This is a genomic window from Massilia litorea (genome assembly GCF_015101885.1).
GTDB classification, from domain to species: domain Bacteria; phylum Pseudomonadota; class Gammaproteobacteria; order Burkholderiales; family Burkholderiaceae_D; genus Telluria; species Telluria litorea.
On record NZ_CP062941.1, the window covers coordinates 2,451,844 to 2,564,389 of the forward strand.

The window sequence follows — 112,546 nt, forward strand, 5'->3', positions numbered from 1 at the left end:
CGTCGCCGGCCGCTATTTCCGCAAGTTCAGCGCGCCGCTACGCAATGCCTGCGTGTCGCCGTTCTCCTGGGTCCTGGCGGCGGTGCCGGCCTGGATCGCGGTGTCCTTCCCGCAAGACCCGGCAGCCCTGGTGCAGGGTACGCTGGCCAGCTTCGGCCTCTACCTGGGCGTCTACTGGTACATGACGCATGCCGCCCGCGCACGCCGCCGCCGCGCCACCCGTCCCGCGGTGCGCAGCGTCGACTTGTCCGACGTCGAATCGGAGACCGCCTCCCTGCAGGCTTAGAGCGCGAAGGGCAGGGCAGGTCGTTCGACTACAATGCACTACCGTCCCGTGCCCGGGCCGGCAACTTCTCACCGATTTCACGCATGACCATCCTCGTTACCGGCGGCGCCGGGTTCATCGGGTCGAACTTCGTCATCGACTGGCTCGCCGGGTGCGACGAGCCGCTGGTCAACCTCGACAAGCTGACCTACGCCGGCAACCGCGCCAACCTGGCCGGCCTCGAACACGACCCGCGCCACCGCTTCGTGCAGGGCGACATCGGCGACCGTGCGCTGGTGACGCGCCTGCTGGCCGAACACCGGGTGCGCGCCGTGCTCAATTTTGCCGCCGAAAGCCATGTCGACCGCTCGATCGACGGCCCGGCCGCCTTCGTGCAGACGAACGTCGCCGCCACCTTCAACCTGCTCGAAGCCGCGCGTGGCTACTGGAGCGCGCTGCCGGACGAGGAGCGGGCGGCCTGGCGTTTCCTGCACGTGTCGACCGACGAGGTCTACGGCACGCTTGGCCAAAACGATCCGCCGTTTACCGAAACCACGGCCTACGCGCCGAACAGCCCGTATTCGGCCACCAAGGCGGCCTCGGACCACCTGGTACGCGCCTGGCACGTGACCTATGGCTTGCCGACCCTGACGACCAACTGTTCGAACAACTACGGCCCATTCCAGTTTCCCGAAAAACTGATTCCGCTGGTGATCCACCAGGCCCTCGCCGGCCGGCCGCTGCCGGTCTACGGCGACGGCCGCCAGGTGCGCGACTGGTTGTATGTGAGCGACCACTGCGCGGCGATCCGGCGCGTGCTCGAAGCCGGCACCCCGGGCGGCGTCTGGAACGTGGGCGGCCTGAACGAGAAAACGAATCTGGAGGTCGTGCACGCCGTCTGCGCGCTGCTCGACGAGTTGCGGCCCCGTGCCGATGGCCAGGCCTATGCGGCGCAGATCAGCTTCGTTGCCGATCGCCCCGGCCACGATCGCCGCTATGCGGTCGACCCGTCGAAGCTGCGGCGCGAGCTGGGCTGGGAGCCGCGCCACGATTTCGGCAGCGGCCTGCGCCGGACCGTCGCCTGGTATCTCGCGCACCAGGACTGGGTTGATGCGCTCGCCGCCGGCGCTTCCTGCGCGCGCCCCAGCGCTCCATGATGCGCGCCAGGCCCCTCGCCATCCCCGACGTCCTGCTGTTCGAGCCGCAGGTGCATGCCGATGCGCGCGGTTTTCTCTACGAGAGCTTTCACCAGGCCCGCTTCGAGGCGGCGGTCGGGCGCAGCGTCGCCTTCGTGCAGGACAACCACTCGAAGTCGGGCGCCGGCGTGCTGCGCGGCCTGCACTACCAGCTGCATCGTCCCCAGGGCAAGCTGGTGCGGGTGGTGGCCGGCAGCGTGTTCGATGTCGCGGTCGACCTGCGCCGCGGTTCGCCCGGCTTCGGTCAATGGGTCGGCGAAGTATTGAGTGCCGAGAATTGCCGCCAGATGTGGATCCCGGAAGGCTTTGCCCACGGTTTCCTGGTGCTGTCCGACGCCGCCGAGCTGCTCTACAAGGCCACCGACTACTGGTCCCCTGGCAACGAACGCTGCATTGCCTGGAACGATCCGCAACTGGCGATCGACTGGCCGCTGACCATTCCCCCGGTACTGTCGGCCAAGGACCAGGACGCCGCCCCCTTCGCCACGGCCGAGCTGTACGACTGAGCTCCCGCGCCGGCCCGCCTCCCGGCGGCGAATTGGCGGCCCTTTCCCTCCCTGTTCTAGTTATAGCCGTAGGGCAATAACGGCGATAATTCCGTCCTGAGCAGTTTGACGGCAATATCGGGGGCGCAAGATGGCGGAAGACAGCGACGCGGAAAAGACAGAAGACGCAAGTCCCAGAAGACTTGAGAAGGCGCGCGAAGAGGGCGACGTTCCCCGTTCGCGCGAACTCGCGACCTTCGCCGTCCTGATGACCGCCGGCGCCGGGCTCTGGATTACCGGCGGCAACCTGGCCGGCCACCTGTCGACGACGCTGGCATCCGGCCTGAGCCTGACCCGTGAACAGGTCTACAACCCGACCGTTCTGATTGAACGCATCGCGAACGACATCGGCGGCGTGCTGCTGGCCTGCCTGCCGCTGGCCTTTGCCATCATGCTGGTCGCCGTCGGCGCGCCGCTGCTGATCGGCGGCTTCAATTTCAGCGCCAAGGCTTTCATGCCGAACTTCATGAAGCTGAACCCGATTAGTGGTCTCGGCAACATGTTCTCCACCAATTCCCTGGTCGAACTCCTGAAGGCCATTGCCAAGACGGTGCTGGTCGGCAGTGTCGCCTGGGTCGTCGTCATGAGCCAGAAGGAAGCCGTCTTCGGCCTGGCCGTCGAACCGCTGGGCGCCGGCACCGGGCACGTGGCCGACCTGATCGCGCACGCTTTTCTGTTCATCGTCGGTTCGCTGGGCGTGGTCGCCCTGATCGACGCGCCGTATCAGCTTTGGCATTACAGCAACAAGCTGAAGATGACGCGCCAGGAAATGATCCAGGAATCGAAGGAATCGGACGGCAATCCTCAGATTAAAGGGAAGATTCGCCAGATGCAGCGGCAAATGGCGCGCAACCGCATGATGCAGAATGTGCCCACTGCTGACGTCGTGGTGACCAACCCGACCCACTATGCGGTGGCGCTGAAATACAGCGACGGCCAGGCGGGCGCGCCGCGCGTAGTCGCCAAGGGCGCCGACGAAGTGGCGGCCAGGATCCGCGAACTGGCGCGCGAGAACAAGGTCGCGCTGCTGGAAGCCCCGGCCCTGGCGCGTGCCCTTTATAAACACACGGAAATCGACGACGAGATCCCGGAAAAGCTGTACTCGGCGGTGGCGGAAGTACTGGCCTATGTCTTCCAGCTGCGCAATTACAGCAAGGTCGGCGGCCATTACCCGGATCGTCCGACGACATTGCCGGTGCCGCCGGAGATGGACCCGCTGAATCCTGCATCGCAAGTCAAACCTGAATAACGGAGCTGTTGAATGAATAGTCTGAGACTGCCTGCCTGGATGGGAGCGATCGGCGCCAAGGGCAATGCCCTGGCCGCGCCGATCCTGATCATCCTGCTGCTGGCGATGATGATCCTGCCGCTGCCGGCCTTCATCCTCGACCTGTTCTTCAGCTTTAATATCGCGCTGTCCGTCATCGTGCTGCTGACCGCGCTGTACACGGTCAAGCCGCTCGACTTCATGGCTTTCCCGGCGATCCTGCTGGTGTCCACGATGCTGCGCCTGTCGCTCAATGTGGCGTCTACTCGCGTTGTCCTGACCGAAGGCCATACCGGCGGCGCGGCGGCCGGTAAAGTCATCGAAGCCTTCGGCCACTTCCTGATCGGCGGCAACTACACGGTCGGTATCGTCGTGTTCGTGATTCTTACCATCATCAACTTCACCGTAGTGACCAAGGGTGCGGGCCGTATCGCCGAAGTCGGCGCGCGCTTCGCCCTGGATGCGATGCCCGGCAAACAGATGGCGATCGACGCCGACCTGAATGCCGGCATGATTGCCGAACCGGAGGCGCGCAAGCGCCGTTCGGAAGTGGCGCAGGAAGCGGAATTCTACGGCGCCATGGACGGTGCCTCGAAATACGTCAAGGGTGACGCCGTGGCCGGCATCATGGTCACCCTGATCAACGTCATCGGCGGCCTGATCGTCGGTATCGTGCAGCACGACATGGCTGCCGGCGAAGCGGCGAAGACCTATACGCTGCTGGCCATCGGTGACGGCCTGGTGGCGCAGATTCCATCGCTCATCATCTCGATTGCGGCCGGTATGGTCGTCTCACGCGTGGCCAACGAGCAGGACATCGGCGGCCAGATGATGGGCCAGCTGTTCGCGAAACCCGAAGTGCTGTACATCACCGGCGGCATCATTGCCGGCATGGGCCTGATCCCCGGCATGCCGAACCTGGTCTTCCTGCTGCTGGGCGGCGTGCTCGGCGGCAGCGGCTATCTGCTGGCCAAGCGTGCCCGGATGGCGCCGGAGCGCCAGGCGCAAGCCGATGCCAGTGAAGCGGCTTCGAGCGCGGAACGTGCGGCCTCGGCCGAGACGGAAGAGGCAACCTGGCAGGACATCATGCCGGTCGACACCCTCGGCCTGGAAGTCGGCTACCGCCTGATTCCGCTGGTCGACAAGACGCAGGGCGGAGAATTGCTCAAGCGTATCAAGGGTATCCGCAAGAAATTCGCCCAGGAGGTCGGCTTCCTGGCCCCGCCCGTGCACATCCGCGACAACCTGGAACTGAAACCGTCCGCCTACCGCATCACCCTGAAGGGCGTGGAAGTGGGCAGCGGCGAGGCGATCAACGGCCAGTTCCTGGCGATCAACCCGGGCATGGCCAGCGGCACGCTGCCGGGCCAGGCGACGACCGATCCGGCCTTCGGGCTGCCGGCGGTGTGGATCGATGCGAGCATGCGCGACGAGGCGCAGAACCTGGGCTATACGGTGGTCGACGCCGGTACCGTGGTGGCGACCCATTTGAACCACCTGATCACGACGCACGCCTCGGAACTGCTGGGCCGCATGGAAGTCCAGGCACTGCTGGATCACCTGGGCAAGGAAACGCCGAAGCTGGTCGAAGACCTGGTGCCGAAAGTGGTGTCGCTGGCGACGCTGCAGAAGGTGCTGCAGAACCTGCTGATCGAAGGCGTGCACATCCGCGACATGCGTACCATCATCGAGACCGTGTCGGAACACGCCGGCGTGCAGGACCCGAGCGACCTGACCGCGCTGGTGCGCATTGCCCTCGGACGGGCGATCGTCCAGCAGCTGTTCCCGGGTACCAACGAGCTGTCCGTGATGACCCTCGACAACCGCCTCGAGCGCCTGCTGATGCAGGCCCTGGGCGCGGGCGGCGACGGCACCGGCATTGAGCCGGGCCTGGCGGACACCATCGCCCAGCAGGCGCACAATGCGGCGCAGCAGCAGGAGGCGATGGGGCATACGCCGGTGCTGCTGGTGCCGGGTCCGCTGCGCGTGCTGCTGTCGCGTTTCCTGCGCCGCGCGCTGCCGCAGCTGAAGGTCTTGTCGCATTCGGAGATTCCGGAGACCAAGACGATTCGCGTGACCAGTTTGGTGGGCGCGGGCTGATCGCACCTTGAATCCGCGTGGGCTCTCCGAGCCCACGCCTTACGCACGCATCCGCGTGCCCAAACCGGCAATTTCTCCCTCTAAATCGAATTAACCCACTTTCCCCATCCTTTTCCCCCGATGCTTGCTCCACGGCATCGTCAATAATCTATCCCATAGACCGGCTGTGTGCGTGCCGGTACCAATCGAATAGAGCAGTGCGGAGAATAAGATGAATGTGAAGAAATTTACAGCGGCAACATCCCGGGAAGCCTTGCGCAAGGTGCGCGATGCGCTGGGACCGGACGCCGTCATCCTCTCGAACCGTGCCGTCGACGGCGTCGTCGAAATCCTGGCGCTGGACAACGACGATGTCGCCTCGCTCGCCGCCCCGGCGCACGGCACCGACATGGCCCAGCCGCAGCCGCGCCTGGACCTGAACGCCTTCGAGCCGGAGGCGCCTGCCTTCGTCAACCGCCGCGGCGCCGCACCCGCCGCCGCCACGCCGGAACAGATCTACGCCAGCCGCCGCGCGCCCCAGCCCGAGCCGGAATTCGCCGCCGCCTTCGCCGGCCGCCGCGCGCCGCACTCCGAAGACCACGAAGCCGACTACAAAGCCGAACACAGCTACGCCAACCGCCGCGCCCCGCAGCCCGAGCCTGCCTTCGACATGGCGGCCATGACCTCGATGATGTCGGCCGCGATCGCCCAGGCCAAGGAATCCGCCGCGCAGGAGATGAGCGGCATGATGAGCGAACTGCGCGCCATGCGCGGCATGATGGAGTCGCAGCTGGCCGAACTGTCCTGGAGCGGCACGCAACAGCGCGAGCCGCAGAAGGCGGTCGTACTGCGCGAGATGCTGGCCGCCGGCTTCTCGGCCTCGCTGTCGCGCTACCTGATCGACAAGATGCCTGCGAATAAGGATGCAGTCGAAGCGATGCGCTGGATCAAGACCGTGCTGGCCCGTAACCTGACGACGATGGCCGACGAAGACACGCTGCTCGACAAGGGCGGCGTGTTCGCCCTGGTCGGCCCGACCGGCGTCGGCAAGACCACCACCACCGCCAAGCTGGCCGCGCGTTGCGTGATGCGCCACGGCCCGGAAAAGCTGGCCCTGATCACCACCGACGCCTACCGTATCGGCGGCCACGAGCAGCTGCGCATCTACGGCAAGATCCTGGGCGTGATGGTGCACTCGGTAAAGGACGAAGCCGACCTGCGTATCGCCTTGAAAGAGCTCAAGAACAAGCACACCGTGCTGATCGATACCATCGGCATGTCGCAGCGCGACCAGATGGTTACCGAACAGGTCGCCATGCTGACCGGCGCCGGCGCCGACGTGAAACGCCTGCTGTGCCTGAACGCCACCTCGACCAACGAAACCCTGGCCGAAGTCGTGCGCGCCTACCAGGGCAGCGGCCTGCACGGCTGCATCATGACCAAGCTCGACGAAGCCGCCTCGATCGGCAACGTGCTCGACGTCGTGATCCGTCAAAAATTGAACCTGCACTACATCTCGAACGGCCAGCGCGTGCCGGAAGACCTGCACCTGGCCGACCGCGCGATGCTGGTCGACCGCGCCTTCCGCAGCCGCCGCGACGCGGCCAACCAGTTTGAAGATGCCGACCTGCCGCTGATGATGGCCCACACCGGCAAGGTGCACCAGGACGAGAGCCTGCGCGAGGTGCGCCTTGGCTAGTTTCGATTTCGACCAGGCCGAAGGCCTGCGCCGGATGCTGGCCGGCGCCCGGCCACGCGTCGTGACCTTTCTTTCCGCGACCCCGAGCGACGACAAGGGCGCGATGCTGGTCAACCTCGGTGCCTCGCTGGCCCAGGCCGGCAATGAAGTCCTGATCGTCGACGCCTGCCAGCGCGAGTATGGCGTGGCGCGCCGCCTCGAGATGGAACGCCACGTCAGCCTGCTGCAGGTGGCACGCCAGGAATGCGCGCTGAACCAGGTGGTGCAGACCGCTTCGCAAGGTTTCAACGTGGCGCTGCTGGCGCGCGACGGCCAGACCCCGGCAAGCGGCAGCGACGAGGCCCGCCGCCTGGCGAAAGCGTTCGACGTATTGGTGAAGAAGCAGGGCGGCATCGTTATCGTCGATGGCGAACTGAACCGCGATGGCGGCTTTGCCGTGCCGCGCCTGGCCGAGTCCGAAATCGTGGTGCAGGTGTCGACCAGCGCCACCTCGATCACGAATGCGTATGGCCTGATCAAACGCCTGGCCCAGGAATTCGGTCGCCGTCCCTTCGGCATCCTGGTCACCGGCGCAAGCGAGGCTGAGGCGAAAGTGGTTTACGATAATATGTCGGCAGCAGCAACTCGTTACCTTGCAGTAAGTTTGAGTTCGATGGGCTCGGTGCCGGCCGACGAATACCTGCACCGCGCCGCACGTCTCGGACGTTCGGTGGTGGATGCCTTCCCGCTGGCCGGGGCCTCGGTGGCCTTCCGCGAGCTGGCAGGGCGCTTTGCCTTGCCGCGCATGCGCCAGGGCGGTGGCGCGCATTTTGGTTCCTAAGAAAAAAGCACAAGCATGTATACCGTCAAAGGGAAAGCGGACAAGAACCATTTGCTCACCGAGCACGCCCCGCTCGTCAAGCGCCTGGCGCACCAGATGAAGGCAAAATTGCCGCCCTCGGTCGAGGTGGACGACCTGATCCAGGCCGGCATGATGGGCCTGCTGGATGCCATCAACCGCTACGAAGACAACCATGGCGCCCAGTTCGAGACCTATGCCGTGCTGCGCATCCGCGGCGCCATGGTCGACGAATTGCGCAGCAACGACTGGATGCCGCGCAGCACGCGTTCGACCATGAAGAAGGTCGAGACGGCCATGACCTCGCTGCAGCAAAAGCTCGGCCGTCCGCCGACCGAGACCGAAGTGGCGAAATCGCTCGACGTCTCGCTCTCGGACTACCAGGAAATGCTGTTCGAAGGCGGCGGCCACCAGCTGGTCTACTACGAGGATTTTCACGATGAAGACGGCAACGACAGCTTCCTCGACCGCTATGCGGTGGACGAGGACGATCCGCTGCGCGCCCTGCTCGACACCGACTTCCGCTCGGCCGTGATCGAGGCCATCGACAGCCTGCCGCCGCGCGAGAAGATCCTGATGGGCCTGTATTACGAAGAAGAGCTGAACCTGAAGGAAATTGGCGCCGTGCTCGGCGTGTCCGAGTCGCGCGTCTCGCAACTGCATACGCAAGCCGTCGCCCGCCTGCGCGCTTCGCTCAAGGAAAAGCTGTGGACTTCGCCAGCCTGATCGGCCTGGCGCTGGCGCTGGCCGGTCTGGTCATCGGGCATACGCTCGACGGCGGGCGTTTCGCCTCCCTGATCCAGCCGGCCGCGTTCGCGATCGTGGTGGTCGGCACCTTCGGCGCCGTGCTGCTGCAATCCGAAGCGCGCGCCTTCCGCCGCGGCATGCACATGCTGCGTTGGGTCTTCTTCCCGCCCAAAAGCCGGCGCCAGCCGCTCGCGCGCGAGATCGCGCTGTGGAGCCATACGGTGCGCCGCGAGGGCCTCCTCTCGCTCGAGCAGTACATGGCCACCAAGGATTTGTTCGTGCAGAAAGGCCTGCGCCTGGTGGTCGACGGTATCACGCCCGAGAAGATCCGCGGGCTGCTGGAAACCGAAGTCACCGCCATCGAATTCGCCGAACGCCAGGCCGCGCGCATCTGGGAATCCGCCGCCGGCTACGCGCCGACGATCGGGATCCTGGGCGCCGTCCTCGGCCTGATCCACGTGATGGAAAACCTGAGCGACCCGTCGCGCCTCGGTTCCGGCATCGCGGTCGCCTTTGTCTCGACCGTCTACGGCGTCGGGCTGGCGAATCTCTTTTTCCTGCCGGTCGGTAACAAACTGAAAGCCATCGTCTCGGACCGGGTCGCGCAATACGAAATCCTGACCGAAGTCTTCCACGACCTGGCGAGCGGCAACCACACGCGCGTGGTCGAGGAACGCGTGGCCAGCCTGCTGGCGAAGCGCTGACATGGCGCGCAAGCGTTACGACGACGAGGAAACCGAAGCGAGCCACGACCGCTGGCTGATTTCCTACGCCGATTTCATTACGCTGCTGTTCGCCTTTTTCGTCGTCATGTACGCCATTTCCGTGGTCAACACCGGCAAGTACAAGGCGCTGTCGGATGCGCTGGGCGATGCCTTCGGCGGCCGTCCCGAAGTGCCGCAGGCCGGCTCCACCATCGAACAGCTTCCCCTGACCAACCTGATCGCGCGCAAGCGGCTTGATGCGGCGCGGCGCGAACGCGAGCGCCTGAACACGCTGGCGCGCGAGCTGAACGCCTCGCTGGCGCCGCTGGTAAAAAACGGGCAGGTGCGCGTGACCCAGACCGGGCGCGGCGTGACGGTCGAGATCAATGCGAAGGTCCTGTTCGAGGAAGGGCAGGCGGTACTCGGCAACGAGGCGCGTGCGACGCTGGGGACCGTGGCCTCCCTGCTGAAAAACGATCCGCATGCGATCCAGGTCGAGGGGCATACCGACAAGCTGCCGATTGCGAACTCCGCGTTTCCGTCGAACTGGGAACTGTCGAGCGTACGCGCAAGCAGCGTGGTGCGCCTGTTTATCGATAGTGGGGTTGCGGCCGAGCGCCTGACTGCGGTCGGGCATGCCGCCAATCAGCCAGTGGCGCCGAACACGGACGAAGCGGGCAGGGTGAGGAACCGAAGGGTGGCGGTGACCATATTGGCAGGCTCTTCAATGTAGGGTGGGCATGAATGCCCACCCTACGGTATCCCGTACAATGGATGACACAACCATATGGAGCTGACCATGCAGCGCAGACTGATTCTGCTGGCCGCATTGTGCGCCGCCAGCCTCTTGCCCGTGTTTGCGGGCGCTGCCGGAGAACCGACCGTGAGCGTAAAACACAGCATCGATGTCGTCACCCCGCCCGGCAAGGTGCTGGTCGAGCTGACCTTCATCAACCAGGGCACGATGACGGTCTGGATTCCGCGCGAACTGGCCACCGGGAAGGAGTTGACGGGGCCGCGTTTCGACGTGCGCGACGCCAGCGGCCGGCCGGTTCCCTACACGGGGAAAATGGTCAAGCGCGCCGCGCTCACGGGCGCCGACTACCAGCCGCTGGAGCCGGGGAAGATGCTGATGAATACGATCGACATCACCCACACCTATGCCTTCGCCAAGGGCCGGCACAACTACAACATCGGCTACACCGGTCCGGTGCTGGGCGACATCAGGCAACTCGACAAGCCGACTGAATTTGCCGCCCGCCCGGTCTCGTTCATTTCGAATCTTAAATAGGAAAAATCGGACCGGCAGGATTGTTCCTGCGGGTCCGATTTTTTTGATCCTTTCTTCTTAGTTCAGCGCCGGGGTGTTCTCGCCGAAGTATTCGTGCGAGTCGGCATTGTCGACGGCCAGGTCCGGATCGCTGATCGCCAGGCTGGCGGCGCCGCTCTGTCCGTAGACGTGGTCGTCCGTGCCGGCCACGACATTGAAGTGGCTCATCTCATGCACCAGGGTGCCGCCCTTCGAGTCGGTACCGGTCATCGGCGCCGTCCAGAAGGCCTTGCAGACATAGATGCGGTAGGGCTGGGTCGGATACACGTAGGCGTAGTAGTTCTGGTTGCAGCCGCAATCGACGACGACCGACTTGGTGTCGAAGGCGTCCTTGATGGCCGTGAAGTGCGACTTGATGGTCGCCTGGCGGGTCGAGGTGACGGTGCCGAACCACTTGGTGTAGCGTGGGCCCATCGTCGCATTCGCCATGTAGGTGACGCCGCTGCCGGACATCGTTTTCGCGGCGGAGATCGCCGAGGCGATCGTGGTCTGCTGCGAAGCGGTGCACGAAGCGTAGCTCAGGCCGGCCGGGGTCACGGTGCCGCCGCCGCCGGGTTGCTTGAGCGCTTGCATGATCTCGGAGTTCGAACCGCGCGGCAGGCGGCCTTCGATGTAGAAGGAGGCCGCATCCGATTGCAGTTCGCCGATGTCGTTGGCGGCAGCGCGGCCGTTATTCGCGGGCAGGAACAGGTCCGGCGACGCGGTGCGGTAGCGGATCGCATAGTCGCCGCTGACGCTCATGTCGTACAGCGAGGACAGCTCGACCTTTACCGTGTGCGAGGCGCCGGGTTTGAGCAGGTAGTAGTCGGCCTGGGTCGGCTTGGCGCGCTTGATCAGGGCGCCGGTGTAGGCAACCTTCGCGCCGTCGCGCGTGATGTCGAACAGCGGGGCGGAGAGTCCGTCGAAGGGCGTGCGCGCCTTGAGCACGTATTGCGGGGTGGACGAGGTGTTGGTCAGGGTCACGTTGACGTAGACGTTGTCGCTCGCCCCGTGCATGGCCTTCTCGGGTGCCACGGTCACTTTCACACCGTTCGACCCTGCATGCGCGCCGACGGCGACGCCCAGTGCTGCGATACCGAATGCCGATTTCCAGATGCTGTTCCAGCTCATGTGTGATTCTCCGTATGTAGTTTGTCGTGGCCTTGTGGGCCATTCTTTTGACAAGTTTTCGCCCAAAACTTGACTTCAATCTAACGAAAACTCACCCCCATACTGATCAATTCGTGAACCGAGATCAATGCAAATCGGATGGTTTGTGGCGTCGCTTGGCTAAAAAGTCACAATGATGTAATTCCTTTACGCTGCGCTGGATTTCTCCAATCAGGCGTGCTAGCACGTATAGACGAGTAACGTTAATTCAGCGGCGGTGAGTTTTCGCCGAAGTATTCGTGGGAATCGGCATTGTTGACCGCACGTTGCGGCGCCGTGCGCGCCATTTCGGCCGCCGCCTGCTGGCCATACACATGGTCATCGGTGCCGGCGACCACGTCGAAATGGCTCATCTCGTGTACCAGGGTGCCGCCTTTCGAGTCGGTTCCCAGCAGCGGCGCGCTCCAGAAGGCATTGCAGACCCAGATCGTGTACGGCTGGGCCGGATAGACATAGGCGAAGTAATCCTCGTCGCAGGCGCAATCGACTTTCACGGGCCTGGTCTCGAATGCATCCTTGATGGCCGTGAAATGCTCCCTGACCGTCGCCTGGCGCGCCGCGTCGAGGGCGCCGAACCAGTTCGTGTAGCGCTGGGCCTGCTCCTTGCCGCCCGTCAGGTAGGCATGGCCGTTGGCCGCCATCGCGCTGCCGGCGGCGAGGGCGCCCGCGATCGTGTCCTGCTGGGCGTTCGAGCAGTGGGCATAGCTTAAGCCGCTACCCGCCGGTTCGGCCAGCAGCGGGGTGCTGGTCCCGCGCGGCAGGCGGCCCTCGATGAAGAAGACGGCCGTGTTCGAAGTGACGGCGCCGGATGCGAGGACGGATGCCGCCGCCGCGCCGCGGTAGCGCACGGCGTACGAACCGGTCGCCGCCATGTCGTAGGCGTTCGACAATTCGACGCGCGCGCTGCGGCTTTCGCCTGGCGCGAGCAGAACGGTGTCGGCCTCCCTGGGCGGCGCGCGTTTCACTTTGCGGCCGAGATAGCGCACCGGCTGGCCGTCGCGCGTGATCTCGAACAGGGCGGTCTCGGGTGGGCCGAAGGGCGTGCGCCCCTTGGCGATGCGCTCGGGCGCGGCGCCGGTGTTGGTCAGTGTCACTGTCACGATCACTTCGTCGCGCTTGCCGAGCGCGGCGCGTTCGGGCGTGATGGTGATGGCGATGCCGGCGTGGGCGGGCAGGGCGCTGGCGAGCAGCAGGGTGGCGATGGTGGTGCGGTGCATGGATTCCTCCGTCAGGTAATGACAATCAGGAATACTTTCCGCTTGTTATCTACGGGGAGTTTGCGTTGCGGCAAAGGTAGGCTTGGGCGACTGGACCCTGAAACGATAACGGCCGCATCAGCGGCCGTTGTCGAAGAGAGAAGGGGTTACTTTAGCCGACCACGAAGCGCCGCGACGGTGCGCTGCCGAAAGTCTGGCCTTTGGCGCCGTACAGCGTCGATTCGGGCGCCGCGGTCGGGGTGCGCAAGGCATTGAGCACGGTCTGGTTATGCGCCATCTGGCGGTTGATCAGCATGCCGTTGACGCGGTTCAGTTCCTTGGCCTCGGCGGTGAGGGCCAGCAACCCGGTCCAGGCAGAGCGAGCGGCCTCGTCGCCGTGGGCGGCCAGCCAGGGTTCCATGCCTGCTTCCGAGGTGAGGAAGCCGGCGTTGCCGAGCGCGCCATGGCGCTCGCGCGACAATTGCGCCAGCTCCTGCACCAGCGCCACCTTGCGTGGGGTGATCCCGGCCAGTCCGTCCGCATCCGCCGCCACCAGGAACTGCTGCTCCTGCTTCATCAATTCCACCAGCGCGGTCATGCGCTCGTGTTCTGCGGGGAGGGTGGCGTGCGGACGGGTCATGGGTCGTTATCGGTTGCGTGAGTGGAGCAGGTCGCGCACGGTGTCGAGCAAGCCGTCCGCGATTCGTTCGGAATTCACTTGGAACTGCCCATCGGCAATTGCAAGTTTGATACGTTCAACTTTCTTGGCATCGAAGACCTGGCTCGTGCTCGAGGTGCCGCCGGCGGCCTGCGCCTGCGACGACAAACGCACACTGTCGGTCTGTGCCGGGGCAGCAGCTGCCGCGGCCTTTTCGGCCTGCCTGGCATTGGCTGCCGTGGTATTCGGCAGCTGTTGGCTCTGGGCGCCTTTGAGGGTATCGTTAATTTTCACAGCATCATCCTTCTCTGTTCGGAGCAGGAACTCCGGGATCTGCAGTGTGTAACGGCGGTTCGCCGCCAAACTTTAGCGCAGATCGCAAATAAAAGATGTTTTTTTAAAAACAAGCCCGGCAGTGGCGCCCCCGACGCCACGCGCGCTTTTTTACAGTGTCACCTCGACGATGCCGCCATTGCGCGCCGTGCCGCTGATGATCGCCCCGCGCGGGGTGCGCACCTGTACGACCTGGCCCTCACCGGCGTTGCCGATCGCCTTGCCTTCGCCCGAAACCGAAAAATTTTCGCCGCGCGAGACGATGCGCACCGCCTGGTTTTGCTGCACCACCGGTTTCGATTTCAAGCTGTCCAGGCGCAGCGGCGTGCCGGCCGGCAGCGAGACCGTCGGCGTGCGGCCGATCGCCTGCGCCATATCCGTGATGATCCCGTTCGGCATGGCCGCGATATCGCCCTGCATTGTCGTCAGCTGGCCGGCGTCGATCGCCTGGCCCTGGGCCAGCGGCACGGCCGCGGTGACGTAATCGGCGACCACGCTCACCTGGGCCTGCAGGAACATCGTCCAGACGGGGGCCGTGCAACGCACGCCGACCGTGGTCTTGCCCCAGGGCCGGGCGCCCGGCTGCTGGAATGCTTCCGGCGCAGGGCAGGCGGCCAGCGACAGGCGCGGGTCGACCGCACCGATTTTCACCGTCACCTTGCCCGGCTGGCCGGCGCTTTGCGTTTGCAGGAAATTTTCGGCCAGCTTGCGCAGCGCGGCGCCATCCTGGCGCGCACCGCCCTGGGCCAGGGCCAGAGGCGCAGCCAGCAGTAAGAGTGAAAACAGCTTGAAATTCTTGAACATGGCGAACCAGCCCTTTCTCGATGGCTGCCATCTTAGGCCTCCTGATGCCACAGCGAAACTTTGAATAGGAGGGGGTTGGGGGTGCTTATCCTTCGATTGGCTTTTGTTGCTCAAACGTATGATTCACGCTGTCCCAACAAGAAATCAGCCCGGAGGCGGCATGATCGGCAAACTCGACAACTACCTACGCTTCAACGAAACCGCGCTCTCCCTGCGAGCCCAGCGCCAGGAACTGATCGCGTCCAACATCGCCAATGCCGACACGCCGAACTTCAAGGCGCGCGACATCGACTTCGCCAGCGCCATGCAGGGCGCGCTCGCCAAGGCGAACCCGGCCGCGGCGAATCCGCTGGCCGCCACCAACAAAGGCCACATCCAGCCCGCGGCCGACGGTAAAGCGCTGCCGGACGGCACGCCTGTCTTGTACCGCGGCGTGGTGCAGGGGGCAGTCGACGGCAATACGGTCGACATGGACGTCGAGCGCAACCAGTTCGCCGACAACGCGCTGCGCTACGAAGCGGGCATCACGATGATCAACCACCAGATCCGCGGCCTGATGGCGGCGATCCAGAACGGGCAGTAATCATGTCGCTCTTCAACATTTTCAACGTCTCCGGCTCGGCCATGAGTGCCCAGGCCCAGCGCCTGAACACGGTCGCCAGCAACCTCGCCAACGTCGACAGCGCCACCTCGAGTACCGGCGAAGCCTACCGCGCCAAGCAGGTCGTCTTCGAAGCGGTGCCGATGGCCACCGGCGGCACCGGCGTCAAGGTCAAGGAAGTCGTGAACGATCCGTCGCCTTTGAAACAGGTCTACGACCCCAAGCATCCGATGGCCGACGACAAGGGCTATGTCTCGATGCCGAACGTGAACCCGGTGGACGAGATGGTGAACATGCTGTCGGCTTCGCGTTCCTACCAGAACAACGTCGAAACGATGAATGCGGCCAAGAGCATGCTGCTCAAAACTCTCACCCTGGGTCAATAATCACCATGTCCACCGTTAATTCCGCCACCGGCGGCAGCACCTCGATCACCGACCTGATGTCGACCATGAACGCCAAGAAGGCGGACGCGGCCGACAGCGTCCAGGCCGACACCGACAAGTTCATGACCCTGCTCGTGACGCAGCTGAAGAACCAGGATCCGCTGAACCCGCTCGACAACGCCCAGGTGACCAGCCAGCTGGCCCAGCTGCAGACCGTGACCGGCGTGAACAAGCTCAACGAAACGCTGGAAACCCTGAAGTCGAGCTACCAGTCGAGCGAATCGATGCAGGCAACCAACCTGATCGGCCACGGCGTGCTGGTCGAGGGGAACACCCTGAAGCTCACCGGCGGCAAGTCGGTCTTCGGCGTCGACCTCGCCACCGACGCCGACAACGTGCAGGTGGTCGTCACCGACCCGCGCACCGGCAAGGACGTGGCCACGATCGAGCTCGGCGCCGCCGAGGCGGGCGCCATGCCGCTGGCCTGGGACGGCAGCAGCGACAGCGTCGACGCCGCCATGCTGGCCGACGGCAAGTACAGCTTCCGCGTCGTCGCTACCCGAGGCGGTCAGCCGCTGACCGACGTGAAAGCCCTGACGCTCGACACGGTCGCCAGCGTCAGCACGAATTCGAAGGACGGCGTCAAGCTGAACCTCGCCAGTAAGGGTGCCATCACCCTGGCCGATATCCATCAAGTCCTCTAATCTGAGTTTAGGAGCATCACATGTCTTTCCAACAAGGCCTGAGCGGCTTGAACGGCGCAGCCAAATCGCTGGACGTCATCGGTAACAACATCGCCAACGCCAGCACGGTCGGCTTCAAGGGCGCCCAGGCGCAATTCGCCGACGTCTACGCCAGCTCGCTGAACGGCGCCGGCGGCGTGACGGCCGGTATCGGTACCAAGGTGTCGACGATCGCCCAGCAGTTCACGCAGGGCAATATCGAATCCTCGAACAACTCGCTCGACGTCGCCATCAACGGCCAGGGCTTCTTCCGTACCGTGTCCTCCGGCCTGGTGCAGTACACCCGCAACGGCCAGTTCTCGCTCGACAAGGACGGCTACATGACGAATGCGCAAGGCGCCAAACTGACCGGCTACAGTACCGGTCCGAACGGCGATATCCTGGCCGGCGCGCCAACGCCCGTGCAGATCAGCACCAGCGACATCAAGCCGGTCTCGACCACCAAGGTCGGGATCGAGATGAACCTCGATTCGCGCGTTGCCTCGCCAGCCGTGATGCCCTTCGACGCCACCGACCCGAACAGCTACAACAAGCAGTCGCCGGTCGACGTCTACGACACCCTGGGCAACCCGCACGTGCTGTCGACCTTCTATGTGAAGAACGGTTCCGGCACCTGGGACGTGTACGCGGCCAACGACGGCACCGAAGTGACCAACCTGAAAGTGGCCCAGGCATCGCAGGCCGACGCGGCGAGCACGGCGGCACGTGCTGCGTGGGATGCGGCGACCAAGGCCGTCCCGCCGGTGGCGGCGACGATCGCGACCGCGCTGGCCAACTATGCCAATGCGGCATCGGCCGCGGTATCGGGCGCCGCCGGTACGGCCGGCGCCGACGCCGCCACCCAGGCGGCGATCGTGGCCGCCGGCACCGACGCGGCGAAAGTGGCGGGCTACAGCCCGGACCAGGTCGACAAGGCGATCATGGCCTCGGTCAAGGTGCCCGCAATCCCGGTCGGCACCCTGCGCTTCGATGAAAACGGTGCCCTGAACGCCGCGACCACGGCCAACGGCGGCAAGTTCGGCATCGACCTGCCAATTTACCCGTCGACCGGTTCCGAGCCGACCCAGACGATGGAAATCGCCTTCACCGGCACCACGCAATACGGCACCGCGACCAGCGACAAGAAGCTGGTCCAGGACGGCTACACGGCCGGCCACCTGCAGCGCTTCTCGATCGGTAAAGAGGGCATCATCCTCGGCCAGTACAGCAACGGCCAATCGAAGCCGCTGGGGCAGGTCGTGCTGGCGAACTTCGCCAACAGCAATGGCCTGGAACCGCTCGGCAACAACGCCTGGGCCGAATCGGCCAATTCCGGCACGCCGCTGATCGGCACCCCGAATTCGGGCAGCTTCGGCGTGATGCAATCGTCGGCGGTCGAGACCTCGAACGTCGACCTGACGGCGGAACTGGTCAACATGATCACCGCGCAGCGCGTGTACCAGGCGAATGCGCAGACGATCAAGACGCAGGATTCGGTGTTGCAGACCCTGGTCAGCATGCGTTAATCGTTGAAATGAGTTCGCCGGGCGTCAACCGGTGAACGCGTGGGCACGGAGTGCCCACCCTACCTTACTTGCTACGAACGGTGGTGCACCGTAGGGTGGGCTCTCGAGCCCACGCGTGGATACAGCAGCAAGTCGAAACGCATCGCCCGGACACGAGACGAAGGAAACAATCAATGGATCGCTTAATCTACACCGCCGCCTCCGGCGCCAAGCACATCCTCGAGCAGCAGGCCACGACCTCGAACAACATGGCCAACCTGAACACTACAGGTTTCCGTGCCCAGCTCGACACCTTCCGCGCCGTGCCGGTGCAAAGCGAAGGCCTGCCGACGCGCGCCTTCGTCGTCAACAACACCGTAGGCGCCGATTTCAACGCAGGCCCGCTGCAAGTGACGGGCCGCGACCTCGACGTCGCCATCAAGGGCCCGGGCTGGATCGCCGTGCAGAACGCCGACGGCAGCGAAGCCTACACGCGCAACGGCGCCCTGCAGATGAGCCCGAACGGCGTGCTGACCACCACCTCCGGCCAGACCATCGCGGGCGAGGGCGGTCCGATCACGATCCCGCCGGACGTGACGGTCACGGTCGGCGGCGACGGCACGATTTCCACGGTGTCGAATGCCGAACGTCCGGCCGCGCCGGTGATCCTGGGCCGCATCAAGCTGGTGAACCCGCCTGAAAAGGACCTGGTGCGCGGCGACGACGGCCTGTTCCGCCTGAAGGATGGCGCCCCGGCCCAGCCGGACGCGGGCGTGCGCGTCGCGGGCGGCGCCCTGGAAGGCAGCAACGTGAATGCAGTCGATGCCATGGTGTCAATGATCGGTCTCGCGCGCTCCTTCGAGACGCAAATGAGCCTGATGAAGAACGCCGAGAATAACGCCGCGAAAGCCAGTCAGATCCTTGCTTTGACTTAACTGTTTCTCCAGCATAATTCTCCTATACGCGGCGGCTCTCGGTCGCCAATAGGAGAAAACCATGATTCGTTCGCTGTATATCGCCAAGACCGGCCTCGAGGCGCAGCAGACCAACCTCGACGTCATCACCAACAACCTCGCCAACGTCAGCACCAACGGCTTCAAGCGTTCGCGTGCGGTGTTCGAGGACCTGCTGTACCAGACCGTGCGCCAGCCCGGTGCCCAATCCTCGCAGCAAACCAACCTGCCTTCCGGCCTGCAGCTCGGCACCGGTGTGCGCGCCGTCTCGACCGAACGCATCTTCACCCAGGGTAATCCCCAGCAGACGGGCAACTCGAAGGACGTGATGGTCAACGGCGCCGGTTTCTTCCCGGTTCTCCTGCCCGACGGCACCCAGGCCTACACCCGCGACGGCTCCTTCCAGACCGATGCCAACGGCACGCTCGTGACGTCCAGCGGCTATCCGGTACAGCCGCCGATCACCGTGCCGGCGAACGCCGAGTCGATCACGGTCGGCCGCGACGGCACCGTGTCCATCAAGACCGCCGGCAGCACCGCGACGACCCAGATCGGCAACCTGCAGCTGATGACCTTCATCAACCCGGCCGGGCTGGAGTCGAAAGGCGAGAACCTGTACATGGAAACGACCGCCTCCGGCAACCCGAACGCGAACACCCCCGGCACCAACGGCGCCGGCGTCCTGATGCAGGGCTTTGTGGAAACCTCGAACGTCAACGTGGTCGAGGAAATGGTCAACATGATCCAGACCCAGCGCGCCTACGAGATCAACAGCAAGGCGATCACGACCTCCGACCAGATGCTGCAGAAATTGTCCCAGTTATGAAAACGCTTCTTTTCTCGCTGATCGTGGCCGGGTTGGCGTCCATTCTTGGCGGCTGCGCCGTCACGCCGAGCACCATCGTGCAGGAAACGCGCAGCGCGCGTCCGGCCCTGGCCGAAGTCGCGCCGCCAACCGATGGCGCCATCTACAACGCGGCGAAATACCGTCCCATGTTCGAAGACCGCCGCGCGCGCCAGATCGGCGACCTCTTGACCATCAACATCGTCGAAAAGACCTCGGCCAACAAGGCCGGCACCAGCTCGGGCAACAAGTCGGGCAGCGCCAAGTTCGGCTTGCCGGGCCCGCTGCAGTCGAAGCTGGGCGCGAATGTCGCCACCGAAGGCGGCGTCAAGTTTGCCGACGGCGACAACCAGAGCGCCAGCAACGCCTTCACCGGCACCATCGGCGTCACCGTCACCGAGGTGCTCTCGAACGGCAACCTGATCGTCGCCGGCGAGAAGCAGGTCGCGATGAACAAGGGCATCGAGTTCATTCGCTTCTCCGGCATGGTCAGCCCCGACACGATCCAGAACGGGAATATCGTGTCCTCGACGGTTGTCGCCGACGCGCGCGTCGAATACCGCACCAACAGCCGTATCGACCGCGCCGAAGTCAATTCGATGATGTCGCGTTTCTTCCAGTCGTTGCTGCCGTTCTAAATCAAGGATTCGTCATGCGTTTCAAGTTCCCGCTGCTGGCCCTCTGCGCCGCCCTCGTTGCCGCTGCTCCAGCCGTTCACGCCGAGCGCCTGAAGGACATGGCCAGCATCGCCGGCGTGCGCCAGAACCAGTTGTCGGGCTACGGTCTCGTGGTCGGCCTCGACGGCACCGGCGACCAGACCAGCCAGACGCCGTTCACGGTGCAGTCGATCATCGCCATGCTCCAGCAAAAAGGCGTGAACCTGCCGCCGACCGGCCAGCTGCAACTGAAAAACGTCGCCGCCGTGATGGTCACGACCTCGCTGCCGGCATTTGCCCAGCCGGGCCAGACGATCGACATCACGGTGTCCTCGATCGGTAACGCCAAAAGCCTGCGCGGCGGTACCTTGCTGATGACGCCGCTGCACGGCGCCGACGGCCAGGTGTATGCGATGGCCCAGGGTAACGTGCTGGTCGGCGGCGCCGGCGCCTCCGCCGGCGGCGCCCAGACCCAGGTCAATCACCTGTCGGTCGGCAAGATCTCGAGCGGCGCCACCGTCGAGAAAGCGGTCGCCTCGAACCTCGGCGAAAACAACCAGATCCGCCTGGAACTGAACCAGACCGATTTCGCCACCGCGAGCCGCGTAGTCAGTGCTTTGAACGACCAGTTCGGCGTCGGCACCGCGACCGCCCTGGACGGACGCGTGATCCGCGTGCGCACCCCGGCCTCCTCGGATGCGCGCGTGAGCTTCATCGGCCTGATGGAAAATATCGACGTCAAGCCCGCCGCGGCCAGCGCGAAAGTCATCCTGAACGCCCGCACCGGTTCCGTCGTGATGAACCAGGCCGTCACGCTCGACACCTGCGCCATCTCGCACGGCAACCTGTCGGTGACGATCGGTGCCGATACGAACGTCAGCCAGCCGGCGCCGGGTTCGCGCGGCCAGACGGTGGTCACCCAAACGCCCAGCGTCGAAATCAAGAAGGATCCGGGCAAGGTGGTGCTGGTCAAGGGCGGCGCCTCGCTGGCCGAAGTGGTGAAGGCGATGAATTCGATCGGCGCCACCCCGCAAGACCTGCTGGCGATCCTGCAGGCCCTGAAGGCTGCCGGTTCGCTGCGCGCCGAACTCGAAATCATCTAAGGACGCGGCGATGCTCCCATCCCAAAACAAGGTCACCAGCGCCTTCGCACTCGACACCCAGGGCCTCGGCGACCTGAAGCGCTCGGCCAAGGCCGGCGCGCAGGAAGCCACCCGCGGTGCGGCCCAGCAGTTCGAGGCGCTGTTCATCAACCAGATGATGAAGACCATGCGCGACGCCACGCCGCAGGACGGCCTGACCGATAACCAGCAAACGAAGATGTTCACCGGGATGCTCGACCAGCAGCTGAGCCAGAATATGGCCAAGCGCGGCATGGGCCTGGCCGACGTGCTGGTGCGCCAGCTCTCGGCCCAGAACGACGCCAAGGCGCTGGCCATCGGCGGCGTCGACGGCGCGGCCGGAACCAACGGCGCCGCCAGCGCGATCGACATCCCGATGCTGCCGAACAAAGCCGCTGCCCTGAAAGGCCTGGAAGCTGCTGTCCAGACGAATGGCATCAGTGCCAGCGGCCGCACCCAGGCGCCGCACGTACGCGCCTTCCAGGAAAAGCTCGGTTCGCACGCGGCCGAAGCGGAAGCCGCGACCGGCATTCCCGCCAAATTCATGCTCGGCCAGGCCGCACTGGAAACCGGCTGGGGCAAGCGCATGATCCGCAACAGCGACGGGAGCAACGCCAACAACTTGTTCGGCATCAAGGCCGGCCCGAACTGGAAGGGCAAGATCGCGACCGCCGTGACGACCGAATACGTAAACGGCCACGCGCGCCAGCGCGTCGAAAAATTCCGCGCCTACGACACGCCGGCCGATTCGTTCAAGGATTACGCGCGCATGCTGGCGAGTAACCCGCGCTACGAGAAAGTGCTGAACCACGCCGGCGACGCCGCGGCTTTCGCCCACGGCCTGCAGCGCGCCGGTTACGCGACCGACCCGCACTACGGGACCAAGCTGTCGAAGATTATCAAGAATTCACTGGCATGACGATCTGATAACGGAGGTGGCAAGCTATTCAAGTTTTGCCGCAGCCTGCCGTAGAAGAACATAACTCTCGAGAAAACACATGTCCGGAAACCTCCTCAGCATCGGTAAAAGTGGCTTGTTCGCGGCGCAAACGGCCCTGAGCACGACCGGCCACAACATCACCAATGCCAACGTGGAAGGCTACAGCCGCCAGGGCGTGGTGCAGGCCACCTCGACGGCGATGGAGACCGGCGTCGGTTTCACCGGCACCGGCACCAAGGTCGCCGAGATCAAGCGCTACAGCGACGATTTCCTGAATAACCAGGTGCGCACCGCCACCGCGTCGGGCTCCTCGCTGAACGCCTATTACGCCCAGATCAGCCAGATCGACAACCTGCTGGCCGACACCGAGTCGGGCCTGTCGCCGGCGATCCAGAATTTCTTCTCGGCCGTGCAGGACGTGACCGGCAACGGCGCCTCGATCCCGTCGCGCCAGGCGCTGCTGTCCTCCTCGGAAACGCTGGCGGCGAGCTTCCAGCAGATCGACGCGCGCCTGGAAGAAATCGGCGACGGCGTCAACAGCCAGATCGAAACCAACGTCAACCTGATCAACACCTACGCCAAGCAGATCGCCGAAATCAATTCGAAGATCGGCTCCTACGGCTCGATCGAGCAGCGCCAGCCGAACGACCTGCTCGACCAGCGCGACCAGCTCGTCATGGAGCTGAACAAGCACGTCAAGGCGACCGTCACGGCCGGCACCAACAATGCGCTGAACGTCTCGATCGGCAACGGCCAGCCGCTGGTCGTCGGCCAGCAGGCGTTTCAGCTCGCGACCATCAAGACGCCGACCGACCTCACGCGCGTAACGGTCGGCTATGTCACCGGCGACAAGGTGACCGCGCTGCCGGAAAACGCGGTCTCCGGCGGCGAACTGGGCGGCCTGCTCGAGTTCCGCAACGGCACCCTCGACCGCGTGCAGAATTCCATCGGCCGCCTCGCCATCGGCATGGCCTTCACCGTCAATGCCCAGCACAAGCTCGGCATCGACGGCGGCGGCCAGCAGGGCAAGGATTTCTTCGTGCAGGCACCGGCCTATGTCGCCGCGGCCGTCGACAACGCCAGCACCAGCACGGCCAAGGTCGGGGCGGTCGTCAGCGACCCGACCCAGCTGACCGACAGCGACTACAAGGTCGAGTCCGACGGCAGCAGCTTTTACGTGACCCGCCTGTCCGACAACAAGCGCACCAAGGTCGACCCGTATGACGCGAACGGCACCACCCGCACCATCGACGGCGTCGACTTCACGATTTCCGGCACTGCCGCCTCGGGCGACAACTACCTGGTGCGCCCGACCGCGTACGGCGCCTCGGGCTTCCAGCTGGCCTTGACCGACGTCGGCCAGATCGCCGCCGGCACTCCGATCGCCACCAGCGCCCCGATCGCCAACAAGGGTACCGGCCTGATCAGCGCCGGCAGCGTCAGCGCCAGTTATTTCGCGGCGCCGCCAGCGCTGCCGGTCTCGCTGAGCTATGACAGCAGCGCGGGCGGCCAGCTGACCGGCTTCCCGGCAGGCGCCACGGTCACGATGACCCTGAACGGCACGACCACCACGCACACCGGCGGCAGCGCGCCTTTCAAGGCCGGCGCCAGCTACAGTTTTTCCGGCGTTAACATCACGATGTCGGGCGTGCCCTCGAACGGCGACAGCTTCAGCATCAACGCCAACGTCGCCGGCACCGCCGACACCCGCAACATCCAGGCGCTCGGCGCCCTGCAGACCAAAAACATCTTCAACGGCGGCAGCGCGACTTACCAGTCGGCCTTTGCCCAGACCGTGAGTGCGGTCGGCAACAAGACGCGCGAAGTGCAGGTGAACGCCAGCGCCGGCGAAGCCTTGCTGAAACAGGTGCAGGGCGCGGCGTCGGACGTCTCGGGCGTGAACCTGGACGAGGAAGCGACCAATTTGCTGAAATACCAGCAGGCCTACCAGGCCGCCGGCAAGGTCATGCAGATCGCCAACACCATCTTCGACACGCTGTTGTCGATCGGACGCTAACGCGGCCCCTGGAGAATAAGAAATGCGTATCAGCACGAAAAGCATCTACGAAAACGCGACGACCCAGCTCAACACGCTGCAGTCCGGCATGGCGCGAACCCAGACCCAGCTGGCGACGAACAAGCGCATGCTGACCGCCGCCGACGATCCGATCGCCTCGGCGCGCGCGCTGGAAGTGACGCAATCGAAAACGCTCAACACCCAGTACGCGACCAACCGCGCGAATGCGAACAGCTCGCTGGCGCTGGTCGAGGGCGCGCTCAACGACGGCGGCGACCTGCTGATGGACGTGCAGACGCTGGTGGTGCAGGCCGGCAACGGCTCGCTCTCGAAGGAAGACCGCAACATGATCGCCACCGAGATCGAGGCGCGCATGCATGACCTGCTCGGCGTCGCGAACACGGCCGACGGTACGGGCGGCTACCTGTTTTCGGGCTACCGCGGCACCACGATCCCGTTCATCCAGACCGACACCGGCGCGACTTACCAGGGTGACCAAGGCCAGCGCAAGCTGCAGGTCGGCTCCTCGCGTTCGATCGCGATCAGCGACTCGGGCAGCGCGATCTTCGAGAACAACCGCACCGGCAACGGCAGCTACCAGACCGTGATGGTCGACGGCAACCAGGGCGGGGCGATCGCCGCCACCGGCGCGGTCTCCGACCCCACCAAGCTCACCGGCCACAACTACACGCTCGAATTCAAGGTCGCCGGCACCCCGGCCGTGACCACGTATTCCGTCACCGACACCAGCACCTCGCCGGCCAGCGCAGTCCTTTCCGACGAACCTTACGTGAGCGGCAAGCAGATCACCTTCGACGGCACCTCGTTCTCGATCCATGGCGAGCCGGCCAACGGCGACAAGTTCGAGGTCAAGCCAAGCGAAAAGGAATCGATCTTCACCACCATGACCACATTGGTCAAGGCGCTGCGCGATTCCGGCGACGACACCACCTCCCGCGCCACGCTGTCGAACAAGCTCAACACCGCCAGCGAAGGCCTGAAATCCTCGCTCGACAACATCCTGACGGTGCGCGCCTCGGTGGGTTCGCGCATGAAGGAACTCGACTACCTCGACAGCTCGGGTTCCGACCTCGGCATCCAGTACGACGGCACGCTGTCGAAGCTGCAGGACCTCGATATCGTGAAGGCGATTTCGCAGTATGCGACCCAGCAGACGACCCTGGAGGCGGCGCAGAAGTCGTTCAAGACGATGTCGGGTTTGTCGCTGTTCAATTACATCGGCTGATTGTCGCAGGTGGCGTTGAGGCCAATGGCCTCATGCCAGCCAGTCAGGCTCAAACTGGTCCGGGCCGGCTCCACACCAGCACCCCGTTGCGCACTACTTCCCGCACCCGGTGATACGGCACCATGCGCGCCTCGCCGTCGCCGCCGATCAGGTCGAATCCGAAATGCTGTCCGCGTTCCAGCCGGATGCGTTCGAACGAGACGCGCACCACGCGCTGACAGACCCGGTCGTAATAGCCGATGACGAAGTGGGCGTTGCCGAATTCGGTATCCCAGACGATGCGGTTGATGACTTCGTGGATGGGCGTCATTGCCGCTCGGGTCGCTTCAGCCAGGGCAGGCCGCAAGCGGCATGCTCAACGGCCGCTCCAGCAATTGCGCAATCTCGTCGGCGGCGGACGGACGACCAAAGACGTCGCCCTGCGCGGCATCGCAGCCCATGGCCTGCAAATCGGCCAGCCGTTCCTGCGTGTCGACCGCTTCGGCGATGACGCGCAGGTGCAGCCGGTGGGCCAGGTGGACGATCGATTCGGCCAGGGCCCAGGCAGCGTCGTCGCGCTGCGGCTGTCCGAGCCGCTCGACGCAGGCGCTGCCCAGCTTGAGCGCGTCCACCGGCAGCGCCGCCAGGTAGCGCAGGCGGGCGGCGCCGAGCCCGAAGTCGTCGATGCAGACGCGCACGCCGGCGCGGCGCACCCTGCCCAGGACGGCCTCGTGCAACAACTGCTCGCCGGCCAGCGCGGCTTCGCCGATCTGCAGTTCGAGGCAGGGAGGATCGATGCCGGTGTCCCTGACGATCGCCAGGATGCGCTCGGCCACGCCCGGATGCGCGAGCTGCCGGACCGACAGCTTCAGCGCGGTCCGCACAGGCGGCAGGCCGGCCGCGCGCCAGGCGGCGTTCTGCATGCAGGCGCTGCGCAAGGCCCATTCGCCGATCGGATCGGCCAGGCCGGTTTCCTCGGCGAGCGGCATGAACCGCGCCGCCTCGAGCGGGCCCAGCTGCGGGTGCGCCCAGCGGACCAGGGCTTCGACGCCCACGACTTCGCCGCTGCCGAGGTCGACCTGCGGCTGGTAGGCGAGTTGCAGCTGCTGCGCGCCGAGTGCCTCGCGCAGGCCGTCCTTCAGGGTTTGCCGCTCGTCGGGCGCCGGGATGGCATCCAGCACATACATCTGGAACTTGTTGCCGCCCCAGTTGCGCGCACGGGTCATGGCGAGCCCGGCACGCTCGAGCAGCGCGTCCATGTCGCAGCCCGGCGCAGGGAACATGGCGATGCCGATGCTCAGGCTGACAGCACATTCGCGCTCGCCCACGAGCAGCGGGAAGGCGAAGCGGTTCAGGATCCTCTGCGCCGCCTGCTGCGCTTCCCCCGCATTGTTCAGGTCCTCCAGGATGATGATGAACTGGTCGCCGCTCCAGCGGACCAGCGTGTCCGCCGCGTGCAGGCAGGAGCGCACCTGCGCGGCAACCTGCACCAGCGCCGCATCGCCTCCTTCGACGCCGAAGCCGGCGTTGATCTCCCCGAGCTCGTTCAGGTTCAGCAGCATCAGGCCGACCGGGCGCCCGTTGCGCAAGGCACGCGCCATCGCATGGCCGAGGCGGTCGCGCAGGACGCGCCGGCTGAGCAGGCCCGTCAGGGCGTCGATCCGGGTGCTGTCGAACAGCTCGGGTGCCGCGCTGTACTCGCTGGGCTCGGGACGCTGCCCATATCCAACCACGCGGTTACGTGCCCCGCATGTGGCCTGGTACAGGGCTTCGTCGGCGCGCGCCAGCGTCTGGCCGATCGATTCGCCCGGCCGCAGCTCGGCAACGCCGGCCGAGACCGTGACGGCGAGCTCCGGCGCGATGCCTGCGAAACCCGTGAAGCGCAGCCCCTGCACGCACTGGCGTACCTGTTCGGCCAGCACAAGCGCGGCTTCCTGCGTCGTCCCCGGCAGTATCAGCAGCAGTTGCGCGGCGCCGTAGCGGCCGAAGGAGTCGGTGTCGCGCAGGTGGCCGCGGGCGCAAGACGCGACCTCATGCAGTACCAGGTCGCCCGCGGCCTGGCCATGGGCCGCGTTGATGCCCCTGAAATGGTCGATCTCGAGCAGGCACAGGCTGAAGGTCGACCCCTTGGCGGCCGCGATCTGCCGTTCTTCCTGGAGCAGCCGCATCGTGTGGCCGCGCTTGTGGCTGCCGGTAACGCCATCCCGGACCGCGACTGCGCGCACGAAATCGAGTGCATGCTGGAGCTTGACGAAACCCTCGACCCTGGTCACGTCGAACAACAGCGCGAAGAACACGATGACGATGTACAGGCCGAAGTCGCACAGGACGTACAACAGCTCCATGTCCTGGATCGGGTGTGTCGGCAGCGGGATGCCCAGCAGCGGCAAGGCATAGATGAAAACGATCGTGGCGCAGGTAAGGCCGAGCCAGAACATGCCGGTGGCGAAGCCGCCGAGGAAGACGGCGACCATCGGCGGAATGACCATCCAGCCGGCGGTCGGCGCCGACACGCCGCCCATCGCATAGGTCAGCCAGCTGAAATTGAAGAACACCGCGCACAGGAAGACTTCGCGCCCGACCACAATGCTTTTGGTGGCGCGCATCAGGAAAGGCGCGGCAAACATGCCCAGGCAACAGGTCAGGATGACCCTGGCTGCCGCGCTGTAGCCCAGCGCATCGTAGGTGTAGGCATACAGGGGACCCGAGAGGGCAGCCATGACGACGGCATTGATCACGTTCTGCGCGCGGGTCAGGGTCGCGGCGTCCTTGCGGACCTCCGGGGGAATGAACCACTGAATTGCAGCGATGTAGCGGGTGATGTAGCGGGTGAAGAAGCGGGTGCCGAAGTTCATGTGTTTTTTTAAATGCTGTGATGTCTCCGTTTTCTACCGACGCAAAAGTGAAAATATTGTCAGACGGAAGCGATCCGGGATCGTAGCATGGCGCCCAAGCCTTGTGCATACAGAAGTTGAAAGGCCGCACTAGTCCCGCAGCCGCGCGTCGCTGCAGACCAGTTCCTCGAGCGAGTGCTGCGACAGGGCCGGGCTGAAATAATAGCCCTGCATCTGGTCGCATTCGTGGGCGCGCAGGAAGGTCAGTTGTTCCAGCGTTTCCACACCCTCGGCAATGACCTTGAGCTTCAGGCTGTGCCCCAGCGCGATGATCGCGCGCGTGATCACGGCGTGGCCGTCGTGGCTGACTTCGCCGAGAAAGGAACGGTCGATCTTGATATAGTCGACCGGGAATTTCTGCAGGTGGGACAGGCTCGAATAGCCGGTGCCGAAGTCGTCGATCGACAGGCGCACGCCCAGGGCTTTCAGTTCGGCCAGCGCTTCCATGGCTTCCTCGGGCTGGTCCATCAGCTGGCTTTCCGTCACTTCCAGTTCCAGGTTGCGCGGATCGACCTCCATGCGCTTGAGCGTGCGCGCCAGCCCTGCTGCGAACTGACGCTGCCGCAATTGGCGCGCCGACAGGTTCACGGAAATCACGAAATCGCGGACGCCGAGCTTGTCGAGCGCCTTGAGGGCGCCGCAGGCTTCCACGATCACCCATTCGCCCAGTGGCACGATGAGGCCGGTTTCTTCGGCGACCGGGATGAATTCATCCGGCGGCACCATTCCGTTTTCGGGATGGTTCCAGCGCACCAGCGCTTCCGCGCCGACCACTTTGCCGGTGCGCAGGTCGACCTTCGGCTGGTAGCCGAGTACCATTTCATGGTTGCCGATGGCCCGCGACAGGCTGGCTTCGAGCATCAGGTGCTGGTGCACGGCCTGGTTGAGTTCGACGGAATAAAACTGGCAATTGTTCTTGCCCATGGCCTTGGCGTGGTACATCGCCGCGTCGGCCGCGCGCATGACGCGGTCGACCGTGTCGCCGTCGTGCGGGAAGCGGGAGACGCCGATGCTGGTACTGGGCAGGATGTCGCGCCCGGCCACGGTAATCGGCGCATTGACGTGCTGGCGGATGCGCTCGATGAGGTCGGCCAGCTGTTCGTTGCCCGGCTGATTATTGATGACCAGCACGAATTCATCGCCCCCGACGCGCGCCACGGTGTCGTTGTCGCGCACGCTTTCCTTGAGGCGGCTGGCGGTGGCGCGCAGCACGGCGTCGCCGGCATCATGGCCGAAGTTGTCGTTGATGTGCTTGAAGTTGTCGAGGTCGAGAAAGGCCAGCGCGCCCAGCACATTGTTGCGCACGGCGAAGTCGATCGAGAATTTCAGTTCGTCCTGTAGCAGCGTGCGGTTCGCCAGGCCCGTCAGCGGATCGTGGTGGGCCATGTGGTGCAGGCGGCGCTCATAATGGCGCGCTTCGGTGATGTCGTTGATGACGCCGACGAAATGGGTCACTTCGCCATCGATATTGCTGACCGGATCGATCCGCAGATCGTTCCAGAACACTTCGCCATTCTTTCTCGCATTGCGCAGGATGACCTGCACGCTTTCCTTTTTCCTCAGCGCCTCCTGGATGCGCTGGTGTTCGTGCACGTCGCAGCCTTCGATGCGCATGAAGCTCGGGTCGCGGCCCTTGATTTCGGCCAGCGTATAGCCGGTCATCTGCTCGAAGGCCGGGTTCACGTATTCGATTGCGTTCTTGCCGTGCTCGCAGCAGGTGATGACGATGGCGTTCACGCTCGAATAGATGGCGCGCTCGCGCACCCGCAAGCCTTGCTCGGTCTGCTTGCGGGCGGTGATGTCGAGACCCGTGCCGAAGATGACGGGCAGTTCGCCCAGGCTAGTGCGAGCGCAGTGGAACAGCAGGCTCGTGCGTTTGCCGTGCTTGCCGATCAACTCCGCCTCATGCGAGGAGTGGCCTTGTTCGAAGGCATCGAGCATCTTCCGCACGATCTCGGGCCTTTGCTTTTCGTCGAAGAAGTACTGAACATCGCAGGTCGGCAATTCCTCGCTCGTCATTTCCAGCGCGTTTTCCAGCTGGTGGTTCCACAGGAGCAAATGACCGCTCTGGTCGATGACGTAGAACACGCAGGGCAGGCCTTCGATGATGTCGGCCGTCTGCAAATCCTGGATCAGCGCATAGCGCGGCGGGACCAGGCCGGCGCGCGGAATGACGATCACGCTGAAGGTGCCGGGCTGGTCCGGATCGAGCGATTGCGGAGCGATCGTGATGCGTACCGGCAGGCGGCGGCCGTCGGCGCAGCACAGCTGGCCAGTCGAATCGAACTCGACCCGCGCGGCGATCGTCAGCGGCGGCTCGCCGATGAAGTCGAACTCGACGATCTCGCCCAGCGTCTTGCTACGGATGTCCGCCGCGGTATAGCCCGCGAGCTTTTCGCAGGCCTTGTTCCAGCTGGCGATGGCGCCGTCGGCGTCGACGACGAAGACGGCGAGTGGTAACGGTGAAAGATTCAACGCGTTCTCCGGACGTGGCTTGCCATGACTTGCGTAGCTGAAAAATCAGGCATCCTGCATGCATGATAGTCCAGTGCGCGATCATGAGCGAGCGAAATTCACTTGGAGATTTAGCACAGGAAAACGTGATCCTGTGCAAAGCCGCGAGGCGCGAACTTACTGCGAAGCGGGCACCGGCCGCTGCGGCGCGAGCGCGGGCGGCACGCGTTCCGCGGCAGCGCGCGGAATCCGGCGCCCGGCCTCGATGCCCTCGTTGAACAGGTTCTGGATCGGCGTGTTCAGGTAGGGTAATGCAACGCTCAGGGTCAGCATGCCGACGCCGAGCGTGATCGGAAAGCCGATGCCGAAGATGTTCAGCTGGGGCGCGGCGCGCGTCAGGATGCCGAGCGCGACGTTGGTGATGAGCAGGGCGGCGATGATCGGCAGCGAAATCTGCAGGCCGGCCGAGAAGATGCGGCTGCCCAGGCGCGCCAGTTCGAGCGGTGCGGCGAGCGAGATCGGCGTGGCGGAGATCGGCAGGCTGATAAAGCTTTCCGACAGCGCCGCCAGCAGCACCAGGTGGGCGTTGACGGCAAGAAAAGCCATCGTCGCCACCATCGACAGGAACTGGCTGATTGCGGCCGAGCGGCCTTGGGTAGTGGGGTCGAAGAAGGAAGCGAAACCGAAACCCATGGTCGAACTGGCCAGTTCGCCGGCATACTCGATGGCCGCGAACACGAGGCGCATCGAAAAGCCCATCGCGGCGCCGACCAGCATTTCCTGCACCAGGATCAGCAAGCCCGCATACGACATCGGGTCGACTGCGGGCACGGCGGGCACGGTGGGCGCGATGATCAGCGCCAGCAGCACGCCGAGGATAAGCTTGACCTGGTTCGGCACGCTGGCGTGGCCGAACAGCGGGGCGGACGCGATCATGCCGAGGATGCGCGTGAGCGGCCACAGCAGGCCTGCGATCCAGGCGTTGATCTCGACCGAGGTGAGCGTCAGCACAGCGAGGAGCCGATTAGCCGACCATGTTCGGGATGCCGGTGAACACTTGCCGCATGTAATCGAGCATCACGGACAGCATCCAGGGACCGGCAACCACCAGGGCCACGAACACGCCGACCAGTTTCGGGATGAAGGAGAGGGTCGCTTCGTTGATCTGGGTGGCAGCCTGGAAAATACTGACGATCAAACCGATAATCAGGGCGACCAGCAGCAGCGGCGCCGACACCAGCAGCGTGATTTCCATGGCCGTGCGGCCCATCGTCATAACGGTTTCCGGCGTCATCGCGCGCTCCCTAATTGAAACTCTGGGACAGCGAGCCCAGCAGCAGTTGCCAGCCGTCGACCAGCACGAACAGCATCATCTTGAACGGCAGCGAAATCACGGCCGGCGACATCATCATCATGCCCATCGACATCAGGACCGAGGCCACGACCATGTCGATGATCAAAAACGGGATGAAGATCGCGAAGCCGATCTGGAAGGCCGTCTTCAGTTCGCTCGTCACGAAGGCCGGAATCAGGACGCGCAGCGGAATGTCTTCCGGACCCTGCAGGGCCGGGGTGCGCGAGATTTTCACGAACATGGCGAGGTCCGACTGGCGCGTCTGCTTGACCATGAAGTCCTTCAGGGGCTGGGCGCCGCGGCTCATCGCTTCCGTCATCTGGATCTGGTTTTCCTGCAAAGGAAGATAGGCTTGCGTATAGATCTTGTCGAAGGTCGGGCCCATCACGAACAGGGTCAGGAACAGGGCGAGACCGACCATCACCTGGTTCGGCGGCGCGGTTTGCGTGCCGATCGCCTGGCGCAGCAGGGACAGTACGATGATGATGCGGGTAAAACTCGTCATCATCAGCAGCGCGGCCGGCAGGAAAGTAAACGCCGTCATCAAGAGCAGCGTCTGCACCGGCAGAGTGTAGGTGGTGCCGCCGCCGGGGCTGGGCGCGGTGGTGAAGGCGGGTACGCCGGGCGCGGCCAGCACGGCCAGCGGCAGCAGCATCAAGCCGGCCGCTAGCAGGTAATTCTTATTTCGCATTACGTTTATCGATCGTCTGTTTGAGCCAGTCGGAAAAACTTGAAGCCGACGGCGTGTGGCCGGCAAGGGCGGCGCTGGCGGCCGCGTCGCCCTTCGGCATCGTGGCCAGCGCATTCACGCGGCCGGGCGAGGCACCCACCACGATCCACTGGTCGCCCACTTCGACGACCATGATCCGTTCGCGCCCGCCGATATTCAGGGCGCCGACCATGCGCAGGTTGGCCGAATTGCCGGCCATGCGCGGGGCATAGCGCTTGGCGGCCCAGGCCAGGCCGGCCAGCAGGGCCAGCACCAGCACCAGGGCGAGGATGGTTTGCAGCAGGCTGCCTGCGGAGGGGCCGGGCGTCGCCTGCGGCAGCGTGACCGGATTGGCGGGAACGGCGGGAATGGCGGCAGGGGCAGCGGGCATGGTGGCCGCGCCGGGCGCCGGCGTCGGCGTCGTAGCGAGGACGGTCGGGACTTCACCGACGGTGGTGGCTGGTTCGGCGGCAGGCGTGGCCGGCGCAGTTGTCGGCGCCGTTGCGGGAGCAGTTGCGGGAGCAGTCGCAGGCGCAGCCGCCGGCTGGGCCGTGGCGGCCAGCGGCATCAGGAAGGATGCCGCCAGCAACGCGCTCGCGCCGCCCCTGCGCAGGCAGGTCGATAACCGGGCAGGCGCGATCGCCTGGCCAATGGTGTCGTACTGGATTGCGGGAGGGCAGGCGGGGGCGCGCGTCGACATCATTTATTCAATTTTCTGATCCGTTCCGAAGGCGTGATGATATCAGTCAGGCGGATACCGAACTTGTCGTTCACGACCACCACCTCGCCCTGGGCGATCAGGCAGCCGTTGACCAGCACGTCCATCGGCTCGCCGGCCAGGCCATCGAGCTCGACGACCGAGCCCTGCGCCAGCTGCAGCAGGTTTTTAATGGCGATCTTGGTGCGGCCCAGTTCCACGGTCAATTGCACCGGGATGTCGAGAATGAAATCGATGTCGTTCGGGGTATCCGGACGCACGTTCTTCGTGCCGAAGTCCTGGAACACGGCGGCGCTGGCGGTCTGCTGCTTCTGCAGCGCGGCGGCCTCGGCCGCGGCCTGCTCGGCAATCGCGGCGCCCCAGTCGTCGTCGAGGATCTGGTCGTCTTGGGTATCGGACATGGTGTTTCTCCTGAATTACTTGAAGCTGTCGCTGTTGGCCAGCAATTTCTCGACCTTCAGCGCGTACTGGCCGTTGAAGACGCCGTAAGAGCATTCCATCACCGGCACACCGTCGACGGTGGCCTGGATCGCTTCGGGAACGGTGATCGGGATCACGTCGCCGATTTTCATGTTGAGGATTTCGTCGAAGTTCGCCTTGCCGTGGCCGAGTTCGGCCACGAGTTCGACTTCGGCCACCTGGATCTGCTGCGTCATCAGGCGGATCCAGCGTTTATCGACTTCGAGCGCCTCGCCCTGCAGGCTCGAGGTCAGCGCATCGCGGATCGGCTCGATCATCGAATACGGCATGCAGAAGTGGATCTGGCCCGATACCGGACCGAGCTCGATCGTGAAAGTGGACGATACCACGACTTCGTTCGGCGTCGCGATGTTCGCGAACTGCGTGTTCATCTCGGAACGCACGTACTCGAACTCGATCGGATAGACCGGTTCCCACGACTTGGTATAGGCCTCGAACACGACGTCCAGGATGCGCATGATGATGCGCTGCTCGGTCTGGGTGAAGTCGCGGCCCTCGACGCGGGTATGGAAGCGGCCGTCGCCGCCGAACAGGTTGTCCACCAGCAGGAACACCAGGCCCGGATCGAAAACCATCAGCGCGGTGCCGCGCAGGGGCTTCATGTGGATCAGGTTCAGGTTGGTCGGGACCACCAGGTTGCGGATGAATTCGCTGTACTTCGAGACCCGCACCGAGCCCACCGAGACTTCGGCGCTGCGGCGCAGGAAGTTGAACAGGCCGATGCGCAGCAAGCGCGCGAAGCGCTCGTTGATGATCTCGAGCGTCGGCATACGGCCGCGCACGATCCGCTCCTGGGTCGCCAGGTTGTAGGTGCGGACTCCCGAGGTGTCTTCAGGCGCGGCAATGTCGTCCTGATCGCCGTTGACCCCTTTTAAGAGGGCATCGACTTCTTCCTGTGAGAGGAAATTATCGGCCATGTTATTTCTTTACTGAATGCTCATTGGATAATAAACGAGGTGAACAGCACGTCGGATACGTCCTGCTCGCTGCCGCCCTCATCGAACGGCACCTGGACCGCGGCCTTGATCTCGCCCGCGAGCTGCTGCTTGCCTTCCACCGTATTGATTTCCGAAGCTTTCTTGCCCGATAGCAGGAGCAGGACGCGGCTGCGCACCTTGGCCATGTGGTCCTTGAGCAGGGTGACCTGTTCCGGGCCCTCGACCTGCAGTGTAAACTGCACTTGCAGATATTGGTCGCCATTCTCGGGCTGCAGGTTCACCGTAAAGGCTTCGATCGGCACATATTCGGCTTTCGTGTGCTCCTTGTCCTTCTTTTTCTTCTTCTTGGCCGGCGCCTCTTCGGCATGGGCCTCGGCATCGCCGCTGCCGTGCAGGAAGAACCAGCCTGCGCCGGCGCCACCGCCCAGCACGAGCACACCCGCGATCGCCATGATCATGAGCTTCTTCTTCGAGCCTGCCGCCGGTGCTGCATCGGCCTTCGGGTCAGCCTTCATTTTCGGATTCGCTTTCAAGTTGCCTCTGGTGCCTGATAGGGGTTGCGTAATTATGTCATTATCGAGAAAAAGTGCGCGACGGCAAGCTTTGAAAAGAGGGGGGAAGGTGCATCATCTCAAGGTTTCTTCCGTCTTGTACCCTGGGCTCTCGAGCCCAGAGTGCTGCGTTCGCGTATATCGCGGCCCGAAGCGCACCCACAAAAAACGGCCGCACGCGGCGGCCGTAAACGGAATTCGTTGCTGCTTACGCGAAGGTATCGACCGCCCCCGCACCGCCGATTACGCGAGTACGTGGACGCGGCATGACGTCCGCCACATCGCTGTCGCCCCCGCCATTCCCGCCACGGCCGGGGCCCGAACCGCCAGTGCCCTGGCCTTCCTGGCCCTGGCGCCCCTCGGCGCCGGCATTCACGGTCGCGTTGCCGAGCGCAATGCCGCTCTCGCTCATCATTTCACGCAGGCGTGGCAGGGCATTCTCCAGGGCCTGGCGTACTTCCAGTTGCTGCGAGGAGAAGGTCACGCTGGCCAGGTCGTTGCTCACGTTCAGCACCACCTGCACGGGGCCGAGGTCCGGCGGATTGAGCTCCAGCGTCGCGCTCTGGTCTTCGCCGCCCACCATCCAGATCACTTTCTGGCCCACCTGGTTGTCCCAGGCCGGCGTGCCGACGCGTGCGCTGAGGCGGTCGGTCGGTGCGCTGGTGGCGGCTTGCGCAGTCTGCAGGGCAGTGGCCTGGGCCGTGAGGCTGGTGAGCGCCTCGGCGCCCGGCGCGGCTTCCCTGGCAGCGGCATGGGCAGCGCTGTCGCGCAGCCTGGCGGCGAAGTCGCCGGCCTCGACCGGCAGCTTGGCCGTCTCGGCCGCCTTGCCGAGATCGAGGGCGCGCAGGTCGATGCCCGGCTGCGCCTTGTCCTGCGGCGCGTCCGTCATCGAAGCCAAGGGCGCATCGCCTTCCAGCTTGACGAGCGGCTCGGTGCCGTCGCCCAGCGATTTTTTCATGCCGGACAGCAGTGCGTCCGGCTGCGCTGCGGGCGTCTGGGCTGCGGCCGGGATCGGGGTCGCTTGCTGCGCCTGATTGAAGCTCGCGACCAGGGCCAGCATGTCGACGACCGAGTCCGCCGCCCTGGCGTCGGCCAAGGTGGCGGCCTCGTCGCCGCCTTCGCCCTCGGTGGCAGCCGTCTTTTCCTCGGCGGCGCTTGCGCTCTCGCCCTGCTTGCTCACGGCCGGATGCCCGGTTTCCTTCGCGGCCTGTTTCACGGTCTCGCGCGGCGCAGGTTTGGCTTCGTTCGCGGCCGGTTTGGCCGGCGCTTGCGGTTTCGGACCGGCGGCGACCGGCTGCGGCATGGTCGCCTGCGGCTGCACCGGCGCCTGGCGTTGCTCGAGCTGGCGCTGCTCGGTCTGGCGCTGGTTCATCTGTTGAAGGTTCAGCTGCTGAAGGTTCAGCTGTTGGGTCAGCGCCGCACCGAAGTTCACGCCGTCGGTGTTCGCATTCGCATTCGTATTGGCGCGCTGGCCAGGGAGCGGGGCGGCGGCGTTGAACTGGATCGGGAGGGAGGTCGTGTGCATCGTCATCGTGAGTTACCGGTTGCCGCGGACGGTACGCGCCGCGTGGTCATCCATCATTTTCTGGTCGCGCTTGTTTTCGATCCTGAGGGCTTCGGCGGCGGCGCGGTCGTTCAGGGTGCGGTAGGACAGGCGCTTGCGTTCGCTTTCCTGCCAGGCAGCCTTTTCCAAGTCGCTCTTGTAGTTCGCGTGCTTCAGTACTTCCTGCTGGCCGTTGATCGCGTTATCGAGCTTGCCGACAAAGGCGACGAAGTTGGCGTAGGCGAAGGGCGTGATGCCGTTCATCTGCGCCTGGTCGAGCTTGTTTGCGTAATCGTCGCGGTAGCCCAGCAGCATTTTTAATTTTTGTTCCGCTTCCTCGACCGCTTTCAGGGCGGCGCCGAGACGCTTGGCGGCGTCGTCGGAATCGCGCTGGGCCAGCTCGATCAGGGTTTCAAGTGCGGAAGGATTTGCCATGATGAAGAAAGTATACCGGCGGCAACATCAAACCGATCAGCTGAACAGAGAGGTTAATTGCCCCAAGCTCTGGCCCATATTCGTGTTGTCGTGGATTTCCTGGCACAGGAACTCCTCGATCTGGGTGTTGAGCGCGATCGCCTGGTCCAGCACCGGATCGCTGCCCGGGGCGTAGGCGCCTACGCTGATCAGGTCGCGCGAACGCTGGTAGCGCGAATACAGCTGTTTCAGCTTTCTTGCCGCCAGCTGGTGCGCGTGCGAGGTGATGCCGTGCATGGCGCGGCTGATCGATTGCTCGATGTCGATCGCCGGATAGTGGCCGGCTTCGGCCAGGTGGCGGTTCAGGACGATGTGGCCGTCGAGGATACCGCGTGCGGCATCCGCAATCGGGTCTTGTTGATCGTCGCCCTCGGAGAGCACGGTATAGAAGGCCGTGATCGAGCCGCCGCCCTCGAGGCCGTTGCCGGCGCGCTCGACCAGCACCGGCAGCTTGGCGAACACCGAGGGCGGATAACCCTTGGTGGCCGGCGGCTCGCCGATGGCCAGTGCGATTTCGCGCTGGGCCATCGCGTAGCGGGTCAGCGAATCCATGATCAACAGTACGTTCTTGCCCTGGTCGCGGAAGTGCTCGGCAATTGCGGTCGCATAGGCGGCGCCCTGCAGGCGCATCAGGGGCGGGCTGTCGGCCGGTGCCGCGACCACGGCCGAGCGCGCCATGCCTTCCTCGCCCAGGATCTGCTCGATGAATTCTTTCACCTCCCGGCCCCGTTCGCCGATCAGGCCGACGACGATCACGTCCGCCGTCGTGTAGCGCGCGATCATGCCGAGTAGCACCGATTTGCCGACGCCGGTACCCGCGAACAGGCCGAGACGCTGGCCGCGGCCAACGGTCAGCATGGAATTGATGGCGCGCACGCCCACGTCCAGGGTTTCCTTGATCGGCGCGCGGTCCAGCGGGTTGACGGGGCGGGCGTTGATCGGCGCAACCTCGCTGGTTTCGAGCGGACCCTTGCCGTCGAGCGGGCGGCCGGCGCCGTCGACGACGCGGCCCAGCAATTTCATGCCGACCGGCAGGTGGCGCGCGCGATCGCTCGGACGGCGGCGCGGATGCGCGACGCTGCCCGGACGCGGCACCGGTGTTTCGACCGGAAACACGCGCGCGCCGGGTACCACGCCTTCGACGTCCGATTGCGGCATCAGGAACAGGCGCTCGCCCTCGAAGCCGACGACTTCCGCCTCGATCTTCGCGCCGTTCGGCAGGGGGATGGTGCAGGCGCTGCCGACCGCCAGGCGCAGGCCCACGCATTCCATTACCAGCCCGGCCACGCGCGTGACGCGGCCCGAGACCTGCATCGGCTCGACGAAGCCAATCAGGGAATGACAGTCGCCGAGGTAGGATTTCCAGCGCGCCGTGTGGCGGTCGGGCGCCCCCAGGGTGGTGTCCACTAAGCCAGCCACTCGACGTTCTTGCCCAGCGCATGCGTCAGGCGGGCCCAGCGCGCGGCGGCCTGGGCATCGATCTGGTTGCTGGCGGTATCGACCTTGCAGCCGCCGCGCCCGACCTGCGGATCGGCGACGACGCGCCAGCCGCCCTTGTCCAGTTCGTCGGAGAGGGCGGTGCGCACGATCTCGATGTCTTCGGGATGCAGGGCCAGGATCGCCGGCGCCTGCAGCACGGGCAGATAATCGATCGCTTCGCGCACGATCGGGATGATCAGCTCGGGGCGGACCGTCAACGCGGTGCGCACCATCGAGCGCGCCAGGTGCAGGGCGAGGTCGAGCACGTCGGAGGCGATGGTTTCGTCGGCGGCGGTGACGGCCTGGCTGAAGGTGGCCGCGATCGCGCGCAGGTTTTCCTGTTCCAGCGCCAACTCGGCGCGGCCCGCTTCGTAGGCTTCCGCGCGGCCGGCGGCGCGGCCTTCCTGCAGCCCCTCTTCGTAACCCTCGGCGCGCGCGCCTTCGCGCAGCGCCTCCAGTTCGGCCGCGGTCGGCAATTGCATTGCCGGATGGGGAGAAGGCAAGACCGCGGCAGCCGCTGCCGCCGCTGACGCCGCTGACGCGGCCGCAGCGGCTGCCGCACGTTCTTCGGCCTGGATGCGCGCCGCAAGCGAGCTGGGGCGCTCGTCGCCGAAGGAGGTCATTTCCCAGCGCTTGAAGGCGCCCTGCGTGTCTTTGCTCATCATTACCCGTCGATTTACCGATCAGACGAAGGAATCTTCGCCCTTGCCGCCCAACACGATCTGCCCTTCGTCCGCGAGGCGGCGCACGATCTGCAGAATCTGCTTCTGCTGCGCCTCCACTTCCGACAAACGAACCGGACCTTTCGACTCGAGGTCTTCGCGCATCATTTCGCTGGCGCGCTGGCTCATGTTGCGGAAGATCTTTTCGCGCAGGTCCTGCGAGGCGCCTTTCAGGGCGATGATCAGCATGTCCGACTGCACTTCGCGCAGCAGCAGCTGGATGCCGCGGTCGTCGATGTCGATGATGTTGTCGAACACGAACATCTCGTCCATGATCTTCTGCGCCATGTCGTTGTCGTAGTTCTTGATGTTTTCCATCACCGAACTTTCCTGCTCCCCGGCCATGAAGTTCAGGATCTCGGCCGCGGTACGCACGCCGCCCAGCGACGATTTTTTAATATGCTCGTTACCCGACAGCAGCTTGGTCAGCACGTCGTTCAGTTCGCGCAATGCGGCCGGCTGCACGCCGTCCAGGGTGGCGATGCGCAGCACGACGTCGTTGCGCAGGCGGTCCGTGAAATGGCTGAGGATCTCGCAGGCCTGGTCGCGCTCGAGGTGCACCAGGATGGTGGCGATGATCTGCGGGTGCTCGTTGCGGATCAGTTCCGACACCGATTGCGCATCCATCCACTTCAGGCTTTCGATGCCCGAGGCGTCCTTGCCGCCCAGGATGCGGTTCAGGAGCACGGCGGCCTTGTCGTCGCCCAGCGCCTTGGTCAGCACTTCGCGGATGTATTCGTCCGAATCCAGGCCCACGGTCGAGTGCGCATCGGCTTCGTCGCGGAAGGCTTCCAGCACATTCACCACTTGCTCGTGCTGCACCGATTTCATGGCGGCCATGGCCGCGCCCAGCTTCAGCACCTCGCGCGGTCCGAGGAATTTCATCACTTCGGCCGCTTCCGATTCGCCCAATGCCAGCATCAGGATGGCTGCCTTGGTGATGCCGTCTTTATCCTTGTCGCTCATTCCGAACCTACCCATGCCTTGATTACGTTAGCCACGATGCGCGGATCGTTCTGCGCCATTTCCTTTGCCATCGCCAGGTTGGCGCGATAACTGCGCTCCCGCGGTGCTTCCTCTTCCTCGATCGGCATGCCGTCCGGTCCCAGCAGCGGCTTGCCTTCGAGGTCGACGATGGCGTCCTCGTCCTGCCCTTCCTTCTTTTCCTCGTCCGGGATCGCGGTCGCTTCGTCGAACTTGCGTACCACCGGACGCAGCAGCGGGCGCAGGATGCGGAAGTAAAGAAAGGCGATGACAGCCGCGATCAGCAGGTATTTTCCGATTTCCATGGCCAGCGGCAGGTTGGACGGATCCTTGTACCAGTCGGGGCCGTTCTCGTCCGGACGGTCGACGCCGTCGAAGGGGGCATTCGCCACGTTCATCGTGTCGCCGCGGCTTTGGGAGTAACCCATCGCCTGCTTCACCAGTTCATTGATCTGCGCCACTTCCGCCGCCGGCAGCGGTTTCACGGTGACCTTGCCGGTAGCCGGGTCGACCGTGCGGCGGTAGTTCACGACGACACCGACCGTCAGGCGCTTGATGCCGCCCATCGGACGCTGCTCATAGCGGATCGTCTTGTCGAGCTCGTAATTCGTGGTCGCGTTCCTGGCTGAAGGGCCGGTCGTCGTCTGCGGTGCGGCGCCGGGCGCGCTACCTTCCAGCGGGGCGGTGGCCACGCCGGGCGGCTGGTTCGACAGCGCGCCGGGAATGCCGTTGGCCGGGCCGGTGGTGGCGCCAGTCTGCTCCGAGGTCTGCTGGCTGCGGATCGCCTGCGGCTCCGGCGGCGAGTTCGGCTTGTACATCTCGGCGGCGGTGTCGACCTGGGCGAAATCGATGTCGGCGGTCGCTTCGGCGCGCACATTGCCCTTGCCGACGATCGGGGTGATCAGCGATTCGACCTGCTTGATGATGTTCTGCTGGACCTGCTCGACATATTTTAATTGTGTCGCATCGAGCTGCTTGCCGAGCGCATTCGCCTTGGGCTGCTCGGACAACAGGTTGCCGTTCTGGTCGACGACGGTGACGTTGCCGATCGTCAGTTCAGGAATGCTGGACGCCACCAGGTGCACGATGGCGCTGACCTGGCCCGGATCGAGGGCACGGCCAGATTGCAGGTTCAGCAGGACGGAGGCCGTCGGCTTTTGCTGGTCGCGCACGAATACGGACGGTTTCGGCAGCGCCAGGTGGACGCGCGCGCCGGCCACCGAGCCGAGCGACTGGATCGAGCGCGCCAGCTCGCCTTCGAGCGAACGCTGGTAATTGACTTGCTCCAGGAACTGAGACACGCCCAGCTTCTGGTTTTCCATCAGCTCGAAGCCGACATTGCCGCCTTTCGGCAAGCCCTGGGAGGCGAGCTTCAGGCGCAGGTCCGGCACCTGCTCGGCCGGCACCAGGATGGCGGTGCCGCCCTCGGAAAACTTGTATTTCACGCCCATCTGGTCGAGCGAGGCCGTGATTGCGCCGCCGTCCTTGTCGCTGTAGTTGGCGTACAGCACGCGGTAATCGGGGGACTTGCTCCACATCCAGATCGCCAACACAGCAGCCAGCACCGCCGCCACGCCACCGCCGATGAGCACGTTGCGGCCCATGGGGGTTTTCAGGAACGGTTGTGGAGCAGCAGGGGTGTCGAGCAGGTCGTCGGCGGTTGCGGCCATGTTGTTGTCCAGGGGAGAAAGGAGATCAGAGCCGAATTATGAAGCCTTGGAGCAACATTCAAACGGGGGAATAGGAGGCGCTTTCCCCTCCTGCTCGACCCAGCGGCTTGCGTGGACGCTGGTAACCTGCAAGCCTGACATTGCTCCCGTACGGTTTGTACCGGGGCACGCAAGAGATTGAACAGGAGAACCCATGAACGTAGGCGGAATCGACAGCAGCCGGATCGAGGCGATGATGGCCCAGCTCAAGGCCGCGGCCACGAAGCCGGCCGCGCCTTCGCTCGGCACCGGTGGGCCCGGCGCCCTGGGCGGACTCGGCGGGATCGGCAATGCCGCCCCGGTCAACGAAGGTCCGTCGAAGGTCAGCTTTTCAGATGCCCTCAAGAATTCGCTGGAGCAGGTCAGCAATTCACAGAAAACGGCCGAGGACCTGGGCAACCGCTTCGCCATGGGCGACGACAGCGTCAGCCTTTCGGACACGATGATCGCGATGCAAAAATCCACGATTGCATTCCAGGCGACGGTGCAGGTGCGCAACAAGCTGGTGTCGGCGTATCACGAGATCATGAATATGCAGGTTTGAGTTTTCCGGACTACTAACAGTGCCTTTAATGCACACGGGCCGCTTTCCAATTGGAAGCGGCCCTTTTTTTGGCTGTCGCTGGCGTTCAGAGATCCGGCGCGGTCCGCGTGCGGTTGAAATTGAAGCGGTTGACGGCAGCCCGCCCCAAATCGATGCAAGGCTTTTCGATGAAATGGTAAGCAAAATAAGAAAGGCCGGCCACGGCGACAACAAAGACCGACCATTGGACGAACGGCGATATCCCCTTCAGGTAATGAAACGAAAAATAACGGATGGGGTCGTGGACGAGATAGATTCCGTAGGAGTAACGGGCAATCACGCTGCCGACATTCCGGATCAGGTTTGATTTTATTTCCCCGCATCTCGGAATCAACATGCCGAGCAGCAAACAAATGAGCCAGGAAAGCACGGTGGCATTCGCGCCGTGTCCGACCAGCGAAGGATAGAGGATGGCGACCGCCCCGACATAGGCGAACAAGACGCCCGGTGAATAGCTGCGAGGCATGCGTCGCCGGCAAAACGCCAGCACCCCCGGCAGAAAGCAGGGGAAGAACTTGACCAGGCTGAAATCGATCCCGAGCCGCCAGAAAGCAAGTACGAGCGCAACGGACGCACACCATAGCGCAGCGATGCCGCCGGATGAATATCTGCCACTGTAGCGTGACCAGATGAACAGCACAGGCAGGAAGAAATACATCTGGAATTCGTAGGGCAAACTCCACAGTACCGGCGTGACGTTGGCACTCCCGGTCAGGTTCTGTATCAGGAACACATTGCTGAGGAAGGTAGACAGGTTCGGCTGCGTCCCGGAGTGCATCCGTTCGATCACGGAAAGCACGACGACGACCACGATGCTTAGGGGATAGATCCGGAAGGCCCGGACTACAAGAAAGGATATCGTCGTGGGAGGACCGCCGAGGACCCTCGTTTGCCGATCCAGCGAAAACATCAGCACCAGGCAGGTGTGCACGAAGAAGATCATCACACCCAGCGTGCCCAGGATATGGGTGTCGAAGCCGCCAGGATTTGCCAGCGAGTTATCCAGCAGAAGATGGCTGATCACGACGAAACTGACCGCCAGCGAGCGCAGCACGTCGAGATTGGGGGAGGGCGATGTGGAAGTCATCATTGCCACGCACCGAACACTTGATTCGTGAAAGCGGCGCCGTAGTGCCAGGGCGAATGTTTCATGCAGGCCATCCCAGTTCCCCTGGTGGGGTTAAAAAAATGGAAACAGTTCCGTCATCAAGTTTATCGGTACTTCAGCGACCGGACTTGATGCAGATAAGTAGTAGCGGCTTTTTATTAAAAAACCGAATCCGTTTGTATCTGAGGCGTACTTTGATTAGAGAAATTTCCTGATATTCGTACCCGTATTTTTGCGATGCGCTATGGATCCAGGAGGTACAAATGTGCGTCCGAGTAGCTCTGATATTTGTCAAGCGCCCCCTCTCGAATGTGCGTAGCGTCGAATATCGCCGATCCCGATCGAATGGGATAAGCCGGCGAATACGTAAGGCACTTCCTTAGGGGATATGATGACTAATCAAGAAATGATGCGGAGACGTTTTCTCCGCGACTCAGTCATTGCGCTCGCTGCGCCTGCCATTCCGATGGGGGCCTGGGCGCAAACGGTCCTTCAGAAACGCCAGGAATGGCAGAGCTTCAAGGTCACGCCGCAATACGGATCGCTGCTTACGGCAATACGCCGGATGAAGGCAAACACGAATGCAGCTGATCCGAACAGTTGGGCGTATTGGACGAATATCCACCTCAATCGCTGCCCCCACGGCGTCGCTTATTTTTACGCCTGGCATCGCGGTTACCTCTGTTATTTCGAGCGCCAGCTGCGTATCGTCTCCGGCGACAGCAAGCTTGTCCTTCCCTACTGGGATTACTATTCCAACGCGACACTGCCTGCCGAATTCACGAATGCAAGCAGTACCAATCCCCTGTATGTGCCGCGGGTCAATACCAACGTGCGGCAAGCCCTGACCCTTGCTCCTTTTGCCGCGACGGTGACGAACTTCCAGCGCGGCCTGTACAACGCCTTCGAGCCCAGCCTGGAAGGCGCCCCCCACAATCCGGTGCACGACATCATCGGCAATGTGATGGCAACGATGAATTCGCCGAACGACCCGATTTTCTGGCTCCACCACGCGAACGTCGACCGGCTCTGGGTTGCCTGGGTGGCTGCCGGCGGGGGAAGGAAAATGCCGGCGACGACCAACTCCTACTGGCTGGGCAGCCATACCTATACCAGCACGTTGACGATGCAAAGAAGCTCCACCTACGACACGCGCACCAACCTGCAGTATTACTATCAGAACGAGTTCATGCCGACCACCATGCCGGTCGCCCAGCTGCCGCGCGGCGAGGTACACCAGGTGCAGGCGCATGGGAACGAGCGTCTGCTGCCCATTCCACCGGCGGGGCCATTCAAGCCGGGCGGGCGCAAGCCGACCGGCGACACGACTTTTTCGATTGGCGGGGCGCTTGCGGTCGGACTGGACCAGCGCTCGGTCAGCGCACAGTTCCCGGTCTTGCCGGAAGACTGGGCCGCGGTACAGGAGATCATGCGCGGCAACCCGGGGACGGTTCGGGGCAGCGCCAGGAAATACAGATCGGTGCAGGTTGTACTCGATAATCTCGAGCTGACCGATGAGGGCATGAACGGTGGATATTTTTACCAGGTCTACCTGAATACACCGTCTGCCGATGGCACGGCCAACGGCCAGACGTCGGTGCTGCTCGGGACCCTGGGCGCCTTCCAGATCAACGGCGCATCCCATCATGGCGGCCCGGCACGGCTGAGTTACACGGTTGCGCGGGGGCTGGTGCGGAATCAGGACCTGCGCGTCGGTATCGCCTCGATCTCCTTCATCCGGGTCGATGGCGATAACAGCCCGCGCGGCGCGACGATCGGTATCGGCGAGGCGCGGCTGGAGCTGTCGACCGAGGAGAAGGATTCCTGACGATCCACCGTCTGCAAACCGGCCAGGGCCGGCGCCGGTGAAGCGGGGTCAGTTCAGGCCGGCGAGCTTCGCATTGCGCTCACGCTCCAGCCTGGTGATATAGCGTTGCACAGCAGCCATGTTCCCGCGCGAAATATCGACGAACATGCAGCCGATGCGGCGGCTGGTTTTGTTGTTCAGCATCGTCACGTCCAGCGCATTGCGCACCTGGAGCGAGGTGGTGACGGTGCCGATCTCGGGCAGCTCGATGCGGCAATTGGTGAAGGTCTGGCCGATCGTCGAATTGAGCATCATCTTGTTGTCGAGCAGGGCGACGCCGCCGCAGCTGATGTCGGCCAGCGGGAAGGTGGCGTTGCCGCCCCCGAGGTCGAGCGGCATCGGCACCAGGGCCGGTACCGGATTGGTCACCGGCGTCGGCATCCGATAAAACTCGCGCCGCTGCAGGCGGATCAGGGAAGACGGAATCTCGGCCGCCAGCGCGCTCGCGCCCCGGAACTCGGCTTCGCGCACGCCGTTCACGCTGAACAAAATGCGGATCTTGTCGAGGTAGGTTTCGCAGAGCACGCTCCTGGCCTGCACGATGCGCTCGTTCTGCTCGCGGTTGATCGAGCGATCCAGCACGAACACGCCATCGTCGGCATCGACCTCGAGGATCGAGGTGACGCAGACATCGGCCTCGCCCTTGATCTTCATCCGGATCAATTGCTTCTTTTCGCCGATCTGGCGCAGCAGCGCCACGATCTCGCGGCGCGACTGCACCTCGTAGTCGTGCCAGTTTTCCAGTTCTGCGTCATGCATTGCTTGCATCTTGTTCCGCCGATATTGCAGGTGAGTCTGCAGGTAAGTCTGCAAATGAGTTTGCAGATGAGTCGATATGGAGAGCGCTGTCCGGCGGGGCCTGAGTGGGCCGGCCGAGTTGTTGCGCTGACTCAATATGATATAGCCATGCTAACAGTTCCGCAATTGCGCGGTAGAGGGCCGGCGGAATCTGGCCGTCGAGGTCGATATCCATCAGCAGCGCGACCAGTTCCTTCGATTCGTGGACGAACACGCCGGCGTCGTTCGCCCGCTCGATGATCTGTTCGGCCACCAGCCCGCGGCCCTTGGCGACCACCGTCGGCGCGCTCGATCCGGCAGCGTAGGCGAGGGCGACGGCGCGCTGCTGGCGTTGCGGCAATTCGCTCATGCGCCCTCCCGATCGTTGACGCGCAGCGCCGCCAGTTCGTTGCCGGCCGCCGCCAGCGCTTCCTGCAGGCGCGGCGCCTCCGCGCGCAGCAGGCTGGCGCTCCCCGATTCTGCCACCAATTCGATATGCAGGCGCGCGCCACGCAGGCTGACGCTGGCTTCGACTTCTCCCAGCAGGGCGAAACGCAGGCGCAGGCCGCTGTGCCAGCCGGCCCCGTCGTCCTTGCCGCCGCGCGCCTGGGCGGCATCCTCGCCATCGTCGCCATTGCGTGTGATCTCCCAGCGCATCGGCTGGCCGGGGCCGAATTGACCCTGCCACACGAGCTGGCCGGATTCGTGCGTCGCCAACTGCTGGTTGATCAGCTGCGAAGCCGAGGGATCGGTGGGAAGGGTGCCGGGCGCCTGCCGCGCCTGCGGTTCGGCCATCAGTTCGGCCAGCGGACGTTTGCCTTCCGCCCATTGCGCAAGGTGCGATTCGTAGAACAGGCCGCTTTTGGCCACGGCCTGCTGCAATTGTCCCGCCAGCTGCGCCGGATCGGGGGCGCCCTGCGGCAAGAGAGGCGTGCTGGGGTTCAGGCTGGCCAGCGGCGGGGCGCCGGCGGCGCTTTTCAGGACCTGGCCGAGCAGGCGCGCCGCCGGGCTGAGCTCAGCCGACTGCCCCTGGCCGCCTGCCTGCAGCAGGCGCGAGCTGGCGGCGGCGACGCTGGCCGCCAGCGAGGCGGCGTTCGCGCTCAAGGGCAGCAGGGTGCCGTGCAGGGCGGCGTCGCCGAGGCCGAAGGTCGGCTGCGGAGACGCGGCGAGCACTGTCATCGTCAGCTGCGCGCCGGGCTGAATGCCCGGAGGCAGCATCATGCGCACCGGCATATCCGCCACGCGCACCATGAAACTGCCGTCGCCGAGGCGTGCCAGCACCGCGGCTTGCACTTGGCTGCCGAGCATGGTGGCGAGGGTACGCTGGAAGGCTTCGAGGCGGGGATCGCCCGTGCGTTCGGTCGGCGCTACCGGCCGGGCCGGTAGCGGGGCGCTGAGGCCGGGACTGGGGATGCGCTCGACCATGGAAAGCTAAGGACCTGTCGGAGGGAGCGGGCCGCCGCTGGCGCGCCCGGCGTCAAACACTGCCGTAGGCGTTGACGAGGCGGCGCTGGGTACCGGAGTTGTTGATCAGGGCGGACAGCTGGGCCATCCAGGGCATGGTCAGGTCGCGGATCTTGCGGTCATCGGCCAGGATGCGGCGGATGCAGTCGATCTTTGCCTGGCGGCCCGACGGATTGAGTTCGACCGCCGCTTCGCTGCGTTTCAAGGTGTCGACGTGCGCCGTGCATGCGCGCTCGAGGACCACCAGGTGGTCCCAGTCGCCGGCTTCGGCGGCGGCGAGCATCTGCCCGGTCAGGTCGGCGACCGCGGCGTACTCGAGCAGGACTTCCTGGCCCGTCATCATCAGGCGCTCGCCATCACGGGGTAGTGCGACATCGCGGCCGGCTGAACCGGCTTTTCGCCGATCTGCGTCCATGCGTCGCGCAGGTCGGTCAGCAGGGTCTGCACTTCGTCGAGCAGCGCCGTCTTGTTCTGCAGGCTGGCGGTCAGGAGGCGTTCGGTCATGTACACGTACAGGGCGTCGAGGTTGCTGGCGATCTCGCCGCCGGCCTTCTTGTCGAGGCTGGCGCGCAGGCCGTTGTTGATGATGTCGAGGGCTTTCGAGACAGCCGCGCCTTTCTCGACGATATTGCCGGCCGCCATGTGCGTGGCTGCACTCTTGATCGCGGCCAGGGCGCCGTCGTACAGCATGACGATCAGTTTATGGGGCGAAGCGGAAATCACCGAGGTTTCCAGTCCTACTTTGGCGTAAGCGTTGACGCCGCGCTGCATCGATCCAAACATCGTGAACCTCCAATACTTCTTCAAGTGTGGGGAGCGCGCCAGGGGGCGTTCCGCCAAGTTCGTGCTGGAGCTGGTCGGTGCGGCGTCGAGGCCGTCCTGCCATTCTTCAGCGTGGGTAGTTTACTGGCTTAACGGCAGGTTCTAACCGGACTTGAGAGGCGGGAATACCCGGCTTTTTCAGGCTTTGTCATCCCGATAATGGATTCGACAGGCGTGCCGGGCCGCGCACAAGAGTGAAGAAGGGAGATTGCGCGCCAGCAGGAAGCGCTCACGCGAGGCTTAAAAAAGTCAGTCGTTGCGTGGCCGCTGGCGCCGCTCGTGATGGCGCCGCGCTTCGGGACTCTGCAGGGCACGCGTCAGGATCGAGCGCGGCACATTGCAGGTGTCGAGATAGGTCAGGGCGAATTCGACTCCGCGAATGTCCACCAGATAAAGAGCATATTCGGCGGTCAGCGCCGTTTGCTCGTCGGTTCTTCGTTGCATCATGAAACTCGCACCATCAACCCGCTCGACAGCCGGCCGGACGTCGCATACGTCCACCGTGTCGCATTAATACAATGATATCCATGTCGACCCCGCGCACGTGGTCGAATTGTTAGAAAATGTTTCTGTTGTAAATACGACTCAGGCATGCGAACCGCCGGGCGGGCCTTTCCGCATGGGAAGCGCCGCTGCCGCATGCGGTCCGGGCGCGAGGAAAGCGCCGGCCTCGAGCGCGTCGAGCGGACGCGCATAGTAATAGCCCTGGGCCTGGTCGCAGCCGGTGTCGCGCAGCGCCACGGCCTGGGCCGCCACCTCGACGCCTTCGGCCACCACGCGCAGGTTCATGCGGTGCGCCATGGCGACGATCGCCTGCACGATGGCGCGCGCATCCGAGCTGTGCACCATGTCGTGGACAAAGGACTTGTCGATCTTGAGCTTGTCGATCGGCAGCCGCTTGAGGTAGGCGAAGCTCGAATAGCCGGTGCCGAAATCGTCGATGCTGAGCGTGACCCCGAGCGCGCGCAGTTCGCGCATGATCGCCAGGCTGCGTTCGGGGTCGGCCATCGACAGGCTTTCCGTCAGTTCCAGTTCCAGCAGGTGCGGTGCGATTTTCTCCTGCGCCAGCAGTTCACGGACCAGCGCCACCACGTCGCCTTGCAGGAACTGGCGCGCCGACAGGTTCACCGCCACCGGAATCTGCGGCAGGCCGGCCGCGTGCCAGGCCGCCATCTGTTTGACCGCCGTGCGCACGAGCCAGTCGCCGATCGGCACGATCAGGCCGGTTTCCTCGGCAATCGGCACGAATTCCTCTGGAGAGACAATGCCGTGTTCCGGATGGCGCCAGCGCAGCAGGGCCTCGAAGCCGGCCAGGGTGCCGCCCTGCAGATCGATCTTCGGCTGGTACTGCAGGAACAATTCCTCGCGTTCGATGGCGCGGTGCAGCTGGTGTTCGAGCGCCATGCGCCGTCCCAGTTCGCGGCGCTGGGCCGGTGCGAAGTGCTGCAGGCGCGCGCCGCCCGTTTCCTTGGCATGGCGCATCGCCGTGTTGGCATTGCTGAGCAGGGTGTCGGCATCCTCGCCGTCCTGCGGGAAACAGGCGAACCCGAGGCTGCAGGTGATGGAAATATCTTTCCCAGCCCAGGAAACGCTGCTGTTGACGCTTTCCAGCAGGCCGCGCAGGCGCGCCAGCAGCGCCGCTTCGCCGCCGGTCCGGTTCAGCAGCAGCACGAATTCGTCGCTGCCGGTGCGCGCCAGCAAGTCGTCCTCCGCCAGCCCGGCCTGCAGGCAGCGGGTGACGGCCACCAGCACTTCATCGCCGGCGGCATGGCCGAGCGCGTCGTTGACGCGTTTGAAACGGTCGATGTTCAGGCAGGCCACCGCGGCGGAGCTGGTGCGCCGGCCCCAGTCGGCCACGCTGTCGCGGATCGCCCCCAGCAGGGCCTGGCGGTTGGCCAGTCCGGTGAGCGTATCGTGGGTCAGCAGGAATTCGACCTGGCCGGCGGAAGCGGCCAGCTGGGCACGCGAGGCGTTTTGTTGCAGCTGGTCGTGCAGTTGCTGCGCGGCCATGACAAGCTGGCGGTGGTAGATCAGCTCCTCGACCATGCGCGCCAGGTCGTGCAGTTCAGCCAGTTCGGCCGCGTCCAGTTCGCGCGGCGCACTGTCGATGATGCACAGGGTGCCGAGCTTGGCGCGCTCTACGGAATACAGCTGCACCCCCGCATAAAAGCGAATGTGCGGTGCGCCGACCACGATCGGGTTATCGGCAAAGCGCGGGTCGTTGGCGGCATCCTCGACCACCAGCGGCTGGTCGGTCAGGATCGCGTGGCCGCAGAAGGACACTTCGCGCGAGGTGGTCTGGGCGTCGAAGCCGCAGCGCGACTTGAACCATTGGGTGTCGCTGCCGACCAGCGAGATCAGGGCGGTCGGCACCCCCAGCAGCTTGGCCGTCATCCGCGTGATCCGGTCGAATGCTTCCTCGGGGCCCGTGCCGAACAGGCTCGTTGCGTGCAGGGCGGCGAGCCGCCGGGCTTCGTCGACCGGAATGGCGGGTGTCATCATGTGCGGGGCGGGCCGCATCGTGACGATACGGCCGGGTTCGTGGTCCAGCCTGTATTACGCCAGAACAATCGAAATTTTGCAATTAGCGCACGATTGTTAAATCCATGGAAAGCGGCCTGCCGCCGTCTCATTATTTTAGCCAGACCGCCGTTAATGCCCTTGTAGCAGTCCTCGCCAATTCGCCCGCTACCTGTCAGCGACCAGTGCGAAGTTGCTCACAAACATTTTTTTTTAAAAAAATCCTCAAGGTTTTGCAGAGGTCTCCGTTAAAGAATACAAGCGAGCTGAAACAGCAAAGCAAGCAAGAAACCGAACCCCTGATAGCAGCACCTAACTGAACTGCCCACTGGAGAACTACCATGTCGATCATCAACACCAACATGTCGTCGCTGAATGCGCAACGTAACATGGCCAAGTCGAGCAACGACCTGCAAACATCGATGACCCGCCTGTCGTCTGGCCTGCGCGTCAACAGCGCCAAGGACGACGCAGCCGGCCTGTCGATCGCCACCAAGATGGACTCGCAGATCCGCGGCATGACCCAGGCATCGCGTAACGCCAACGACGGCATCTCGATGATCCAGACCGCCGACGGCGCCATGTCGAACATTTCGGATGCACTGCAGCGTATGCGTGAACTGGCAGTCCAGGCCGCCAACGGCACCAACGGCGCCGACGAAACCGGCAACATCGGCACCGAGATGTCGGCTCTGAATGACGAAATCGCCCGTATCGCCGACACGACCAGCTTCAATGGCAAAAGCCTGATGAAGTCGGGCGCTCCGCTCACCGTCGACATCCAGGTCGGCGCCAACAAGGACGAATCGATCAAGGTCGCCATCGCCGACAGCGACGGCTACGCCAAGTTCACCGCTGCGACCGACCTGAAGGTTGATACGCCTGCCAACGCTGGCGCCACCATCGCCAAGATCGACGGCGCCCTGAAGGCCCTGAACACGGAGCGCGCGTCGCTGGGTACCGCACAGAACCGTATGGGCTATGCGATCAGCAACCTGTCGAGCTCGATCGAGAACCAGTCGGCCGCAAAGAGCCGCATCATGGATACCGACTACGCTTCTGAAACCAGCAAGCTGAGCCGCGCGCAGATCCTGCAGCAGGCAGGTACCGCGATGCTGGCCCAGGCCAACTCGGCACCGAACAACGTGATGTCGCTGCTGCGCGGTTAATCCCCCGATATAATCGATGGTCCAGCTGTGCGGGGTTAAGCCCCGCACAGCTGTTTTCAAAGAGGTGTTCCGATGTTGCAACCAATACAAGCTGGAAGCCCATCGGTCGTCGCCGGCAATACGGCGCGGCCGTCGGTGGACGGCGTCAAGCCAGTTACCTCTGCCGCGCCCGTCGCGGCGTTTGCACATGTGGACAACAAGTTGGCCGGTGTCGAACTGGGCAATGCCGTTGCCGACCTGAACAAGGTGGCGCAGGCCAATGCGCAAGGCGTGCGTTTTTCGGTCGACGAGGACAGCGGCCGCACCGTGGTCAAGGTGGTCGACACCCAGACTGACGCGGTGCTGCGCCAGATCCCGAGCGTCGAGGCGCTCAAGCTGTGGCGTTCGATCGAACAGATGCAGGGTGTGATGTTGCGCGACAAGGCTTGAGGCCGGGGCATCTGCATCCGTCTTATATGAAGGAAGCGAACAATGGGTATTAGTGCCGCAGGCATGCTGTCGGGGTTGGACGTCAACGGTCTCGTGACGTCCCTGATGGAGGTCGAGAAGCAGCCGCTCGCGAACCTGCAAGCGAAACAAGCCAGCTTCAATTCCAAACTGTCCGCGTTCGGTACGCTCAAGAGCGCGGTGTCCACCTTCCAGGCAGCCGTGAAGGCGCTGTCGGGCGACGCCCTGCGGGCGCTGACGACAACGTCCACCAAAGCCGATGCGATCGGTGTGTCCGCTACCAAGGACGGCGGTGCGGCAGCCGGCAGCTATTCGATCGAGGTAAGCAAACTGGCGCAGAGCGATAAGCTGGTGTCGTCCGGCATTGCAACAGATGCAAAGTTCCTCGGCCCCGGTTCGATGGAAATCACGATCGGTGGCAAGCCCACGACTGTGAACCTGACCGATGCCACCCTGGCTAGTGTCTCGAGTGCCATCAACAAAGCCAACGCCGGCGTGACTGCCACCATCCTGAACGACGGCACGCAAGATCGTCTCGTCATCACGGGCAACCAGAGCGGCAGTGCCAACGGCGTGACGATTGCTGCGACGGGCAGCTTGGCGCGTTTCGATAGCACGCCCCCGCCGGTCACCGTGCCGCCGACGGAGCCGAATATGGCGCGGACGCAGACTGCGCAGAATGCCGAGATGACGATTGACGGCATCGCGGTGTCGAAACCATCGAATACCGTGATCGATGCGATCAAGGGTGTGACCCTGAACCTGGCCCAGACCAATATCGGCAGCCCGGCCACGATCACCCTCGCGAAAGACGCGGCGACGGTGACGAAGTCGGTCACCGCCTTCGTCGACGCCTACAACGCGCTGGCTACGGCGGTCAACAAGCAGACCGCCTACAATGCCGCCACGAAAACTGGCGCTGTACTCAACGGTGACGCGGGTGCGCGCTCGATCCTGGGCAGCATACGCTCCGAACTCGGCAAGGCAGTCAGCGGCGCCACGGGCCTGTCGTCGCTGTCCGACATCGGGATTGCCTTCCAGCGCGACGGTACCCTGAAACTGGAAAAGCCGGCCAAGCTGGAGACAGCGATCGCCACCAATTTCGAGGGCGTGTCGAATCTGTTCAACTCGGCGTCCGGCGTCGCTACCCGCCTTGCCAAGGTCACGGAAGATATGCTGGGCTCGAAAGGAGTGTTCAAGAGCCGCACGGATGGCCTGAACGCCTCGATCAAGGGCCTGGAGAAAAGCAGTGACCGGATGGAGCTGCAATTGGCCCAGACCGAGAAGCGCTACCGCACGCAGTTCACCTCGCTCGACTCGATGATGGTCAATATGCAAAGCATGAGCAGCTATATGACGCAACAGCTGGCGGCGCTGGCAGCCAACAGCGGATACTAAGCAATACACTAGCAACCGGTATCGACGTAAAAAACAGGGCTGTCCGATCTCGGACAGCCCTGTTTTCGTTCATGCCCGCGTTTGACGGATCAGGAACGGAGGAAGCCGAAGATCCGGTCCAGCCTGTCCCAGCCAGTGTTTTGCAGGGCCTGGTTAATCTGCTGCGCCAGCTTCATATCGTGCTGGACGCGGCGGCAAAACACCTGGACCGTCTGGGCCAGCAGGGCCGGCGTCGGCAAGCTGGCGTCGCTGTTGCACTGGGCGGCCAGCACGAAGCGGACCATGCCGAAACGCGAGACCAGCCGCAGGTAGTGTTCGTAGGGTGTGCTGTCGCCGAACGGGAACAGGGCGCTGAACATTTCGTTCAGTAGATAATGCTCCATCAGCCAGGGTGCTTCGCTCAGCGCGGCCGGCAGGCGTTCGATGCCGCGGCGGTAGTTGGCAACGATTTGCTGCTCGACCGATTCCCCGCTGGCCGGGTCCGTTGGCATACCCCTTGCGATCATGTCCAGGATGGCATTCTGCGAGGTGGAGTGGGTAGTTTTATGCCGGACGTTCCACATGGTGGCGAACACCGCCGCTTGCTGGTAATGATTGGGCGGCATGTCCTTCAAGGCATCGGTGATAGACCCGGTCTCGAGTGCTGCAACCAGTTCTTCGATCAGGGCAGGGACTGCTTGCTGCTTGTGCGCCTGAATCGCCTTGGTCAGGCTTTCGCAGAATACGCCCAGCACTGCCAGCTTTTCCCACACTTCCAGGCCTTGCGTGCGCATCAGCTGGAAGCAGAAGATCCGGATTTCATTCATGGTCTCCGGACGCAGCCCGTGCATGGGCTGGATCTTGCCGGCCGAGGTGTCACGCACGACGACCTTGCTCTCGACAAAATCGAAGGCGTCCGGACTCAGCAACGCCTGGCGCGCCGCTTCCGGACAGGACAGCGTCAGGCTCTGTTCAATACCGCCTGCGAACTGGCGCGTCGAACGAGGGTAGCTGAAGCAGGTGTCGGACAGATAGCTTTCGTTGAGGTGTCTCTGCACCGAGCACAGGCTGTCCTGCATGAGCGGACAGGCCGCCGATTCCTGATGCAGTTCGATGCGCGCGTAACTGGCATCGCTTTCCTGGCTGCGCACGCGCCTGACGCTGCTTTCGAACACAGGCTTGAGTTCCGGATGATTCGACTGGCGGTAGGCGTTGAACGTCTTTTTGTCGACGTTCACGCGCCAGCCTGCACAGCAGCTGTCCTCGCAGCTGGAGCCGATGCAGCTGAAACGGCTGACATACTGGGGCACGAGCGCGGTAAGGGATTTGGAAGGGTGAAGGATGGCCATGGTTGTCCGTAGTAGGCTGGGGGCAAGTCTGATCGTACTTTGCGGAAACAATCGTTTCAAGAAGATTGGGCCAAAAATTCACATTCCGGCCCGGTTGGATGCGCGTTTGTCTGTTTCCACTCACAAGATGTGGAAGCGTCATGGTCGCGAATACCAGGGTCCGGTCAGCTGTCGCTGGCCACTTCCACCCGGTTCTTTCCCGACTGTTTCGCCTTGTACATCGCCCGGTCCACCCGTGCCAGCAAGCTCGCCTGGTCCTCGTTCGGCAGGCGCAAGGCCACGCCGGCCGAGAACGTGATCAACAGCTTCTCGTTATCGTGCATGAAGAAATGCCTGGTCAGCTCGCGCTGCAGGCGCGTCATGGTCAGCACGGCCGCCTCGACCGGGGTTTCCGGCAGCATGATCAGGAATTCCTCGCCACCGAAACGGGCGATCACGTCAATCGAGCGTAGCGTCGCCTTCACCACCTTGGCCAGGTGGCGCAGGGCGTTGTCGCCGGCCAGGTGGCCATAGGTATCGTTGAGCTTCTTGAAATTGTCGAGGTCGAGCAGGGCCACGCACAGCGGCGTGTTGCGGCGGTCGGCGCGCGCGCTTTCGCGCTCGAACACGTCGTCCAGGCCGCGCCGGTTGAGGGTGCCGGTCAGCTGGTCTTCGCGCACCAGTTCGCTCATGTGCTGCAGCTTCGCTTCCAGCTCCTTGATCCTGCTTTCAGCTTCCTGCACCTCGCGGTGCGCGGCCAGCATGCGGTCGCGCGAGGCCAGGGCCTCCGCTTGCGCCTGCCTGGTCTCGCTCAGGACCTGGTCGAGTACCTCGTTCAGCTCCGTGATGTCGCCGGCATTGCGGATGCGTTCCGAAAAGCCGCCCAGCTTGTCGTGGTAGTCGCCGGTCGAGGCCGCCACCGAACCAAGGCGGTCGATGAAGGTCATCATCATGTTCTTGACGGTGGTCCTGACGTCGGACAGGTTGTGCTTCAGCTGGCCCTGCTTGTAGATCACGTCCTTCAGGCTGCGCGTGACATCTTCCAGTGCGCGCGTGTCGATCGGGCCGCTGATGAGTTCCTGCACGGCCTCGATCTGGCCGCGCATCCAGCTGTCGTCGTCCAGCAATTCGCTGACGTTCTCGAGCAGCAGCTTGAACAGGCGCAGCAGCAGCTCCTGCTGTTCGCCGGCATCGCCGTTGTGCAGTTCGATCTGGAAACAGAGTTCCTTCAGGCGCGTCGCGATTTCCTGCAGCGCCGCTTCGCCATGCGCGATTTTCACGGCGGCGCCGAGCGACTCGGCTTCGCTTGCCAGCTTGGGGCTGGCCGGCAGCAGCGACGCCAGGGCAAACGCCAGCGTGCGGCTCAGCAGTTCGCGCAGCAGCACGGTGTCCTTGCTTTCCATGCCATAGGTCACGCCCGGCGGAATGCCGCGCCGCAAGTGCTTCTCGACCAGCTGCGACAGGGCGCGCGCATAGGCTTCCCAGTCGCGCACCTTCACCGCGCGGTTCAGGCGGCGGCCGTATTCGGCCAGTTCGCCCGGGGTATCGGTCAGCTGGGTTGCGAAGTCGCCCAACACCACCTCGGCCGCGCCGTTGGCGGGCGCGACCGGGGCAGATGCGGGTGCCAATGTGGGCTTCGGGATGCCGGCAATCTCGTCGTAGATGTCCCGATACGCATCGGGCGTCGGTGCGATGCGGCGCGTGGCGAGGCGCCGGAAGGCTTCGCGCGCGATATCGACGGGGTTCTGGGCGGGTGGGGCGGGAGGGTTAGGCATGATGCAAGCTTACGTATTTGCTGTGCAGCAATGATAAGCACCTTTTCTTTTCGTCATCGCCCGAAAAGAGGCTGGAAAGTATCTTACTTAACAGCAATGCATAAACCTATTCGACCAGCTGGTTACGGATCGCGTAGTGCGTCAGCTCGGCGCTGGTTTTCAGGTTCATCTTCGCCAGCAGGCGTGCCCGGTATTCGCTGACCGTCTTGACCGACAGCGAGAGCTCGCGCGCGATCTCGCTCACCGTCTTGCCCGAAGCAATCATGGTCAGCGTCTGGAATTCGCGGTCCGACAGGCTGTCGTGCGGCGGCGCGTCGTGGTCGGCGCCGACCTGGCTCGCCAGCGCCTGGGCCAGCGTGGCGCTGACGTATTTCTGGCCGCCGGCCACCTGGCGGATCGCCGTGACCAGTTCGCGCGGCGCGCTCTGCTTGGTGAGATAGCCGGCCGCGCCCGCTTTCAGCGCGCGGATCGCGTACTGGTCTTCGCGGTGCATCGACAGCATCAGCACGGCCAGCTCGGGCCGCTCCTGCTTGATCTGTTTCAGCACCTCGATGCCATTGCGGTCGGGCATGGAGATATCGAGCAGCATCACGTGGCAGCGCGATTTACGGAACAGCCTGATCGCATCGAGCCCGTTCTCGGCCTCGCCGGCAACGACGATGTCGCGCTGCTCGGCCAGGATCTGTTTCAAGCCCTCGCGCACGATGGCATGGTCGTCGGCGATGAATACGCGGATGGTGGCTTTGTCGGTCATTGTTCCCCGGGGATTTTTACTGGCGGCGGGGCCAGGCGAATTTTGATGGTCACCATCGTGCCACCTCCGGGCGCCGCCGACAAGGTCAACGTGCCCCCCAGCGCCCGCGCCCGTTCGCTCATGCCGCGCAGGCCGAAGGAGGCGGGTTTCAGGCGGTCGGCGGGCGCGATGCCGCGGCCGTTGTCGCAGATGGCGAGCGTCAGGTGCTGGCGCTGGCGGCGCAGGGTCACCGTCACGCGGGTCGCGCCGGCGTGTTTCGCGACATTCGTCAGCGCTTCCTGGAAAATGCGGAACAGCGCGGCCGCATGGTCCGGGTCGAGCTCGATCTCACGCTCGGCGCTGCGGAAGATGCAGGCGATGCCGGAACCCTTCTCGAATTCGCGCGCCTGCCATTCCAGCGCCGCGACGATGCCCAGGTCCAGCGTCGACGGTCGCAGGTCGAGCGAAATGCGGTGCACCGCCTCGATCGTGCGGTCGACCAGGTCGTCGAGATAGGTCGCCTTTTCCAGCAGGCCCGGCTGGTCGGGCGGCAGCCGCGAACTGAGCATCGACAGGGCCATCTTGATCGCAGTAAGGTTGCCGCCCAGGTCGTCATGGATCTCGCGCGCGATGCGCGCCCGTTCCTGCTCCTTCACCTGCTCGATGTGGTCGGTGAGTTCGGCCAGGCGCGCGCGCGAACGCAGGGTTTCCTGCTGCTCGACCTTGCTCTCGGTGATGTTGGTCATGATGCCGTCCCACTGCACCGCGCCCGCCGCAACGGCGTGGGGCGTGGCGCGCAGGTTGATCCATTTCACGTCTTTCCATGCATCGATCCAGATCCTGCCTTCCCAGTTCCAGCTCGACAGCGATATTTTCGAGACCGCCATCGCTTCCAGGTAACCCTTGCGGTCCTCGGGCAGGACCAGGCGCAGGAACAGGTCGGGATCGGCCTGCAGCTGGGCCGGCTGCACCCCGAGCAAGGGCGCGCAACCGTCGCTGAGGTAGGGAAAGGCATGGCGGCCGTCGGCGCCGAGGGTGAACTGGTAGACCAGGCCGGGCGTGTGGTTGACGATGGCGTTGAAGCGCGTCTGGTACTGGGCCAGCGCGTTCGAGGCCGCCTGTTCGGGGGATAGATCGTGGCCGATCGCCAGCAGCAGGGAACGGCCGTCGCGCTGGGTGCGCAGGAAAGTCAGCCTGGCCGGATAGGTGCTGCCGTCGGCGCGGCGCAGTTCGGTGCGCAGGCAGCCTTGCTTGATCGTTTCATCGCCCTTGTCTTCCCCCATGCCGGCAAGCAGCGCGCCGAGTGTGCCGTCGTCAAGGCCGGGCGCGATATCGACCGCGCGCATGCCGCTCAATGCGGCCCCGTCGTAGCCGAGATTGGCGCGCGCGGTGGCGTTCATGTCGACCAGGGCCAGCGTGGCGGCGTCGATCAGCAGGATCTCGGCCGGGGCGGCGTGCATCGGCGCGGCCAGCAGCGCTTCGGTCGTGGTCATGGTGGTGGTCATGGTCTTTCGCTTCCCGGTTTGCGGCGCCTGCGCCACAGCGACACGAAGCGGCGCAGCGCGCGTGCGCTGCGCGTGGCATGGCGGCTGCCGAAGGGTACCGACGGCCGCAACTGGCTGCGCAGGCGGCGCAGGATGCGGCGCAAGGCCGACACCGAACGGCGCGCCTGCTGGTAGGTAGGGCTGGCCCGGAAGCGGGCAATGAGCTGATCCTTGAACATGATGAAGCGATTGTGCCACCGCGCAAACCAGACGAGCGCCAGCAAGGACGGCAGGGTCAGGACATAGATGCGCGCGACCACCATCGCCCCGCCCAGTTTGGCGACCACAAAGACCGCGACGCCCATCAGGGGATGGCCGTGGGCAATCGCCAGCAGGGCCAGCAACTTGACCGGAACAAGCAGCAAGCCGGGCAGGGCGAAGGCCAGCAGCGCTGCCCAGGGCGGCAGGCGCCGGATGCCGTGCTCCAGCATCCGCAGCGGCGGCCAGGTGCCCATTGCGGCCGACAGGCGGCCGGCGACTTCCCACAGCCATTCCTCGAACAGCAACAGCAGCGCGATTACATACAGCAACGGCGCCAGCAGCCGGCTGCGTGGGGAAGGCGGACTTGTGAGTCTCGGGGAGGTCATCTTGCGCATCATACGGTATCCGCGGCGTCCAGCCTTAGGGGAAACTGAGCAAGTCGACACGTCACGGCTAGCGTGTCCCGGGTCGCGCGATCTGGGGCTACAATGGACGAATGAACAAGGCATTTGTAAAAGAGTCCGACAACGACGACGATGAAGACGCCGTCGCCCTGGCGCAGGCGATTCCCGCCGGCGCCAAGAACTACATCACCCCTGCCGGCTATAAAGCCATCAAGGACGAGCTGTTGCAGCTGATCGACGTCGACCGTCCGGAAGTGGTGCGGATCGTGCACTGGGCGGCGTCCAACGGCGACCGTTCGGAAAACGGCGACTACATCTACGGCAAGCGCCGCCTGCGCGAGATCGACCGCCGCATCCGCTTTCTCACCAAGCGCATGGATTCGGCCTTCATCGTCGACCCGAGCGTGCATTACGGGAACGACCAGGTCTATTTCGGCGCCACCGTCACTTACGTCAACAAGGCCGGCGAAGAGCACACGGTCACCATCGTCGGCATCGACGAGCTCGACCCGCTGCGCGGACGCATCAGCTGGGTCTCGCCGGTGGCGCGTGCGCTGACCAAGTGCCGCGAAGGCGACGTCGCCACGCTGCAGACGCCGCAGGGCGAGGAGGAGCTGGAAATCGTTTCGGTCTCGTATCCGGAACCCATCACGGACTGATCCGGCCGCGGCTGGTAAGATGCCCGATTCGCCGCAACAAGCTTTTTATGAACCGTTCCCCCGACACCGCACGCGAGTCCGACGTCCTGGCCGCGCTGCGGCAGTCCACGAGCTCGCGCCACGAGCGCCTCGACAGCGGCTTGCCGCTCTCGGCGCCCGATGCCACCCTGGCCGACTATGCCCAGCACCTGCAACTGCTGCGCGACTGGCTGGCACCGCTCGAGGCCTGGCAACATGGTTTTACGGATGGTCCGCAAGGCCCCGCCGGTCTCGCCGCCGCCCCGCACCTGGCGCTGATCGACGCCGACCTGGCCGAACCCTCGCTGGCGCCGTATGCCGGCGCCGCGCGTGCCGCGACGCCTCTCTGGCCGGCGCATGCCAGTCCCGCCTACCGCTGGGGCGTCGCCTATGTGGTCGAAGGCTCGCAGCTGGGCGGCGCGGTGTTGCACAAGCGGCTCGCGGACCAGCTGGCGCCGCATCCGCTGCGCTACCTCGCCGGGGCAGGCGAGGGCGGGCCCGGCCCGCGCTGGCGCGCCTTCATGCTGGCCCTGCGCGCGCAGGTGCAGGGCGAGGAAGAGGTGGCCGAGGCCTGTTCCGGCGCTTGCGATGCCTTCGACCGGATCCTGGCGCTGGCGTTCGAGCGGCCCTGAACCAAGGCTTCAGGGCCGCTCGTGCTCGACCCGATGGACGCCTACCACCCTGCGCAGCCTGCGTAACAGATACGCCAGGTGCAAGCGGTCTTTCACCCGTAGCGTGAAGCGCACTTCGGTCATCGTCCTGCCGTCCTCTTCGCTCATGCCGGCATAGGTCAGGGCGCTGTCGGAATCGTCGATCTCGGCGGCCACGCGGCCGAGGATGCCTTTGTGCCTGTCGATCAGCAGGCGGATGCGGCAGGTGAAGGGGTTGTTCTGCTGCTTGTGCCGCTGGACCCCAACCCAGTGGTTCAGTTCCTGCGCGCCCATATGGTGGCCTCTTATGGAATTGCGGCCGGGGAAGTCCCGGCCGCCTTGGTTTGCAATGACCGCAGTCAGTCCGTGACCGGGTAAGCCCGGGTCGTAATGATGCCTGACGGCGAGGTCACCTTCACCGTCAGCGTACCGCTGCTGACCCGATTGCTGCAATACAGTGGCGGGCTATCTGCCGGCGAACTCTGACTCGCATCGCTCTGCATCTGGATCGTATAGATCCACGCCGCGGCACTCGGTTCGTTCGTGTTCGGAACGATGTAGGAAGGTGGGCTCAGCAGCGTGCCATTGGATGGGATGAAATCGATCTTGGTCCCGGCTGCCAATATGTTGCCCGGCAAATCGAAGGGAAGGTTGAGCGGCGCGGCGCCGGCCCGGTTCAGGGTGAACACGGTCGGGTTGGTGTCGCGGATCGCCAGCTGCAACGTCACCGCCGTGTTGACGAAGGGTGTGCCGTTCACGCAATGGCTCAGCGCAATCGACTCTGGCCCGAGCGAGGTGATCGCAGCCGTACTGGTCGACATCACTTGCACCAGGGCACCGCGCACATGGGTCACCGGACGCGTGGCGCTGCTGCCTTGCTTCAAAACGCCGTTATAGATGCCGTCGCCGGCGCTGTTCCAAGTGCCGTTGGCGTTCGAATCGATGAAGATTTCTCCCGGCGTGCGCACTGCATTCCCGCTCGACCAGCCGTCGTCCGGCGAGAGGGCAGCGCGCGCCGGCAGCCAGTTGGCATCTACCCCCCAATTGGCCTGGGCGTTGCGGCTGGTGATAGCGCGGTCGTTACGGAAGGGCTCGCCCAAGTCCTGGAAAGCATCTGTCGACTCGTAATACAGATTGGTGCCGTTGGTATCGACAAAACTTTCCTCGCCCAGCGCATAGGCGAGCACGGTCACGCGCCCGTCGGCAGGCCGCGGGTTCGCTGCGCAGAAGCGGACTGTGCATGCGCCAGGAATGCCTTTTTGCTGGATTACCGTACCGTCGGTCAGCGTCGTATTGACGAGTCCCGTCAGGCAGGAGCCATCGATTGAGCCGCCTTCTGCAGTGAAGCTGACAGCCGTCCCGTCAGGCGCCGGATTGTTGAAGTGGTCCGCCAGCCGTACCGTGACGTTAGATCCGGTGGGTGCCGGACAGCCGTCGATGTTCATGCCTTCTACATTAAATATCTCTGTCGAGAGGCTGAAGCTGTTCTGGTCGGGTACGCCGGTGGAGATGACCAACTGATCGGACATGGTAGTGATGCCGCTACCGGCGACGGTGGCGATGACGCGCACGGGCGTGTTGACCGTGCCTGCCGACACGATGGTGCTGACCGAGCCGTCGGCTCCAGTTGTGGCCGATGTGAAATTCAGTTTCAAATCGCCGACATAGGTCGTCAGCGCGAAGTCGACGCGCTGGCCCGACACCGGAATGCCGTTGCGGTCTCGCAGCTTGAACACCACCGTTGACGATTCCTGGCGCCCGGCGCCGCCGGTGCCTTTAAGCGAGATATTCTGCGGTAGCGCAGAGACGAAGGCGAGCTGGCCAGGAACCGCGGCTTCGACATTGACCGTGCCGGTAGCGCTGGTCGTCGCCCCCGCCAGCACGGTCGAGGCGGTGACCACGTCAGGGGCACCGCAGCCTTTGTCGATATACGAGGTCGACGCAACGCCGGCGACCGTCGTGACCGGCGAACTGATCGTCGCTTTCCCGGCTGCCGCGCAGGGCGAGGTGAACGTCACCTCCTGCGCGGGCGCGAACGGCGTGCCCCCGTCGAGCAGGGTCACCGACAGGCTCGCGGTGCCGCCGGCCGGCAGCGGCGAGGGTCCGATGCTCAACGCGCTCATGGTCAGGAGCGGGAAGCCCACCGCATAGCTGGCGCTGCCGCTGGCCTTGGTGCCGTCGCGGGTGGCGCTGGCGGTCAGCGTGAAGGCGCCGGCCTGCTTGCCCGCCGCGACGCCGATGCTGGCCACGCCGTTGGCGTCGGTCAGTGCGCTGCCGGTGGCGGGCACCAGCACCGCACTCGTATCGGTACTCGTGAACGTCACTGCCAGGCCGGCCACCGGCTTGCCGGCGCCATCCTTCACCACTGCCTTGGCCACGCCGGGCGTCTTCGGCGACACCATGGTCGTCGGCGCGCCTTTGGCGTCGGCCAGCGTCACCACCAGCGGCGCCAGCGCGGCCGTCGAACCGGTGGCGGGCGTCGAGGAAACGGTGCACCCGGGCAGGCTCGGATCGCGGCTCGGGTCGAGGGTTTTGCAAGTATCGTTTCCACTGCCTCCGCCGCCGCACGCGGCCAGCAAGCAGGCAAGCAGGGTGGTGGAAGTGGCGGCGACTGCGCGGGTTATCGTTGTTCTCATTGGCGCTCCAGGGCTATTGCATTGGATGGGTGGAAACGGGTGCGGCGGACGTGGCCAGCAGCGGCTTTGCCTGTGCGAGCGCGAGCGGGGCATCCTTGCCGAGCACGAGACGCATGCCGCCGGGGACCGCACCGCGGTCCGCCAGGCGCAGGATCGGCTTGCCGCCCAAGGCCGCCTGCAGCCTGCGCGCCGCCGCTTCCTGGCCGGGCGCGTAGTCGATCCGGGTCGCGGCCTGGTTGAACGGCGTCATGTTGGTCAGCCTGGTGGCGACGATGCCGCGCAGCGCTAGGCTTTGCTGGAAGCGCCGCGCCAGCCCGTCGGCGCCATGGCCGTTGGCGATCTCGAACTGCGCGGCTGCAGGTGCGGGCGCCGCAGCGCGCACCGGGGCGGATGCCGCGACGGCCGGCGCCGCCCGCAATTCGTACACGTTCGGCGCCGTGCGCACCAGCTGCATGCCGTTGTCGGCCATCGCCGGCGCCGCGGCAGGTGCTGGCGCCGGTACAGGCTCGGGCGCCGGCGGTACCGGCGGTGCAGGCAAGGCTGCGATCGTCTCGAGCGCCGCCACGCCGCGCACCGCCGCTCCTTCGGCCAGCCGCAGATTGTTGCGGGCCCGTTCGCTGCCTGGCTCGCGCGCCAGCGCGGCGCGGAAGGCCTGGGTGGCGGCCTCGTAGTCGCCTTCCAGGTAGTACACGTAGCCCAGGTTGTTGAGCGGCTGGGCCAGCGCCGGGTACTCGGCGCAGACCTGGCGCAGCATTGCCCTGGCCTGCGCCAGCCGGCCCTGCTGGGCATGGATGGCGGCCGCGGCGATGCGCGGCTCGGGCGCCTTCGGGTCGCGCGCGCTGGCATAGGTGTAGGCGGTCAGGGCCAGCCCCAGGTCACCCGCGTCCTGGTGGTAGCGTCCCAGCCGGTAGTAGGCGGAAGCGACGTCGCTGCTGCCATGGCGTACCTGTTCCGCAGGCTGGAACATCATCCGCAGCTGCGGCGGTACGCCGGCGCAGGACGAGAGCAGGAGTGCAGCGACGAGCGCAGGGGCGAGGGGACGGATCGGCATGGCGGTCTCCTTTCAGTTGGCGGCGCCACCGCTGAAGGTCGGCAGCAGGACGCGGTAGATCTGGATGAAGGCGGGGCCCATCAGCACCACCAGCAGGGACGGGAAGATGAAGAAGATCAGCGGGAACAGCAGCTTCAGGGCGATCTTGGCAGCCTGTTCCTCGGCGCGCTGGCGGCGCTTGGTGCGCAGCTGTTCCGACTGCACGCGCAGCGAGTCGGCGATGCTGGTGCCGAAGCGTTCGGCCTGGATCAGCATCGCCACCAGCGCGTCGACGTCCTCGACCCCGGTCCGGGTGGCCAGGCCGCGCAAGGCCTTGTCCTTGCCACTGCCGGCACGCAGTTCGAGCGTCACCAGGTTCAGCTCCTCGCTCAGGACCCGGCTTTTCAGGCCGATCTCGCCGGCCACGCGCGCCAGCGCCGCGTCCATGCCCAGGCCCGCTTCGACGCAGATCGTCATCAGGTCGAGCGCATCGGGAAAACTCTCGAAGATCTCGCGCTGGCGGCGCGCGATCATCTTTTTTAGCACGAAGTTCGGCAGGTAATAGCCTGCCGCCGCGGCGGTCAGCACATAAAAAAGCATCGCTGTCGTGCTGGATGTCGTGGCTTTCAGGCTCAGGCCGAAGAAGACCGCCAGCGGCAGACCCAGCGAGAGTACCGTCTTGGCGGCGAAGAAGACCACCGGCGCCCATGCATGGCGATAGCCCGCGTTCATGAAGCGCACCCGTACCGCCGAGGTCTGCGCCTCGTCGTCGGGCAACGACAGGCGCGCGACTGGCGTCGCTGCTGCGACGATCTTTTCCAGCCATTGCGGTGGACCGGAGCCCGACGTCTCGGTGCTCACACCGACCGCGTCCAACCGCTCCTGCAGCGGCGTGCCGGCGAAGGTGCGCAGCCCAAGCAGGGCGACACCGAATACGGCCACGAATACTAGGCCGACAAAACCGAGTTCGAGGATAGTCATTGCATGCTCCTTGCGTATGCGGCGCTCATACGCGGATCTTTACGATCCGGCGCATCGCGAACACGCCCAGCACCATCATTCCCAGCGCGAAGCCCACCATTTTTTGTCCGGCCGGATCCGTGAATAACACCCCGAGGAATTTCGGATTGGTCAGCTGGATGAGCGAGGCCGCTCCGAACGGCAGCAGCCCCAGCACCCACGCCGACATCTTCCCTTCTGCCGACAGCACCCGGACCTGGCCCAGCAGCTTGATGCGGTCGCGGATGATCTTACTGATGCTGCCGAGCAGTTCAGACAGGTTGCCGCCCGTATCGCGCTGGATCAGCACGGCCACCACGAAATAGCGCAGGTCGGTGCTGGGCACCCGGTTGGCCATGTTCATCAGCGCGTCCGGCATCGAGACCCCGAAATTGACTTCATCGAAGACAGTGGCGAATTCGACCGCGATCGGTTCCTTCATCTCCTCGCCGACCATCTTCAGCGCGTTCGGGAAGGCGTGGCCGGCACGTAGCGCCCGGCTCATCAGGTCGAGCGCATCCGGCAACTGGTTTTCGATCCTGTGCAGGCGCTTGTTGCGTGCGCGCAGCGCCAGCTGCAGCGGCAGGGTCGCCGCGGCGGCGCCCGCTGCGAGCTGGAGCGGAAATGGCAGTGCGAACCACCAGGCCAGCGCCCAGGCCAGTACGCCCAGTGCGAGCGAGGCGGCCGCGAAGCCGGCCACCGTCCACTGCTTCCCCGACTGCATCAGCAGGCGGTCGAGCGTCGACACATGCGGCAGCGCCGCCAGCAGCTTCTGCAAGACCGGATGGTTGCTGAAGCTGCGCTTTTTGGCGAGGGCGACGCTGCGCTCGGCGTCGCGCGCGGCGGCCGTCTGCACGCGGTGCGTCAGGCGCTGCGCTTCCGGCCCGCGGCTCGCATTCCAGGCTAGGTAGGCGCCCTCGATCAGGAACACCACGGCGACGAAGATCAGGATCGCGAAGACGAAGAACATGTAGTCCATGACGGCTCCTCAGGCGAACTGGCGGGAGGGATCGAACACGCTCTCCGGGATGTTGACCCCGTAATTGCGCAGCCGGTCGAGAAAGCGCGGGCGGATGCCGGTGGCGCAGAAGTGGCCGAGCACGGCCCCGTTCTCGCCCAGGCCCGTCTGGCGGAACGCGAAGATCTCCTGCATCGTGATGACGTCGCCCTCCATGCCGGTGATCTCCTGCAGCGACACCAGCTTGCGCTTGCCGTCGGTCAGGCGCGACACCTGCAGCACCACGCCGACGGCGGAGCTGATCTGCTGGCGCATGGCCTTGCTCGGCAGCGAGGCGGCCGCCATGCTGATCATGTTTTCCAGGCGGGTGAGGGCGTCGCGCGGCGTGTTCGCGTGGATGGTCGCCATCGAGCCTTCGTGGCCGGTGTTCATCGCCTGCAGCATGTCGAGCGCTTCGCCGCCGCGCACCTCGCCGAGGATGATGCGGTCGGGGCGCATCCGCAGGGCGTTGCGCACCAGCGCACGCTGGGTCACCTCGCCATTCCCCTCGATGTTGGCGGGCCGGGTTTCGAGGCGCACCACGTGCGGCTGCTGCAGCTGCAGTTCGGCCGCGTCCTCGATCGTGACGATCCGCTCCTCCGGGCTGATGAAGCCCGAGATCACGTTCAGCATCGTGGTCTTGCCCGAGCCCGTGCCGCCCGAGATCAGGATGTTGACCTCGGCCTTGCCCAGTCCCTGCAGGATCTCGCCCATCCCCGGCGTCATGCTTTTATAGGCGATCAGGTCCGACAGGCGCAGCGGATCGGCGGAAAAACGCCGGATCGACAGGATGGCGCCGTCGATCGCCAGCGGCGGGATGATCGCGTTCACGCGCGAGCCGTCGGGCAGGCGCGCGTCGACCATCGGGCAGGATTCGTCGATGCGCCGGCCCACGCGGGAGACGATCTTGTCGATGATCTTCATCAGGTGCGCCTCGTCGGTGAAGCGCACCTCGGTGAGCTCGAGCTTGCCGCGCCGCTCGACGTACACCTGGCTGCAGGTGTTGACCAGGATGTCCGACACGGACGGATCGGCCAGCAGCAGTTCGAGCGGGCCGAAACCGAGCATCTCGTTCTGGATGTCGCGCACCAGGTTGGCCCGCTCGACCTCGTTGATCGGCACGGTTTCCTCTTCGAGCATGAGCTCGACGATCATTTTCAGCTCGTCGCGGATCTGCTCAGGCGCCAGCTGCTGCAGGCTTTCCAGGTCGACCCGGTCGAGCAGGCCCTGGTGGATCCGTCCCTTGAGCTGCATGTAACCGGCGCTGTGCGACATGCGCGGGCCGGACTGGGCGAGGCCGCGGCCGGCACTGCCGGCCAGGCGGTCGCGTAGCGTCAGGATTTCTGCATCCATGCCTGTTTCTCCTCGAATGCCGGTTGTTTGATGGCAGGTACGGCCTGCAGGGCCGGCTGTGCCACCGGCTGCGCGGCGGCCGGCGGTGCCTCTTTCGCCGGTTTCTTCAGCAGGCGCGCCAGCCAGCCCGCGGGCGCCGGGGCGGCGTCGCCGGCAATCCCGCGCGCGAGCGCCATCAGCGATTTCGCGATCGGGCTCTTCGGCGACAGCTTGAGCACCGGGATGCCCTGGTTGACCGAAGCGGCGGCCGCCTCGTAATGGTTCGGCACCTGGCGCCAGACCGGCGTGGCGCAGGCCTTCTCGAGATCCTCCAGCTTGATCTGGGCCTTCTTCTCGTGGCGGTTGACGATCACCTGTACCTTGGCCGGCGGATAGCCGAGCGAACGGAACACCTCCAGCAGGCGCTTGCCGTCGCGCACATAGGGCAGGGTGGTTTGCAGCACCGGATAGATGGTGTCGGCCAGGTCGAGCGCGCGCACCCCGACCGGGTCGAGGCTGCGGCCCACGTCCAGGACCACGAAATCGTAGTGGCGGCGCGCCAGGTTCAGCAGCGTGTCAATGTGGTCCGGCTTGACGTCGACGGCGTGCACCGGGTCGTCGGGCGCGGCCAGCACCGAGAAGGTCGCGGTCACCGGCATCATGCTCGAGGCCAGCAGCGAGGCGTCCATGCGGTGCATCTGCAGCGCCACGTCGGAAAGGGTGGCGAGCGGCTTCTGGTCGGCCAGGAACAGGGAGGCGTCGCCGAACTGCAGGTTGAGGTCGATCAGGGCGACCCGCTGGCCGCATTCGGTCGCCAGCGCGTAGGCGATATTGGTGGCCAGGAAGGTCGCGCCGCTGCCGCCCTTGCAGGAGACGAAGGCCAGCACCTTGCCGTTCGCATGCTCGTGCGCCGACAGCTTTTCGCGCACCCGTACCACCGCCGGGTACAGGGTGTCGGGCCCCACCGGCGCGGGCAGCACTTCGCGCACGCCGGCGCGCATTGCGTCGACCATGAATTCCACGGTGTGCAGCGTCGACAGCACCATGGTCGTCATGCGCGGGTGGGCCGCGCCCAGCCCTTCCAGGCGCGACAGTTCGCTGCCCTGCGGCTGGTCCAGCAGCAGCAGGTCGGGCATGGCGGTGCCGGCGCTGCTGCTGAAGCGTTCGAGCGAACCGGAGACCAGGTTGACCTCATCGCCCGGGCTGCGCTCGCGCAGCAGCCGCGCGATCTCCAGCAGGTGTTTTTCACTACGCGATACGACGGCGATTTTCACGGTGACTCCTTTGCATTACATGGCTGCACGGATCGCAGCGAAACGGTTTACAGGCACACTGGATTCTGGAATTCCACACCCGATGCTCCGGCCATTGCGCTACGCATACTTTCCCGGGGGAGGCTGGTGCTGAACGGCGGGAACTTGAAGATCAAGGCACTTTGCCGCGTGCCGAGGAAATCGGGAATATAAGTAGACACATCCAGCGGCAGAACCGACACGCGCACGGCGCTGCAACTCGTCGTTGTGCATCCCGCCGGCTCGTAGTCGATATCGATGCTGGCTGCGTCGATCACTGGAAAGAGCGCCGTCATGCGCTGCTTGATCGTGCCATCGTCGAGGTCGCATACGACTGCAAGCCGTGCACCAAGGCGCGTCACCTCGGTCGCGGCATTCCAGTAAAAGACGACCCTTCCCAGCTCGATGGTCGCGAACAGCAATGGGAACAGGATGAACAGCGAAACCAGCGCGAATTCGACTGCGGTGGCGCCGCGCTGGGCTTCAGAGCGGGGGCAGGATCGCGTATTCATAACACTTGCACCATCGTGGTGTGGATCGGCGCAAACTGCACATTGGGCACGAAGCCCGGCATCAGACTGCGGAAGGTAAAGCCGGTTACTTCAACGCGCACAAGGTTCACGGTGCCGCGCGTGGTCGACTGGAGGTTGTAGCTCAGGGGATCGGAAATGCGGTCGTGCACCTTCACATAGCTAGGCAACATGCCTGAAACAAGCGGCTTCCTGTCGCCGCAAACTGTTGCTCCGCACACTACCAGCGACCTGGCCTCGTTGGCGCGGTTGGCATTGCCCGGCTCGTACTGGGACAGGTAGCGCGCACCGTCGCGCACCGCCTTGGCCAACGTGTTGTACTGGTAGACGGCGCGCCCCAGTTCCGTCACGCCAAACGCAAGCAGAAGCAGAGGACCCAGCAGCAGGGCCATTTCGACGGCGGCAACGCCGGACTGACTTTTTATGGTGCGCATGGTTGCTCCTATTGCACCAGGGTCGGGACAAGCGGACCGTTGGTCCCGCCCGCTACGCCCGCGCTGTGGCACGGGCTGCCGGGAGCGGAAGCGAGGCCGCGCCATTCCAGGTAAAGATCGCCATTAGCGCCGTTCGACATTGGATTAAGCATCAGCACACAAGCCATGCTGAGGATCTTGACGTTGGCGGGCGCTTTGTTGCATTCGAGGACGGGAACAGGAACGAGACGCCGATCGGCGCCCAGCGCGAGGTGCTGTGCCTGGGACAGGATGGTGACGTTGTTGCCATTGGCAATAGCGCCGCTCCCGCGATAGGTCCCTGAATCGAAAGGTAGGTGGGCACTCTGTTTGCTGCGGTAGTTTGTGTAGGCCGATTGGCCGATGGCGATCGCGTTACCGGCTTCGTTGCTTGGATAGGAAAAGCCGGTCTTGTCTGGCGGCGCCTCGGCGGGCGCAGGCGAACCGTTCTTGGGATAGATGCCAAAACGGGTATTCCAGGCCTCTTTTGCGCCCTGCTTGACGCCTTCTTCGCGGATGTCGTCGCCGACCTTGATACCGCATACTGCATTTTTACCGAGCAGCTGGTCGCGCACTTCGTTCGTGCCGCCCGCACTCGGGGTGAAGTCGACCCAGCGGAAATTCCCTTGTAGTGCATCACCGTTGTTTCCGCCGTTGAATTTACCGATGATCCATTCTCCAATGGAATAACCGTAAGTGGGAGCAGGTGCGGCTTTGGAGCAGATACCTATCGGCGAAGCATTGCAGGCCGTCTGGCCAGGCGCAAGGGTAGCAACGGCTGCTGCCTGGACGGTCGCCGGTCCGAACTGTCCGCGGGCCTGCATCAGCCAGGTGCCGATGGGTGCTGAACGGGCCACGCATCGCACAAATTTCGAATTTGTGTTGGCACCCGCCGCGCGTGACAGGTAAGCGTTGTTCGGGCCAATTTCTGTGTGGAACGAAATGTCGTTTGCTGCGATCGTCACGGCGGCGTCCTGAAAGTCGCTGGCGTTTCGTCTTGCTACAAACATCCCCGCAGCTTCCGCATCGGCGAGAAAGGATGCAGGGCATTGGGGACATGCAGGCTGACCCGCGCCTCCACAGCCCGGCGTAGCCGGATCGCAAGTGAGCTGCCCTGCCGCGGCCAGGGCGCAGGCGTCGGCGGCGTTCTGCAACTCGGTCTTGTTGACGAACAGGTGCCCGAGGTCGAGCACAACGCCGCCGACGCCGAGCAGCACTGCCAGCACCAGCGCGACGATGATCGCCACTCCACCGTCCTGTCGGCCGGGAGTGCGGGGTGCGGTGAAAAGAGGACGAACGCTGTTCATGGCCGTCACCGCTCAGCGTGCGCCCCCGACGCCGATCGTGAACACGTTCGGCTGCGGCTGCGGAGCGCGGAAGGATTTTTGATAGGCGTCGTAGGCGCTCTTGGCCTCCTGGCCGCCCATGCCGTTCACGGCGTCGTGCTTCGTCCCGGCCAGCGGGTCGAGCACCTGCTGGGCCATCGTCAAGGCGATGCGGTGGCCGTATGGATGATCGGCGGGCGGCGTGGCGCAGCCGCTGACGGCCAGCAGGGCCAGCAGGACCGGTCTGGTCAATAATGAATGGCGCTTGGTCATGATTGCTCCTATTTCAGGTCGAAGCCGGTAGGGCCGGGGGCGGCGGCCGCCTGGGCCGGTTCGGCACGACGCTGGCCCTGCAGTTGGCCGCCCAGGAACAGCTGGCTGCGGCTCGGCTCGATGTAGCCGTCGGTCGGCAACTTGTAATCTGCCGGCAGCGGCTTGACCAGGTGCGGCGTGATGATGAAGACCAGTTCCGAGCGGTCGGTCTGGAAGTCGGTGCTGCGAAACAGCGCGCCCAGCACCGGTATTTCGCCCAGTACCGGGAAGGCCTTTACGTTGGTGGTGACGTTGTTCTTGATCAGGCCCCCGATGGCGAAACTCTGGCCGTCGAACAGCTGCACGGTCGTCGTGGCGCGGCGCGTAGTGAACGAGGGCAGGATCGCCGTGCCGTTAATCCCGGTCGCGGTAATCCCGATGCCTTCCTTGTTCAGGTCCGACACTTCCGGCGCCACCTTCAGGTTGATGCGGCCGCCCGCCAGCACCGTCGGCGTAAACTTGACGGCGACCCCGAATTCCTTTTCCTCGAGGGTAATGGTGGGGACGCCATTGTTATTCGCCTGGCTCACAGGGATGAAGATCTTGCCGCCGGCCAGGAAGCTCGCTTCCTGCCCGCTGATGGCCATCACAGTCGGTTCGGCCAGCACCTTGACCAGGCCGTCGCGCTTTTGTGCGTCGATGGTAAGGAAGTTGCCGTTCTTGCCGTTAAAAGCATCCAGCAGGCTTGGATTGCTGGTCAGCAGGTTGGAGAGAAAACTGTAGGTCCAGCTGCCGTTGGTGCGGCTGGCACCCATGCTGACGCCGAGCTGGTCGGCCAGGGTCTTGGAGATTTCGGCGACCCTTACTTCGAGCATCACCTGCTGGGGCGCGGCGACTGAGGTCATGTTGATGACTTTCATCGTTGGCTGCTGACCGCCGGCACTGGCGGCGCCGCCGGCCGCCTCGCCTGCGCCGCCCTTTCCGCGCTGCACATAGGCGTTCGCCAGCGCCATCATCTGGTCGACCTTCGTCACGTCCGACACGGTCCCCGAGAGCACCAGCGTATCTGCCGCGGTCGTAATCTTGACTTCCTTTTCCTCGGCCAGCAGCTGCTCGAAACGGGCCGCCAGGCCGCTGGTGTCGAGGTCGACGGCGATGTCGATGATCGTGGCCTCGTTGGCCTTGTTCCAGAGGATCAGGTTGGTGCTGCCGACCGACTTGCCGAGCATGTAGAGCTCGCTTGGGTTGAGCAAAATAACGTCCGCCACCTTGGCGTCGCCGACCGACATGCGCGTGGCCGCGAAGGGCAGGCGCATCAGGGTCGACTTGCCCTCGGACAGGGTCACCTTGGGCGCCAGCGTCGACACGCCGCTGCTGCGCGCCGGCCCCGTCTGGACCGGTGCGCGGGTAGGCGCCTTGGCCGCGGTGGCGGCGAAGGCCGGTTCCGTCGCCGTCATGCCCGTGCAGCAGGCCAGCGCTGCCAGCGCCATCAGTGCCCTGCGCCCGGTGCATTTTCCCGTCATCTTGTCAGTAGCTCGCATGGTCGCTCTCATTAGAATTGTTGGGTGCTGCGCTCGAGGCCCTTGATGACGTCGACCTTGTAGCGCGGTTCCTGCGCCAGCACGGCCTTGCGCACCACGGGGGCGCGCACGACGGCGGGACGCACTAGGCCGAGCAGGGCGTTCTTGGTGGCGCCGCCGGTGCCCACCGGGTCGGGATCGATCTGGTTGCGCAGCACCAGAGACAGGGTGCCGACGCTGCGCGCTAGGTCGAGTTTTTCGGTCTGCTCGGGCGACAGTTCGAGGGTCACCGCATTCACGACTTTCGGCTTGGTGTCGTCGCGGTTCGGGTCCTGGGCGATCGCCAGCACCAGGATGCGTTCGAGGACGATCTTCGAAATCGAGGCGTCGCCGTTGGGGCCGGCCTTGGCCGTGTCGCCCTGGGTGTTGACCAGGATGTCGACGAAGTTGCCGGGCAGGGCGAAGCCGGCGACGCCGACCACGTCGTTCACGCGCACCGTCATCGCACGCTTGCCATTGGCGACCACGGCTGACAGGCCGCCCTGGGTGCCGGGCGGCGCGAGTTTTCCTTCCATGATCGGCTCGCCGCGCTGCAGGGTCGAGCGCGCCACGCGCCCGCCGAGCAGCTTGGGGTCGGAAAAGGCGCCGGGCGGCAGCGCGCCGGCCGGCCAGTCGACCATCCTGATCATTTCCGGCGCAATGCGCGCGCCCAGGCTGATGTCGACCATCGCCACCGCGACCTTGGATGTGGTCGTTGCGCGTCCGTTGATCCAGCTGACGGCGGCGAACACTGCCGCCAGCGCGAGGAGGAGGGCGATGCCCAGCATGACGATGCCACGTGTGTTTTTCATCTCATTCACCTTCGGTGCCAGTTGCCGGCGCTTGCTGGACGCCGGTGAAAAAATTGTTCCATGCCCAGTCGAGCGAATCCGGCGTGAGCTCCGGCGGCACGCCTTCGTAGGCGGCGCGGTCGCGTACCTGGCTCAGCAGGTCGCGCGGATAGCAGGCCAGCAGCGGACGGTCTTCGCGCGCATGCCGCTCCTTCAGCAGCCAGTCGAAGGCCTCCTCGTCCCAGGCGATGCCCAGGCCTGCGCAGGCTTCGATGAAGATGCGGCGGTAGTGGTCTTCGCCGAGCGGGCCGACGTGGATCTTGTAGCCGATGCGGCGCAGGAAGGCGCCGTCGCCGAGTTCGGCCGGCGGCAGGTTCGAGGAGAACACGACGATCACGTCGAAGGGCACTTCGAACTTGTAGCCGGTGTGCAGGGACAGGAAGTCGACCCTGCGGTCCATGGGCACGATCCAGCGGTTGAGCAGGTCGGCCGGCGCGCAGCGCTGGCGGCCCAGGTCGTCGATGATGAATATGCCGTTGTTGGCCTTCAGGTGCGGCGGCGCCTGGTAGTAGCGGGTGGCATGGTCGAACTTCAGGTCGAGCATGTCGAGCGAGAGCTCGCCGCCGGTCAGCACAGCCGGACGGCGGCAATGGACCCAGCGCGCATCGCCGGCGGCACGGCGGAAGGGCAGGCCGGGCACAGGACCGGTCTCGGCCGGCAGGTGGACGACTGGGTCGTACATCTGGATCACTTCGCCGCCGGCGTAGATGGCGTAGGGCACCGCGATCGCGCCCGTCAGCAGCTCGGCCAGCCGCTCGGCGAGGAAGGTCTTGCCGCTCCCGGCGGGACCGTGGATGAACATCGCGCGGCCCGAGTTCATGGCCGTACCGAGCTGGTCGAGGATGGCAGGCGGCACCACTACCTGGCCGAAGCCGGCCTGCACGGCGGCGCGCCCGATGTGCATCGCGGCCACGCTGCGCGCGACAACCGCGTCGCCGTAGCTTTCCAGCGTGACCGGGGCTGGGCCGGTGTAGCCGCAGCGCGCCAGGAATTCGGCGCCGCGCGCGCGGCCCAGGTCGGTTAGCTTATAGCAGACGTCGGCGTCGGTCCCGGTGGCGCCGGCGCGGCTGATCTCGCACAGCCGTTCGGCGCGTAGGTAAACGATCAGCGGCTCGATCACGCCGATGCCGAGTTTCATGCGTGCGCTGAGCTCGGTGATGCGCAGCAGGCCGCCGAGGAACAGGGTCTTGACGGCCAGTTCGGCGAGGAACAGGAAGGGCAGGCCGGTCTGCGCCACCGTTAGCGGCGCAGGCGGCAGGACGGCCGGGGCCGGGCACGGCGCGTTGATATCGGGACGCGATTCGGAGTCGAGGGCCAGGGTATCCATGATATCCGTATGGTCAGAGATGCAGGAAGGTGAGCTGCGCGAGTGTTCCGGCGGTGATGGCCACGGCATAGGGCATTTTTCCGATTGAAGCGACTGGCGCCATTGGGGCAGTGATCGATCGGGTCATGTGTTTGATATGGAAGTGCCGCAAAATGTCTAACAAGTTGATGAACATTTGCGGGAGCATCCGCTTGCAGGCCGCGAACCCTAAGGCAAGTAAACCCCCAGCTGCCATGCTCGCCAGCACGGCGCCAAAGACCCCGTCCATGCCGAGAAATGCGCCGATCATTCCCATCAGTTTCACATCGCCAGCGCCCATGACACCGAGCGCATACATCGGAAGAAGGGTTGCCATCCCCACGGCGAGGCCTGAAAGCGCAAAAACAGCGCCTTCGCCCTGCAAGGAAATGGAATGGAAGGCAAGAGCACCAGTCATACCTGTGGCGACCAGCCAATTGGGAATTCGGCGTTCGCGTATGTCGACGGCAGTGGCGATAAGCAGGAGCAGAACGAGCACGCCAATCTGTATCGGTACAATATACAAACCGGACAAACGCAGTTGACCGGTAGTGATCTCGATTAGGGCTGGCATAAACTGCTCGCTTGGCTAGTTAAAGCCCCACCCCGGCTGGGGTGGGGCAGGGCGCGTCTTAAGGCGCTGCTCCTGCTGCTGGGACAGTCAGTTTGCTTTGGATGTAGTTAAAGATGCCATCGAGCTTAGTGCCCACCAGGGTCACGGAGCCGATGATCACCACCGCGATCAGCGCTGCGATCAGGCCATATTCGATAGCGGTGACACCGTCTTCTTCTTGCATGAAGTTCTTGATCATTTCCATGATGTTTCTCCCAGGATAAAGATTAGTTTGGTTAGAGGCTTTGAAACCAGCGCCGCGCCGGACCGTCGTCCCAGTGCTACACCACCGCGATGACCACGAGGATGCAAATCACTGCCACGAGCGACCAGACCAGGGCATGTTCGTACGGCGAACTGCCTGTTGCGGCCTGGATGAAATCGATGAAGGCGAGCGGAAGATTGTCGAGAAGGTCCATGTGTTTGCCGTCCACAGTCTGCCGCCCATCGTTCGGATCTCATTCAGGCTGCAAGTCAGCGCTGATGGATACACTGTAGGTCACGGCTGACACCGGCGCATCGCACAATCGCCCTTGAAAAGGACAGACATTTGCATCGATTTTGTGGTGCAGACCCGTGACAAATGTCATGGGTCGCGTAGGACTAGCCGGACAGCTATCCGGCCGCGCGCGGGGCGCTGTGCTTGCTGGCGTAGACGTAGAGTTCGAGGCGGTTGCTCACCCCGAGCTTCTTGTAGATGGTGACGAGATAATTGCGCAGCGTGTGTTCCGAGATGAACAGGCTGTCCGCCAGCGCCTGGTTGGTGACACCGCTGCCGGCCACGATGGCGTCGACGATGCGGCGCTCCTTCGGGGTCAGCGAATCGAGTTTTTCCTGGTGTGGGTCGCGCCGCGCCGGCGCGCGTGCGCGGGTCAGTTCGCCGAAGATGCGCGCCATCATGTCCTGGCCCACCCACATTTCTCCCTGATGTACCTTCTCGATCGCGCGCAGCACTACTTCCGCCGGCGCGTCCTTGCGCAGCACGCCGCGCGCCCCGGCCAGGATCGCGCGGTCGAGCGTGGCCTGGTCGCGCATGCCGGTGAAGACGAGCGCACGCGAGATGCCGCTCACGAGCAGCGCCGGCAGGAAGTCGAGCGAGCACTCGCCGTTCAGGTCGATGTCGAGCAGGATCACGTCGGGTCCGTGCATGGCCGCCTGCGCCAGGGCTTCCTCGCGGTTGCCGGCGGTGGCGACCACCTTCATGCCGCTGCGCTCGCCGCCGACCAGGCGCTCCAGGCCCCATAGCATGGTCTTGTGGTCGTCGACCAGCAGGACGGTGATGGGGACGGGAACGGTGAGCGGCATCGTAGGCTAGACCGGAATGTCGATATGGACCGTGGTGGCGCCCTGGGCTGCACCCACGTAAGCGAAACCGCCAAGCGAAGCCGCCCGCTCCGAGATCGAGCGCGGCACGAACGCGGGCGGCGGGCCCGCGGGGCACTCGTTCTCGATCCGGATATGCAGCCAGCCGCTATTGCGGTGCAGGTACACCGCGCCCCGGGCCGCGCGCGTATGACGGCGGATATTGCTCATTCCCTCGCAGACCAGCTGGAATACCTCGGCGCCGAGACGGTCGTTGATGTCGAGCGTATCGTGCCCGTGCAGGGCGATATCGAGGTCGTAGCAGGTCTTGAACTCGGCCGCGTGCGAACGCAGGGCCAGCGCGAAGGCGCGTTCGCCGGACGGCGCGCTGCTGGTCACCACGCGCGCGAACTGGCGCAGGTCGCGGACGAAATTGTCCGCCATGGCTGCGACCTGGCGCAGTTCGGTGGCGATCGGGCTGTCCTGGTCGGATTTGCGCACCAGCGCCTGCAGCGCATGCGACAGACCGATATACGGCTGCACCGTCGTGTCATGCAGATCGTTCGAGAATTTCTGGCGCTCGCGGCGGCCGGCGTCCGAGGCCATACGGTCGAGCAGCTCGATGTTTTCGATGACCGGAAACGCCTGGGCGGCGATCTGGCCGAGGAAGTCCGCGTCGTCCTGCGACAGGTCGCGCCGCGGCGAGACGACGAAGATCCGGCCCTCGTCGCGGCGCAACGGGACCGGTGCGCAAATGAAGCTGCGCGCGCCCAGCAGGTCGGCGACCTCGATCCCGGCGTCGGCCGCCGCCCGCTGCCACCTGGCCGCGCCTTCGTCGCGCGTGTGCAGCGCGGCCGGCCAGGGCAGGGCGGGCAGCAGGGGCGCGTTGTACACCGCGCTCACGCGCGCCGGCAGTGCCGCCAGCACCGCCGCGATCTGCTTGTCCAGCAGCCAGTGGCCGCAGGCCTGGCCGGAGGAGGACGGCCCCGCCGAGCGCAGGCGCCACTCGTCCGTCGCGCCGTCGCGGACCAGTACGAGGCAGCTGCTGGCGCCGAAGAAGACCCGGGTCTGTTCGAGTACCGAGGCGATCGTATGGTCGACCCCGAAACGCGGATTCGACAGGCGGCTGACGTCGCGCAGCAGGGCGATGCGGCGTCGGCCGTTGAGCAGTACTTCGCCCCAGCGCGACACCATCAGCCCCAGGCCGAGCAGGAAGGCGGCGCGCAGCAGGACGTTGGCCAGGATCGCATGGCCGGGCTCGCCGTGGGCGGACAGCACGAACAGCGCGGTGCCGGCCAGGGTGACGCGTGCCCCTTCGTCGTGCCCCCAGCGGAAGGCGGCGATGGCGATCGGGAAGAAAAACAGGAAGAAGAAGCCCGACAGCGGTCCGGTCAGGCCCAACAGCATGCCGAACCAGAGAACGTCGAGCCAGTGCGCCAGCTTCGGATAGCGCATGTCACGCCCGCTTTCGCGCAGGATCAGGATGACCGCGCTCTGTGCCGTATAGGCATAGAACACCAGCAAGGTCAGCGGATGCGGATTACCCAAACCGTCCGCATCAATGCTGATCGTCAACAGCGTTGCAATGGCGAGGACGACGCGCATCCTCGCAACCAGCGTCAATTCATCCACGTCCGCCAGAATGGACGTGTCGTCGCGGTATGCGTTGCCCACATGGCCTCCGCGCTAGTATAAGTGAACGATTCCGCCCGACAGGGGCACAGCCGCATTCGATTCTGGTGCTTATACCGATTCATCGCATCGACAGTCGCGAAACCTGTCGTGCATCCCTAGTTTTGGAATCGATGGCGGGTGAATTACCCAACCCGCATATGATATAAAAAATATACCATTGTTCAGGCCGTAAGTACGCAAACATCGACGGTGTATAGAAAAAAACTACACTTTTGGTTACAGGAAACAAAAGGATGAGCTCTGCGGGGCAGGGAAGGGATGCGCCGTCCAGGCCGGCGGCGCCAGGTGCGGCGGCTGCGCGGAGCGCGCGGCCGCGATGGGTCAGGCTCGTTCGCGCTCGACGCGGTTGACGCCGGCGACGCGCCGCAGGTTGCGGATCAGGTGCGCCAGGTGCACCCGGTCCTTCACCTGGATCGTGAAGCGCAGCTGCGTCATCATGTTCTCGTCGTCCTCGTCCATGCCGACATAGGTGATGTTGCCGTCCGATTCGCCGATCTCGGCCGCCACGCGCGCCAAGATCCCTTTTTCGTTGTTGATCAACAGGCGGATGCGGCAGTCGAAGCGGCGGTTCAGCTCCTCTCCCCATTGCACGGCGATCCAGCGGTCCGGCTCTTTGACGCGCAGCCGCTTGGCAGGCAGGCAGTCGCAGGTGTGCACGACCAGGCCCTGGTCGCGCCGCAGCTGGCCCGTGATCTGGTCGCCCGGGATCGGCAGGCAGCAGGGCGCCAGCTGCACCGAGACGCCTTCGCTGCCGTAGATCGTGACCGGGTCGATGTCGGCCGCCAGCGGCAGGTTCGACGGCACGGTGTCCGACTCGCCTTCGATCAGGCCGAAGATATGGCGCGCGACGAGCGCCGGCATGCGCTTGCCGATGCCGATGTCGGCGTACAGTTCGTCCATCGACTTGGCCGAGGATTCCGCCAGCAGTTTTTCCACTGTGCTCGACGCCAGCTCAGGCTCGATGCTGCGGGCGGCCAGCGCCTGTGCCAGCAGTTCCTGGCCCAGTTCCACGGACTCGTTGACGTTGATCGTGCGCAGGTAGTGGCGGATCGCCGAACGCGCCTTGCCCGTGCGTACATAGCTGAGCCAGGTCGGGCTTGGGCGCGAATCCGGGTCGGTGACGATCTCGACGATGTCGCCGTTGTGCAGCTCGGTGCGCAGCGGCTGGGTCTCGTTGTTGATCTTGACCGCCACCGTGTGGTCGCCGATGCCGGTGTGGATGGAGTAGGCGAAATCGAGCGCCGTCGCGCCTCTGGGCAGGGCGATGATCTTCGACTTCGGCGTGAACACGTAGACCGAATCCGGGAACAGGTCGACCTTCACGTGCTCCAGGAATTCGGCCGAGTCGCCGGTCTGCTGCTGGATGTCGAGCAGGGACTGCAGCCAGGCGTGGGTACGCTGCTGCAGGTCCGACATGTTCTGGTCGCCCGTCTTGTACAGCCAGTGCGCAGCCACGCCGCTTTCCGCGGTGCGGTGCATGTCCTGGGTGCGGATCTGGAATTCGACCGGGGTGCCGTAGGGGCCGATCAGGGTGGTGTGCAGCGACTGGTAGCCGTTCAGCTTGCGAATGGCGATGTAATCCTTGAACTTGCCCGGCATCGGCTTGTACAGGCCGTGCAGGGTGCCGAGGGTCACGTAACAGTTGGGCACCGTGTCGACCACGATGCGGAAGCCGTACACGTCAAGCACCTGCGAGAACGACAGGTGCTTGTTGCGCATCTTTTTATAGATGCCGAACAGGGTCTTCTCGCGGCCGTAGACTTCGGCATGGATGCCGGCCATGGACAGCGTGTTCTTCACCGCCTCAAGGATCTTCTTGACCACTTCGCGCCGGTTGCCGCGCGCCGCCTTCACCGCCTTCGAGAGGGTGCGGTAGCGCAGCGGGTACAGGTGCGAAAACGCCAGGTCCTGCAGCTCGCGGTAGATGTTGTTCAGGCCGAGACGGTGCGCGATCGGCACATACACTTCCATCGTCTCGCCGGCGATGCGGCGCTTTTTCGCCGGCGCCATCACGCCCAGCGTGCGCATGTTGTGCAGGCGGTCGGCCAGCTTGATCAGGATGACGCGCACGTCCGAGGCCATGGCGAGCAGCATCTTGCGGAAGTTTTCCGCCTGCGCTTCGACCAGGCTCTGGAATTCGATCTTTTCGAGTTTGGACAGGCCGTCGACCAGGTTCGCCACCTGCGGGCCGAAGCGCTCGATCAGCTCTTCCTTCTTGACGTCCTGGTCTTCGATGACGTCGTGCAGCAGGGCGGCCATGATCGCCTGGGCGTCGAGCTTCCACTCGGCGCAGATTTCGGCGACGGCGATCGGATGGGAGATGTAGGGCTCGCCCGACTTGCGGACCTGGCCGAGATGCATCTCGTCCGAGAAGCGGTAGGCTTCCTTGACCTTCTTGAGTTCGACGGGTGTGAGGTATTCCGACAGCTGGTTGACCAGCTGGGTGACCGAGGCAACGCCGGGGGCAGGCGGTTCGGGGACTTCTTGCGGCTTGCCCGGGCGCTTGGCCCGGGTGGGGGTGTTGCCTGAATGTGTCGAGTCCGGAGGGAACAGGTTCATACGTTATGTCGATCAGCCGCAGTGTGGTGACAGAATAACAGAATAAGGGGTCGACACAGTCTGGCGTACAGGAGAGGCTGAACCCGGGTCTTACATTGGTACTTTTTTCAGCATTTCCACGCCGACCTTACCGGCGGCGATTTCGCGCAGGGCGACGACGGTCGGCTTGTCTTTCGCTTCGACTTTCGGGGTATGGCCCTGCAGCAGCTGGCGTGCGCGATAGGTCGCGGCCAGGGTCAGCTGGAAGCGGTTAGGGATATTCTTGAGGCAATCTTCGATGGTGATGCGGGCCATGTGTAGCTCCTGAATAGACAATAAAGGTAGCGCCGCAGGGCGACGCTAGCGATTACTTTGGTTGTTGCGCGTGGATTCCCAGCTGGGCAAACAGCGAGGCGTTGCGGGCAGCCTGTTGGGCGAAGCGGCAACGTGTCGCCTGGACGATCGCCTGCAGTTGGGCCAAGGCGACGTTGAACTCTTCGTTGATGATAGCATATTCGAACTCGGGAGCGTGAGCGATCTCGCCTCCCGCGGCCAGCAAACGACGCGTGATGATGTGCGGTTCGTCGGTGCCGCGCTTGTGCAGGCGCTGCTCGAGCGCCTCGATCGACGGCGGCAGGATGAAAATGCCGGACGCATCGGGGAACTGCTTCTTCACCTGGCGCGCACCCTGCCAGTCGATTTCCAGCAGGATGTCGGTGCCGGTCTTCATTTTCTCTTCCACGGTCAGGCGGCTGGTGCCGTAGTAATTGCCGTGCACTTCGGCCCATTCCAGGAACTCGCCGCGGTCGGCGCGCGCAACAAAATCTTCGGCGGTCGTGAAATGGTATTCGCGGCCATCCTGCTCGCCCGGACGCGGCGGACGCGTGGTGGTCGAGATCGACAGCTGGATGCCCGGCTCCTGCGCCAGCAGCGCGTTGACCAGGGTCGATTTGCCGGCGCCGGAAGGGGCGGCGACGACGAACAGGCTGCCGGAGAAAGCGGTGGTGATCATAGGGTGGTTCCTTTGTTTCTAATCGCGATTGTTCATCATATAGCTGAACGCGTGGGCGGGAAACCCGCCCACCCTACAGGTTTGATATACCCGTAGGGTGGGCGGGTCCCCCGCCCACGCGTTCAAGCGGCCCGGGTATCCCCGCACCGCGTAGTCAAATAGTTATTACTCCAGGTTCTGCACCTGCTCCCGCATCTGCTCGATCAGGAGTTTGAGTTCCATCGACGCATCCGCCAGCTCTTTCACCGAGGCCTTGGCGCCCAGCGTATTCGCTTCGCGATTCAGTTCCTGCATCATGAAGTCGAGGCGCTTGCCGACCTGGCCGCCTTTTTTCAGGATGTGCCGGGTCTCGTTCAGGTGCGCCGACAGGCGCGACAATTCCTCGGACACGTCGATCCGGATGCCGTACAGGGTGACTTCCTGGCGAATCCGCTCGAACACTTCCTGGCGCGTCAGCGTCGATGGGTTGCCGTGGCCGGCCAGGCCCAGCGCGTCCTGCATGCGCTCGACCGCTTTTTGCTGGAACTGCGCAATGACTTGCGGGATCAGCGGCGTGATGCGCTTGACGATCGCTTCCATCGAATCGATCCGCGACTGCAGCATCTGCTCGAGGGCCGCGCCTTCGCGGCGGCGGCTGTCGACGAAGGCGGCGATGGTTTTGGCGGTGAGGGCGGCAACGTCGGCCTGGAGCGACTCCTGGCCGATATGCGATTCCTCGACCACGCCCGGCCAGCGCAGCAGTTCGGCCACCGACATCGGCTGCGCTTGCGCGAAGTGCTGCGAGACTTCCGCCTGCAGCCGTGCCAGGTCGGCCAGCAATTCCTGGTTCAGTGCCTGGGCGCCGCCGGCGACCTTGCGGCCGAAGGAGAGGCGCGCTTCGACCTTGCCGCGCGTGATCGCGGCCATGATGGCGGCGCGCAGGTCCGGTTCCAGCGCGCGCAATTCATCGTTGATACGGAACTGAAGATCGAGGAAGCGCGAATTGACGCTCTTGATTTCGATCGTCAGGGTGCCCGCCGCGCCTTCGCTGGTGGCCACCGCATAGCCTGTCATGCTAGAAATGCTCACTAAAGTCCCCGGTTTTTTATTCTTTACAAGTCCGACATTTATCCACACAATCGCCGTGTTATGCAAGGAACTCTTCAGTATGGCCGCACAAAATAACGCACCCTTGCCGGAAGGGCTGGAGATTGCGGGATATCGCATTGTAAAGAAAATCGCGTCTGGCGGGTTCAGTATTGTCTATCTTGCATATGATGCCGAGGGCAGTGCGGTCGCCATCAAGGAGTACCTGCCGAGCGCGCTAGCCTTGCGCCAGCCGGGCGAACTGGCGCCGGCCATCGCCAGGCCGAACCAGCCGCTGTTTCGCATCGGCCTGAAGTGCTTCTTCGAGGAGGGAAGGGCGCTGGCGCGCATCAACCATCCGAACGTGGTGCGCATCGTGAACTTCTTCCGCGCCAACGACACGGTGTACATGGTGATGGCCTACGAATCCGGCCAGTCGCTGCAGGAGCAGATTGCACGCGCGGTGGGTAAAGGCAGCCGCCTCGGCGAAGGGTTCATCCGTAAAACCTTCGACGGCGTCTGCCGCGGCCTGCGCGAAACCCATGCCAACAAGCTGCTGCACCTGGATTTGAAACCGGCGAACATCTACCTGCGCAGCGACGGTTCGCCCATCCTGCTCGACTTCGGCGCGGCGCGCCAGGCGATCAAGAGCGATGCGCCGATGCTCGCGCCCATGTACACGCCCGGTTTCGCGCCGCCCGACCTGTATGCGAAAGGCACGCCGCTCGGGCCCTGGTCCGACATCTACAGCCTCGGCGCCGCCATGTACGCCTGCATGACGGGCGTGCCGCCGCAAGCGGCCGACGCGCGCAGGCTCGAGGACAAGCTCGATGCGCAGTTCGACCAGCTGGCAGCCGGCTATTCGCCCGAGCTGCTGGCGATGGTGCGCGCCTGCCTCGCGCTCGACCCGATGGCGCGTCCGCAGAGCGTGTTCGCCGTGCAGAAGGTGCTGCAGGCGGCGCCGGCCAGGCCGCTCGCGGCCGAGCCCGAGGAAGTGGCCGCCCCCGCGCCCGGTGGACAAGGGGGGCTGCGGGGCCTGCTCGGGCGCATCGGCCTCAAGCGCGCCGGCGGCCAAGGCAAGTAGTCCCATTTACGAAGGCAACCAGGAGCCCACGATGCAGTTTTCCGTCTACCAGCACAGCCACATCGGGGGACGCAAGGTCAACCAGGACCGCATGGGCTACTGCTTCACGCGCGACGCGCTGCTGCTGGTGCTGGCCGACGGCATGGGCGGCCACCAGCATGGCGAGATCGCGGCGACCATCGCCATGCAGACCCTGTCGATGATGTTCCAGATGCAGGCCCGCCCCTATATCAGGAAACCCGAGCGCTTCCTCGAGGAGGCCTTGCAACAGGCGCACCGCGACATCCTCGCCTACACCGCGCGCCACCAGCTGCCGGAAAGCCCGCGCACCACGGTCGTGGCCTGCCTGGTGCAGCACAACTGCGCCGTCTGGGCCCACTGCGGCGACTCGCGCCTGTACTGGGTGCGGGGTAACCAGGTGCTGGCGCAGACGCGCGACCATTCCCACCTCGAATACCTGATCGCCAAGGGCCTGGCCAGTCCCGCCGAGCGCGCCACCCACCCCGACCGTAACAAGCTGTATAACTGCATCGGTGCATCCACGGCGCCGCGCATCGAGCTGTCGCGCCAGGCCAGCCTGGAAGCGGGCGACGTGCTGCTGCTCTGTTCCGACGGCTTATGGGCGATGGTGCCGGACGCCGAGATCGTGCAGAAGCTCGCCAGCCAGACCGTGGTGCAGGCGGTGCCGGAGCTCGTGTCGATGGCGGTGGCCATCGGCGGCCCGCGCGCCGACAACACGACCGCGCTGGCGATCAGCTGGCAGGGCGCCGATCATGCGGGGGCGAATGGCCCGGACGTGATCTCGACCGAGCTGCTGCCCGAGGACCAGGTCAGCAGCACGATCAGCAATGCCGCGGTTGCCCATGATGCCGATCCCTTCGACGAAGACGAAATCGAAAAGGCGATCGCCGAAATCAACCAGGCGATCGAAAAATCGTCCCAACTACTCAAATAACGAAAGCTCCCATGACCTTTGCATCCCGTCCAAGCGGCCGCGCCGTCGACCAGCTGCGCAGCATCCGCATCACCCGCCAGTACACGAAACACGCCGAAGGCTCGGTGCTGATCGAATGCGGCGACACCAGGGTGATCTGCACCGCCAGCATCGAAGAGAAGGTGCCGGGCTTCCTGAAGGGCAAAGGGCAGGGCTGGCTGACGGCCGAATACGGCATGCTGCCGCGTTCGACCCACACCCGCATGGACCGCGAAGCCGCGCGCGGCAAGCAGTCCGGCCGCACCCAGGAGATCCAGCGCCTGATCGGCCGCTCGCTGCGCGCCGCCTTCGATCTGGAAGCTTTTGGGGAGCGCACCCTGCACCTCGACTGCGACGTGATCCAGGCCGACGGCGGCACCCGCACCGCCTCGATCACCGGCGCCATGGTCGCCGCCTTCGACGCCTTCAATGCGCTGGTCGCGCGCGGCTTGCTGCCTGCCGTGCCAGTGAAGCATTTCGTGGCCGCGATCTCGGTCGGCGTCTACCAGGGCATGCCGGTGCTGGATCTCGATTACGTGGAAGATTCGGGCTGCGATACCGATATGAACGTTGTCATGACGGAAGCCGGCCACTTTATCGAAGTGCAGGGCACGGCCGAGGGCGTCGCCTTTGACCGCGCGGGCATGAACCGCCTGCTGGACCTGGCGCAGGGCGGAATCGCCGAGCTGGTGCGGCTGCAGAAAGGCGCGCTCGGCATCGTGTAGGGTGGGCACTCGTGCCCACGCGGTATCACCGTATGATTCGTGCCGGCGTGGCCGAAAATCGATGTGCGCGACGCATCTGCACGACCGCGTGGGTACAGGGTGCCCACCCTACGGGCTCGGCGAAGGGGGTAAAATACACCCTTCGTTTCTCCGCCAGCCCTCACCATGACCCAACGCCTCATCCTCGCCTCCAACAACGCCGGCAAACTGAAGGAATTCCAGCAAATCCTCGGCCCGATCGGCTTCACCCTGCACCCGCAAGGCGAATTCGACGTCCCGGAAGCCGAGGAGCCGCACGCGACCTTTGTCGAAAACGCACTCGAAAAGGCGCGCCATGCCGCCCGCCTGACCGGGCTGCCGGCGCTGGCCGACGACTCCGGCGTCTGCGTCAACGCGCTCGGCGGCGCACCGGGCGTGTATTCGGCGCGCTTCGCGGGCGAGCCGAAATCGGACGCGCGCAACAATGCCAGACTGGTGGCGGACCTGGCCGGCAAGGCGGATAAATCGGCCTATTACTACTGCGTGCTGGTCTACGTGCGCCATGCCGACGACCCGCAGCCGATCATCGCCGACGGCCGCTGGGACGGCGAAATCATCGACACGCCGCGCGGCGAGAACGGTTTTGGTTACGACCCCTACTTCCTGATTCCTTCGCTGGGCAAGACCACGGCCGAGCTGACCCCGGCCGAAAAGAACGCGCGATCGCACCGTGGCCAGGCCCTGCGCGCACTGGTCGAGAAACTGAAATGATCCCGATTAAAGTCGCAGGTACAACAGCGGGCGAGCCGCGTAATGCTGCCACCGCGGCCCTGCAATACCTGCAGCCGGGCGCACTGAACCTGACGGCCTTGCCGCCATTGTCGCTCTACATCCACTTCCCCTGGTGCGTGCGCAAGTGCCCCTACTGCGATTTCAATTCGCACGAAGCGAAGGGCGAACTGCCCGAGCAGGCATACCTGGACGCGGTGCGCCTCGACCTGGAGCAGTCGCTGCCCCTGATCTGGGGCCGCAAGATCCACACGGTCTTCATCGGCGGCGGCACCCCGAGCCTGATGTCGGCTGCGGGCCTGGACCGTTTGCTGTCCGACGTGCGCACGCTGCTGCCGCTGGAAATCAACGCCGAGATCACGATGGAGGCCAATCCCGGCACCTTCGAGATCGAAAAATTCCGCCACTACCGCGACAGCGGCGTGAACCGCCTGTCGATCGGCATCCAGAGTTTCAACGGCGAACACCTGAAATCGCTGGGCCGCATCCATGACGAGCGCGAAGCCCTGCGCGCGGTCGAGATCGCGACCTCGACGTTCGAGAATTTCAACCTCGACCTGATGTATGCGCTGCCTTCGCAGACCCTGGCCCAGGCCGAGCACGACATCAAAACCGCGCTCTCGTTCGCGCCGCCGCACCTGTCGCTGTATCACCTGACGATGGAACCGAACACGGTCTTCGCCAAGTACCCGCCCGCGCTGCCGGACGACGACACCAGCGCCGACATGCAGGACATGATCGCGGAGACGATGTCGGCCGCCGGCTACGACCACTACGAAGTGTCGGCCTACGCCCAGCCGGGCCGGCAGGCGCGCCACAATTTGAACTACTGGAATTTCGGCGACTACCTCGGCATCGGAGCCGGCGCGCACTCGAAGATCTCCTTCCCGCACCGCATCCTGCGCCAGGCCCGCTTCAAGCAGCCGGCGTCCTTCATGGAAGCGGCGAAGCGCGGCAATCCGGTCCAGGAAGAACACGAAATCGCCCGCGCCGACATGGGCTTCGAATTCATGCTCAACACCTTGCGCCTGACCGGCGGCTTCGACCCGAACCTGTTCGGCGAGCGCACCGGCATGAGCATCACCGCGATCAGCCGCGCCCTCGACGCCGCCGAAGCCAAGGGACTCATCACCCGCGACTTCAAGCTGATCCGCCCGACCGAACTCGGCCAGCGCTTCCTCAACGATTTGCAAGAAATGTTTTTGGGCGAGACGAAGTAGCTCGAAAAGCCGGGCCGATGCGGACGTGGCGCTGTTGCGTGTGCGGTCCATCGCTTGCAATCCTGCCAATAAGCCAGGCATGCTCACCTGCGTGCGCAGGCGCTTCGCCAGCTCCGGTGCGGCGGACGCGCCCCGCTGTGTTGACGCCATCACGATACGAAAACCGGCATGCGGGTGCCGGTTCTGTGTCATTTCTTGTTGATCCGATTTTCTGCCAAACGAGATTGTTTCGTGATGCAGCGCACGCGGCCCTTGTTGTAAGCAGACGCCGCCCTAGACTGAGATATCCGCAATGGGTAGCGTCCGCATTGCGGTAATCCTACGGCCCCGACATCACGCTGAACGGCGCGGCGCCCGGCCCGAAGACCTATCGTCGCTCTGCGAAGGAATGATCATGCGTCCCCTCTCCCTGTTACTTCCTGCCTCCCTGCTCGTGCTGGCCGCGAGCGCAAGTGCCCAGAACCTGCCGTATCCGCAAGCCGACTCTGTCCCGGCCTCGACCGTGCAGGTGACGGCGCCCATCAAGCCCGTGCTGCTCTTTGCCGATGAAGCCGAGAGGGTGGCCGGGAGCTATGCGATGTCGAACGGCTGGAGAATGCAGGTACGTACCGGTACGCGTCACATCGATGCGAAAATCGACAACCAGAAGCCGATCCGGCTGCTTGCGGTGTCGCCGGACAAATTCGTCTCGCGCGACGGCAACGTGACGATGGAATTCAACCAGGGGAGCTACGGCGACGACATGACGATGAGTTATGTGCCCGATCCGCGCCTGGCGCAGGTCGTCGTGCTGTCCTCGCGGATGGCGCAGCGCTGAGGTTTCGTTGCGGAGGCGCGCACATCACGCTTGCGCGCGCCCCGTCCGGCGCTCGAGGTACACCGGCGGATCCGGCGCGGATCAGGTATCGTTGCGACTCCAGCCAACGGAGTCCCCCATGTCCGACCCGATCCATTTCTACGAACCGCGCAACGGCCACGGCTTGCCGCACGACCCCTTCAACGCCATCGTCGGTCCGCGTCCGATCGGATGGATTTCCTCGCGCGGCAGCGCGGGCGTGCTCAATCTCGCGCCCTACAGCTTTTTCAATGCCTTCAACTATGTGCCGCCGATCATCGGCTTCGCCAGCATCGGCTACAAGGACACGGTGCGCAATATCGAAGAGACGGGCGAATTCGCATGGAGCCTGGTCACCCGTCCCCTGGCCGAGGCCATGAACCAGACCTGCGCGCCGGTGCCCCCGGAAACCGACGAATTCGTGCTGGCCGGATTGACGCCGGCCGACTCGCGCCTGATTTCGGTGCCGCGCGTGGCCGAGAGCCCGGTGTCCTTCGAATGCCGCCTGTCCCAGATCCTGCAGCTGGAAACCGCCGCCGGCGCCCAGGTGCCGACCTGGCTGGTGCTGGGCGAAGTCGTCGGCGTGCATATCGCGCAGTCGCAGCTGAAGGAGGGGATCTACGACACCGCCGCGGCCGGGCACGTGCTGCGCGGCGGCGGGCCGGCTGACTATTTTTCGGTCGACGCCACCCAGCATTTCCGCATGTTCCGACCGAGGTAATCGGCTCGGCGGCATAAAAAACCGGGGCACGTGCCCCGGTTTGCGTTGTGCAACGGCGCCGTAAAATCAGCGCGCCGCCTGTGCCGTTGACGCCTGTTCGCTCCAGCCGCCGCCGAGCACGCGGTACAGCGTGACCTGGTTCTGCAGGCGCTGCAAATTCGCCTGCACCGCCAGCTGCTGCGCCTGGAACAGCGAACGCTGGGCGTCCAGCAGGTCCAGGTAGCTGGCCGCGCCGTTGCGGTAGCGCAGGTCGGACAGGTTGTAGCGGTCCTGCTCGGCGAGCGCCACGGCGCGCTGGGCGCGCAGCTGTTCGCTGAAGGTCGCCTGGCCGGCCAGCGCATCCGCCACTTCGCGGAACGCGGTCTGGATCGACTTCTCGTACTGGGCCACGGCGATGTCGCGGCCCGCCTTGGATGCGTCGACGCCGGCCCGGATGCGGCCCAGGTCGAAGATCGGCAGCACGGCCTGCGGTGCGAAGGTCCAGCCGAAGGAACCGCTCTTGAACAGGCCCGACAGTTCCGTACTCGCGCTGCCCACGGAGCCGGTCAGCGAGATGCGCGGGAAGTAGTTCGCGCGCGCCGCGCCGATGTTGGCATTCGCCGCGATCAGCTGCTGCTCGGCCGCACGGATGTCGGGACGGGCGGCCAGCAGGTCGGACGGCATGCCGGCCGGCAGGTCGGGCAGTTCGGTGGCGGCCAGGGTAGTGGCCGGCGCCAGGTTTTCAGGAAGCGGCTGGCCCACCAGCAGGGTCAGCAGGTTCGCGTCCTGGGCGCGCTGGCGCTGGAACTGCGCATAGGTCGCGCGCGCCGTTTCCACCAGCGAGACCGATTGCTGCAGTTCGAGCTTGGAGACGACGCCGTTCTCGAAACGCAGGCGCGTCAGCCGGTCGGACTCTTCGCGCGTCTTGAGGGTCTGCTCGGTAATCGCCAGCAGTTCCTCGTCGGCCAGCATCGTCAGGTAGGTGTTGGCCACCTGGGCGATGAGGCTGATCTGCGTCGTCTTGCGCGCTTCCTCGGTGGCGAGGAATTGCGCCAGCGCCGCTTCCGACAAGTTGCGCACGCGGCCGAACAGATCGAGTTCGAAGGCCGAGACGCCGAAGCCGGCCTGGTAGACGCTCGAAATCGGCTTGTCTTCGCCCGTCGTCTGGCGGTTGCCGTTGACGATGGCCGAGACGGTCGGCACGCGGTCGGCGCGCGTGATGCGGTACTGGGCGCGTGCCTGCTCGATGTTCAGGATCGCCACGCGCAGGTCGCGGTTGTTCGCCAGCGACAGCCCGATCAGCTGGCGCAGGCGCGCGTCGGCGAAGAAGCGCTGCCATTCCAGGTTGCTCGGGGCTTCCGTGGTCGCCGTCGGCAGCGTGGTGCCGCCGGTCTTCGGCAGTTCAGGGAAGGCCTGGGCCACCGGGGCCGCCGGACGCTCATACTTCGGCGCCAGCGACATGCAGCCTGCCAGCGCCATCGACAGCGCGAGCGGAGTAACGATGAGTTTGAGCGCTTTTTCCAGTGTCTTCATTTAGATTTTTTCCTCGATAACCTTGCTGGTGTCTTCTTCGTGGGCGTACTTCTTGCGCTGGCGTTCGCTGCCCTTGAAGATCTTGCGCACCACGACAAAGAACATAGGGACGAACAGCACGCCCAGCGTCGACGCCGTCATCATGCCGCCCATCACGCCGGTACCGATCGCGCGCTGCGAGGCCGAACCGGCGCCGCCTGCGATCACCAGCGGCAGCACGCCGAGGATGAAGGCCAGCGAAGTCATGATGATCGGACGGAAGCGCAGGTGCGCCGCCTCGATCGCCGCTTCCATCGGCGAGCGTCCCTGCGCCTGCAGGTCTTTCGCGAACTCGATGATCAGCACCGCGTTCTTCGCCGCCAGGCCGATGATGGTCACCAGGCCGATCTTGAAGTACACGTCGTTCGGATAGCTGCGCAGCATCGCCGCCAGCACCGCGCCGAGGATACCAAACGGGACGACCAGCAGTACCGCCACCGGGATCGACCAGCTTTCATACAGGGCCGCCAGGGCCAGGAAGATCGCCAGCAGCGAGAAGGCCATCAGGATGCCCATCGTGCCGCCGGAGAGCTGTTCCTCGCGCGACTGGCCGGTCCACTCGAAGGCGAAGCCGGGCGGCAGCTTGGCTGCCAGGGCTTCCATCTCGGCCAGCGCGTCGCCGGTCGAATAGCCCGGCTTGGCGTCGCCCGAGATGCTCATCGCCGGATAGCCGTTGTAGCGCAGGGTCTGCATCGGGCCGGTCACCCACTTGGTCGACGCGAACGAGGACAGCGGCACCGGGTTGCCCTGCACGTTCATGGCGTTCAGGCGCAGCAGGTCGTCCGGCTGCATGCGGTCCTTCGCATCGGCCTGCACCACCACGCGCTGCAGGCGGCCGGCGTTCGGGAAGTCGTTCACATAGCTCGAACCGAGCGAGGTCGAGATCGCGGTGTTGATCGCGTCGAAGGTCACGCCCAGCGCCTGGGCCTTGTCGCGGTCGATGTCGAGCATCAGCTGCGGCGCGTCTTCCAGGCCTTCCGGACGCACGCCGGTCAGGATCTTGCTTTGCGATGCCATGCCGAGCAGCTGGTTACGGGCTGCCAGCAGGGCGTTGTGGCCGTTGCCGCCGCGGTCCTGCAGGCGGAAGCTGAAGCCCGTGCCGCGGCCCAGTTCCGGGATCGGCGGCGGGCTCAATGCGAAGATGAATGCGTCGCGAACGCCCGACAGGCCGCCGATGATGCGGCCGGCAACTGCCTGCGCGCTCGAGCCTTCGCCTTTACGCTCGCTCCAGTCCTTGAGCGGAATGAAGGCCAGCGCCATGTTCTGGCCGGAGCCCGAGAACGAGAAGCCCAGCACGCTGACCATGTTCGCCACTTCCGGCTGCTTCATGATGAAGGCTTCGGCGGTCCGCATCACTTCGTTGGTACGCTCGACCGTCGCACCCGGCGGCAGCTGGATGTTGGCGATCACATAGCCCTGGTCTTCGTTCGGCAGGAAGGAGTTCGGCAGGCGCGTGAACAGCAGCGTCACCAGGCCGATCACCAGCACGAAGGCGACCAGCGCGCGGCCCGAGCCGCGGATCAGCTTGCCGACCCAGCCCTCATAGCCCTTGGCGGTACGCGCGAAGCGGCGGTTGAACCAGCCGAAGAAACCCTTCTTCTCGTGGTGGTGGCCGGCTTCGACGGGTTTGAGCAGGTGCGCGCACAGGGCCGGCGTCAGCGACAGCGCCAGGAAGGCCGAGAAGGCGATCGAGGACACCATGACGACCGAGAACTGGCGGTAGATGTTACCGACCGCGCCGGCGAAGAAGGCCAGCGGCACGAACACCGACATCAGGACCACGGTCACGCCGATGATGGCGCCCGAGATCTGGCCCATGGCCTTGCGGGTCGCCTGCAGCGGCGGCAGGCCTTCTTCGGACATGATGCGCTCGACGTTCTCGACGACCACGATCGCATCGTCGACGACGATACCAATCACGAGCACCATGCCGAACATGGTCAGCACGTTGATCGAATAGCCCAGCGCCAATAATGTGCCGAGCGAACCCAGAAGAGCCACCGGAACCACGATGGTCGGGATGATCGTATAGCGGAAGTTCTGCAGGAAGAGATACATCACCAGGAACACCAGCACCAGCGCTTCAACCAGGGTGTGCACCACCTGCTCGATCGAGATGTCGATGAATTTCGAGCTGTCGAACGGCACGGTGGCCTTCATCCCCTTCGGGAAGAATTTCGACAGTTCGTCCACGCGCTGGCGTACCAGGCGTGCCGTTTCCAGCGCATTGCCCGACGGCGCCAGCTGCACGCCGATGCCGGTGGAGGGCTTGCCGTTCAGGCGTGCCGATGGGCTGTAGGCCTGGGCGCCGAGCTCGATGCGGGCCACGTCGCGCAGGCGCACGGTCGAGCCGTCCGGATTCGCGCGCAGCACGATGTTGCCGAACTGTTCGACGGTCGAGAGCTGGCCGGTCACGACCACGGTCGCGGTGATTTCCTGGCCTCGCGCCAGCGGCAGGTCGCCGATGGTACCGGAGGCCACCTGGGCGTTCTGGCTGCGGATCGCGTTGTTGACGTCGGCCGGCGACAGGCGGAAGCCCACCAGCTTGGCCGGATCGACCCAGATGCGCATGGCGCGCTCGGTACCGAACAGCTGCGCGGTACCGACGCCCTTGATGCGCTGGATTTCAGGCAGCACGGTGCGCGACGCGTAGTCGCCCAGCGCGACCGGGTCCCACTTCGGATCGTCCGAGGAGAGGATGGTAAACAGCAGGAAGTTCGCGCGCACCTTGTCGACGCGCACGCCCTGCTGGTTCACCGCCGCCGGCAGGCGTGGCGCCGCGCGCGACAGGCGGTTCTGGACGTCCACCTGGGCCAGTTCCGGATTGGTGCCGGTTTCAAAAGTCAGGGTGATCGAGCCGCTGCCGTTGGCGGTGCTGCTCGACTCCATGTAGACGAGGCCGGGCGAGCCGTTCATCTCGCGTTCGATGACGGAGATGACCGAGTCTTCCAGGGTCTGTGCCGACGCGCCCGGATAGGCGGCATTGATCACGATCGATGGCGGGGCCACGTTCGGATACTGGGCGATCGGCAGCTGGGTGATCGAGACCGCGCCGACCACCATGATAAACAGCGCGATCACCCAGGCGAAAATAGGGCGGTCAATAAAGAAACGTGCCATTGCAATAGTCCTGTTCTGTGCCTGGAGTGCTTAGCGGGTCGACGCCGTGGCAGGCGCCGCGCCGGCGGTGGAACCCGACGGCGCCGAAGCAGGCAGCGGACGCGCCGTCGCGGCGGCGGCCTGGCCGGCACTGGTGGCAGATGGCGCAGCTGCTGGTGCGGCTGGCGCCGAACCAGCAGCTGCCGTGGTCTGCGTGCTCGCCTGCCATGGCACTGCCTTGACCGGCGTACCCGGCGGCAGCATCTGCAGCTTCTGGAAGCCGTCGACCATCACCCGTTCGCCTTCCTTCAGGCCTTCGGTGACGACCCAGTTCGAGCCTTGCCCCGATGCGATCTTGACGGTGCGCGGCGTCGGCTTGTTGTCGGCGCCGACGACCATCAGGGTGTCGCCCTGGGCGCCGCCGCGGGTAACGGCCTGCTGCGGCACGACGATGCCGTTCGGCAGCTGGGCCTGGGCGATGCGCACGCGTACGTACTGGCCCGGCAACAGGGCGTTATCCTGGTTCGGCACCGTCGCGCGCAGCGTGACCTGGGCCGTGCCCGGATCGACGGTCACGTCCGAGAACAGCAGCTTGCCGCGGGTCGGCAGTTCGCTGCCGTCGTCGAGAAGCACGGTGACGGACGCGTCTTTCGCGCCGCCACCGGCCTGCTTGCGCAGGCGCTGCACTTCAGCCGCCGACTGGGTGATGTTCAGGTACATCGAGTCGGTCTGCTGGATCAGCGCCATTTGCGTCGCCTCGGCGGCGGACACCAGCGCGCCTTCGGTCACCAGCGCGCGGCCGATGCGGCCCGAGATCGGCGCATTGACGTTGGCGTAGCCGGAATTGATCTGGGCAATGCGCACCTGGGCGCGCGAAGCGGCCACGGCCGCCTCCGCCTGCTTCTGCGCGGCGACCGCATTGGTATACTCCTGCTTGCTGATCGCGTTGGCCTCGACCAGCGGCTTGTAGCGCTCGGCCTGGGCAGTCGCCTGGGTCAGCGTGGCCTGGGCACGGCCGAGGTCGGCCTGGGTGGCAGCCAGTTGTGCCTGGTACGGAGCCGGGTCGATCTGGAATAGCGACTGTCCTTCCTTGACCATGCCGCCCTCGGTGAACAGGCGCTTGAGCACGACGCCGTTGACGCGGGCGCGCACCTGGGCCACGCGGACCGGCTCGGCACGGGCCGGCAGTTCGGTCTGCAGGGCGACCGTTTCGAATTTGGTGGTGATGACGCCGACTTCGGGCGCGGGCATCTTGGCGCCGGCGCCAGGACCGGCCTGGGCTTCGTCTTTCTTGCCGCAGGCCGACAGCAGGGTCACGGCCATCAGCGTGCAGGCGGCGATCCGGGTGAGGGTCAGGTGAGAGGAGTGGGCAGAGCGCATTACGTGCTTCCTTCTGGTTTTTTGGAAAAGATGCACCCGCCCCAGAACCTCACAGGTCCCGCACACGGTTGCATCACTGGCTTTTACGGACTTTTTTATATACTATCACGAGTGTATGTTTAACGTGCAGGACCACCAAAAAACGGAGAAGACATGGCCCGCAGGACAAAAGAAGAAGCAGCGGCCACACGCGACAGCATTTTGGATGCTGCGGAGAAATTATTTGTTGAGCAAGGAGTCTCGCGAACGACCTTGCAGCATATCGCAACCCAGGCCGGTGTGACGCGCGGCGCGATTTATTGGCATTTCGACGACAAGGGCGCGCTCTTCAACGCCATGATGGAAAGGGTGACGCTGCCCTTCGAGTGTGCGCTGAGCAGCCTGGGGAAGTCGGATGCGACGACCGTGCTGGCCGACCTGCGCCAGTATTTCATTGAGATCTTCCGCGTGACGGAAACCAACCCGCAAGCCCGCCGGGTGCTCGAGATCGCCTCCTTGAAAGTCGAGTTCGTCAGCGAAATGGACGCCGTGCGCGTGCGCCGCCGCCAGAGCAAGGGGGAAATGATGGAGCAGGTGGTCGAGCGCCTCAAGCTGGCCCAGGCCGGGGGGCAGATCAGGGCTGACGTCGATCCGCAGCTGCTGGCGACCGGGCTATGGGCCCTGATGGATGGATTGATCCGCAACTGGATGTTCGAACCGACCTCGTTCAGCCTGATCGACCTGGGCGGCAACATGATCGGCACCATGCTCGACGGGATCCGCACCCGCTGACTTTGGCACGACCGCGTCGGCGCGGCCGGTGCACGCGTGGGCTCCGGAGCCCACCCTGCGTTACACATCGGCCAACGATCAAGATAGACGTCGGCAGCGGCGCACCGTAGGGTGGGCACTTGTGTCCACGCGGTACGGCATCAGCCTGGGGCATGCGCGTGTCCTGGCCGCAGCGCTTGCAAACCAATGATTCCGCACCGGCGAAAAAACAAACGCCGGCATTGCGCCGGCGTCCTCATCGACTCCAAGCCTGGCGGCTGGAGATCAACGCATCTCTTCGATCATCTTCTTGAGCTTCTTCGAATCGGCGACGAAGGCGCGAATGCCCTCGGCCAGCTTCTCGGTGCCCATCGCGTCTTCGTTGAGCATGAAGCGGAACGATTTCTCGTCGACCGCGATCTTCTCGACCGGGGCGTCGCTTTCCTGGCTCAGCTTGCGCTCGACCGGCGCATCGCTGTCGGCCAGCTTCTGCAGCAGGTCCGGCGAGATGGTCAGCAGGTCGCAACCGGCCAGCTCCAGGATCTGCGAGGTGTTGCGGAAGCTCGCGCCCATGACTTCGGTCTTGTAGCCATAGGCACGGTAGTACTGGTAAATGCGCTTGACCGACTGCACGCCCGGATCGTCGGCGCCCTGGTAGTCGGTGCCGCTCGATTTCTTGTACCAGTCGTAGATGCGGCCGACGAAAGGCGAAATCAGCTGCACGCCCGCTTCGGCGCAGGCAACCGCCTGGCACAGCGAGAACAGCAGGGTCAGGTTGCAGTGGATGCCGTCCTTTTCCAGGATCTCGGCGGCGCGGATGCCTTCCCAGGTCGAGGCAATCTTGATCAGCACGCGCTCGCGCGGGACGCCGGCCGCTTCGTACAGCGCGATCAGCTCGCGGCCCTTGGCGACGGTCGCTTCGGTATCGAAGGAGAGGGCGGCGTCGATCTCGGTCGACACGCGGCCCGGCACGAATTTCAGGATCTCGACGCCGAAGGCGATCAGGAGGCGATCGACGATCTCTTCGGTCGAGCCGCCGTTCGATTCGGCTACCGCCTTCTGCAGCAGCGGCAGGTATTCCGGCTTCTGCACGGCTTTCAGGATCAGCGACGGATTCGTCGTCGCATCCTGCGGCGCATAGGCTTTGATGGACTGGAAATCGCCGGTATCGGCGACGACCGTGGTGTATTGCTTCAGTTGTTCAAGTTGGTTCATATAATTTGCCTAAATTGTAATACTGCCAAAGTCGTAGGGTGGGCACTCCGTGCCCACGCGGTACGGCGCCTGCACAGTCGAAACGCCTGTTCAGCAGTCCGTCGCGTCGATGAAGGCGGCAATCATCGCCTCCAGTCCAGCCCGATCCTCATCCGAGAACCGATCCAGCACCGGACTATCGATATCAAACACCCCGACCAGCTTGCCATCCTTGATCACCGGCAGCACGATCTCCGAGTTCGAGGCCGAATCGCAGGCGATATGCCCCGGAAACGCATGCACGTCCGGCACCACGATGGTCTTGCGCTCGACGGCAGTGGTGCCGCAGACGCCGCGCCCGAACGGAATGCGCGCGCAGGCCGGCTTGCCCTGGAAGGGCCCGACCAGCAGATCCTGGCCTTCTCCCTTTTTCGACGGTACGGTCAAGTAAAAGCCGGCCCAGTTCAGGTCGGCGAGGGTGTCGTAGACGAGCGCGGAAAACTGGGAAGCGTTCGCGGTCAGGTCGCGTTCGCCCTCCAGCACGCTGACTACCTGGCGTACCAGCAGGTCGTAATCGGGACGGGTGCTGCGTTCTGGATTGATGTGCATGGACGGGTCGTGGAGCTGGACGAAAACCGCTATTTTACAGCCAGCACGCCTGACCTTGTACTGGCTTGGGATATACCGCGCATCGCATTGCCATATCCCGGCCCGGGCTGGGCGCTCCGGCGCGAGCGCTGTTACCCATGTAGCAATTCGAAGTGCAGCGCCACGAACGCGAAGTCGTCATGCAGCTCCAGATGCGGCAAACAGCGCACGTGCACCTTCCGGAATTCCTCCGCGCTGGCAAAGGTCTCGCCGCGCCACACGGCTTCCGGTATGTCTCCGAAGCGGATGATCTCCACCTTGGTCGCGCGGATGGTGCAGCGCAGGCGTCCGCGCAAGTCGAACACGTCGATGATGTCGCCCGCGGCGTAGCCGCCGTCGCCGAGTTCACCATAGCCCTTGTAGTAATCCTCGACCGTGTCGGCGGTGACGGTCTTGCGGCCCGCGATCACGTCGCGCACCAGGCTGTCGTCGTCGGCGTCGGCGCCCCAGAACGTCAGCTTTTTTCGTCCGCTCACGGCATCACCGCAGTGCTGTCCGCCACCGCGCGCTCCAGGTCCTCGAGCGAGGCCGGTTTGGTCAGGTGCAGGTCGAAGCCGGCGCCGGCCGCGCGTTCGACGTCGGCCTTCTGGCCGTAGCCGGTCAGCGCCACCAGCCGCGGCGCGCCGCCCAGTCGGCGGATTGCGGCGGCGAGCGCATAGCCATCCATGTCGGGCAGGCCGATGTCGAGGATGGCGACCTCTGGCCGGTGGCGTGCGCACAGCGCCAGCGCGGCCGCCGCCGTGTGCGCGACCTGCACCGTGTGGCCGAACTGTTCCAGGATCTGCGCCGTCGTCGCAGCCGCGTCGACATTGTCGTCGACAACCAGCACCTGCCTGCCGCTGGTGGCCTGCACCGGTTCCGCTGCCGGCAGCGGCGCCTGGGCGTCGATCAGCGGCAGCTCGACGACGAAGCGGCTGCCCGTACCGGGACCGTCGCTGTGCGCCCACACGCGCCCGCCATGCAGTTCGACGATCTTGCGCACGATGGCCAGGCCCAGTCCCAGGCCGCCCGTGATGCGGGCCACCTGTTGCGGCGCCTGGTAAAACGGCTCGAACACGCGCGCCAGCAGTTCCGGCCCCATGCCGATGCCGTCGTCGCTTACCTCCAGGCGCGCCGTATGCCCGTCGGCGCGCAGGACGACGCGGGTCGCGCCCTCGCCGAAGCGCTCGGCGTTCGACAGCAGGTTGTTCAGTACCTGCGCCAGGCGGCTCTCGTCGCCCTGCACCCAGAGCGTGTCCGGCACCGTCAGCTCGACCGGCCGTCCCGGGCGGCTGGTGGCGGTGTGATACACCACGTCGGCCAGGTTCAGCGGGCGCAGGTCGAGCTGCATCTTGCCGGAGGTGATCCGTGACACGTCGAGCAGGTCATCCACCAGGCGTTTCAGGTGGTTCACCTGGCGCCGCATGATGGTGCGTTCGCGCAGGCTGGCGCCGTCGGCGCGCAGGTCCATCAGGTCGAGCGAGGCGACGATCGGGCTCAATGGGTTGCGCAGTTCGTGCCCGAGCACGGCGAGGAATTCGTCCTTCACCAGGCTGGCGCCGCGGCTGGCGGACAGGGCTTCTTCGAGCGAGGCGAGCAGGCGCGAGCGCTCCTGCTCGTGCCGCGCGTGCTGCGCGGCGGCGGCCTCCAGCGCCCGGCCCATGAGCGCAACCTCGCGGATGCGCGAGGGCGCGACCTCGACCTGCTTGCCGGCGCCGAGGGCGGCGGCCCCGCGTTCGAGGTTGGCGAAGCTGCGCGCGATGCGGGTCGAGAGCAGGGAAGCGATGCCGATGCAGGCCAGCAGCGAGGCCGCCAGGCCCCAGCCGTACAGGGTGATGCCCTTCAGTGAAACGGGGCCGATGGCGGGCTTCGGCACGCTCACCGCCACCGTCCAGCCATGACGCGATATCCGCGTGAAGGCGCTGCTCATGCTTGCGCCATCGAGGTTGACGGTGTCGCCGGTGCCCTCGACTCCCTTGTCGCGCATGAGCTTTGCCAGCCCGGGACCGGGCGCGGTGGCGACCCGCTTGTCCTGTTCTTTCGAGCGCGCCACGATGGAGCCGAAGGCGTCGATGATGGAGATGATGGAATCGGCGGGTGCCTGCTGGCGCTTGACGACGCCCAGGATGCGGTCGGGCTTGATGACGGCGGTCAGCGCATACAGCCGGCCCGCCTCGTCGCGGATCGGCACCCGCACCGGGAAGGCCACGCGGCCGCGCTGGCCGCGCGTGACTTGCCCGACCAGGGGCCGCTGCACGGCGAGCAGCTGGCGCAGGCTTTCGGGATCGGTTATGTGGCCCGCGGCCGCGCCGTAGGGATCGGTGGTGCGAAACAGGATGTTGCCCTTGGCATCGGCCAGGATGATCGCCAGCCACTCGGGCTGGGCCTTGACCTGGTCGCGCGCGATATCGTAGAAGGACCGCAGGTCGCCGGCGCCGATGGCCGGCGAACGCGCCAGGCTGGCCAGCGTCGCGATCGAACCGTCGAGTTCCGCATCGACCGCGCTCGACAGGGCCCGCGCCACGTCGAGCATGGCCCGGTCCTGTTCGCGCTGCTGGTACTGGCTGGCCGTGTGGACCGACCACAGGCCCAATAGGGCCAGCGGCAGCAGGCTGATCCCGCTGAGCAGGACCAGCAGTCGACGCAAGGAGAGGGCCAAACCAGGGGACGACCGCATGACATGACTTTTTGGTAAAAAGGCATTATACGGTCAAAGCAGGGCCTGGCTTTCCTCAGGCACCGGGGGAATATCTGTTTACAGCGGCGGCAGCGCAGGCCCGCCGGCGCAAAGGCCGGGGGCCGCAGGGCATCGTCATTGCGGCGATGGGCTGCTCATGAGCCGTTCACCGAGCGCACGCAGCAGGCTGGCGCCATCGCCGTGCCAGGCGCTGCCGTGCATGCATGCCAGGGTGCCGGGCGATTCGGCGGCCAGGTGTTCGATCAGCTGCCGCGTATTGGTCGAATGCGAAAAATAATCCATGGGCTGGCGAAATGCTTCGCTGTTCTCCAGGATGTCGTCGCCGGTCAATGCGGCGACACCCGTGCCGCCCTGGGTGAACAGATCGCCGCAGAACAGCGTTTTGGTCCGGGTATCCATCAGGAAGCCCGTTTCCCAGCCATGGGGCAAATGCGGTGCGTCGAGCCACTTGACCGCACGTTTGCCCAGCACGAGCTCGGTGCCGTCGCCCATTGCGTGGGCGGGCCGGTCCGCGAAATCGTTGACCGAGACCATGGCCGCCACCCGGCTACACAAGGGAACGGATTGCGGAGCGGCCGCCAGCCACTCGTTGATCGAACCGCATTCATCCGCTTCGAAATGCGAGAGGGCAATGAACCGCAGTTGGGTGACGGGAATGACGCTTTCGACCGCCTCCCTCACCAGGGGAAACATCTTTCTCGGCCCTGTATGAAACAGAAGCGGCTGGTCATCCACGACCAGGTACTGGTTGAATGAAAACCCGCCCGGTACCAGGCCCACCGGCGTATTGATGCGATAGACGCCGTCGGCGATCTCATGAACATTGGTACCGGCAGCTACATTGGTAATGGCCATTTCAAGCTCCAGGCAAAGACGACAAGCGTGTTCAGGCCGGGACGGCGACCGGCTCGACCGGCGCCGACAGCTGCCGGATAATCGCTGCCTGGTCGAGCCAGACATTTTCGCGCCTGATCCTGCCGTCTGCGGCGACTTCGAAAATGTGCAGGATCCGGAAACTGAGCGGCCTGCCGTGGCCGGGAATGCCCATCGGGTTGCCGACGGCCCGCCCGTGCCAGATACTCTCGTCCACGACGAAGTCTTCCCCGTACAGGCGCTTGACGGGCGTTACCTTTTCGCCCGCAAGGTCTGCGAACATCTGGTCATAGAATGCCCGCGCTGCCTGCTTGTCGCGCGAGACGCCGGCCGGCCAGCCCACCAGGTCGTGGGTGAGATCGTCTACCAGCGTGGACAGCACACCGTCGACATCGTCCTCCGCCTCATAGCGGAAATGCCGGTCGATCAGTGAATCGAATTGAGATTGTGTCAACACAGCCATGATTTTTTCCTGAATATGTGTAGAAAAGCCTCGTTTGGCTATAATAAACAGGTGTCTCATATGAGACGCCTGTCTTATTTTTAGACCATGCCAAACCAAACGTCAAGCGCCATCCAGCCGCCTTCCACGGTATCGCGCACCAATCTCCAGGCGGGGCGGGCCAGCCAGAAACAGCGCACTTACCAGGCGCTGCTCGATGCCGCACTCGTTTTAAGCGAGGCCGGGCAGCAGCCGACGCTGCAGGACATCGCCAGGAAGGCCATGGTGTCGCGCGCCACCGCCTACCGCTACTTTCCTTCGGTCGATGCACTCATCCATGAAGCCTATTTTGGGCGCGGCGTCGTCCCGCTCGATGAAGTGATGGCGCCCGGCGCCGAGCCGGTGCAGGCGGCCGGGCGCGCTGCCGACGCCATGAACCGGCTGCTGCTGGGGGACGAGGCGGGGGTGCATATCGTCGAGCGCGCCTTCATGCAGATGTGGCTGGACAATGCCTCGGAGGAGCGGCCCGCACGGATGGCAAGGCGGATGAACTACATCGATCCGATTGTGGCCAGTCTCGCCGACCGGCTCGATGACGCCGCCAGGTCGCGCTTGCGCACGGCCCTGGCGATGACGATGGGGACGGAAGCGATATTGGCGATGCGCGACGTTGCGGGCGCATCGAGGGAAGAGGCCGTGGCCGCGAGCATCTGGGCGGCCCAGTCGCTGGTACGCCAGGCACTGGCCGAAGCAGGCCGCTAAGTACCCTGCCTAGCCGATGAACGAATCGAACTGCATGTCGAATTCCTGCAGCGCCTTCTGCGCGTTCTGCATCTTCTTGCGGAATTCCGGCCCACGCTGCAGCGCCAGGCCCACGGCCAGCACGTCGATCACGACCAGGTAGGCCAGGCGCGCAGAGATCGGCGTGTAGGGGTCGATGTTAAACACCAGGTCGATCGGAATCAGCACGGACGCCATGTCCGCCAGCGGGGTGCCCGACGGCGCCAGCACGATCACGTCGGCCCCGCCGCGGCGCGCCAGTTTGGCGGAGCGCACCAGCTGCGGATTGTTACCGCGCTGCGAGATCGCCACCACCGCATCGCCTTCGCGCAGCAGGGCGGCCGCGATCGAATGGATCGCCGGGTCGGCGTAAGCGACGGTGGGCACGCCCGAGCGGAAGAATTTGTGCTGGGCGTCGGCGGCGACGATGCCGGACGTGCCCTGGCCGTAGAACTCGATTTTCTTGGCACGCGACAGGATGTCGAGCGCCTTTTGCACCGACTCGGCATTCAGGTTGTTGCGCAGGTCGAGCAGGGTGTTGATCGAGCGGCTGCAGATTTTGTTCACCAGGTCCGCCGCGAGATCGTCCTGGGCCGGCTGCTCGTTCGCGCTCGGCAAAGCCAGCGCCAGTCCCTGCGCCAGTTTCAGCTTGAACTCGTGCCAGCCGTCGTAACCGAGCGTGCGGCAAAAGCGCACGACGGTCGGCTCCGACACTTGCGCGCTCTTCGCCAGCGCCGTGATGTTCTGGCTGACGGTGGCGGCGGGCGCTTCCAGCACGGCCAGCGCGACTTTTCTCTCGGACTTCGAGAGCGAATCGAGCTGGGTGCGGATCGAGTCGAGCAGCATCGGGTCAGTCCTCGGGTAGCGCTTCTTCGCGCCACTGCAGGCCGTCGCGGCCGATCAGGGCGGAGGATGCGGCAGGGCCCCAGGTGCCGGAGGCATACGGCACCGGCGCGGTGTCGTCCTGCTCCCAGTGGTCGAGGATGGGCTCGACCCATTCCCAGGCCGCTTCCAGCTCGTCGCCGCGCATGAACAGGGTCAGCTGGCCGCGCAGGACGTCGAGCAGCAGGCGCTCGTAGGCTTCCATGCGCGGCGCCTTGAACTGCTCGCGGAAATCGAGTTCGAGTTCCGCCTGCTTCAAACGCATGGAATCGCCCGGGGTCTTCGCCATCAGGTTCAGCGACAAACCCTCGTCCGGCTGCAGGCGGATCACCAGGCTGTTCGGCTGGAAGCTCGACGTCGGCTGATTGAAAATCGAATGCGGGATCTGTTTAAAACGCACGACGATCTCGGCCAGGCGGTCGGCCATGCGCTTGCCGGTGCGCAGGTAGAAGGGCACGCCTGCCCAGCGCCAGGTGTCGATCTCGGCCTTCATGGCGACGAAGGTCTCGGTTTTCGACTGCTTCGGTGCATCCGGCTCGTCGCGGTAGCTCGGCACGGCCTTGCCGTCCACGAAACCGCCGCGGTACTGGCCGCGCACGATGTTTTGCGCCAGCGTGGTCGGCGTGAAGCGTTTCAGCGAACGCAGCACCTGCAGCTTGGCGTCGCGCACGGCGTCCGGGGAAATCGAGGTCGGCGGCTCCATCGCGACGATGCACAGCAGTTGCAGCAGGTGGTTCTGCAGCATGTCGCGCAGGGCGCCCGAGTTGTCGTAGTAGCCGAGGCGGTTGCCCACGCCGATCTTCTCGGCGATCGTGATCTGCACGTCGGAGATCCATTCGCGGCGCCACAATGGCTCGAACAGGACGTTCCCGAAGCGCAGCGCCAGCAGGTTCTGTACGGTCTCCTTGCCGAGGTAGTGGTCGATCCGGTAGATCTGCGATTCGGCGAAGACCTTGCCCACATCAAGGTTGATCTGCTTGGCGGATTCCAGGTCGCGCCCGAGCGGCTTTTCCAGCACCACGCGCGAGCTTGGGGTCGCCAGGCCGGTGGCGGCCAGGTTGTCGCAGATCTGGGCGAACAGGTGGGGCGGGGTGGCCAGGTAGTAGACGCGCGTGATCGCGTCGTCCTTGCGGAGGACTTCGACCAGCGGGCCGAAGGTATCGGCGTCGGTGGCGTCCAGGTCGATATACGTGATGCGCTCGAGGAAGTGCTGCCACTTGTTCTCGTCGACGCTGTCCTGGTCCTTGATGTGCTGCTTCGAGTGGCTGTCGACGAAGTTCAGGAATTCGTCCTGCGGCATCTTGTCGCGGCCCACGCAGATGATGCGTGCGCTGGCGGGCAGGTCGCTGGCGACATCGCGTGCATACATTGCAGGCAGCAGCTTGCGCATTGCAAGGTCGCCGCTGCCACCAAAGAGGACGAGGTCGAAATCGGAAATTGCCATAGTGTGGTCAGTCGCAGATAGTGAGAAGGGCAGTGCATGTAAATTTACTACATGAATATGCTCTTGGCAAGAAACTCTACTACGTGAATGCGGTTTATGGTGCCACAAGCGTGGCGAACGGCGCGTTCGCGTAGGGTGGGCGGCTCCACCATGCCGCCTGATCAGCGAAGAGATTTGCGCCGCCCACGCGTTCGACGCACGGATGAATACCGCGACAGTTTTCGGCCGGTTGAACGCGTGGGCGGCGTCGAGGCCGCGTAAGCGCAAGCCGGCGGGTGGAGCCGCCCACCATGTGAAACGATCAGCGCTTGTATTCGGCCTGCACCTGCCCGGCCACATCCATGCGCATGCACAGCACCTTGCCCGTCAGCGGATACTGTTCCAGCTCGGCGGCGGAGCGGCCATGGCTGGCGCTGGTCACGTACAGGGTATGCAGGTCGGCCCCGCCAAAGGCGACGGCCGTCGGGCAGCGCAGCGGCAGCTCGATCTCGCGCAGCAGTTCGCCCGTCGGCGAGAGCTTCAGCAAGCGCCCGCCCTCGAACATCGCGACCCAGTAATTGCCCTCGGCATCGACCGCGGCGCCGTCCGGACGCCCGCCATAGTCCGGCGAGGTCTTGTCGGTCGAGAAGGTCACGAGATTGCGCCCGTTCGCCACCTCTCCTGTCGCGGCATCGAAATCGTAGACGTCGATGCGGTGGCTGGTGGTATCGGCATGGAACATGGTGCGCCCGTCCGGCGTCCAGGCCAGGCCGTTCGAATTGGTCATGTTGCCCGACCAGGCCAGGCGCAGCCTATCGCGCTCGAGCACGTACATTTCGGCAGCCGGCTTGTCGCGCGGTTCGTACATGGTGCCGACCCAGAAGCGCCCGGCAGGATCCACGCGGCCGTCGTTGAAGCGCGTGATCGCCGTGTCGTAGGGGGCAGGGCAAATGTCGGTCATCTCGCCGCTGGTCGTGTTCAGGCGCACGAAGCCCAGGCGCGTGGCGACCACCAGGTTGTTGTCGCCGTCGGCGGCAATCGCCGAGGGTTCGGAGGCCATCGTCCAGGACGAGAACTTGCCGCTCGCCGGGTGCACCCGGTTCACGGTCATGCCATTGATGTCGACCCAGTACAGGGCCGATTCCACGTCGTGCCAGAATGGGCACTCGCCCACCTGCATCGCTTCGTCGTGGATGACGTCGATTTTCACGGTTTTCATGGTGTCAATCACGTTCGTGCTCAAACCGCGGCCTTGGCGCGGGCGATCAGGCCATTGGTGGAGCTGTCGTGCTGTTCCGGACGCGGCTCGCCCTTGAGCTCTGCCTCGACCTGTTTGGCCAGCACCTTGCCCAGTTCGACGCCCCACTGGTCGAAGCTGTTCAGGTCCCACAGTACGCCCTGCACGAAGGTTTTATGTTCGTAGAGCGCGATCAGGGCGCCCAGCGTGGCCGGCGTCAGGTATTCCATCAGGATCGTGTTGCTCGGCCGGTTGCCGGGGAAGGTCTTATGGGGCGCCAGGCGCTCGATCTCGCCCAGCGACAGGCCTTGTCCCTGCAGGTCCAGGCGCACTTCGTCGATCGTCTTGCCCTTCATGAAGGCTTCCGACTGGGCGAAACAGTTCGCCAGCAGGGCGGTGTGGTGGTTCTGCAGCTCGTGCGCCGGACGGAGGGCGGCGATGAAATCGATCGGCGTCACGTCCGTGCCCTGGTGCAGCAGCTGGAAATAGGCGTGCTGGCCGTTGGTGCCCGGCTCGCCCCAGATGGCGGGACAGGTCGGGGTATCGACCGGCTCGCCCTCGCGCGTCACGCGCTTGCCGTTGCTCTCCATGTCGAGCTGCTGCAGGTAGGCCGGGAAGCGGTTCAGGTCCTGGTGGTAGGGCGCGATCGAGACCGAGGTACAGCCGAGGAACTGGCGGTTCCAGAAGCCGACCAGGGCCAGCAGCATCGGCATGTTTTCTTCCACTGCCGCGGTCCGGAAATGCTGGTCCATCGCATGGGCGCCGGCCAGGAAGTCCGAGAAATAACCGAAGCCGACGGCGAGCGCCACCGGCAGGCCGATCGCCGACCACACCGAATAGCGGCCGCCCACCCAGTCCCAGAACGGGAACATGTTGGCCGGGTCGATGCCGAATTTTTTAATGGCTTCCACGTTGGTCGAGACCGCGACGAAGTGTTTCGCAAGCGCCTCTTCCTGCGCATGGGCCAGGAACCACATGCGCGCGGTCTGCGCATTCATCATGGTCTCGGCCGTCGTAAACGTTTTCGAGGCGATGATGAAGAGCGTGGTTTCCGGGTTCACTTTCTCGAGCGCGGCGTCCATGTCGTGGCCGTCGACGTTGGAGACGAAGTGCATGGTCAGGCTCGGATGGCTGTACTGGCGCAGCGCCAGGCAGACCATCTTCGGGCCGAGGTCGGAGCCGCCGATGCCGATGTTGATGATGTCGGTGATCGGCTTGCCCGTGTGGCCGAGCCAGTCGCCGCTGCGCACGGCATCGGTGAAGGTCTTGATGCGCGCCAGCACGGCGTGCACGTCGGCGCTGACGTCCTGGCCGTCGACGCTCAGTTGCGCATCGCGCGGCGCGCGCAGGGCGGTGTGCAGGACGGCGCGGTTCTCGGTGTTGTTGATCTTCTCGCCGGCGAACATCGCGTCGCGGCGCGCCTCGACGCCGCGCTCGCGCGCAAGGCTTGCGAGCAGTTCAAGCGTGCGCCCGTCAAGGCGGTTTTTTGAATAGTCTAGGAACAGGCCGGCGGCCTCGATCGACATGCGCTCGAAGCGCTGCGGATCGGCCGCGAACAGGTGCCGCATCTCCCAGTCTTCGGCCTCTACGGCGTGGGTTTCGAGGGCCTGGAAGCTGGGCGTGCTGGTCAATGGAATGGCGGTCATGTTGAGCGGGCGATGTTGTTTTGAACAGATTATCGAATGATACAGGAATGGGAAGTAAATTCACTACACGTCGAGGCGTGCGGACGCTGTCGGTGTTGATAGCATTGCCATTGACCGGGAGGTGTTGACGCGTGGGCTCGGGAGCCCACCCTACGTTACACAGCGGCCAACAAGATAATTTTGTTTTCCGGGAGGTTGCGCACCGTAGGGTGGGCTCCCCGAGCCCACGCGTTACGCACGGCGGCAAGTCGAAAAGCGAGCCTTTGCCACAATCCCATTCCCATTTCGTAGTAAAATTTCAGAATCCAATTTCGAAGGAACGATTATGGCGCTGCACCCCGTAGTTGAAAAGGTAACGAACCGGATCATCGAGCGCAGCCGCGTCTCGCGCGCGGCCTATCTGGCGCACCTCGAGGCGGCGCGGATTGGCGGCGTACAGCGCAGCGCGCTCGCCTGCACCAACCTGGCCCACGGTTTCGCCGCCTTCCCCGAGAACGACAAACTGAAACTGCGCGAGCAGAAGAAGCCATCGGTGGCGATCGTCTCCTCGTACAACGACATGCTGTCGGCGCACCACCCGTTCGAATACTTCCCCAAGATTATCAAGGACGCCGTGCGCGACATCGGCGCCGTGGCCCAGTTCGCGGGCGGCGTGCCGGCCATGTGCGACGGCGTCACGCAAGGCCAGCCGGGCATGGAACTGTCCCTGTTCTCGCGCGACACCATTGCCATGTCGACCGCGGTCGCGCTCTCGCACAACATGTTCGACGCCGCCCTCTACCTCGGCATCTGCGACAAGATCGTCCCGGGCCTGCTCATCGGCGCGCTGCACTTCGGCCATATCCCGGCGGTGTTCGTGCCGGGCGGCCCGATGACCACCGGCCTGTCGAATAAAGAGAAGGCGCGCGTGCGCCAGCTCTACGCGCAGGGCAAGGCCACGCGCGACGAGCTGCTCGAGTGCGAATCGCAGTCCTACCACAGCGCCGGCACCTGCACCTTCTACGGCACCGCCAACAGCAACCAGATGCTGATGGAGATGATGGGCCTGCACCTGCCGGGTTCGGCCTTCATCACGCCGGGCACGCCGCTGCGCGACGCGCTGACGCGCGCCTCCTCGCAGCAGGCGGTGGCGATTTCCCAGCAGGGCGGCCATTACATGCCGGTCGGGCACGTCGTCGACGAAAAAAGCATCGTCAACGCCATCGCCGCGCTGCACGCGACCGGCGGCTCGACCAACCACACGATGCACCTGGTCGCCATCGCGCGCGCCGCCGGCATCGTCATCGACTGGAACGACTTCGACGAACTGTCGAAAGTGGTGCCGCTGCTGACCCGCATCTACCCGAACGGCGACGCCGACGTGAATCACTTCCAGGCCGCAGGCGGCCCTGGTTTCGTGATCCGCGAACTGCTGGATGCGGGCCTGGCGCACGAAGACGTCAACACCATCCTCGGCCACGGCCTGCGCAAGCATTGCAAGGAACCCTTCCTGGACGAAGCCGGCAACGCCGTGTTCCGCGACGTGCCGGCGCAGAGCGGCGACGAAGACGTGCTGCGTCCGGCCTCGAACCCGTTCAGCAGCAACGGCGGCATGGTGCTGGTCAAGGGTAACCTCGGCCGCGCCGTGATGAAGGTCTCGGCCGTCAAGATGGAACACCAGACCGTGGAAGCGCCTGCACTGACCTTCAATTCGCAGGAAGACTTCATGCATGCGTATAAAGCGGGTCACCTGAACCGCGATTTCGTCGCCGTGATCCGCTTCCAGGGTCCGCGCGCGAACGGCATGCCGGAACTGCACGCGCTCACGCCTGCGCTGTCGAACCTGCAGGACGCCGGCCACCGCGTGGCGATGGTCACCGACGGCCGCATGTCGGGCGCGTCGGGCAAGGTGCCGGCGGCGATCCACGTGTCGCCGGAGATCCTGTCCGGCGGTCCGCTCGGCAAGGTGCGCGACGGCGACATCATCCGCGTCTGCGCCGCCACCGGCACCCTGGAAGCATTGGTCCCGGCCGAGGTCTGGGAGCAGCGCAAGCAGGTCACGGCCGACATCTCGGCCAGCCACATCGGCATGGGCCGCGACCTGTTCGGCATGTTCCGCCATCACAGCAGCGTGGCGGAAGAGGGCGCAGCGACCTTCCCGCTGCCTTCGCCACGCCACACCACCGTACCGTTGCATGAAGGCGCCGACAGCGGCGAAATCATGCCCGGCTCCGACGAAGACTTCCTGTTCAAAACTCCGAAGTGAGCATGACCATGACCATGACCGTACTCGACATCATGCGCTCGGCGAGCGTGATCCCCGTGATCGCCATCGACGATCCATCCCACGCCGTGCCGCTGGCGAAAGCCCTGGTGGCAGGCGGCATCCGCGTGCTGGAAGTGACCCTGCGCACCGCCCACGGCCTGCAGGCCATTCGCGACATGGCGCAGGTTGAAGGCGCCATCGTCGGCGTCGGCACCCTGACGCAAGGCGAGGAATTCGCCGCCGCGCGCGACGCCGGCGCCGTGTTCGGCGTCTCGCCGGGCCTGACGCCCGCCCTCATCGAAGCGGCGAAAAAGAGCGGCCTGCCGCTGCTGC

The 112,546-nt window shown here is 64.7% G+C and carries 110 protein-coding genes (2 of these 110 running past the window's edge); 40 read left to right on the top strand and 70 right to left on the bottom strand.

Going from position 1 to position 112,546, the window contains the following annotated elements:
- The 11 genes from LPB04_RS10885 to LPB04_RS10935 all read left to right on the top strand — a co-directional run.
- Window positions 1-286: the 3' end of an MraY family glycosyltransferase gene (locus tag LPB04_RS10885; protein WP_193688677.1), read on the top strand. Its footprint begins 863 nt before the window's first position; only the last 286 of its 1,149 coding nucleotides appear in the window; the start codon falls outside the window, past its left edge; the stop codon is at window positions 284-286.
- An 83-nt stretch (window positions 287-369) separates the two neighbouring features.
- Window positions 370-1,422, top strand: a complete 1,053-nt coding sequence (gene rfbB, locus LPB04_RS10890) for a dTDP-glucose 4,6-dehydratase (protein WP_193688678.1) — start codon at window positions 370-372, stop codon at window positions 1,420-1,422.
- Window positions 1,422-1,967 (top strand): dTDP-4-dehydrorhamnose 3,5-epimerase, encoded by a 546-nt coding sequence (rfbC, locus tag LPB04_RS10895; protein WP_193688949.1) that lies wholly within the window; start codon window positions 1,422-1,424, stop codon window positions 1,965-1,967. Before rfbB ends, rfbC begins: the two co-directional genes overlap by 1 nt.
- Window positions 1,968-2,097: 130 nt before the next feature.
- On the top strand, window positions 2,098-3,255 hold the full coding sequence (gene flhB / locus LPB04_RS10900) for a flagellar biosynthesis protein FlhB (protein ID WP_193688679.1): 1,158 nt from the start codon (window positions 2,098-2,100) through the stop codon (window positions 3,253-3,255).
- A gap of 12 nt (window positions 3,256-3,267) precedes the next feature.
- A complete protein-coding gene (flhA, locus tag LPB04_RS10905; RefSeq protein WP_193688680.1) occupies window positions 3,268-5,373 on the top strand; it encodes a flagellar biosynthesis protein FlhA in 2,106 nt (701 codons plus the stop codon).
- A gap of 211 nt (window positions 5,374-5,584) precedes the next feature.
- On the top strand, window positions 5,585-7,051 hold the full coding sequence (flhF, locus tag LPB04_RS10910) for a flagellar biosynthesis protein FlhF (protein WP_193688681.1): 1,467 nt from the start codon (window positions 5,585-5,587) through the stop codon (window positions 7,049-7,051).
- Complete coding sequence (locus LPB04_RS10915) at window positions 7,044-7,871, top strand: MinD/ParA family ATP-binding protein (RefSeq protein ID WP_193688682.1); 828 nt, start codon at window positions 7,044-7,046, stop codon at window positions 7,869-7,871. The genes flhF and LPB04_RS10915 overlap by 8 nt, the downstream gene beginning before the upstream one ends.
- Before the next feature lie 15 nt (window positions 7,872-7,886).
- Window positions 7,887-8,615, top strand: coding sequence for an RNA polymerase sigma factor FliA (locus LPB04_RS10920; RefSeq protein WP_193688683.1), 729 nt, complete (start codon window positions 7,887-7,889; stop codon window positions 8,613-8,615).
- Window positions 8,597-9,340: a flagellar motor protein gene (locus LPB04_RS10925; protein ID WP_193688684.1), complete on the top strand. Its 744-nt coding sequence runs from the start codon at window positions 8,597-8,599 to the stop codon at window positions 9,338-9,340. The genes LPB04_RS10920 and LPB04_RS10925 overlap by 19 nt, the downstream gene beginning before the upstream one ends.
- 1 nt (window position 9,341) lies before the next feature.
- Complete coding sequence (gene motD / locus LPB04_RS10930) at window positions 9,342-10,073, top strand: flagellar motor protein MotD (protein ID WP_193688685.1); 732 nt, start codon at window positions 9,342-9,344, stop codon at window positions 10,071-10,073.
- A gap of 66 nt (window positions 10,074-10,139) precedes the next feature.
- Window positions 10,140-10,631 (top strand): hypothetical protein, encoded by a 492-nt coding sequence (locus tag LPB04_RS10935; RefSeq protein WP_193688686.1) that lies wholly within the window; start codon window positions 10,140-10,142, stop codon window positions 10,629-10,631.
- A 57-nt stretch (window positions 10,632-10,688) separates the two neighbouring features.
- Here the strand turns inward: LPB04_RS10935 and LPB04_RS10940 are convergent, their stop codons facing one another.
- From LPB04_RS10940 to flgA, 5 genes are all read right to left on the bottom strand, one after another.
- Window positions 10,689-11,780, bottom strand: coding sequence for a M35 family metallo-endopeptidase (locus tag LPB04_RS10940; protein ID WP_193688687.1), 1,092 nt, complete (start codon window positions 11,778-11,780; stop codon window positions 10,689-10,691).
- A gap of 242 nt (window positions 11,781-12,022) precedes the next feature.
- A complete protein-coding gene (locus LPB04_RS10945; protein WP_193688688.1) occupies window positions 12,023-13,036 on the bottom strand; it encodes a M35 family metallo-endopeptidase in 1,014 nt (337 codons plus the stop codon).
- Between the two features lie 151 nt (window positions 13,037-13,187).
- Window positions 13,188-13,655 carry a flagella synthesis protein FlgN gene (locus LPB04_RS10950; RefSeq protein WP_193688689.1) on the bottom strand — a complete coding sequence of 156 codons (468 nt, stop codon included), beginning with the start codon at window positions 13,653-13,655 and terminating at the stop codon, window positions 13,188-13,190.
- Between the two features lie 6 nt (window positions 13,656-13,661).
- Window positions 13,662-13,967: a flagellar biosynthesis anti-sigma factor FlgM gene (gene flgM / locus LPB04_RS10955; RefSeq protein ID WP_193688690.1), complete on the bottom strand. Its 306-nt coding sequence runs from the start codon at window positions 13,965-13,967 to the stop codon at window positions 13,662-13,664.
- A 150-nt stretch (window positions 13,968-14,117) separates the two neighbouring features.
- Window positions 14,118-14,810, bottom strand: coding sequence for a flagellar basal body P-ring formation chaperone FlgA (gene flgA, locus LPB04_RS10960; RefSeq protein WP_193688691.1), 693 nt, complete (start codon window positions 14,808-14,810; stop codon window positions 14,118-14,120).
- Between the two features lie 160 nt (window positions 14,811-14,970).
- On the opposite strand from flgA, the gene flgB reads away from it, so the two are divergent.
- The 11 genes from flgB (at window position 14,971) to flgL (ending at window position 25,801) form a co-directional block, all read left to right on the top strand.
- Window positions 14,971-15,393, top strand: coding sequence for a flagellar basal body rod protein FlgB (flgB, locus tag LPB04_RS10965; protein ID WP_193688692.1), 423 nt, complete (start codon window positions 14,971-14,973; stop codon window positions 15,391-15,393).
- A gap of 2 nt (window positions 15,394-15,395) precedes the next feature.
- Entirely contained in the window at window positions 15,396-15,797 is a 402-nt protein-coding gene (gene flgC, locus LPB04_RS10970; RefSeq protein WP_193688693.1) for a flagellar basal body rod protein FlgC, read from the top strand.
- 5 nt (window positions 15,798-15,802) lie between these two features.
- Window positions 15,803-16,501 carry a flagellar hook assembly protein FlgD gene (locus LPB04_RS10975; protein ID WP_193688694.1) on the top strand — a complete coding sequence of 233 codons (699 nt, stop codon included), beginning with the start codon at window positions 15,803-15,805 and terminating at the stop codon, window positions 16,499-16,501.
- A gap of 20 nt (window positions 16,502-16,521) precedes the next feature.
- The gene (locus tag LPB04_RS10980) at window positions 16,522-18,045 is read left to right on the top strand and encodes a flagellar hook protein FlgE (protein WP_193688695.1); all 1,524 of its coding nucleotides are present in this window, start codon (window positions 16,522-16,524) and stop codon (window positions 18,043-18,045) included.
- Between the two features lie 173 nt (window positions 18,046-18,218).
- The gene (gene flgF / locus LPB04_RS10985; protein WP_193688696.1) at window positions 18,219-18,959 is read left to right on the top strand and encodes a flagellar basal-body rod protein FlgF; all 741 of its coding nucleotides are present in this window, start codon (window positions 18,219-18,221) and stop codon (window positions 18,957-18,959) included.
- 61 nt (window positions 18,960-19,020) lie between these two features.
- The gene (flgG, locus tag LPB04_RS10990; protein WP_193688697.1) at window positions 19,021-19,803 is read left to right on the top strand and encodes a flagellar basal-body rod protein FlgG; all 783 of its coding nucleotides are present in this window, start codon (window positions 19,021-19,023) and stop codon (window positions 19,801-19,803) included.
- Window positions 19,800-20,459: a flagellar basal body L-ring protein FlgH gene (locus tag LPB04_RS10995; RefSeq protein ID WP_193688698.1), complete on the top strand. Its 660-nt coding sequence runs from the start codon at window positions 19,800-19,802 to the stop codon at window positions 20,457-20,459. Before flgG ends, LPB04_RS10995 begins: the two co-directional genes overlap by 4 nt.
- Window positions 20,460-20,473: 14 nt before the next feature.
- Complete coding sequence (locus LPB04_RS11000; RefSeq protein WP_193688699.1) at window positions 20,474-21,580, top strand: flagellar basal body P-ring protein FlgI; 1,107 nt, start codon at window positions 20,474-20,476, stop codon at window positions 21,578-21,580.
- A 10-nt stretch (window positions 21,581-21,590) separates the two neighbouring features.
- On the top strand, window positions 21,591-22,517 hold the full coding sequence (flgJ, locus tag LPB04_RS11005; protein WP_193688700.1) for a flagellar assembly peptidoglycan hydrolase FlgJ: 927 nt from the start codon (window positions 21,591-21,593) through the stop codon (window positions 22,515-22,517).
- A 79-nt stretch (window positions 22,518-22,596) separates the two neighbouring features.
- Window positions 22,597-24,555 carry a flagellar hook-associated protein FlgK gene (flgK, locus tag LPB04_RS11010; RefSeq protein WP_193688701.1) on the top strand — a complete coding sequence of 653 codons (1,959 nt, stop codon included), beginning with the start codon at window positions 22,597-22,599 and terminating at the stop codon, window positions 24,553-24,555.
- Between the two features lie 22 nt (window positions 24,556-24,577).
- Window positions 24,578-25,801, top strand: coding sequence for a flagellar hook-associated protein FlgL (flgL, locus tag LPB04_RS11015; RefSeq protein ID WP_193688702.1), 1,224 nt, complete (start codon window positions 24,578-24,580; stop codon window positions 25,799-25,801).
- 49 nt (window positions 25,802-25,850) lie between these two features.
- Here the strand turns inward: flgL and LPB04_RS11020 are convergent, their stop codons facing one another.
- The 16 genes from LPB04_RS11020 to fliF all read right to left on the bottom strand — a co-directional run bounded on the left by LPB04_RS11020 (window position 25,851) and on the right by fliF (window position 42,750).
- On the bottom strand, window positions 25,851-26,111 hold the full coding sequence (locus LPB04_RS11020; protein ID WP_193688703.1) for a DUF504 domain-containing protein: 261 nt from the start codon (window positions 26,109-26,111) through the stop codon (window positions 25,851-25,853).
- A gap of 16 nt (window positions 26,112-26,127) precedes the next feature.
- On the bottom strand, window positions 26,128-28,635 hold the full coding sequence (locus LPB04_RS11025) for a diguanylate cyclase domain-containing protein (protein WP_193688704.1): 2,508 nt from the start codon (window positions 28,633-28,635) through the stop codon (window positions 26,128-26,130).
- 129 nt (window positions 28,636-28,764) lie between these two features.
- Complete coding sequence (locus tag LPB04_RS11030; protein ID WP_193688705.1) at window positions 28,765-31,149, bottom strand: sensor domain-containing protein; 2,385 nt, start codon at window positions 31,147-31,149, stop codon at window positions 28,765-28,767.
- A 156-nt stretch (window positions 31,150-31,305) separates the two neighbouring features.
- Entirely contained in the window at window positions 31,306-32,139 is an 834-nt protein-coding gene (gene fliR / locus LPB04_RS11035) for a flagellar biosynthetic protein FliR (protein WP_193688706.1), read from the bottom strand.
- Window positions 32,140-32,152: 13 nt separating this feature from the next.
- Window positions 32,153-32,422 (bottom strand): flagellar biosynthesis protein FliQ, encoded by a 270-nt coding sequence (gene fliQ / locus LPB04_RS11040; protein ID WP_193688707.1) that lies wholly within the window; start codon window positions 32,420-32,422, stop codon window positions 32,153-32,155.
- A gap of 10 nt (window positions 32,423-32,432) precedes the next feature.
- A complete protein-coding gene (fliP, locus tag LPB04_RS11045; protein WP_193688708.1) occupies window positions 32,433-33,173 on the bottom strand; it encodes a flagellar type III secretion system pore protein FliP in 741 nt (246 codons plus the stop codon).
- Complete coding sequence (gene fliO, locus LPB04_RS11050) at window positions 33,163-33,894, bottom strand: flagellar biosynthetic protein FliO (protein ID WP_227496707.1); 732 nt, start codon at window positions 33,892-33,894, stop codon at window positions 33,163-33,165. The genes fliP and fliO overlap by 11 nt, the downstream gene beginning before the upstream one ends.
- Window positions 33,891-34,310, bottom strand: a complete 420-nt coding sequence (gene fliN / locus LPB04_RS11055; RefSeq protein ID WP_193688709.1) for a flagellar motor switch protein FliN — start codon at window positions 34,308-34,310, stop codon at window positions 33,891-33,893. The genes fliO and fliN overlap by 4 nt, the downstream gene beginning before the upstream one ends.
- A gap of 15 nt (window positions 34,311-34,325) precedes the next feature.
- A complete protein-coding gene (gene fliM, locus LPB04_RS11060) occupies window positions 34,326-35,306 on the bottom strand; it encodes a flagellar motor switch protein FliM (RefSeq protein WP_193688710.1) in 981 nt (326 codons plus the stop codon).
- Between the two features lie 20 nt (window positions 35,307-35,326).
- The gene (gene fliL, locus LPB04_RS11065; protein ID WP_193688951.1) at window positions 35,327-35,842 is read right to left on the bottom strand and encodes a flagellar basal body-associated protein FliL; all 516 of its coding nucleotides are present in this window, start codon (window positions 35,840-35,842) and stop codon (window positions 35,327-35,329) included.
- A 244-nt stretch (window positions 35,843-36,086) separates the two neighbouring features.
- Window positions 36,087-37,403, bottom strand: a complete 1,317-nt coding sequence (locus LPB04_RS11070) for a flagellar hook-length control protein FliK (RefSeq protein WP_193688711.1) — start codon at window positions 37,401-37,403, stop codon at window positions 36,087-36,089.
- Window positions 37,404-37,415: 12 nt separating this feature from the next.
- Window positions 37,416-37,856: a flagellar export protein FliJ gene (gene fliJ, locus LPB04_RS11075; protein WP_193688712.1), complete on the bottom strand. Its 441-nt coding sequence runs from the start codon at window positions 37,854-37,856 to the stop codon at window positions 37,416-37,418.
- A 36-nt stretch (window positions 37,857-37,892) separates the two neighbouring features.
- Window positions 37,893-39,209: a flagellar protein export ATPase FliI gene (gene fliI / locus LPB04_RS11080; RefSeq protein WP_227496745.1), complete on the bottom strand. Its 1,317-nt coding sequence runs from the start codon at window positions 39,207-39,209 to the stop codon at window positions 37,893-37,895.
- Window positions 39,210-39,301: 92 nt separating this feature from the next.
- Complete coding sequence (locus LPB04_RS11085) at window positions 39,302-40,039, bottom strand: flagellar assembly protein FliH (RefSeq protein ID WP_307727403.1); 738 nt, start codon at window positions 40,037-40,039, stop codon at window positions 39,302-39,304.
- Between the two features lie 18 nt (window positions 40,040-40,057).
- Window positions 40,058-41,062, bottom strand: a complete 1,005-nt coding sequence (gene fliG / locus LPB04_RS11090) for a flagellar motor switch protein FliG (protein WP_193688713.1) — start codon at window positions 41,060-41,062, stop codon at window positions 40,058-40,060.
- Window positions 41,059-42,750 carry a flagellar basal-body MS-ring/collar protein FliF gene (gene fliF, locus LPB04_RS11095; RefSeq protein WP_193688714.1) on the bottom strand — a complete coding sequence of 564 codons (1,692 nt, stop codon included), beginning with the start codon at window positions 42,748-42,750 and terminating at the stop codon, window positions 41,059-41,061. Before fliF ends, fliG begins: the two co-directional genes overlap by 4 nt.
- 193 nt (window positions 42,751-42,943) lie before the next feature.
- On the opposite strand from fliF, the gene fliE reads away from it, so the two are divergent.
- A complete protein-coding gene (gene fliE / locus LPB04_RS11100) occupies window positions 42,944-43,333 on the top strand; it encodes a flagellar hook-basal body complex protein FliE (RefSeq protein WP_193688715.1) in 390 nt (129 codons plus the stop codon).
- Window positions 43,334-43,418: 85 nt separating this feature from the next.
- Here fliE and LPB04_RS11105 read toward each other — a convergent pair whose 3' ends face one another.
- A complete protein-coding gene (locus LPB04_RS11105; RefSeq protein ID WP_193688716.1) occupies window positions 43,419-44,462 on the bottom strand; it encodes an acyltransferase family protein in 1,044 nt (347 codons plus the stop codon).
- Window positions 44,463-44,868: 406 nt separating this feature from the next.
- On the opposite strand from LPB04_RS11105, the gene LPB04_RS11110 reads away from it, so the two are divergent.
- Window positions 44,869-46,308, top strand: a complete 1,440-nt coding sequence (locus LPB04_RS11110) for a tyrosinase family protein (RefSeq protein ID WP_227496708.1) — start codon at window positions 44,869-44,871, stop codon at window positions 46,306-46,308.
- Between the two features lie 48 nt (window positions 46,309-46,356).
- On the opposite strand, the gene LPB04_RS11115 is transcribed toward LPB04_RS11110, so the two are convergent.
- From LPB04_RS11115 to LPB04_RS11145, 7 genes are all read right to left on the bottom strand, one after another.
- Complete coding sequence (locus tag LPB04_RS11115) at window positions 46,357-47,106, bottom strand: flagellar brake protein (RefSeq protein ID WP_193688717.1); 750 nt, start codon at window positions 47,104-47,106, stop codon at window positions 46,357-46,359.
- Window positions 47,099-47,494, bottom strand: coding sequence for an EscU/YscU/HrcU family type III secretion system export apparatus switch protein (locus tag LPB04_RS11120; protein WP_193688718.1), 396 nt, complete (start codon window positions 47,492-47,494; stop codon window positions 47,099-47,101). Before LPB04_RS11120 ends, LPB04_RS11115 begins: the two co-directional genes overlap by 8 nt.
- Complete coding sequence (gene fliK / locus LPB04_RS11125; protein WP_193688719.1) at window positions 47,491-48,549, bottom strand: flagellar hook-length control protein FliK; 1,059 nt, start codon at window positions 48,547-48,549, stop codon at window positions 47,491-47,493. The genes LPB04_RS11120 and fliK overlap by 4 nt, the downstream gene beginning before the upstream one ends.
- 52 nt (window positions 48,550-48,601) lie before the next feature.
- On the bottom strand, window positions 48,602-48,931 hold the full coding sequence (locus tag LPB04_RS11130; RefSeq protein WP_193688720.1) for a flagellar protein FliT: 330 nt from the start codon (window positions 48,929-48,931) through the stop codon (window positions 48,602-48,604).
- Window positions 48,931-49,371: a flagellar export chaperone FliS gene (gene fliS, locus LPB04_RS11135; RefSeq protein WP_193688721.1), complete on the bottom strand. Its 441-nt coding sequence runs from the start codon at window positions 49,369-49,371 to the stop codon at window positions 48,931-48,933. Before fliS ends, LPB04_RS11130 begins: the two co-directional genes overlap by 1 nt.
- Window positions 49,372-49,659: 288 nt before the next feature.
- Window positions 49,660-49,857, bottom strand: a complete 198-nt coding sequence (locus LPB04_RS11140) for a hypothetical protein (protein ID WP_193688722.1) — start codon at window positions 49,855-49,857, stop codon at window positions 49,660-49,662.
- Between the two features lie 138 nt (window positions 49,858-49,995).
- Entirely contained in the window at window positions 49,996-51,912 is a 1,917-nt protein-coding gene (locus LPB04_RS11145; RefSeq protein ID WP_193688723.1) for a putative bifunctional diguanylate cyclase/phosphodiesterase, read from the bottom strand.
- 359 nt (window positions 51,913-52,271) lie between these two features.
- On the opposite strand from LPB04_RS11145, the gene LPB04_RS11150 reads away from it, so the two are divergent.
- The 3 genes from LPB04_RS11150 to fliD all read left to right on the top strand — a co-directional run bounded on the left by LPB04_RS11150 (window position 52,272) and on the right by fliD (window position 54,944).
- On the top strand, window positions 52,272-53,099 hold the full coding sequence (locus LPB04_RS11150) for a flagellin N-terminal helical domain-containing protein (protein WP_193688724.1): 828 nt from the start codon (window positions 52,272-52,274) through the stop codon (window positions 53,097-53,099).
- Window positions 53,100-53,171: 72 nt separating this feature from the next.
- Window positions 53,172-53,528, top strand: a complete 357-nt coding sequence (locus LPB04_RS11155) for a flagellar protein FlaG (protein WP_193688725.1) — start codon at window positions 53,172-53,174, stop codon at window positions 53,526-53,528.
- A 42-nt stretch (window positions 53,529-53,570) separates the two neighbouring features.
- Window positions 53,571-54,944: a flagellar filament capping protein FliD gene (gene fliD / locus LPB04_RS11160; protein ID WP_193688726.1), complete on the top strand. Its 1,374-nt coding sequence runs from the start codon at window positions 53,571-53,573 to the stop codon at window positions 54,942-54,944.
- A gap of 89 nt (window positions 54,945-55,033) precedes the next feature.
- On the opposite strand, the gene fliB is transcribed toward fliD, so the two are convergent.
- From fliB to LPB04_RS11185, 5 genes are all read right to left on the bottom strand, one after another.
- On the bottom strand, window positions 55,034-56,272 hold the full coding sequence (fliB, locus tag LPB04_RS11165) for a flagellin lysine-N-methylase (RefSeq protein ID WP_193688727.1): 1,239 nt from the start codon (window positions 56,270-56,272) through the stop codon (window positions 55,034-55,036).
- 164 nt (window positions 56,273-56,436) lie between these two features.
- Window positions 56,437-58,026: a GGDEF domain-containing protein gene (locus LPB04_RS11170; RefSeq protein WP_193688728.1), complete on the bottom strand. Its 1,590-nt coding sequence runs from the start codon at window positions 58,024-58,026 to the stop codon at window positions 56,437-56,439.
- A 106-nt stretch (window positions 58,027-58,132) separates the two neighbouring features.
- Window positions 58,133-58,780: a response regulator gene (locus LPB04_RS11175; protein ID WP_193688729.1), complete on the bottom strand. Its 648-nt coding sequence runs from the start codon at window positions 58,778-58,780 to the stop codon at window positions 58,133-58,135.
- Window positions 58,777-60,264 (bottom strand): sensor histidine kinase, encoded by a 1,488-nt coding sequence (locus LPB04_RS11180; protein WP_227496709.1) that lies wholly within the window; start codon window positions 60,262-60,264, stop codon window positions 58,777-58,779. Before LPB04_RS11180 ends, LPB04_RS11175 begins: the two co-directional genes overlap by 4 nt.
- Window positions 60,261-60,902 (bottom strand): hypothetical protein, encoded by a 642-nt coding sequence (locus LPB04_RS11185; RefSeq protein ID WP_227496710.1) that lies wholly within the window; start codon window positions 60,900-60,902, stop codon window positions 60,261-60,263. Before LPB04_RS11185 ends, LPB04_RS11180 begins: the two co-directional genes overlap by 4 nt.
- Window positions 60,903-61,000: 98 nt before the next feature.
- Between LPB04_RS11185 and greB the strand changes: the two genes are divergently transcribed.
- Together greB and LPB04_RS11195 are read left to right on the top strand one after the other, a co-directional pair.
- Entirely contained in the window at window positions 61,001-61,567 is a 567-nt protein-coding gene (gene greB, locus LPB04_RS11190) for a transcription elongation factor GreB (RefSeq protein WP_193688730.1), read from the top strand.
- A 47-nt stretch (window positions 61,568-61,614) separates the two neighbouring features.
- The gene (locus LPB04_RS11195; protein WP_193688731.1) at window positions 61,615-62,217 is read left to right on the top strand and encodes a biliverdin-producing heme oxygenase; all 603 of its coding nucleotides are present in this window, start codon (window positions 61,615-61,617) and stop codon (window positions 62,215-62,217) included.
- Between the two features lie 9 nt (window positions 62,218-62,226).
- Here the strand turns inward: LPB04_RS11195 and LPB04_RS11200 are convergent, their stop codons facing one another.
- From LPB04_RS11200 to LPB04_RS11310, 23 genes are all read right to left on the bottom strand, one after another.
- The gene (locus tag LPB04_RS11200; RefSeq protein ID WP_193688732.1) at window positions 62,227-62,529 is read right to left on the bottom strand and encodes an ACT domain-containing protein; all 303 of its coding nucleotides are present in this window, start codon (window positions 62,527-62,529) and stop codon (window positions 62,227-62,229) included.
- A 65-nt stretch (window positions 62,530-62,594) separates the two neighbouring features.
- The gene (locus LPB04_RS11205; protein ID WP_193688733.1) at window positions 62,595-64,871 is read right to left on the bottom strand and encodes an Ig-like domain-containing protein; all 2,277 of its coding nucleotides are present in this window, start codon (window positions 64,869-64,871) and stop codon (window positions 62,595-62,597) included.
- A 13-nt stretch (window positions 64,872-64,884) separates the two neighbouring features.
- Complete coding sequence (locus LPB04_RS11210; protein WP_193688734.1) at window positions 64,885-65,922, bottom strand: LytR C-terminal domain-containing protein; 1,038 nt, start codon at window positions 65,920-65,922, stop codon at window positions 64,885-64,887.
- Window positions 65,923-65,934: 12 nt separating this feature from the next.
- Window positions 65,935-66,882, bottom strand: coding sequence for a type II secretion system F family protein (locus LPB04_RS11215; RefSeq protein WP_193688735.1), 948 nt, complete (start codon window positions 66,880-66,882; stop codon window positions 65,935-65,937).
- Window positions 66,883-66,907: 25 nt separating this feature from the next.
- The gene (locus LPB04_RS11220; RefSeq protein ID WP_193688736.1) at window positions 66,908-67,879 is read right to left on the bottom strand and encodes a type II secretion system F family protein; all 972 of its coding nucleotides are present in this window, start codon (window positions 67,877-67,879) and stop codon (window positions 66,908-66,910) included.
- A gap of 9 nt (window positions 67,880-67,888) precedes the next feature.
- Entirely contained in the window at window positions 67,889-69,250 is a 1,362-nt protein-coding gene (locus LPB04_RS11225) for a CpaF family protein (RefSeq protein WP_193688737.1), read from the bottom strand.
- Entirely contained in the window at window positions 69,232-70,503 is a 1,272-nt protein-coding gene (locus LPB04_RS11230; protein ID WP_193688738.1) for an AAA family ATPase, read from the bottom strand. The genes LPB04_RS11225 and LPB04_RS11230 overlap by 19 nt, the downstream gene beginning before the upstream one ends.
- A 47-nt stretch (window positions 70,504-70,550) precedes the next feature.
- Window positions 70,551-71,033 carry a TadE/TadG family type IV pilus assembly protein gene (locus tag LPB04_RS11235; RefSeq protein ID WP_193688739.1) on the bottom strand — a complete coding sequence of 161 codons (483 nt, stop codon included), beginning with the start codon at window positions 71,031-71,033 and terminating at the stop codon, window positions 70,551-70,553.
- Window positions 71,030-71,485 (bottom strand): TadE/TadG family type IV pilus assembly protein, encoded by a 456-nt coding sequence (locus LPB04_RS11240; RefSeq protein WP_193688740.1) that lies wholly within the window; start codon window positions 71,483-71,485, stop codon window positions 71,030-71,032. Before LPB04_RS11240 ends, LPB04_RS11235 begins: the two co-directional genes overlap by 4 nt.
- 8 nt (window positions 71,486-71,493) lie before the next feature.
- Entirely contained in the window at window positions 71,494-72,750 is a 1,257-nt protein-coding gene (locus tag LPB04_RS11245; protein ID WP_193688741.1) for a pilus assembly protein TadG-related protein, read from the bottom strand.
- Window positions 72,751-72,822: 72 nt separating this feature from the next.
- A complete protein-coding gene (locus LPB04_RS11250) occupies window positions 72,823-73,101 on the bottom strand; it encodes a pilus assembly protein (protein WP_193688742.1) in 279 nt (92 codons plus the stop codon).
- An 8-nt stretch (window positions 73,102-73,109) separates the two neighbouring features.
- A complete protein-coding gene (locus tag LPB04_RS11255; protein ID WP_227496712.1) occupies window positions 73,110-74,621 on the bottom strand; it encodes a type II and III secretion system protein family protein in 1,512 nt (503 codons plus the stop codon).
- Between the two features lie 11 nt (window positions 74,622-74,632).
- Window positions 74,633-75,451, bottom strand: a complete 819-nt coding sequence (gene cpaB, locus LPB04_RS11260; RefSeq protein WP_193688743.1) for a Flp pilus assembly protein CpaB — start codon at window positions 75,449-75,451, stop codon at window positions 74,633-74,635.
- Between the two features lies 1 nt (window position 75,452).
- Window positions 75,453-76,817 carry an ATP-binding protein gene (locus LPB04_RS11265; RefSeq protein ID WP_227496713.1) on the bottom strand — a complete coding sequence of 455 codons (1,365 nt, stop codon included), beginning with the start codon at window positions 76,815-76,817 and terminating at the stop codon, window positions 75,453-75,455.
- Window positions 76,818-76,830: 13 nt separating this feature from the next.
- Entirely contained in the window at window positions 76,831-77,409 is a 579-nt protein-coding gene (locus LPB04_RS11270) for an A24 family peptidase (RefSeq protein ID WP_193688744.1), read from the bottom strand.
- A gap of 58 nt (window positions 77,410-77,467) precedes the next feature.
- Window positions 77,468-77,653 carry a Flp family type IVb pilin gene (locus LPB04_RS11275; protein ID WP_193688745.1) on the bottom strand — a complete coding sequence of 62 codons (186 nt, stop codon included), beginning with the start codon at window positions 77,651-77,653 and terminating at the stop codon, window positions 77,468-77,470.
- 76 nt (window positions 77,654-77,729) lie between these two features.
- Window positions 77,730-77,867: a hypothetical protein gene (locus LPB04_RS11280; RefSeq protein ID WP_193688746.1), complete on the bottom strand. Its 138-nt coding sequence runs from the start codon at window positions 77,865-77,867 to the stop codon at window positions 77,730-77,732.
- A 196-nt stretch (window positions 77,868-78,063) separates the two neighbouring features.
- Entirely contained in the window at window positions 78,064-78,753 is a 690-nt protein-coding gene (locus tag LPB04_RS11285) for a response regulator (RefSeq protein ID WP_193688747.1), read from the bottom strand.
- A 6-nt stretch (window positions 78,754-78,759) separates the two neighbouring features.
- On the bottom strand, window positions 78,760-80,424 hold the full coding sequence (locus LPB04_RS11290) for a sensor histidine kinase (RefSeq protein WP_193688748.1): 1,665 nt from the start codon (window positions 80,422-80,424) through the stop codon (window positions 78,760-78,762).
- 342 nt (window positions 80,425-80,766) lie between these two features.
- Window positions 80,767-83,004: a RelA/SpoT family protein gene (locus LPB04_RS11295; RefSeq protein WP_193688749.1), complete on the bottom strand. Its 2,238-nt coding sequence runs from the start codon at window positions 83,002-83,004 to the stop codon at window positions 80,767-80,769.
- Window positions 83,005-83,094: 90 nt separating this feature from the next.
- A complete protein-coding gene (rpoZ, locus tag LPB04_RS11300; protein WP_193688750.1) occupies window positions 83,095-83,298 on the bottom strand; it encodes a DNA-directed RNA polymerase subunit omega in 204 nt (67 codons plus the stop codon).
- Between the two features lie 52 nt (window positions 83,299-83,350).
- Window positions 83,351-83,995, bottom strand: a complete 645-nt coding sequence (gene gmk, locus LPB04_RS11305; protein WP_193688751.1) for a guanylate kinase — start codon at window positions 83,993-83,995, stop codon at window positions 83,351-83,353.
- A 165-nt stretch (window positions 83,996-84,160) separates the two neighbouring features.
- Window positions 84,161-85,048: a YicC/YloC family endoribonuclease gene (locus LPB04_RS11310; RefSeq protein WP_193688752.1), complete on the bottom strand. Its 888-nt coding sequence runs from the start codon at window positions 85,046-85,048 to the stop codon at window positions 84,161-84,163.
- A gap of 94 nt (window positions 85,049-85,142) precedes the next feature.
- On the opposite strand from LPB04_RS11310, the gene LPB04_RS11315 reads away from it, so the two are divergent.
- The 7 genes from LPB04_RS11315 (at window position 85,143) to LPB04_RS11345 (ending at window position 91,386) form a co-directional block, all read left to right on the top strand.
- A complete protein-coding gene (locus tag LPB04_RS11315) occupies window positions 85,143-86,144 on the top strand; it encodes a serine/threonine-protein kinase (protein ID WP_193688753.1) in 1,002 nt (333 codons plus the stop codon).
- A 31-nt stretch (window positions 86,145-86,175) separates the two neighbouring features.
- Window positions 86,176-87,099 carry a PP2C family protein-serine/threonine phosphatase gene (locus tag LPB04_RS11320; RefSeq protein ID WP_193688754.1) on the top strand — a complete coding sequence of 308 codons (924 nt, stop codon included), beginning with the start codon at window positions 86,176-86,178 and terminating at the stop codon, window positions 87,097-87,099.
- A gap of 11 nt (window positions 87,100-87,110) precedes the next feature.
- On the top strand, window positions 87,111-87,842 hold the full coding sequence (rph, locus tag LPB04_RS11325; protein WP_193688755.1) for a ribonuclease PH: 732 nt from the start codon (window positions 87,111-87,113) through the stop codon (window positions 87,840-87,842).
- 165 nt (window positions 87,843-88,007) lie between these two features.
- Window positions 88,008-88,592, top strand: a complete 585-nt coding sequence (rdgB, locus tag LPB04_RS11330) for an RdgB/HAM1 family non-canonical purine NTP pyrophosphatase (RefSeq protein ID WP_193688756.1) — start codon at window positions 88,008-88,010, stop codon at window positions 88,590-88,592.
- Window positions 88,589-89,830, top strand: a complete 1,242-nt coding sequence (gene hemW / locus LPB04_RS11335) for a radical SAM family heme chaperone HemW (RefSeq protein WP_193688757.1) — start codon at window positions 88,589-88,591, stop codon at window positions 89,828-89,830. The genes rdgB and hemW overlap by 4 nt, the downstream gene beginning before the upstream one ends.
- A 394-nt stretch (window positions 89,831-90,224) precedes the next feature.
- On the top strand, window positions 90,225-90,647 hold the full coding sequence (locus LPB04_RS11340; protein WP_193688758.1) for a hypothetical protein: 423 nt from the start codon (window positions 90,225-90,227) through the stop codon (window positions 90,645-90,647).
- A gap of 118 nt (window positions 90,648-90,765) precedes the next feature.
- Window positions 90,766-91,386 carry a flavin reductase family protein gene (locus tag LPB04_RS11345; protein WP_193688759.1) on the top strand — a complete coding sequence of 207 codons (621 nt, stop codon included), beginning with the start codon at window positions 90,766-90,768 and terminating at the stop codon, window positions 91,384-91,386.
- A gap of 66 nt (window positions 91,387-91,452) precedes the next feature.
- On the opposite strand, the gene LPB04_RS11350 is transcribed toward LPB04_RS11345, so the two are convergent.
- The 3 genes from LPB04_RS11350 to LPB04_RS11360 are packed head-to-tail and all read right to left on the bottom strand — an operon-like array spanning window position 91,453 to window position 97,416.
- On the bottom strand, window positions 91,453-92,898 hold the full coding sequence (locus LPB04_RS11350; protein ID WP_193688760.1) for an efflux transporter outer membrane subunit: 1,446 nt from the start codon (window positions 92,896-92,898) through the stop codon (window positions 91,453-91,455).
- A complete protein-coding gene (locus tag LPB04_RS11355; protein ID WP_193688761.1) occupies window positions 92,899-96,057 on the bottom strand; it encodes an efflux RND transporter permease subunit in 3,159 nt (1,052 codons plus the stop codon).
- 30 nt (window positions 96,058-96,087) lie between these two features.
- Window positions 96,088-97,416, bottom strand: coding sequence for an efflux RND transporter periplasmic adaptor subunit (locus LPB04_RS11360; protein WP_193688762.1), 1,329 nt, complete (start codon window positions 97,414-97,416; stop codon window positions 96,088-96,090).
- Window positions 97,417-97,668: 252 nt separating this feature from the next.
- Between LPB04_RS11360 and LPB04_RS11365 the strand changes: the two genes are divergently transcribed.
- The gene (locus LPB04_RS11365) at window positions 97,669-98,187 is read left to right on the top strand and encodes a TetR family transcriptional regulator (RefSeq protein WP_407943891.1); all 519 of its coding nucleotides are present in this window, start codon (window positions 97,669-97,671) and stop codon (window positions 98,185-98,187) included.
- Between the two features lie 264 nt (window positions 98,188-98,451).
- On the opposite strand, the gene tal is transcribed toward LPB04_RS11365, so the two are convergent.
- From tal to LPB04_RS11395, 6 genes are all read right to left on the bottom strand, one after another.
- Window positions 98,452-99,381: a transaldolase gene (tal, locus tag LPB04_RS11370; protein ID WP_193688764.1), complete on the bottom strand. Its 930-nt coding sequence runs from the start codon at window positions 99,379-99,381 to the stop codon at window positions 98,452-98,454.
- A gap of 90 nt (window positions 99,382-99,471) precedes the next feature.
- Window positions 99,472-99,969 (bottom strand): GAF domain-containing protein, encoded by a 498-nt coding sequence (locus LPB04_RS11375; protein WP_193688765.1) that lies wholly within the window; start codon window positions 99,967-99,969, stop codon window positions 99,472-99,474.
- Window positions 99,970-100,100: 131 nt separating this feature from the next.
- Complete coding sequence (locus LPB04_RS11380) at window positions 100,101-100,484, bottom strand: ASCH domain-containing protein (protein ID WP_227496714.1); 384 nt, start codon at window positions 100,482-100,484, stop codon at window positions 100,101-100,103.
- On the bottom strand, window positions 100,481-102,634 hold the full coding sequence (locus tag LPB04_RS11385) for a hybrid sensor histidine kinase/response regulator (protein ID WP_227496715.1): 2,154 nt from the start codon (window positions 102,632-102,634) through the stop codon (window positions 100,481-100,483). The genes LPB04_RS11380 and LPB04_RS11385 overlap by 4 nt, the downstream gene beginning before the upstream one ends.
- A 165-nt stretch (window positions 102,635-102,799) precedes the next feature.
- Entirely contained in the window at window positions 102,800-103,540 is a 741-nt protein-coding gene (locus LPB04_RS11390; protein WP_193688767.1) for an oxygen-binding di-iron domain-containing protein, read from the bottom strand.
- A 31-nt stretch (window positions 103,541-103,571) separates the two neighbouring features.
- A complete protein-coding gene (locus LPB04_RS11395) occupies window positions 103,572-104,081 on the bottom strand; it encodes an ester cyclase (RefSeq protein ID WP_227496716.1) in 510 nt (169 codons plus the stop codon).
- A gap of 27 nt (window positions 104,082-104,108) precedes the next feature.
- Here LPB04_RS11395 and LPB04_RS11400 point away from each other — a divergent pair, with 27 nt between their 5' ends.
- Entirely contained in the window at window positions 104,109-104,762 is a 654-nt protein-coding gene (locus tag LPB04_RS11400; RefSeq protein WP_193688768.1) for a TetR/AcrR family transcriptional regulator, read from the top strand.
- 9 nt (window positions 104,763-104,771) lie between these two features.
- On the opposite strand, the gene LPB04_RS11405 is transcribed toward LPB04_RS11400, so the two are convergent.
- From LPB04_RS11405 to pgi, 4 genes are all read right to left on the bottom strand, one after another.
- The gene (locus LPB04_RS11405; protein WP_193688769.1) at window positions 104,772-105,626 is read right to left on the bottom strand and encodes an SIS domain-containing protein; all 855 of its coding nucleotides are present in this window, start codon (window positions 105,624-105,626) and stop codon (window positions 104,772-104,774) included.
- A gap of 4 nt (window positions 105,627-105,630) precedes the next feature.
- Window positions 105,631-107,106, bottom strand: coding sequence for a glucose-6-phosphate dehydrogenase (zwf, locus tag LPB04_RS11410; protein ID WP_193688770.1), 1,476 nt, complete (start codon window positions 107,104-107,106; stop codon window positions 105,631-105,633).
- Between the two features lie 301 nt (window positions 107,107-107,407).
- Window positions 107,408-108,304, bottom strand: a complete 897-nt coding sequence (locus LPB04_RS11415; protein WP_227496717.1) for an SMP-30/gluconolactonase/LRE family protein — start codon at window positions 108,302-108,304, stop codon at window positions 107,408-107,410.
- A gap of 20 nt (window positions 108,305-108,324) precedes the next feature.
- Window positions 108,325-109,968 carry a glucose-6-phosphate isomerase gene (gene pgi / locus LPB04_RS11420; RefSeq protein WP_193688771.1) on the bottom strand — a complete coding sequence of 548 codons (1,644 nt, stop codon included), beginning with the start codon at window positions 109,966-109,968 and terminating at the stop codon, window positions 108,325-108,327.
- A gap of 325 nt (window positions 109,969-110,293) precedes the next feature.
- Between pgi and edd the strand changes: the two genes are divergently transcribed.
- A complete protein-coding gene (gene edd, locus LPB04_RS11425; protein ID WP_193688772.1) occupies window positions 110,294-112,213 on the top strand; it encodes a phosphogluconate dehydratase in 1,920 nt (639 codons plus the stop codon).
- Between the two features lie 8 nt (window positions 112,214-112,221).
- A protein-coding gene (gene eda / locus LPB04_RS11430; protein WP_193688962.1) for a bifunctional 4-hydroxy-2-oxoglutarate aldolase/2-dehydro-3-deoxy-phosphogluconate aldolase crosses the window boundary here: on the top strand, window positions 112,222-112,546 show its 5' portion. It continues 302 nt past the right edge of the window; only the first 325 of its 627 coding nucleotides appear in the window; the start codon lies at window positions 112,222-112,224; its stop codon lies beyond the right edge, outside the window.

Coding starts and splice junctions, on each gene's coding strand:
- zwf (WP_193688770.1), bottom strand. CDS start 107,106: ATGGCAATTTCCGATTTCGACCTCGTCCTCTTTGGTGGCAGCGGCGAC.
- LPB04_RS11180 (WP_227496709.1), bottom strand. CDS start 60,264: ATGACCACCACCATGACCACGACCGAAGCGCTGCTGGCCGCGCCGATG.
- LPB04_RS10920 (WP_193688683.1), top strand. CDS start 7,887: ATGTATACCGTCAAAGGGAAAGCGGACAAGAACCATTTGCTCACCGAG.
- LPB04_RS11265 (WP_227496713.1), bottom strand. CDS start 76,817: ATGGATACCCTGGCCCTCGACTCCGAATCGCGTCCCGATATCAACGCG.
- rdgB (WP_193688756.1), top strand. CDS start 88,008: ATGACCCAACGCCTCATCCTCGCCTCCAACAACGCCGGCAAACTGAAG.
- flgJ (WP_193688700.1), top strand. CDS start 21,591: ATGCTCCCATCCCAAAACAAGGTCACCAGCGCCTTCGCACTCGACACC.
- pgi (WP_193688771.1), bottom strand. CDS start 109,968: ATGACCGCCATTCCATTGACCAGCACGCCCAGCTTCCAGGCCCTCGAA.
- LPB04_RS11225 (WP_193688737.1), bottom strand. CDS start 69,250: ATGGATGCAGAAATCCTGACGCTACGCGACCGCCTGGCCGGCAGTGCC.
- fliI (WP_227496745.1), bottom strand. CDS start 39,209: ATGCAGGTCTCGGGCCGCGTCACGCGCGTGGCCGGGCTGGTAATGGAA.
- LPB04_RS11220 (WP_193688736.1), bottom strand. CDS start 67,879: ATGGACTACATGTTCTTCGTCTTCGCGATCCTGATCTTCGTCGCCGTG.
- LPB04_RS11390 (WP_193688767.1), bottom strand. CDS start 103,540: ATGGCCATTACCAATGTAGCTGCCGGTACCAATGTTCATGAGATCGCC.
- LPB04_RS11315 (WP_193688753.1), top strand. CDS start 85,143: ATGGCCGCACAAAATAACGCACCCTTGCCGGAAGGGCTGGAGATTGCG.
- LPB04_RS11085 (WP_307727403.1), bottom strand. CDS start 40,039: ATGATGAGCAAAGACACGCAGGGCGCCTTCAAGCGCTGGGAAATGACC.
- LPB04_RS11295 (WP_193688749.1), bottom strand. CDS start 83,004: ATGAACCTGTTCCCTCCGGACTCGACACATTCAGGCAACACCCCCACC.
- fliM (WP_193688710.1), bottom strand. CDS start 35,306: ATGGCCGATAATTTCCTCTCACAGGAAGAAGTCGATGCCCTCTTAAAA.
- fliD (WP_193688726.1), top strand. CDS start 53,571: ATGGGTATTAGTGCCGCAGGCATGCTGTCGGGGTTGGACGTCAACGGT.
- LPB04_RS11405 (WP_193688769.1), bottom strand. CDS start 105,626: ATGCTGCTCGACTCGATCCGCACCCAGCTCGATTCGCTCTCGAAGTCC.
- flhA (WP_193688680.1), top strand. CDS start 3,268: ATGAATAGTCTGAGACTGCCTGCCTGGATGGGAGCGATCGGCGCCAAG.
- LPB04_RS11000 (WP_193688699.1), top strand. CDS start 20,474: ATGCGTTTCAAGTTCCCGCTGCTGGCCCTCTGCGCCGCCCTCGTTGCC.
- LPB04_RS11255 (WP_227496712.1), bottom strand. CDS start 74,621: ATGCGAGCTACTGACAAGATGACGGGAAAATGCACCGGGCGCAGGGCA.
- LPB04_RS10980 (WP_193688695.1), top strand. CDS start 16,522: ATGTCTTTCCAACAAGGCCTGAGCGGCTTGAACGGCGCAGCCAAATCG.
- cpaB (WP_193688743.1), bottom strand. CDS start 75,451: ATGAAAAACACACGTGGCATCGTCATGCTGGGCATCGCCCTCCTCCTC.
- fliG (WP_193688713.1), bottom strand. CDS start 41,062: ATGAGCGACAAGGATAAAGACGGCATCACCAAGGCAGCCATCCTGATG.
- LPB04_RS11115 (WP_193688717.1), bottom strand. CDS start 47,106: ATGCATGACGCAGAACTGGAAAACTGGCACGACTACGAGGTGCAGTCG.
- LPB04_RS10950 (WP_193688689.1), bottom strand. CDS start 13,655: ATGACCCGTCCGCACGCCACCCTCCCCGCAGAACACGAGCGCATGACC.
- greB (WP_193688730.1), top strand. CDS start 61,001: ATGAACAAGGCATTTGTAAAAGAGTCCGACAACGACGACGATGAAGAC.
- LPB04_RS11395 (WP_227496716.1), bottom strand. CDS start 104,081: ATGAGACACCTGTTTATTATAGCCAAACGAGGCTTTTCTACACATATT.
- LPB04_RS10935 (WP_193688686.1), top strand. CDS start 10,140: ATGCAGCGCAGACTGATTCTGCTGGCCGCATTGTGCGCCGCCAGCCTC.
- LPB04_RS11020 (WP_193688703.1), bottom strand. CDS start 26,111: ATGACGCCCATCCACGAAGTCATCAACCGCATCGTCTGGGATACCGAA.
- fliF (WP_193688714.1), bottom strand. CDS start 42,750: ATGGCCGCAACCGCCGACGACCTGCTCGACACCCCTGCTGCTCCACAA.
- fliK (WP_193688719.1), bottom strand. CDS start 48,549: ATGGTCGAGCGCATCCCCAGTCCCGGCCTCAGCGCCCCGCTACCGGCC.
- LPB04_RS11195 (WP_193688731.1), top strand. CDS start 61,615: ATGAACCGTTCCCCCGACACCGCACGCGAGTCCGACGTCCTGGCCGCG.
- LPB04_RS11150 (WP_193688724.1), top strand. CDS start 52,272: ATGTCGATCATCAACACCAACATGTCGTCGCTGAATGCGCAACGTAAC.
- LPB04_RS11200 (WP_193688732.1), bottom strand. CDS start 62,529: ATGGGCGCGCAGGAACTGAACCACTGGGTTGGGGTCCAGCGGCACAAG.
- fliL (WP_193688951.1), bottom strand. CDS start 35,842: ATGAAGGCTGACCCGAAGGCCGATGCAGCACCGGCGGCAGGCTCGAAG.
- LPB04_RS11145 (WP_193688723.1), bottom strand. CDS start 51,912: ATGATGACACCCGCCATTCCGGTCGACGAAGCCCGGCGGCTCGCCGCC.
- fliO (WP_227496707.1), bottom strand. CDS start 33,894: ATGATGTCGACGCGCGCCCCCGCCTGCCCTCCCGCAATCCAGTACGAC.
- LPB04_RS11250 (WP_193688742.1), bottom strand. CDS start 73,101: ATGACCAAGCGCCATTCATTATTGACCAGACCGGTCCTGCTGGCCCTG.
- fliP (WP_193688708.1), bottom strand. CDS start 33,173: ATGCGAAATAAGAATTACCTGCTAGCGGCCGGCTTGATGCTGCTGCCG.
- flgL (WP_193688702.1), top strand. CDS start 24,578: ATGCGTATCAGCACGAAAAGCATCTACGAAAACGCGACGACCCAGCTC.
- LPB04_RS11375 (WP_193688765.1), bottom strand. CDS start 99,969: ATGCACATCAATCCAGAACGCAGCACCCGTCCCGATTACGACCTGCTG.
- LPB04_RS11285 (WP_193688747.1), bottom strand. CDS start 78,753: ATGCCGCTCACCGTTCCCGTCCCCATCACCGTCCTGCTGGTCGACGAC.
- LPB04_RS11280 (WP_193688746.1), bottom strand. CDS start 77,867: ATGGACCTTCTCGACAATCTTCCGCTCGCCTTCATCGATTTCATCCAG.
- LPB04_RS11185 (WP_227496710.1), bottom strand. CDS start 60,902: ATGATGCGCAAGATGACCTCCCCGAGACTCACAAGTCCGCCTTCCCCA.
- LPB04_RS11340 (WP_193688758.1), top strand. CDS start 90,225: ATGCGTCCCCTCTCCCTGTTACTTCCTGCCTCCCTGCTCGTGCTGGCC.
- LPB04_RS11355 (WP_193688761.1), bottom strand. CDS start 96,057: ATGGCACGTTTCTTTATTGACCGCCCTATTTTCGCCTGGGTGATCGCG.
- fliJ (WP_193688712.1), bottom strand. CDS start 37,856: ATGGCAAATCCTTCCGCACTTGAAACCCTGATCGAGCTGGCCCAGCGC.
- LPB04_RS11270 (WP_193688744.1), bottom strand. CDS start 77,409: ATGCCAGCCCTAATCGAGATCACTACCGGTCAACTGCGTTTGTCCGGT.
- flgB (WP_193688692.1), top strand. CDS start 14,971: ATGATCGGCAAACTCGACAACTACCTACGCTTCAACGAAACCGCGCTC.
- LPB04_RS11360 (WP_193688762.1), bottom strand. CDS start 97,416: ATGCGCTCTGCCCACTCCTCTCACCTGACCCTCACCCGGATCGCCGCC.
- LPB04_RS11210 (WP_193688734.1), bottom strand. CDS start 65,922: ATGCCGATCCGTCCCCTCGCCCCTGCGCTCGTCGCTGCACTCCTGCTC.
- LPB04_RS11175 (WP_193688729.1), bottom strand. CDS start 58,780: ATGACCGACAAAGCCACCATCCGCGTATTCATCGCCGACGACCATGCC.
- LPB04_RS11415 (WP_227496717.1), bottom strand. CDS start 108,304: ATGAAAACCGTGAAAATCGACGTCATCCACGACGAAGCGATGCAGGTG.
- flgG (WP_193688697.1), top strand. CDS start 19,021: ATGATTCGTTCGCTGTATATCGCCAAGACCGGCCTCGAGGCGCAGCAG.
- LPB04_RS11025 (WP_193688704.1), bottom strand. CDS start 28,635: ATGAACTTCGGCACCCGCTTCTTCACCCGCTACATCACCCGCTACATC.
- LPB04_RS11120 (WP_193688718.1), bottom strand. CDS start 47,494: ATGAGCGAATTGCCGCAACGCCAGCAGCGCGCCGTCGCCCTCGCCTAC.
- tal (WP_193688764.1), bottom strand. CDS start 99,381: ATGAACCAACTTGAACAACTGAAGCAATACACCACGGTCGTCGCCGAT.
- LPB04_RS10940 (WP_193688687.1), bottom strand. CDS start 11,780: ATGAGCTGGAACAGCATCTGGAAATCGGCATTCGGTATCGCAGCACTG.
- LPB04_RS11310 (WP_193688752.1), bottom strand. CDS start 85,048: ATGACAGGCTATGCGGTGGCCACCAGCGAAGGCGCGGCGGGCACCCTG.
- rfbB (WP_193688678.1), top strand. CDS start 370: ATGACCATCCTCGTTACCGGCGGCGCCGGGTTCATCGGGTCGAACTTC.
- LPB04_RS10975 (WP_193688694.1), top strand. CDS start 15,803: ATGTCCACCGTTAATTCCGCCACCGGCGGCAGCACCTCGATCACCGAC.
- fliB (WP_193688727.1), bottom strand. CDS start 56,272: ATGGCCATCCTTCACCCTTCCAAATCCCTTACCGCGCTCGTGCCCCAG.
- flgC (WP_193688693.1), top strand. CDS start 15,396: ATGTCGCTCTTCAACATTTTCAACGTCTCCGGCTCGGCCATGAGTGCC.
- LPB04_RS11105 (WP_193688716.1), bottom strand. CDS start 44,462: ATGATGACTTCCACATCGCCCTCCCCCAATCTCGACGTGCTGCGCTCG.
- LPB04_RS11400 (WP_193688768.1), top strand. CDS start 104,109: ATGCCAAACCAAACGTCAAGCGCCATCCAGCCGCCTTCCACGGTATCG.
- flgK (WP_193688701.1), top strand. CDS start 22,597: ATGTCCGGAAACCTCCTCAGCATCGGTAAAAGTGGCTTGTTCGCGGCG.
- LPB04_RS11070 (WP_193688711.1), bottom strand. CDS start 37,403: ATGCACACGACCTCCCTCCCGATCCAGTTCAACGCCGCCGCCCCGCTC.
- flhB (WP_193688679.1), top strand. CDS start 2,098: ATGGCGGAAGACAGCGACGCGGAAAAGACAGAAGACGCAAGTCCCAGA.
- flhF (WP_193688681.1), top strand. CDS start 5,585: ATGAATGTGAAGAAATTTACAGCGGCAACATCCCGGGAAGCCTTGCGC.
- gmk (WP_193688751.1), bottom strand. CDS start 83,995: ATGATCACCACCGCTTTCTCCGGCAGCCTGTTCGTCGTCGCCGCCCCT.
- fliN (WP_193688709.1), bottom strand. CDS start 34,310: ATGTCCGATACCCAAGACGACCAGATCCTCGACGACGACTGGGGCGCC.
- LPB04_RS11350 (WP_193688760.1), bottom strand. CDS start 92,898: ATGAAGACACTGGAAAAAGCGCTCAAACTCATCGTTACTCCGCTCGCG.
- LPB04_RS11140 (WP_193688722.1), bottom strand. CDS start 49,857: ATGATGCAACGAAGAACCGACGAGCAAACGGCGCTGACCGCCGAATAT.
- fliS (WP_193688721.1), bottom strand. CDS start 49,371: ATGTTTGGATCGATGCAGCGCGGCGTCAACGCTTACGCCAAAGTAGGA.
- rfbC (WP_193688949.1), top strand. CDS start 1,422: ATGCGCGCCAGGCCCCTCGCCATCCCCGACGTCCTGCTGTTCGAGCCG.
- fliQ (WP_193688707.1), bottom strand. CDS start 32,422: ATGACGCCGGAAACCGTTATGACGATGGGCCGCACGGCCATGGAAATC.
- LPB04_RS11240 (WP_193688740.1), bottom strand. CDS start 71,485: ATGCGCACCATAAAAAGTCAGTCCGGCGTTGCCGCCGTCGAAATGGCC.
- flgA (WP_193688691.1), bottom strand. CDS start 14,810: ATGTTCAAGAATTTCAAGCTGTTTTCACTCTTACTGCTGGCTGCGCCT.
- rph (WP_193688755.1), top strand. CDS start 87,111: ATGACCTTTGCATCCCGTCCAAGCGGCCGCGCCGTCGACCAGCTGCGC.
- LPB04_RS11320 (WP_193688754.1), top strand. CDS start 86,176: ATGCAGTTTTCCGTCTACCAGCACAGCCACATCGGGGGACGCAAGGTC.
- LPB04_RS11170 (WP_193688728.1), bottom strand. CDS start 58,026: ATGCCTAACCCTCCCGCCCCACCCGCCCAGAACCCCGTCGATATCGCG.
- LPB04_RS10995 (WP_193688698.1), top strand. CDS start 19,800: ATGAAAACGCTTCTTTTCTCGCTGATCGTGGCCGGGTTGGCGTCCATT.
- fliE (WP_193688715.1), top strand. CDS start 42,944: ATGAACGTAGGCGGAATCGACAGCAGCCGGATCGAGGCGATGATGGCC.
- LPB04_RS11215 (WP_193688735.1), bottom strand. CDS start 66,882: ATGACTATCCTCGAACTCGGTTTTGTCGGCCTAGTATTCGTGGCCGTA.
- LPB04_RS11205 (WP_193688733.1), bottom strand. CDS start 64,871: ATGAGAACAACGATAACCCGCGCAGTCGCCGCCACTTCCACCACCCTG.
- LPB04_RS11235 (WP_193688739.1), bottom strand. CDS start 71,033: ATGAATACGCGATCCTGCCCCCGCTCTGAAGCCCAGCGCGGCGCCACC.
- LPB04_RS11110 (WP_227496708.1), top strand. CDS start 44,869: ATGATGACTAATCAAGAAATGATGCGGAGACGTTTTCTCCGCGACTCA.
- LPB04_RS11130 (WP_193688720.1), bottom strand. CDS start 48,931: ATGATGACGGGCCAGGAAGTCCTGCTCGAGTACGCCGCGGTCGCCGAC.
- motD (WP_193688685.1), top strand. CDS start 9,342: ATGGCGCGCAAGCGTTACGACGACGAGGAAACCGAAGCGAGCCACGAC.
- hemW (WP_193688757.1), top strand. CDS start 88,589: ATGATCCCGATTAAAGTCGCAGGTACAACAGCGGGCGAGCCGCGTAAT.
- LPB04_RS11345 (WP_193688759.1), top strand. CDS start 90,766: ATGTCCGACCCGATCCATTTCTACGAACCGCGCAACGGCCACGGCTTG.
- flgF (WP_193688696.1), top strand. CDS start 18,219: ATGGATCGCTTAATCTACACCGCCGCCTCCGGCGCCAAGCACATCCTC.
- LPB04_RS11275 (WP_193688745.1), bottom strand. CDS start 77,653: ATGGAAATGATCAAGAACTTCATGCAAGAAGAAGACGGTGTCACCGCT.
- edd (WP_193688772.1), top strand. CDS start 110,294: ATGGCGCTGCACCCCGTAGTTGAAAAGGTAACGAACCGGATCATCGAG.
- LPB04_RS11155 (WP_193688725.1), top strand. CDS start 53,172: ATGTTGCAACCAATACAAGCTGGAAGCCCATCGGTCGTCGCCGGCAAT.
- rpoZ (WP_193688750.1), bottom strand. CDS start 83,298: ATGGCCCGCATCACCATCGAAGATTGCCTCAAGAATATCCCTAACCGC.
- LPB04_RS10945 (WP_193688688.1), bottom strand. CDS start 13,036: ATGCACCGCACCACCATCGCCACCCTGCTGCTCGCCAGCGCCCTGCCC.